This window comes from Mediterraneibacter sp. NSJ-151, from assembly GCF_022487435.1.
In the GTDB taxonomy this organism is placed as follows: domain Bacteria; phylum Bacillota; class Clostridia; order Lachnospirales; family Lachnospiraceae; genus Schaedlerella; species Schaedlerella hominis.
The window spans coordinates 1-115,343 of the sequence record NZ_JAKVPP010000010.1 but is presented as its reverse complement, the minus strand read 5'-3'; the positions used below and the strand labels follow the sequence as shown (position 1 = coordinate 115,343).

The 115,343-nt window shown below is 38.3% G+C and carries 99 protein-coding genes, 1 tRNA gene and 1 pseudogene (1 of these 101 running past the window's edge); 10 read left to right on the top strand and 91 right to left on the bottom strand.

What is annotated here, in order from left to right; all coding sequences use genetic code 11:
• From LQE94_RS11415 to LQE94_RS11300, 24 genes are all read right to left on the bottom strand, one after another.
• Positions 1-701: the 5' portion of a UDP-N-acetyl glucosamine 2-epimerase gene (locus tag LQE94_RS11415; RefSeq protein WP_118724287.1), read on the bottom strand. 493 nt of this gene lie to the left of the window's left edge; only the first 701 of its 1,194 coding nucleotides appear in the window; it begins with the start codon at positions 699-701; its stop codon lies off the left edge, out of view.
• Positions 702-724: 23 nt separating this feature from the next.
• Positions 725-1,222 (bottom strand): PglD-related sugar-binding protein, encoded by a 498-nt coding sequence (locus tag LQE94_RS11410; RefSeq protein ID WP_240577745.1) that lies wholly within the window; start codon positions 1,220-1,222, stop codon positions 725-727.
• A 16-nt stretch (positions 1,223-1,238) separates the two neighbouring features.
• On the bottom strand, positions 1,239-2,273 hold the full coding sequence (locus tag LQE94_RS11405; protein ID WP_240577744.1) for a polysaccharide biosynthesis protein: 1,035 nt from the start codon (positions 2,271-2,273) through the stop codon (positions 1,239-1,241).
• A gap of 62 nt (positions 2,274-2,335) precedes the next feature.
• On the bottom strand, positions 2,336-2,884 hold the full coding sequence (locus LQE94_RS11400; protein ID WP_240577743.1) for an acyltransferase: 549 nt from the start codon (positions 2,882-2,884) through the stop codon (positions 2,336-2,338).
• Positions 2,885-2,975: 91 nt separating this feature from the next.
• The gene (locus LQE94_RS11395; protein WP_240577742.1) at positions 2,976-3,869 is read right to left on the bottom strand and encodes an ATP-grasp fold amidoligase family protein; all 894 of its coding nucleotides are present in this window, start codon (positions 3,867-3,869) and stop codon (positions 2,976-2,978) included.
• Positions 3,866-5,158 (bottom strand): flippase, encoded by a 1,293-nt coding sequence (locus tag LQE94_RS11390; RefSeq protein ID WP_240577741.1) that lies wholly within the window; start codon positions 5,156-5,158, stop codon positions 3,866-3,868. The genes LQE94_RS11395 and LQE94_RS11390 overlap by 4 nt, the downstream gene beginning before the upstream one ends.
• A 2-nt stretch (positions 5,159-5,160) precedes the next feature.
• The gene (locus tag LQE94_RS11385; protein WP_240577740.1) at positions 5,161-6,306 is read right to left on the bottom strand and encodes a hypothetical protein; all 1,146 of its coding nucleotides are present in this window, start codon (positions 6,304-6,306) and stop codon (positions 5,161-5,163) included.
• A gap of 3 nt (positions 6,307-6,309) precedes the next feature.
• Positions 6,310-7,572 carry an O-antigen polymerase gene (locus LQE94_RS11380; protein ID WP_240577739.1) on the bottom strand — a complete coding sequence of 421 codons (1,263 nt, stop codon included), beginning with the start codon at positions 7,570-7,572 and terminating at the stop codon, positions 6,310-6,312.
• A 2-nt stretch (positions 7,573-7,574) separates the two neighbouring features.
• A complete protein-coding gene (locus LQE94_RS11375) occupies positions 7,575-8,249 on the bottom strand; it encodes a CatB-related O-acetyltransferase (RefSeq protein ID WP_240577738.1) in 675 nt (224 codons plus the stop codon).
• Positions 8,250-8,255: 6 nt separating this feature from the next.
• Positions 8,256-9,392 (bottom strand): glycosyltransferase, encoded by a 1,137-nt coding sequence (locus tag LQE94_RS11370; protein WP_240577737.1) that lies wholly within the window; start codon positions 9,390-9,392, stop codon positions 8,256-8,258.
• A gap of 15 nt (positions 9,393-9,407) precedes the next feature.
• The gene (locus LQE94_RS11365; RefSeq protein ID WP_240577736.1) at positions 9,408-10,598 is read right to left on the bottom strand and encodes a glycosyltransferase family 4 protein; all 1,191 of its coding nucleotides are present in this window, start codon (positions 10,596-10,598) and stop codon (positions 9,408-9,410) included.
• Positions 10,588-11,826, bottom strand: coding sequence for a glycosyltransferase family 4 protein (locus tag LQE94_RS11360; RefSeq protein ID WP_240577735.1), 1,239 nt, complete (start codon positions 11,824-11,826; stop codon positions 10,588-10,590). Before LQE94_RS11360 ends, LQE94_RS11365 begins: the two co-directional genes overlap by 11 nt.
• A gap of 29 nt (positions 11,827-11,855) precedes the next feature.
• The gene (locus LQE94_RS11355; RefSeq protein ID WP_240577734.1) at positions 11,856-12,938 is read right to left on the bottom strand and encodes an ATP-grasp domain-containing protein; all 1,083 of its coding nucleotides are present in this window, start codon (positions 12,936-12,938) and stop codon (positions 11,856-11,858) included.
• Between the two features lie 6 nt (positions 12,939-12,944).
• Entirely contained in the window at positions 12,945-14,165 is a 1,221-nt protein-coding gene (locus LQE94_RS11350) for a pyridoxal-dependent decarboxylase (RefSeq protein WP_240577733.1), read from the bottom strand.
• Between the two features lie 12 nt (positions 14,166-14,177).
• Positions 14,178-14,792 (bottom strand): sugar transferase, encoded by a 615-nt coding sequence (locus LQE94_RS11345; protein WP_240577732.1) that lies wholly within the window; start codon positions 14,790-14,792, stop codon positions 14,178-14,180.
• 19 nt (positions 14,793-14,811) lie between these two features.
• Positions 14,812-15,474 (bottom strand): PIG-L deacetylase family protein, encoded by a 663-nt coding sequence (locus tag LQE94_RS11340; protein WP_240577731.1) that lies wholly within the window; start codon positions 15,472-15,474, stop codon positions 14,812-14,814.
• Complete coding sequence (locus LQE94_RS11335) at positions 15,471-16,073, bottom strand: acetyltransferase (RefSeq protein ID WP_240577730.1); 603 nt, start codon at positions 16,071-16,073, stop codon at positions 15,471-15,473. Before LQE94_RS11335 ends, LQE94_RS11340 begins: the two co-directional genes overlap by 4 nt.
• Positions 16,074-16,106: 33 nt before the next feature.
• Positions 16,107-17,393: a DegT/DnrJ/EryC1/StrS family aminotransferase gene (locus LQE94_RS11330; protein WP_240577729.1), complete on the bottom strand. Its 1,287-nt coding sequence runs from the start codon at positions 17,391-17,393 to the stop codon at positions 16,107-16,109.
• A gap of 38 nt (positions 17,394-17,431) precedes the next feature.
• Positions 17,432-19,474 (bottom strand): polysaccharide biosynthesis protein, encoded by a 2,043-nt coding sequence (locus LQE94_RS11325; protein ID WP_240577728.1) that lies wholly within the window; start codon positions 19,472-19,474, stop codon positions 17,432-17,434.
• 41 nt (positions 19,475-19,515) lie between these two features.
• A complete protein-coding gene (locus LQE94_RS11320) occupies positions 19,516-20,940 on the bottom strand; it encodes an LCP family protein (RefSeq protein WP_240577727.1) in 1,425 nt (474 codons plus the stop codon).
• Between the two features lie 54 nt (positions 20,941-20,994).
• The gene (locus LQE94_RS11315; RefSeq protein WP_240577726.1) at positions 20,995-21,690 is read right to left on the bottom strand and encodes an immunoglobulin-like domain-containing protein; all 696 of its coding nucleotides are present in this window, start codon (positions 21,688-21,690) and stop codon (positions 20,995-20,997) included.
• Complete coding sequence (locus LQE94_RS11310; protein WP_240577725.1) at positions 21,687-22,385, bottom strand: polysaccharide biosynthesis tyrosine autokinase; 699 nt, start codon at positions 22,383-22,385, stop codon at positions 21,687-21,689. The genes LQE94_RS11315 and LQE94_RS11310 overlap by 4 nt, the downstream gene beginning before the upstream one ends.
• A 16-nt stretch (positions 22,386-22,401) precedes the next feature.
• Positions 22,402-23,184 carry a YveK family protein gene (locus LQE94_RS11305; protein ID WP_240577724.1) on the bottom strand — a complete coding sequence of 261 codons (783 nt, stop codon included), beginning with the start codon at positions 23,182-23,184 and terminating at the stop codon, positions 22,402-22,404.
• 2 nt (positions 23,185-23,186) lie between these two features.
• Positions 23,187-23,909 (bottom strand): CpsB/CapC family capsule biosynthesis tyrosine phosphatase, encoded by a 723-nt coding sequence (locus LQE94_RS11300; protein WP_121056780.1) that lies wholly within the window; start codon positions 23,907-23,909, stop codon positions 23,187-23,189.
• Between the two features lie 1,120 nt (positions 23,910-25,029).
• Here LQE94_RS11300 and LQE94_RS11295 point away from each other — a divergent pair.
• Positions 25,030-25,878, top strand: a complete 849-nt coding sequence (locus LQE94_RS11295; RefSeq protein ID WP_240577723.1) for a 3-isopropylmalate dehydrogenase — start codon at positions 25,030-25,032, stop codon at positions 25,876-25,878.
• Positions 25,879-26,034: 156 nt separating this feature from the next.
• On the opposite strand, the gene LQE94_RS11290 is transcribed toward LQE94_RS11295, so the two are convergent.
• Complete coding sequence (locus tag LQE94_RS11290; protein WP_240577722.1) at positions 26,035-27,198, bottom strand: PD-(D/E)XK nuclease family transposase; 1,164 nt, start codon at positions 27,196-27,198, stop codon at positions 26,035-26,037.
• 209 nt (positions 27,199-27,407) lie between these two features.
• Between LQE94_RS11290 and LQE94_RS11285 the strand changes: the two genes are divergently transcribed.
• Positions 27,408-28,244: a 3-isopropylmalate dehydrogenase gene (locus LQE94_RS11285; RefSeq protein ID WP_240577721.1), complete on the top strand. Its 837-nt coding sequence runs from the start codon at positions 27,408-27,410 to the stop codon at positions 28,242-28,244.
• 193 nt (positions 28,245-28,437) lie between these two features.
• Here the strand turns inward: LQE94_RS11285 and clpB are convergent, their stop codons facing one another.
• From clpB to LQE94_RS11260, 5 genes and pseudogenes are all read right to left on the bottom strand, one after another.
• Complete coding sequence (clpB, locus tag LQE94_RS11280) at positions 28,438-31,035, bottom strand: ATP-dependent chaperone ClpB (protein ID WP_240577720.1); 2,598 nt, start codon at positions 31,033-31,035, stop codon at positions 28,438-28,440.
• 311 nt (positions 31,036-31,346) lie between these two features.
• Complete coding sequence (locus tag LQE94_RS11275) at positions 31,347-33,242, bottom strand: extracellular solute-binding protein (protein ID WP_240577719.1); 1,896 nt, start codon at positions 33,240-33,242, stop codon at positions 31,347-31,349.
• A gap of 4 nt (positions 33,243-33,246) precedes the next feature.
• Entirely contained in the window at positions 33,247-34,083 is an 837-nt protein-coding gene (locus tag LQE94_RS11270; RefSeq protein ID WP_022076284.1) for an ABC transporter permease, read from the bottom strand.
• A 505-nt stretch (positions 34,084-34,588) separates the two neighbouring features.
• Positions 34,589-35,662 (bottom strand): annotated as a pseudogene (locus tag LQE94_RS16245) (ABC transporter ATP-binding protein); the annotation flags it as partial.
• Positions 35,663-35,745: 83 nt separating this feature from the next.
• Positions 35,746-36,714 (bottom strand): calcium/sodium antiporter, encoded by a 969-nt coding sequence (locus tag LQE94_RS11260; RefSeq protein WP_240577718.1) that lies wholly within the window; start codon positions 36,712-36,714, stop codon positions 35,746-35,748.
• A gap of 271 nt (positions 36,715-36,985) precedes the next feature.
• Between LQE94_RS11260 and LQE94_RS11255 the strand changes: the two genes are divergently transcribed.
• Entirely contained in the window at positions 36,986-37,450 is a 465-nt protein-coding gene (locus tag LQE94_RS11255) for a hypothetical protein (protein ID WP_240577717.1), read from the top strand.
• Positions 37,451-37,608: 158 nt separating this feature from the next.
• Here the strand turns inward: LQE94_RS11255 and LQE94_RS11250 are convergent, their stop codons facing one another.
• The 9 genes from LQE94_RS11250 to LQE94_RS11210 all read right to left on the bottom strand — a co-directional run bounded on the left by LQE94_RS11250 (position 37,609) and on the right by LQE94_RS11210 (position 47,342).
• On the bottom strand, positions 37,609-38,661 hold the full coding sequence (locus tag LQE94_RS11250) for a sulfate/molybdate ABC transporter ATP-binding protein (RefSeq protein WP_240577716.1): 1,053 nt from the start codon (positions 38,659-38,661) through the stop codon (positions 37,609-37,611).
• 51 nt (positions 38,662-38,712) lie between these two features.
• Entirely contained in the window at positions 38,713-39,417 is a 705-nt protein-coding gene (modB, locus tag LQE94_RS11245) for a molybdate ABC transporter permease subunit (RefSeq protein WP_118738042.1), read from the bottom strand.
• An 86-nt stretch (positions 39,418-39,503) separates the two neighbouring features.
• Positions 39,504-40,394, bottom strand: coding sequence for a molybdate ABC transporter substrate-binding protein (gene modA, locus LQE94_RS11240; protein ID WP_240577715.1), 891 nt, complete (start codon positions 40,392-40,394; stop codon positions 39,504-39,506).
• Between the two features lie 278 nt (positions 40,395-40,672).
• The gene (gene mog / locus LQE94_RS11235; RefSeq protein WP_022076277.1) at positions 40,673-41,617 is read right to left on the bottom strand and encodes a molybdopterin adenylyltransferase; all 945 of its coding nucleotides are present in this window, start codon (positions 41,615-41,617) and stop codon (positions 40,673-40,675) included.
• 2 nt (positions 41,618-41,619) lie between these two features.
• Positions 41,620-42,609 carry a GTP 3',8-cyclase MoaA gene (moaA, locus tag LQE94_RS11230; RefSeq protein WP_240577714.1) on the bottom strand — a complete coding sequence of 330 codons (990 nt, stop codon included), beginning with the start codon at positions 42,607-42,609 and terminating at the stop codon, positions 41,620-41,622.
• Positions 42,610-42,678: 69 nt separating this feature from the next.
• Complete coding sequence (locus tag LQE94_RS11225) at positions 42,679-43,698, bottom strand: molybdopterin-binding protein (protein WP_240577713.1); 1,020 nt, start codon at positions 43,696-43,698, stop codon at positions 42,679-42,681.
• Between the two features lie 184 nt (positions 43,699-43,882).
• Complete coding sequence (locus LQE94_RS11220) at positions 43,883-44,719, bottom strand: PRD domain-containing protein (protein WP_240577712.1); 837 nt, start codon at positions 44,717-44,719, stop codon at positions 43,883-43,885.
• Between the two features lie 167 nt (positions 44,720-44,886).
• Positions 44,887-47,064, bottom strand: a complete 2,178-nt coding sequence (locus tag LQE94_RS11215; RefSeq protein ID WP_118738039.1) for a PTS transporter subunit IIABC — start codon at positions 47,062-47,064, stop codon at positions 44,887-44,889.
• A gap of 206 nt (positions 47,065-47,270) precedes the next feature.
• Positions 47,271-47,342 (bottom strand) — tRNA-Gln (locus LQE94_RS11210).
• A 222-nt stretch (positions 47,343-47,564) separates the two neighbouring features.
• On the opposite strand from LQE94_RS11210, the gene LQE94_RS11205 reads away from it, so the two are divergent.
• Together LQE94_RS11205 and LQE94_RS11200 are read left to right on the top strand one after the other, a co-directional pair.
• Complete coding sequence (locus LQE94_RS11205) at positions 47,565-48,374, top strand: Cof-type HAD-IIB family hydrolase (RefSeq protein ID WP_118738040.1); 810 nt, start codon at positions 47,565-47,567, stop codon at positions 48,372-48,374.
• A 48-nt stretch (positions 48,375-48,422) separates the two neighbouring features.
• On the top strand, positions 48,423-49,685 hold the full coding sequence (locus LQE94_RS11200) for a dihydroorotase (RefSeq protein ID WP_118738041.1): 1,263 nt from the start codon (positions 48,423-48,425) through the stop codon (positions 49,683-49,685).
• A gap of 151 nt (positions 49,686-49,836) precedes the next feature.
• Here LQE94_RS11200 and LQE94_RS11195 read toward each other — a convergent pair whose 3' ends face one another.
• The 17 genes from LQE94_RS11195 to LQE94_RS11115 all read right to left on the bottom strand — a co-directional run bounded on the left by LQE94_RS11195 (position 49,837) and on the right by LQE94_RS11115 (position 65,699).
• Positions 49,837-50,700: a YitT family protein gene (locus tag LQE94_RS11195; protein ID WP_118724328.1), complete on the bottom strand. Its 864-nt coding sequence runs from the start codon at positions 50,698-50,700 to the stop codon at positions 49,837-49,839.
• Between the two features lie 143 nt (positions 50,701-50,843).
• On the bottom strand, positions 50,844-51,680 hold the full coding sequence (gene nudC, locus LQE94_RS11190) for an NAD(+) diphosphatase (protein WP_118738290.1): 837 nt from the start codon (positions 51,678-51,680) through the stop codon (positions 50,844-50,846).
• Positions 51,681-51,794: 114 nt separating this feature from the next.
• A complete protein-coding gene (locus LQE94_RS11185) occupies positions 51,795-52,268 on the bottom strand; it encodes a signal peptidase II (RefSeq protein ID WP_118738291.1) in 474 nt (157 codons plus the stop codon).
• Positions 52,269-52,281: 13 nt separating this feature from the next.
• Complete coding sequence (locus LQE94_RS11180) at positions 52,282-52,848, bottom strand: zinc ribbon domain-containing protein (RefSeq protein WP_240577711.1); 567 nt, start codon at positions 52,846-52,848, stop codon at positions 52,282-52,284.
• Positions 52,849-53,765: 917 nt separating this feature from the next.
• Positions 53,766-54,980: an LL-diaminopimelate aminotransferase gene (locus tag LQE94_RS11175; RefSeq protein ID WP_117992167.1), complete on the bottom strand. Its 1,215-nt coding sequence runs from the start codon at positions 54,978-54,980 to the stop codon at positions 53,766-53,768.
• A 14-nt stretch (positions 54,981-54,994) separates the two neighbouring features.
• Positions 54,995-55,831: a diaminopimelate epimerase gene (gene dapF / locus LQE94_RS11170; RefSeq protein WP_022074992.1), complete on the bottom strand. Its 837-nt coding sequence runs from the start codon at positions 55,829-55,831 to the stop codon at positions 54,995-54,997.
• Positions 55,832-55,846: 15 nt separating this feature from the next.
• Entirely contained in the window at positions 55,847-56,395 is a 549-nt protein-coding gene (locus LQE94_RS11165) for an ANTAR domain-containing response regulator (protein WP_117992168.1), read from the bottom strand.
• 62 nt (positions 56,396-56,457) lie between these two features.
• The gene (gene glnA / locus LQE94_RS11160; protein WP_022074994.1) at positions 56,458-57,789 is read right to left on the bottom strand and encodes a type I glutamate--ammonia ligase; all 1,332 of its coding nucleotides are present in this window, start codon (positions 57,787-57,789) and stop codon (positions 56,458-56,460) included.
• A gap of 155 nt (positions 57,790-57,944) precedes the next feature.
• A complete protein-coding gene (locus LQE94_RS11155) occupies positions 57,945-59,267 on the bottom strand; it encodes a sensor histidine kinase (protein ID WP_118724332.1) in 1,323 nt (440 codons plus the stop codon).
• Positions 59,257-59,940 (bottom strand): winged helix-turn-helix domain-containing protein, encoded by a 684-nt coding sequence (locus tag LQE94_RS11150; protein WP_117992171.1) that lies wholly within the window; start codon positions 59,938-59,940, stop codon positions 59,257-59,259. The genes LQE94_RS11155 and LQE94_RS11150 overlap by 11 nt, the downstream gene beginning before the upstream one ends.
• Before the next feature lie 153 nt (positions 59,941-60,093).
• A complete protein-coding gene (gene phoU, locus LQE94_RS11145; protein ID WP_118738297.1) occupies positions 60,094-60,747 on the bottom strand; it encodes a phosphate signaling complex protein PhoU in 654 nt (217 codons plus the stop codon).
• 3 nt (positions 60,748-60,750) lie between these two features.
• Complete coding sequence (gene pstB, locus LQE94_RS11140; RefSeq protein WP_117992180.1) at positions 60,751-61,500, bottom strand: phosphate ABC transporter ATP-binding protein PstB; 750 nt, start codon at positions 61,498-61,500, stop codon at positions 60,751-60,753.
• Positions 61,501-61,514: 14 nt separating this feature from the next.
• Positions 61,515-62,345: a phosphate ABC transporter permease PstA gene (pstA, locus tag LQE94_RS11135; protein ID WP_118738302.1), complete on the bottom strand. Its 831-nt coding sequence runs from the start codon at positions 62,343-62,345 to the stop codon at positions 61,515-61,517.
• A 31-nt stretch (positions 62,346-62,376) separates the two neighbouring features.
• Positions 62,377-63,270 carry a phosphate ABC transporter permease subunit PstC gene (pstC, locus tag LQE94_RS11130; protein ID WP_117992181.1) on the bottom strand — a complete coding sequence of 298 codons (894 nt, stop codon included), beginning with the start codon at positions 63,268-63,270 and terminating at the stop codon, positions 62,377-62,379.
• Between the two features lies 1 nt (position 63,271).
• Positions 63,272-64,195: a substrate-binding domain-containing protein gene (locus LQE94_RS11125; protein ID WP_240577710.1), complete on the bottom strand. Its 924-nt coding sequence runs from the start codon at positions 64,193-64,195 to the stop codon at positions 63,272-63,274.
• A gap of 111 nt (positions 64,196-64,306) precedes the next feature.
• Entirely contained in the window at positions 64,307-64,663 is a 357-nt protein-coding gene (locus tag LQE94_RS11120) for a SpoVA/SpoVAEb family sporulation membrane protein (protein WP_022074590.1), read from the bottom strand.
• A gap of 19 nt (positions 64,664-64,682) precedes the next feature.
• Positions 64,683-65,699, bottom strand: a complete 1,017-nt coding sequence (locus LQE94_RS11115; protein WP_118738303.1) for a stage V sporulation protein AD — start codon at positions 65,697-65,699, stop codon at positions 64,683-64,685.
• Between the two features lie 192 nt (positions 65,700-65,891).
• Here LQE94_RS11115 and spoVAC point away from each other — a divergent pair, with 192 nt between their 5' ends.
• Positions 65,892-66,359 carry a stage V sporulation protein AC gene (gene spoVAC, locus LQE94_RS11110; protein WP_118738299.1) on the top strand — a complete coding sequence of 156 codons (468 nt, stop codon included), beginning with the start codon at positions 65,892-65,894 and terminating at the stop codon, positions 66,357-66,359.
• Positions 66,360-66,693: 334 nt separating this feature from the next.
• On the opposite strand, the gene tnpB is transcribed toward spoVAC, so the two are convergent.
• The 3 genes from tnpB to rhuM form a co-directional block, all read right to left on the bottom strand.
• Positions 66,694-67,797 carry an IS200/IS605 family element RNA-guided endonuclease TnpB gene (gene tnpB / locus LQE94_RS11105; RefSeq protein ID WP_118738300.1) on the bottom strand — a complete coding sequence of 368 codons (1,104 nt, stop codon included), beginning with the start codon at positions 67,795-67,797 and terminating at the stop codon, positions 66,694-66,696.
• A gap of 93 nt (positions 67,798-67,890) precedes the next feature.
• Positions 67,891-68,241 carry a hypothetical protein gene (locus LQE94_RS11100; protein WP_118738301.1) on the bottom strand — a complete coding sequence of 117 codons (351 nt, stop codon included), beginning with the start codon at positions 68,239-68,241 and terminating at the stop codon, positions 67,891-67,893.
• Between the two features lie 14 nt (positions 68,242-68,255).
• Positions 68,256-68,855, bottom strand: a complete 600-nt coding sequence (gene rhuM / locus LQE94_RS11095) for a RhuM family protein (RefSeq protein ID WP_330638930.1) — start codon at positions 68,853-68,855, stop codon at positions 68,256-68,258.
• A gap of 432 nt (positions 68,856-69,287) precedes the next feature.
• On the opposite strand from rhuM, the gene LQE94_RS11090 reads away from it, so the two are divergent.
• On the top strand, positions 69,288-70,046 hold the full coding sequence (locus tag LQE94_RS11090; protein ID WP_118738073.1) for a hypothetical protein: 759 nt from the start codon (positions 69,288-69,290) through the stop codon (positions 70,044-70,046).
• A 216-nt stretch (positions 70,047-70,262) separates the two neighbouring features.
• Here LQE94_RS11090 and LQE94_RS11085 read toward each other — a convergent pair whose 3' ends face one another.
• The 5 genes from LQE94_RS11085 to LQE94_RS11065 form a co-directional block, all read right to left on the bottom strand.
• The gene (locus LQE94_RS11085; RefSeq protein WP_240577709.1) at positions 70,263-72,248 is read right to left on the bottom strand and encodes an ABC transporter permease; all 1,986 of its coding nucleotides are present in this window, start codon (positions 72,246-72,248) and stop codon (positions 70,263-70,265) included.
• Positions 72,238-73,005, bottom strand: a complete 768-nt coding sequence (locus LQE94_RS11080) for an ABC transporter ATP-binding protein (protein ID WP_240577708.1) — start codon at positions 73,003-73,005, stop codon at positions 72,238-72,240. The genes LQE94_RS11085 and LQE94_RS11080 overlap by 11 nt, the downstream gene beginning before the upstream one ends.
• A gap of 141 nt (positions 73,006-73,146) precedes the next feature.
• Entirely contained in the window at positions 73,147-74,088 is a 942-nt protein-coding gene (locus LQE94_RS11075; RefSeq protein WP_118738074.1) for a sensor histidine kinase, read from the bottom strand.
• Entirely contained in the window at positions 74,085-74,759 is a 675-nt protein-coding gene (locus tag LQE94_RS11070) for a response regulator transcription factor (protein ID WP_118738075.1), read from the bottom strand. Before LQE94_RS11070 ends, LQE94_RS11075 begins: the two co-directional genes overlap by 4 nt.
• 14 nt (positions 74,760-74,773) lie before the next feature.
• On the bottom strand, positions 74,774-74,944 hold the full coding sequence (locus tag LQE94_RS11065) for a hypothetical protein (protein WP_022074583.1): 171 nt from the start codon (positions 74,942-74,944) through the stop codon (positions 74,774-74,776).
• Positions 74,945-75,090: 146 nt separating this feature from the next.
• Between LQE94_RS11065 and LQE94_RS11060 the strand changes: the two genes are divergently transcribed.
• Entirely contained in the window at positions 75,091-76,794 is a 1,704-nt protein-coding gene (locus tag LQE94_RS11060; protein ID WP_118738076.1) for a S8 family peptidase, read from the top strand.
• A 100-nt stretch (positions 76,795-76,894) separates the two neighbouring features.
• Here the strand turns inward: LQE94_RS11060 and LQE94_RS11055 are convergent, their stop codons facing one another.
• The 8 genes from LQE94_RS11055 to LQE94_RS11020 all read right to left on the bottom strand — a co-directional run bounded on the left by LQE94_RS11055 (position 76,895) and on the right by LQE94_RS11020 (position 86,529).
• Positions 76,895-78,166: a cation:proton antiporter gene (locus LQE94_RS11055; RefSeq protein ID WP_240577707.1), complete on the bottom strand. Its 1,272-nt coding sequence runs from the start codon at positions 78,164-78,166 to the stop codon at positions 76,895-76,897.
• 130 nt (positions 78,167-78,296) lie between these two features.
• Positions 78,297-79,769: an ATP-dependent Clp protease ATP-binding subunit ClpX gene (gene clpX, locus LQE94_RS11050; protein WP_022074580.1), complete on the bottom strand. Its 1,473-nt coding sequence runs from the start codon at positions 79,767-79,769 to the stop codon at positions 78,297-78,299.
• 95 nt (positions 79,770-79,864) lie between these two features.
• Positions 79,865-81,817 (bottom strand): NAD-dependent DNA ligase LigA, encoded by a 1,953-nt coding sequence (gene ligA / locus LQE94_RS11045; protein WP_118738077.1) that lies wholly within the window; start codon positions 81,815-81,817, stop codon positions 79,865-79,867.
• Between the two features lie 58 nt (positions 81,818-81,875).
• Positions 81,876-82,640, bottom strand: a complete 765-nt coding sequence (gene rluF / locus LQE94_RS11040) for a 23S rRNA pseudouridine(2604) synthase RluF (RefSeq protein ID WP_118738078.1) — start codon at positions 82,638-82,640, stop codon at positions 81,876-81,878.
• Complete coding sequence (locus LQE94_RS11035; protein WP_022074577.1) at positions 82,633-83,808, bottom strand: DHHW family protein; 1,176 nt, start codon at positions 83,806-83,808, stop codon at positions 82,633-82,635. The genes rluF and LQE94_RS11035 overlap by 8 nt, the downstream gene beginning before the upstream one ends.
• An 8-nt stretch (positions 83,809-83,816) precedes the next feature.
• Complete coding sequence (locus LQE94_RS11030; RefSeq protein WP_240577706.1) at positions 83,817-85,229, bottom strand: MBOAT family O-acyltransferase; 1,413 nt, start codon at positions 85,227-85,229, stop codon at positions 83,817-83,819.
• A 17-nt stretch (positions 85,230-85,246) separates the two neighbouring features.
• Positions 85,247-85,735: a DUF4358 domain-containing protein gene (locus LQE94_RS11025; RefSeq protein WP_118738080.1), complete on the bottom strand. Its 489-nt coding sequence runs from the start codon at positions 85,733-85,735 to the stop codon at positions 85,247-85,249.
• A complete protein-coding gene (locus LQE94_RS11020; protein ID WP_240577705.1) occupies positions 85,732-86,529 on the bottom strand; it encodes a GDSL-type esterase/lipase family protein in 798 nt (265 codons plus the stop codon). The genes LQE94_RS11025 and LQE94_RS11020 overlap by 4 nt, the downstream gene beginning before the upstream one ends.
• Before the next feature lie 315 nt (positions 86,530-86,844).
• Here LQE94_RS11020 and LQE94_RS11015 point away from each other — a divergent pair, with 315 nt between their 5' ends.
• Positions 86,845-87,378 (top strand): DUF5721 family protein, encoded by a 534-nt coding sequence (locus LQE94_RS11015; protein WP_186864631.1) that lies wholly within the window; start codon positions 86,845-86,847, stop codon positions 87,376-87,378.
• A gap of 817 nt (positions 87,379-88,195) precedes the next feature.
• Here LQE94_RS11015 and addA read toward each other — a convergent pair.
• The 4 genes from addA to LQE94_RS16240 form a co-directional block, all read right to left on the bottom strand.
• Positions 88,196-91,873 carry a helicase-exonuclease AddAB subunit AddA gene (gene addA / locus LQE94_RS11010; protein ID WP_240577704.1) on the bottom strand — a complete coding sequence of 1,226 codons (3,678 nt, stop codon included), beginning with the start codon at positions 91,871-91,873 and terminating at the stop codon, positions 88,196-88,198.
• A complete protein-coding gene (gene addB, locus LQE94_RS11005) occupies positions 91,874-95,269 on the bottom strand; it encodes a helicase-exonuclease AddAB subunit AddB (protein WP_240577703.1) in 3,396 nt (1,131 codons plus the stop codon).
• Between the two features lie 25 nt (positions 95,270-95,294).
• The gene (locus LQE94_RS11000) at positions 95,295-96,266 is read right to left on the bottom strand and encodes an Rpn family recombination-promoting nuclease/putative transposase (RefSeq protein ID WP_240577702.1); all 972 of its coding nucleotides are present in this window, start codon (positions 96,264-96,266) and stop codon (positions 95,295-95,297) included.
• Positions 96,267-96,683: 417 nt separating this feature from the next.
• Complete coding sequence (locus tag LQE94_RS16240; protein ID WP_276312744.1) at positions 96,684-96,806, bottom strand: hypothetical protein; 123 nt, start codon at positions 96,804-96,806, stop codon at positions 96,684-96,686.
• 568 nt (positions 96,807-97,374) lie between these two features.
• On the opposite strand from LQE94_RS16240, the gene LQE94_RS10995 reads away from it, so the two are divergent.
• The gene (locus LQE94_RS10995; protein ID WP_240577701.1) at positions 97,375-97,917 is read left to right on the top strand and encodes a prolyl-tRNA synthetase associated domain-containing protein; all 543 of its coding nucleotides are present in this window, start codon (positions 97,375-97,377) and stop codon (positions 97,915-97,917) included.
• Positions 97,918-97,979: 62 nt separating this feature from the next.
• Here LQE94_RS10995 and LQE94_RS10990 read toward each other — a convergent pair whose 3' ends face one another.
• The 15 genes from LQE94_RS10990 to LQE94_RS10920 form a co-directional block, all read right to left on the bottom strand.
• A complete protein-coding gene (locus LQE94_RS10990; protein WP_022075203.1) occupies positions 97,980-98,729 on the bottom strand; it encodes an amino acid ABC transporter ATP-binding protein in 750 nt (249 codons plus the stop codon).
• A 5-nt stretch (positions 98,730-98,734) separates the two neighbouring features.
• Positions 98,735-99,409 (bottom strand): amino acid ABC transporter permease, encoded by a 675-nt coding sequence (locus LQE94_RS10985; protein WP_117991995.1) that lies wholly within the window; start codon positions 99,407-99,409, stop codon positions 98,735-98,737.
• Positions 99,390-100,049: an amino acid ABC transporter permease gene (locus LQE94_RS10980; protein ID WP_240577700.1), complete on the bottom strand. Its 660-nt coding sequence runs from the start codon at positions 100,047-100,049 to the stop codon at positions 99,390-99,392. The genes LQE94_RS10985 and LQE94_RS10980 overlap by 20 nt, the downstream gene beginning before the upstream one ends.
• 120 nt (positions 100,050-100,169) lie before the next feature.
• Entirely contained in the window at positions 100,170-101,045 is an 876-nt protein-coding gene (locus tag LQE94_RS10975) for a transporter substrate-binding domain-containing protein (protein ID WP_118738309.1), read from the bottom strand.
• 999 nt (positions 101,046-102,044) lie between these two features.
• The gene (locus LQE94_RS10970; RefSeq protein ID WP_240577765.1) at positions 102,045-103,223 is read right to left on the bottom strand and encodes a MalY/PatB family protein; all 1,179 of its coding nucleotides are present in this window, start codon (positions 103,221-103,223) and stop codon (positions 102,045-102,047) included.
• 39 nt (positions 103,224-103,262) lie between these two features.
• On the bottom strand, positions 103,263-104,411 hold the full coding sequence (locus LQE94_RS10965) for a trans-sulfuration enzyme family protein (protein ID WP_240577699.1): 1,149 nt from the start codon (positions 104,409-104,411) through the stop codon (positions 103,263-103,265).
• 253 nt (positions 104,412-104,664) lie between these two features.
• Positions 104,665-105,567 (bottom strand): dihydroorotate dehydrogenase, encoded by a 903-nt coding sequence (locus LQE94_RS10960; RefSeq protein WP_118725102.1) that lies wholly within the window; start codon positions 105,565-105,567, stop codon positions 104,665-104,667.
• Entirely contained in the window at positions 105,567-106,349 is a 783-nt protein-coding gene (locus LQE94_RS10955) for a dihydroorotate dehydrogenase electron transfer subunit (protein ID WP_118738305.1), read from the bottom strand. Before LQE94_RS10955 ends, LQE94_RS10960 begins: the two co-directional genes overlap by 1 nt.
• An 11-nt stretch (positions 106,350-106,360) precedes the next feature.
• Positions 106,361-107,287: an orotidine-5'-phosphate decarboxylase gene (gene pyrF / locus LQE94_RS10950; RefSeq protein ID WP_117992001.1), complete on the bottom strand. Its 927-nt coding sequence runs from the start codon at positions 107,285-107,287 to the stop codon at positions 106,361-106,363.
• A 148-nt stretch (positions 107,288-107,435) separates the two neighbouring features.
• Positions 107,436-109,256, bottom strand: a complete 1,821-nt coding sequence (locus tag LQE94_RS10945; RefSeq protein WP_334301599.1) for a DUF6320 domain-containing protein — start codon at positions 109,254-109,256, stop codon at positions 107,436-107,438.
• A complete protein-coding gene (locus LQE94_RS10940; protein ID WP_240577697.1) occupies positions 109,250-110,203 on the bottom strand; it encodes an alpha/beta hydrolase in 954 nt (317 codons plus the stop codon). The genes LQE94_RS10945 and LQE94_RS10940 overlap by 7 nt, the downstream gene beginning before the upstream one ends.
• 34 nt (positions 110,204-110,237) lie before the next feature.
• Positions 110,238-111,629 carry a dihydropyrimidinase gene (hydA, locus tag LQE94_RS10935; RefSeq protein WP_240577696.1) on the bottom strand — a complete coding sequence of 464 codons (1,392 nt, stop codon included), beginning with the start codon at positions 111,627-111,629 and terminating at the stop codon, positions 110,238-110,240.
• A 214-nt stretch (positions 111,630-111,843) separates the two neighbouring features.
• Positions 111,844-112,263: a DUF1284 domain-containing protein gene (locus LQE94_RS10930; protein WP_022074823.1), complete on the bottom strand. Its 420-nt coding sequence runs from the start codon at positions 112,261-112,263 to the stop codon at positions 111,844-111,846.
• Positions 112,254-112,802, bottom strand: a complete 549-nt coding sequence (locus LQE94_RS10925) for a biotin transporter BioY (RefSeq protein ID WP_022074824.1) — start codon at positions 112,800-112,802, stop codon at positions 112,254-112,256. The genes LQE94_RS10930 and LQE94_RS10925 overlap by 10 nt, the downstream gene beginning before the upstream one ends.
• A 194-nt stretch (positions 112,803-112,996) precedes the next feature.
• The gene (locus LQE94_RS10920; protein WP_022074825.1) at positions 112,997-115,156 is read right to left on the bottom strand and encodes a Tex family protein; all 2,160 of its coding nucleotides are present in this window, start codon (positions 115,154-115,156) and stop codon (positions 112,997-112,999) included.
• Positions 115,157-115,343: the final 187 nt, after the last annotated feature.

The window sequence follows — 115,343 nt, the reverse complement described above, 5'->3', positions numbered from 1 at the left end:
CTTAAGAAATTCTTCTCAGAATCAATGTTCTCTTCACGATGTGCTGAAAGAAGAATGTATTTATCTTTCTCAAGCCCAAGTCTTTCTAACACATCACTCTTCTGAATCTTCTCAAGGTTCATACGAAGAACCTCTGCCATAGGAGAACCTGTCTGATATGTTCTCTCCTTTGGAAGTCCTGTATCTGCTAAATATTTACGTGCAAACTCAGAGTAACATAAGTTTACATCCGAAATAACATCTACGATACGTCTGTTTGTTTCTTCCGGAAGGCACTCGTCTTTACATCTGTTTCCAGCTTCCATATGGAAAAGCGGAATATGTAATCTCTTTGCTGAAATTGCTGAAAGACATGAGTTTGTATCTCCTAATACAAGATATCCGTCTGGCTGTAATTCAGAAAGAAGCTCAAAAGATCTTCCTAAAATATTTCCACATGTTACTCCAAGATTTTCTCCGACAACCGGTACAAGAATATCCGGTCCAAATTCTCCAAAAGTATTTGTTAATTCAAAATCCTCCCAGAAAACAGTAGAAAGATTCTTGTCCCAGTTCTGATTGTAGTATACAACACAACAATCAAAATATTCTCTACATCTTTTGATTACCGCAGCAAGACGGATAATCTCCGGACGTGTTCCACAGCCAATCATTACCTTTGTGCGGCCATCATTTTTCCATTTAAAATTATGTTCAACCATTTTATTATCTCCCATTCATTCAGCTACACTCTTGTAGCTCGTTCCACGATTTCTCCTGCCTCTATCTTTTCACAACACGAAATGCGATTCTCACCTTTCACAATGCATCGTACACACAAATGTACTCCATCTTCTATAATAACATCGTGATCTACGGTAGCTCCTAAGTTTATAATACATCCTCTTCCTACTCGGCTTCCTGTATTGACTATTGCACCCGGTAAAATCACACTTCCTGTAGATACCTGTGCTTTCGGCGACACATATGCTGTCGGATGGATCAGCGTAGCAAGTTTTCCACCTGCCTCTTCTATTTTCTCCATCCACTGTAAACGAAACGCATTATTTCCAAAGGCCGAAATAAATTCCGTTGCATCTTCTAAATATTGAGCAAAAGAAGCAAGTGGATGCTCTTCATCTGCATCATCTAAAACAGTAATTGAATAACCAAGTTGTTCTGCGATATCATAGACAGTTCTTCCATATCCGCCAGAACCTAAAATTATTAACTTCTTATTCATGAAATCACGCTTTCTTTTATTCTTCGGCTAATCTTTTCTGGATGTATGCAAGTTCTTTCATTTTTGCAATAATCTCTTCTTTATTAAGAAGTTTTGTATTATTTGAATTGAACTCTGTCAATTTGTTTCGTTCAACATTGCCCTCTTTGAAATACTTATCGTAATTTAATCCACGATTATCAGCAGGAACACGATAAAATCCACCAAGATCAATTGCCTTTGCGCACTCCTCATTTGTAAGTAATGTTTCGTACATCTTCTCACCATGACGAATACCAATTACCTTAATATCTTCTTTCTTTCCACCAAACATCTCACAAACTGCTTCTGCCTGAAGACCAATTGAGCACGCCGGTGCTTTCATAATAAGCAAATCTCCATTCTCACCGTGCTCAAATGCATAAAGAACGAGATCAACTGCCTCTTCCAGAGACATGATGAAACGAGTCATGTTTGGCTCTGTAACAGTAATCGGATTACCTGCTTTAATCTGATCAATCCAGAGTGGGATTACGGATCCACGAGAGCACATTACATTGCCATAACGTGTACAGCAGATTTTTGTTTTTCCACTATATCTGGATTTTGCAATTGCCACAGATTCTTCCAGTGATTTAGATTTACCCATTGCGTTGATTGGATAGGCAGCCTTATCGGTTGATAAGCAAATTACAGCTTCAACTCCTTCTTCAATTGCAGCTGTAAGGACATTGTCCGTTCCAATAATATTTGTTTTTACAGCTTCCATCGGGAAGAATTCGCAAGATGGAACCTGTTTTAATGCAGCAGCATGGAATATGTAATCAACACCGTGCATCGCATTCTTACATGATTGAAGATCTCTTACATCTCCAATATAAAATTTAATCTTGTCTGCAACTTCCGGCATACGAACCTGAAAGTCATGACGCATATCATCCTGTTTTTTCTCATCACGAGAGAAAACTCGAATTTCTCCAATATCTGTTTTGAGGAAACGATTTAAAACTACGTTTCCAAAAGAACCAGTACCACCAGTAATCATTAATGTTTTTCCTTTGAATAAAGACATTTTCTTTCTCCTTTTATATCATTAATTATATTTTCTAAGCTAAAAATAATGAGCTTTCTATTCTATAAATAAATTCCTTTTGAATCTCCCTCATAATGGTAATACTCCATTAATGCTTTGTCTTTTTCGACACCTTTTAAATGTCCTAAATGAAGAGATTCTTTTTGTATTTTTTCAAAATATTCATCTGCAGTTTTTATTATTCTGGCGGGTACGCCAACTGCAACTGAATTACTTGGAATACTTTTAGAAATTACAGCCCCTGCACCAATAATAACATTATCGCCAATTGTCACTCCAGGTAAAATAATTACATTGTTTCCAATATATACATTGTCTCCAATTACAATAGGCTTTGTTACTTCAAGATCCGGTACTTTATTTCTAAATAGCAACACCCCCCCATCATGTGTTACAAACTTAACCCCATCTGTGATATGTACATTTTTTCCTAATGTAATAATCCATGGTTCTGTACTCCAATTAATATTTCCATACAAATGTAATTCACCCTCAGGAAAGTTTACACCTATTTTTTTTGCCCATACTATTGGATTTTTTATTTGAGTAATTTTATTTTTTAACCGTTTAAATAACTTTATAATTTTCATTTTACTTCACAATAACCTTTTCTTATATCTTGATTAATGATATACAATATATTTTCATTACCTAAACTTCTTTTAGATAATACCATCAATATTATAAATCCAATTTGATTAGTTTTCCCATTTCTTTATCTCCATCCAAAAGATCATCGTCTAATCCTCCTGCTGGAGTAAATGTTAATTCACCAAAATAAACTTTATCATCCAATATATATAAATCAGTTCTTACAAAAGGAAACTGTGCAGACAGTTTTTCAGCATACTCAATTGCTTTATCTAATAATTGGGGTTTACAAATTTTAAAATTTTTATCTACTTTAAGTGCATCTTTGGAATATGGAATCAAATTCCAATCTCTGTCGAAAAAATAATATTTAGCATGTCCATCTTTTCTTTCAAGACATACCATTGTATATAGTACTTTTCCGTTAAAACAATAAAATTTATAATCTTCAATTTGCTTTCCATTATTATCAATGAATTTTTCAATTGTGATTTTTTTAGGAATATATTTATAATTAATTTCTGCTCTATGTTTCCAATAATCATCTTTCATCCACTGACTTACTGTTTTTTTTGCCTTTTCTATATTTAATTTTTCTTTATCAGAGCAAATCAAATTATATCCGCATCCATGATTACATTTTAACACGAATTTTTCCGGTAAGCTATTCCAATCAATTTCACTCACATTGCTATACACTCCTATTAATGGAATAAGAAGTTCTTCACATCCCATCTTCTTCACAAATTCTCTAACGGCATACTTATCAGCGCATTGTGTAATCGTAGGGTTATTATTATATGTATTCAATTTTAACCATTGAATTTTTTCGTTAAAGCTTTCCGGATTTTTAAGATTTAATGGTTTTTGAAATCTTTTTTTATATAAATACTTAGTTGAACTGGTAGGTGATATTATAGTTCTAATAGAACACTCCCCCTCATATATTTTCCAATATATATCATGTAAAACCTTAATTTTCATTTTAAAATTCCTTTCCCTATAAATGATTCAATTAAATATCTAACGTATATACGTGTTTCTTTATAGAATGTTGGCGCAATTAAACACGTCACCATTTCTGTAAATAGTGTCGCAACTGCCGCACCTATAATTCCATAATACTTAATTCCATAATAGTTTAATATTAAATTTATAATTACTCCCCATATTAATATATGTTTAGTGTAATTTTGTTTGTTCTCACATATCATCCATATAGATCTTGGATATGATAATGATGAGAATACTGTCGACCATATCAATATTACCAAAGGTCCTTTAGCCATCATATATGCGTTACCATATAAAACTAAAATAATAAAATCTGCCAAGACAGTAAATGCTATTGAAAATAATACTCCAATCCAAAAAATGAATCCAGACAACTGTTTTAGCCTCTTTATATATAAACTTTTATTATGTTCTTGCACTTCCATAATTACAGGCCTTGCAGAATTTGCAAATGCTTGTGGTATAAAAACCCACATATTACATATCGTAGCTGCAGCAGTATAATATCCTACATCTGTTTGAGTCATCATTTTTCCTATCATTACTCTATCCATTTGGCTATATAAAACAGCCATCATTGTTGAAATAATTAAATGATAACTTTTTCTCAATAGTTGCTTTGAGGTTTGTAAATCAAACTCTAGTTTTCGTTTTCCTTGTTTACGATACATTATCATAAACATAATGGCTATTAACAGTGAATCTAATGCTGTTGAAAAAGCAAACCATTCCACACTTTTTCCCGTAATTAATAAAAACACCTTATATAAGGACATGACCGTATAAGATATACATCTAATTATAGTAGACACCTTAGAATTCAAATTAGATTGATACCACATATCAATTAAATTGAATGCATTAAAAGGTAATATGATAGATTGCAAAAAGGTAACTACCAAAAGAATATGATCATCCGGATTCAAAAAATAGACTATTATGCACACAGCAACCATAGATAATACGCCTGCTATCAAACGCATTATTATGCCACTCCCCAATATTATTCCTTCTTGCTCCCGTTTAGAAATAATTTCCCTAACTACGATACCCTCTAAGCCCAACGCACAGAAAATTGTAAAAAATGATATATACGATGCAGCATAGTTTATAGTTCCATAATTAGACGGACCTAAATATCTTGCACTAATTACACCAATAAACAGTGAAATAACCATTTGATATATTTGCGCAAAAACCATCCAACTTGTATTTTGAAAAAATTTATTAGTCAAAAATCTTTTAATCTGTTCTAACATTATTATTTTCTTTTCACCCTATCCATTATTGCATCAACCAATCCTACAATCCCAAGATGAAGCATTTTTTTCCAATGAACGGCTCTAACATCATAACGTGTAATTATGTCTTCAGTCCCACTCGGTTTCCTTTTTACCGAATGCAAATCATATATATATATTCCATTACCTTCAACAGGAACAACGCAATTCATCTCGATCGGTCGATACTTTAATTGAAGTGTTTTTACAACTTTAAACGGATGTCGCGCTGTCGAAATAGCATAATCTGCATTTCCAAAATTTTCTCGATTTCCATACAAATCTAAAACAATTTTTCCGTTCAATTCATCAAAGACTTCTAAACCAACTCTTTCAAAAAAAACATCATATTTTATTGCTCTTTCATATGTTGGTAAACGATACTCTACTTCACCTTGCAACATAGATACTTGAAAATCATTATTGGGAATTCGACAATGTTCACCTGCATCCGAGGCATTTGTACTGAGCGAGAAATATGGATATACAAAGTATTTATCATTTTCTACAATATAACGCATGAAGTATTTTAACCATGATTGTTTATTCCAATTTGAAATATATTGCGGTAAAATACAACCTTCTGCCAAATCCTTCTGTTCATTCTTTGTGTACCAGTTTTTAAACCCTTGCCACATTTTTTTTGACCAACATTGTCCCCATGACATGGCAAACTGCTGCATATACACATCATATCCATTATTAACCGGCTCAAACGGTCTATATACACCTGGATGAGTCTGATGCTTATACAAAGAAATACCTGCGATTTTTGAGTCTTCTTCATAAAAAGACAATGTCTGTTTTACATATGTATAGAAATACTCTGATACATTCAAATCATCTTCTAATACAACTACTGCATCATATTTTTCTGTCAAATCACCACATTGAATAATATGCTTTCTAAGCCCTTGTCGTTCCGGAAATGCACGGATAATCTTATTTCCAAATAACCATTCAACTTTTTCTGCAACTTTTACAATCTCATTTTGCTTTTCTCCTTTATCTATACTCACAATAAGATCAACTTTATCACTAGCATAATCTGCTTTTACAACTGTATTCAACAATTGTTCCATAGAATCGGGGCGATTATACCCCACTGCTACTATTGCTATATTCATATTTTACTCTTCCTCTACAAATTTCTCTCTATCAAAAACTAATCTCATATATATATAAGCTAGGCAGTATCCGGTAGAATACAAAAACCATCTGGTGCTTGCATTACATATTTGTAAAAACATCAATATATATACCGCTGTAAATAACAAATTTCCATTTCCTGCTCTTGTATAAAGGCGCTTACAAATATACCCCCATATCCAAGCTTCTATAAATGTAAGTACTAGACCACCATCAATGTAAAAATATCCAAAAACAGTTGGCATAGCATTATAGTATAAATTTTCACCAATTTTTAAAACTTTACATGCTTCGGTTCCTATAACACTGAACACTTGTGGGTATGAAAGAATACCAATATAATTAAGTATAACAAATAACGGAGATATCCAGCCTGCTACAAAATTCACACCATACGTTGCTCCTTTTATATTAGGTGTATTTTTAATAACTTCTCCTAAATAAGTAATACTTCCTGCGAAATATTGATACACAGTTGAAAACATCTTTTCTCCAATAGTCATATTCTGCATTAAATAAGTTGCTCTACTATTTGTCAGAAAAATCAGCCCATACGCTAATATGCCACCAAAGAACACAATTTCCATCTTTTGCTTTAAGGATAATTTAACATCACGGTTAAGTATCAAAGCTCCACAAATTATCATAAAAAAAGTATTCATTAAAATATAGCGTCCTCCATTGCTCACGGCTTGCAATAAAACACAAAGTGATGCGTTAAGTATCAATAATTTTGAACGATACTCTTTTTTGAAAATAGCAAATATAGCTGAAACAATTACAACATATCTCAAGGGATCAATTATATACTCACGAAAATAATATAAGAGCACACTTCCTCCACCATCATATGTATAATAATCATTTCTAATATCGGAATATGAAACTCCAACTAATAGAGAACGAATAGCATCTATTGATAAAAAGAAACTTACTATTAAAACAATGGTTGAAATAATGGCAGCTCTTCGCGGATTAAACATATATTTCACATTCAAAACGCTCCGATTTCCCAAAGTAATTCTTCTTGACAATGCAGATAAATTAAAACCTATAATCCCTGTTATTACACACAACATAGCCGTTATTGATGGTGTATATACACTTTTATTTCCGCATAATATCAAAATGCCAACTACGCTCCAAAGTATATTGAATATTACATATGGATTATTCCACGCTTTATATTTATGCATTGATATAAGAAAACAGATGATAGGAAGTATACAAATAACAACTTTCAATATTAACTCTCCCCTCTACTTATATTCCTTTCAAATTTACTAATATCTTCAAAATCATCAGCATGAGACTTTATCCATGCCTCTGGTTTATCCCACCATTTAATTTTCATTAAGAATGCTATTTTTTCATCTTCAAATCGCTTTCCAATCACTTTAGCTGGTTGCCCTGCAACAATTGTATATGGTTCCACATTTTCTTTAACAAGTGCTCCAGCTGCCACAATCGCACCATCGCCTATAGTACAACCACCCATAATTGTTGCATTATAACCAATCCACACATCATTCCCAATAATACATCCGTATTTATTGTTTTCATCAGCGTATATTTTTTCTTTAAATTTTTGTGTTGAAACATATGTTGTTCCATTTTGTAATCCTAATGAAAAGAATGTCGGATGTGTTGAAACAAATCTATGACTTGGATGTGTTCCTGTGAGGACAGTAACCTTATGTCCAATACTGCAGTATCGTCCAATTTTACCCATTATAGTACACTGATCACCTATATATGTTCCAAACCCCATATAACCTTCAAACCAAGATTCTGCTCCAATTTTATTTTGACCTTCTAGCACTGCATTTTTGTCTATATTAGCTTTCCTTAAAAAAATAATATTCTTTTTCTGCATTTTAATTTTATATATTTTAATAAGACGTTTAATTTCTAAAAACATATTTTTCTATCCTTCAATAAATTCTTTTACAGCGGAAACCCAAATTCGATAATCAAAATATTCCTTTGCAGTTTTGTGTGCATTTTCTTTCACTTCGTTAATTTCCTGTCTATTTAACTTTATAACTTTTCGTAATGCTTGTGTCATTGCTTCACTACTACAATTTTCAACTATAATACTGTTCTTTTCATCTTTAAGATACATTCCCAAATCTGAAGTTAAATTACATATCATAGCACATCCATTCATCATTGCTTCTACTGATTTTGTCGGAAAACCAGCTTTGGTATAACGCTCATTTGCCGGTCTAAGAAGTATAGAAAAATCACTCATTGCTAATGCTCTTGTGACGTCCTCTCGCGCTACTCTACCATGAGCTACAATTTCTGGAATTTGTTTTTCAGACAAACAATCCTCTACATAATTTTCATCTGCACCATATATATGAAATTCCATTCTTTCTCGTTCTTTATTTGTTAAATTTCCAAAAGCTATAATACATTCTTTAAGATAATCTTTTTTTGCTGGAGACCCTGCATAAACAACTTTTATCACATTACCTTGAACTATCTTAGGACAATACTCCTTACTATCCATTATTACCGGTACTCTAAGTGTTTTTAATCCTTTTTCTGAATAATACTCCTGTAAATATCTGCTTATAGCATAGACATACATTGGTTTTCTTATCAGCTTTGTATTTGTTCTATTCTTTAATAGGTATGGATATGCGAAACATCCCATTTTAAATTCACACGGCGAATACCATTCAACACTATCATGTACAATACGAATATTGTTTTTAATTGAATATTTCCGCAACAGTTCTATCCCACTTTTCGGAATATCATACATATGTATTACAGATGGTTTCCCACTGTTTTTGATTATTTTTTTCATTACCTGTGATAACCGCTCACCATATGAAAAACTATTGCTTATTTTTCTAGCAATACCGCAATTATCCTGATATATACTATAATATCTAACTCCTTTGAAACTTCCCTTTTCTGAGTCAGGATTCATTCCTATGTGAACCACATCATAACCTAACTCTTGATATATTTTCGCAAAGCATCCATCACGTACTGCTCCCGCATCATTTTCCGGGAAATTGTTTGGTGACACGATTAAAACATACATATTTTTTCCTCATTCTTAAATCAACTTACAAAGTTTTATATAAAATTCATTTCTCTTTTTCTGTAATACAGTGTTAGCAAAGCTTTTAGATTTTTCAAAATTTTTCTTACTCATAATATTTAATTCATCAGGATTTTCCATTAAATAACATATTTTATTTGCAAATGCTTCTGCATCAAATGGAGAAAACAGATAGTCTTTTTCAATTATTTCTGGTATTCCGCCTACAGGTGTCGATAATACAGGCATTCCAACAGCCATAGCTTCAAGAATTCCTCTTGGTAAACCTTCTGCCTGTGTTGGAAACATATAAATATCCGATTTTAATAATTGCTCTCGTACCTCATCTGAAGATGGCAACAAACCAGTAAAAGTAATGAATTCATCTACCCCTTCATCTTTTGCAAATTTTTCAAATTCTCCTCGCTTTGATCCATCGCCTATGATAACTGCCGTTATATCAAATCCTTTTTGTCTTGCAATTTTAACAGCACGTATCAATATTTTTTCGCCCTTTCTATCACTTTCCATTGCCACACTTGAAAGTGCTATTTTCATATGGCTCATATTATTGTAAATCCTTGAAGATGTAAAGGCGTCATCTGATAAAGTTATCGTCGAATAATTTGATTCAAAATATTCTTTACTCTCACCTTTTAATGCTGCAACTGAAGGATAATTTTTTTGTATAGAATATTCTGTTACATATGAAACCCCATTAACAGTTCTGCAAAACTGTTTTAATTGATTTGAAATCCTATGGTTTAATATACTCATTATAAAAGATTGGTCTTTTCGCTTCACATCATCTGATGGATCATATACTATTTCTCCCGCTTTAGGAATCTTTTTCGACAAATGTTTAAATACCATATACGCGGTTTGACTTGGCATTCTCATTAATGCAGCATCGCATCCTTCATCAACGTTTTTTAAACATTTTTGTATTTGCATATATTTAAAGAGTAATTGCTTAGGTCCCTGATAAAAAGGAATTTCAAATATTTCAACTCTAGGTCCATCCACTCTATGCCATTTTGGATCTATTGTCTTAACTTCTTTACATCTTCCAGCTACTCTTATACTTTGAAAAACATCCATATATCTTTTCCAAAAAGTGTATTTATAAATTGCATCACACCAATAGCTTCCATCTGGAGCTTTTAATAAATGCACATCACATGCAACTAATAATTTATTTCCCATTTTCGCCCACTCTTTTCATTATTATTTCATAGGATTTCTCAACTGTATAATTGCTATTTAAATATGAATTAGCATTTTTACCCATTATACTTCTCATATTTTCATCACAAAATTCACTTACTTTTTCTACAAATGATTCCTCATTATTACTTTCACATGACAGACCATATCCATTCTTTTCTGCTATTTTGCCTACATCTGTATATGTATCTGTAGCACATAAAATCGGAATACCTGCTTGCATATATGTTAAAATTCTTGACGGATAATTTGGTGATAAACACTCATGATGTAAAAATATGAGTCCTACATCACTAGCAGATACTAACTTTTCATACTCTGTTTTTGCCAACATATCTATTAATTTAACATTTTTCAACTTCTCTGTTTCAATATAATTAGCAATTTTATTTTTTTCAGTTCCACCACCAACAAAAACAAAATATGCATTTTTTACAGATGCTGAGGAAGCTATCGCTCTTAATGCGAAATCAATTCCTTGTGGTACTCCTAAACTCCCACCATATATGAAGACCACTTTATTTTCTGGAATGTCATATTTTCTTCTTATAGTTGTTTTTTCAAACTCACTTAAGTAAACTTCTTTAGGCGAAATACTATTAGGACAAATTTCTATTTTATCCTGTAATTCTAAATATGGCTCATTTTCTAGTAAAAACTTTACATTTGCTGGTGACATACATCCTATTGTATCAGATGTATCATACAAACGTCTTGCTAACAACGCCAAATAATCAAACGCTATTTTTTTTGGTCCTTTCATAGATAAGGCTCCCCCAAACAAGCAATCGTATGGCCAAATATCTTTCAGCAATAAATACGAGTACGCATTCTGTCTTTTTTTTACAGCTTTTACTGCTCCATATACTGTAATAGGTGGAGAGCCATACAACACAAGAGAATATGTTCTTTCTTTCATAGCCTTCTTTGCGGCAATTCTATACTTGGGCAATAATTTCATAAGATTTATTCCTTTAAGTATAAAATTTGACATTTTTGTCACATTTGCAACATAAACTTTTCTTATTTCACCACTTCTATCACTTGCTATTATTTGGGGCTTCTCACTTTTTGTATCTCTTTGTTCACAAGCAGAAATCACAGTAACATAATGACCTTGCTTACGAAACTCATTTATCAAATCCATATATATTGATCTGGCATTAAAATCTGAATAATTTTCTATTGATAAAAACATTATATTCATTGAAAACACCTCACTAATCATTATCAATACTATTTCGTTTGCATACCAATCTCGATTTTATTGCCATTTATGTCCGTATAAATTTCACTATACCGACGCTTTAATCTCGTACCATATTTTATTTCCACTTTAGGTAACATTTCTTTTAGCAATTGCTTAACCCTTAAATAAGGTAAATTAAGCCCTGCTGCCGCTATTACAGAAACCGTAGCCGTGATACGTGGATTTAAATCCATAAGAATTGCATTGCCATTCTTGTCTCTCATAAAATCAAAACCAATATTTCCGTCTAGTTTTAAAGCAGCTACTATATCACTACTCATCTTATAAGCTTTCTCGTCTTTCTCAACGATACTTTCTTGAGCAATGCTCATTAAGCTAACTATATTCTCTCGACCTGCAATATATTGTACCTTTCCATGATCTGCTAATAAATCGACAGTATATTCATTTCCAGGAAGATACTCAACCAAAAGCATTTCATGTAATTCTTCGTTTGCTTCTTTCAAAATGCTAATCATGTCTTCATAAGCGACAAAAAAACTATTTGGTTTTTCGTTCACAAAAATCTGATATCTATTTCGTTTGGAGTCGATTATTCTAACTCCCCTACTCCCACTTCCATCAACAATTTTCAAGCAAACAGGCACATCAGGATATCCAAGATATTTGCAACCTTCTTCAAAATCTTCAATTGAATTAACCCCATAAAATCGAGGAACTTTTATTCCCTTGCTCTTCAAAAAGTTATACAATGATAATTTATTATTAGCTACTTCAACAGCTTTTTGTTCTGATGCCGATATTATTGTTCCTATCTTTTGAAATTCTTCTTTTCTTTTGGAAACAGCAGTGACTTCAGCTGAAATATTAGGAAAATAAATATCAACACATTCTTTTTTGCAAATGTCTAAGACGATATCTATATATTCTTCGCATGTAGCTGCCGGAACTTTATAAAATTTATCTACCAAATACTGAGCACTTGGCTCTTCACTCATATCTATTCCTATAACTCGAATATTTCTTTCTCCATTTTTTTTCAAACAATCAATCATCCCCGGCATCGAAGGAGATCCCGACGCCGACATTAAAATTGTAATATCTTTCATGCCAATCTATTCCTCGAACTCAAACACATTAAATATATCTTCAAAGGTCTCTCTACGTTTTATTAATTTAATATTTTCACTTTTTATTGCAATCATAGGACAATCCGGCATAATAAAAGGTGGTTTATCTACCAATGAATAGCCGCCAATATTCCCAAACAAAATATAATCTCCAATAGAAATATCTCCACTATATCCCTTATACAATACATCTTGTTCTAAACATGTATACCCAACAAACCTAGCATTTAAAACAGTAGTTTTCTTGATCCCATATTCATATCTTTTGATTGGAAGATTTTTCATTTGACATGTTTCACCTAAATTTTGAAAACTACAATTTAATAATACAAACTCATTTCCACGAATATTTTTTATTCCGATAACTTTTCCCAAAAAATCTACATACTTAGATATTAAAGTTGTACCTGGCTCTGTAAATAGTAAAGGTTGCTTTTCTTTATCTTTATAATAATCTGCAAACGGTTTAATGACCTCGTTAGCATATTCCTCATATGTAGGTGCATCTGCCGGAAATTGTTTTTTTAACTCCGGATCCATTTTCCCAAACATTCCACTTCCTAAACTAATATAGTCAATGTTATCCAAATGGAATTTATTTACAAGTGAAAGCATTGTTTTTGCGCGTAATTTCCATGGTTCAATTCCCCTTGCACGACTCATGTGACAATGAATTCCATTAATAATAACATTAGCATCTGTTAGAGTTTTGATGATTTCATCTATTTCGTGAATATCTATTCCAAATCTAGACGTATAACCTGCATCAATATCAAAATTCACTCTAATACCCGTTTTTATTATATGATTAGGATTGCGATTAGCAATTTCACATATTAAATTTGCTTCCTCCATCCTATCAATATTATTAATTCCACCTTCTAATAAATGTTTTTCTAAATATTCTCCCTTAACAGGCCCATTAAAAATAATTCTTTGAGGAATATATCCAATCTTTAAAGCCAATCTATATTCCATATCAGAAACAACTTCTGCATATCCATTCAAATCCTTAACACATTTACAAATTGCTGGAGTATAATTTGTTTTATATGAATAACAAATATGATAATTGGGATATACTTTTTGAAAAGTGCTTTCTAATTCTTTATAATTTTCTTCAAATTCATCTTGATTAAAAATATACACAGCATTTCCATACTGCTCAATTATTTTTTTTACCTGTTTATCGTCTAGTTCTATCATTATTCTCCTCTATTATCTCTGTTTTTCTCTTTCTTCATATAGTGGTTTTCTTACAAAATTACCATAATCTGTTTCTTTTCTTTGAAAGATAATTTTAAATACATTAAAAAATATCTTCATATCATTTATTAAAGACAAATTCGCTGCATAATTTGCTTCATACTCAAACTGCTCATTCCAAGATATTACTGCGTTATCGTCAATAGAATCCGGTGGTATTAGACCACCTTTCACACAAAACCTTTTTAACTCTTTATCAGTATAATAGTCATCATATATCGGAGGTAGAGGTCTAGGTCCAATTACAGACATATCTCCTTTAATTATACATAACAACTCTGGAAGTTCATCTAAGGATGATGATCTAAGAAATCCACCAAACTTTGTTTGCCTCATTTCATCAGGCAATAGTTTACCATTTTTATCTTTCTCATTTGTCATAGTTCTAAATTTGATTAGCTTAAATTTTTTCATATCTTTTCCGGTTCTTTCTTGAGTAAAAAACACAGGGGATCCGAGTTTTACACGAACCATTAAAACCAACAAAAAAAACACTGGGCTGATTGCTATAAGTAAAAGCAAAGCAGACACAAAATCAAACATTCTCTTAAACACACGAAAAATCATATATTATACATTATACTCCTTACTTTACTTCTCTAATTAAGCTGAATGCCTCAGCTGCTTTGACACTCACTGTTGCACCTCGATACTTTGCCAATGCTTCAATAGCCCCTATAGACCTTGCTTCAGGAAAAACAGAAAGCTGAGACTCAAAAATAGCCATAGCCTCTAGCTTCACCTCGTATGTATCTGTAATATCTTCATATACTGTCGGAATAAATTCATTTACAACGTTAGGAATGTTCCACCCTGTTTCCGAAAGTGTTTCATACGCATAAACTCTCTTTGGATAGTTAATCCCACGAGGTCTAGCTGCTACCATTGCGGCATCAACAACCATTTGATGATCTATCTGCATATCTCCTCTATGTGGAATATATACTTCATCTGGTTTTATTGAATTAACAACTTCTGAAATTTTCCCATTAAATTCATAACGTGGAACTGTTTCCAGCATCACTGCCGGAAAATCTAAAAAAATAGTTTCTTTAACTCCAAGCTTTTTATCTGCCTTTCGACATTCTTTTCTTCCTTGTTCTATAAACTCATCATTAAAAAGCGGTGACTTTCCCTTTGTCACAACACAAACATAAACTTCATCACCATCTTTCGCTCTTTTCGCAATAGTTCCTCCGACACCAATAATCTCATCGTCTGGATGAGGTGCAATTACCAATACTCTCATTTTTCTATCCTCTTAGCAGGAACCCCTATATACGTTCCTGATTCTTCTATATTATTTATCACTACCGTACCTGCTCCAATCATACATTCACCACAAATATTAACGTTGTTAATTACAGTCGCTCCTGCTCCAATCCACGAACTATTTCCAATAGATACTGTTCCCGCTACGTGTGCTCCAACAGATATGTGGCTAAAATCTCCCATACAACAATCATGATCAATAGATGATCCTGTATTAACAATAACTCCTTTTCCAATAATAGTATCTGAATTAATTACTGCACCTGCCATAACGACAGACCCCATTCCTATCTCAACTCTCCTACTAATTATTGCTTGAGGATGTATTAATGTAACCACATTGGATAATTTACTTTGAATTTCTTTTCTAATTCTTGCATCTCCGATAGCTACTATTTTATCTCCATATAAACTAATAGCATCTGAAGTTTTTCCTACTACTGGATATCCTGCACATGTTTTTATTGTTTCATTATCGTCCAAAAATACTATATCGTGATATCCATTCTTAACTGCAATATCTGCAATTACTTTTCCGTGACCACTTGCACCAATGATTATCAACTTATCATTCATCTATATTACCTATCTATGATATATTTTTACTCTCTACTCAAAACAAGCTCTGATTACTTCTATAATTTTGTCCTGCTGTTCTTCAGTCATCTTGTTATCAGACGGTAAACATACACCTCTCTGGAAAATATCTGCTCCAACATCTTTAATTCCACCTGCAATATAGGCATTTGTTTTTGCTCTGCCGGAACCATTCACAGTTATAAACTCATGCATTCGATACATTGGCTGCATATGCATTGGTTTCCAAATCGGTCTGCCTTCGGCATTTATGCTACTAATTGCATCTAAAATTTCTGTCGGGCAACTCTTTCCTGCTTCTGAAATGTAAAGTGCTTCCGTTTCGCTTCTTACCTGCTTGCACATTGCATCTTCATCAATCAATAAACTACTCAACCAGTAGTTCGGCTCTGCTTTTGTTTCATCAAATGGATTCATCTGTACTGGAAGATCCTTTAATCCCTCTTTATATCTTTCATAGATTGCTTTCTTCTGAGCAATATGCTCATACAAATGATTATACTGATCTCGAATCACACCAGCGATCACATTGCTCATTCGATAGTTGTAACCAACTTCTTCGTTCTGATACCATGCTGCATTTTCTCTTGCCTGTGTAGACCATTTACGTGCCTGGTTTGCATCTTCAAGCGAATCTGTCAGTAAGCATCCGCCAGCTGACCCTGTAATGATTTTGTTTCCATTATAGGATATTGCTGCATAATCACCATATGAACCACACTGTTTTCCTTCCCAGGACGCTCCCATTGCCTCTGCAGCATCTTCTACCAATAAAGCACCATGCTTTTCACAAATTTCTTTAATCTCTTTTACATTTCCTGGAAAGCCATATAATTCTGCGTAAACAACCAGCTTTACATCTGGATACATTTCAAATGCTTTCTCCAAAGCAACCGGGTCCATTCCCCATGAATTGTATTCTGTATCGATAAATACTGGAATACCCCCTTCATAAACAACTGGATTTAAAGTTGCATTGAATGTCATATCTGTACAGAATACTCGTTTTCCATTCAATGCTCCAACACCAACCTGTGGCTTTCCATACAATCTTTCACCTGCAAGCTTCATACAAAGATGAAGTGCTGCAGTTCCACAAGATAGTGCAACTGCATATTTTGTTTCAGATATGTTTGCTGCCACTTTCTCTACTTCATTTATATTAGCTCCAACAGTAGACATCCAGTTTGTTTTATACGCTTCCATAACATAGCGCATTGATTCTGGATACATTGTTGGAGATGAAAGCCATACTTTCTTTTCAAACTTTTCAAATCTTTCATTATTTACGAAAGCCATATTTTTGCTCCTTACATTTTAAATCATTTTGCATATTACTACTTCCCACTCGGATGTTCTCCCGCCGGCTTAAATGTCGTCACAACACCTTCTACCATCTCTACAATCTCCTCACTGTTCTCGTAACTAGCCATGGCCAGTTCTTCCAACTGTCCGAGGAATTCTTTTGTATCAAACGGGATTGGCTTACCGATATGGATTAACTCATTTTCTGTTCTCTCCAGACCTTCTTCTGCCATCAGCTTCTCTTCAAACAGTTTTTCTCCCGGGCGTAATCCGCTATATACAACTTGGATATCTTCATCTGGTTTATATCCTGACAATTTGATGAGGTTTCTTGCCAATGTATCAATCTTCATCGGCTCTCCCATATCCAGCACGAAGATTTCTCCGCCTTTTGCATAAGTTCCTGCCTGAAGTACCAGACTGACTGCCTCTGGAATTGTCATGAAGTAACGAATGATATCTGGATGTGTAACTGTTACCGGACCGCCATTTTCAATCTGTTTTTTGAATAACGGAATGACAGAACCATTACTTCCAAGTACATTTCCAAAACGAACGGCAACAAAATCTGTTTTCCCTTTACCTTGTGCAGCCGCATTTTCTTCTACATTTACAGCCATGTGGTCTTCCGGGTCCGGAACCATCTGCCCATTCACATGTTTATCTTCATGTTCGTGTAAGAATGGAAGCCATTCTGTATGACCGGATTTACTGATTTTATCCATACTCTGGATGACCATTTCACAGAGACGCTTGCTCGCTCCCATAATATTTGTCGGGTTTACTGCTTTGTCTGTACTGATCAGTACGAATCGCTCCGTTCCATTCTTCAGTGCTGCGTAGGCTGTCTTGTAAGTTCCTACTACATTATTTTTAATTGCTTCATTCGGGCTTGTCTCCATAAGCGGTACATGCTTATGTGCTGCCGCATGATATACAATCTGTGGTTTATATGTTTCGAACACCTGATTGATTCTCTTACTGTCACGTACTGAACCGATCAGAACCTTCAAGTTCAATTCTGGATATTTTCTTCTTAATTCCTGCTCAATGTCATATGCATTATTCTCGTAAATGTCGAAGATAATCAACTGCTTCGGTCCGTGTGCTGCTATCTGACGGCACAACTCGCTTCCGATTGAACCACCGCCACCTGTTACGAGAATTACTTTTCCTTTAAGGTACTGGAAAATTTCTTGCATATTTACTTTGATTGTGTCTCTTCCTAGCAAATCTTCAATCGCAACCGGTCTCATTTTGCTCATGGACACTTCGCCATTTGCCAGCTGAAAGATTCCCGGAAGCTGTTTTAATTCACAATCTGTTTCTTTACATATATTTAAGATTTCTCTTCTTGCCTGTGCACTTGCAGTCGGTATCGCAAATAAAATCTGGTCAATCTTATATTTCTTTACATTGATAAGAATATCTTCACGACCGCCAACAATCGGCACACCTTCCATAACACGTCCCCATTTATTTGGGTTATCATCAATCACGCAGCAAGCCTTTGATTTTACCTCTCCTGAACTTTTCAGTTCTTTGATTAAAGTCTGTCCTGCCGCACCGGCACCGATGATCATTGCGTTATGTAATGGTTTCGCATCCTTCTCACGTCTGCCACGCTCTAAATTCATATATCGATATGAAAAACGAATCATCAATGTAAGTCCAAACTGTAAAACCGAACCGATTATATAGTAAGATAGTGGCATTTGCTGAATGAATGCTGTCATTCCTACTATATTAAAGATAGTTGTAATCACAGATGCAACTATCACTCTGTTCAGTTCGCTAAAGCTTGCGAATCTCCACAAGCTATTATAGAGACGTAATTGTGCAAATACAAAAATCGTAAATACTGTATATATCGGTGCGAACTTTAAGAATGCACTCATATACTCTGCCGGAATACTTGTGAAGTGCAAATCAAAACGCAGCCACAGTCCAAAAAAGTAGGCAAAATTAATTGCAATTACATCATATACTATCAAATATAATGCGATGATCTGCCAGTGTTCAATTTTCTTTTTTTTCATCTTTCTTTCTTTATCTTGATTTGATACTCCACTCATATTTTTACTTCTCTTCCTTTAAACCTTATTACCTTTATCCTTTAATTCCCATTTAATATCTCATTCATCTTTGCACTGATGCTCTGTACAACTGCCTCATCCGGCCACATCACATACAGTGGCTGGTCTCCTGACGAATAACATGCCTGTGTATCTCCAGTTCCTGATGCTGCCTGTGATTCAATAGTCCAGCTTGCACCATCATTCAACTGCATCTTGATAAACTTTGCCATCTCTTCCTGTGTCATATTAGTCTGTACACTGTCGCTGACATCTGCAATCAATGCACTTGCATTTGACAGAATTGCAGGTGACATTGCTTTATTCAAGATGGCCGTCAGAACCTTCTGTTGGTCTTTACCTCTCTGATTGTCTCCATCTTCAAAGCTATAACGCTCTCTTGAGAATGCTAATGCTTGTTCACCATTCAAGTGATTTTTCCCTTCTGTAAAATGGAATCCCTCGCTCACTGTAAAGTCAAAATCCGAATCCACATCCACGCCGCCTAATGTATCTACGATTTTAACCAGTGACGAAAAGTTTACTCTTGCATAATACGAAATATCGATGCCATACAACTGCTCTAATGTTCGCATAGATGCATCCACACCATAAATACCGGCATGTGTCAGCTTATCTCTCTGCTCTCCTGAGATATCCGGTATCTGTACATAATAATCACGTGGTGTTGTTGTCAGTAGAATCTTCTTTGTATTCGGATTCACTGTCATAATAATATTGACATCACTTCGGCTGTTTGTTGCGATTGGGCCATCTACATCGATACCGCTAATGTAGACATTGAATGGCTCTTCGACATCTACATTTTCTTGTTCTATCTCTGTCTCGATTCCATACTGATACAACACACGTACCTGTTCTGAATAGTCTTCAATTGCATCTGTAATCAGCCCGTCCAATGCCTGATTATAAATTGCTGCATCTACTCTACCTTCTAATAAAGCATTTGCAAGTTCCTGAACAGTTCCGTATTGTTCTATTTTTACTTCTCTGCCAAGAGATGTATTAATGTTGTCGACCATAATCTGTGTATTTTCCTGGTCTACAGCAGTCTGTGTACCAAAGCGATACATCGAAGCATCCATAAGATTCGACGCCGGATTTTCTTTTTTAACAACTACGATCATATTATCTGTCTTATAATTTGCTCCGCCGACATCTGCCATCAGCTTGTCTGCCTTCAACATATAGACAATCCCAATTACCTGTAAGATACTCAGTATAATACTAAGTACAATTCCTACGATGTAGACTTTATTTTTTACATATTGTAATCCGAATGTTACTCCAAATAATATTAATAATACAATGATAATTGCCACCAGATATTTCGTTGGTACCAATCCACTGTTCCAGATAACTGCAATCAAACCGACCGCAAGAATCAACTGTATTAATGTAATCAACTTTCCTGCCATATGCAGTGTCTTCTTCTGTTCTTTCATCTGATTGATATACTCCTTCTATCCTGCTGTTTGTATCCCCTTAATTTACATATCTTACTGCACATTCAGTGTCAATGTCTTTACCTCAGATGTGTTGCCGTCGGCATCTATTACATAATAATGTAGTAAATAACTTCCCGGTGTATTTACATCATACTGACCATCTACACTGATACGAGTTGATAGTGAATCTGCATCATCACTGCCATCTGCAACACCTTTGACTACGCTCATAAGGTCAAATTCTGTTCCGGCTGCAATTGTTACCTGGTCTGTTGTAAGTGCGATTACCGGTGCTTCTCCGACCGGTGTCAGATCGTTGTTTTCATTTGCTTTGGCAGGGTCGTTCTGTGCTGCCGATGCATTTTGGGACTGTTCTGTATTTTCTGCCGCTGTATCTTCTGTTTTAGGATGTGCATTTCCATCTTCTACATAATTAACTGTTCGCTTGGCAGTCCCTACATTCTTTGCCTTGTCCATCACACCGTAATATACGATTGCTTTACCATCTTTAATCTGCACAACGCGGTCTACAAACACTTCATCGGTAAGGTCACCGTCTCGGTTATCTTCTGCACTGACACCTTTTAAAAGCTCTCCATATCCTTTCCCCTCTTGATATGTGAGGTCGGCTTTCTTCACTTTAATAACCGGAGCCTGTCGATCCTGACTGCCACGAACAACCAGTGCTGCACCTCCAAGTATCAGACAGCCTGCTATCAGCACAGCTACTAACTTTTCTTGTTTCATACCTTTTCCTCTTCCACACGTCCATAATCACCATATGTACCGTAATATTTTCCATAATATTTGTTCTGTGCCATATCTACTTTGTTCAATACTACGCCGAGAATCGGGCAGCCTGATTTTTCCAGTTGCTCTTTTACAACTTTTGCAAATTTATGACTGACTGTGTTTGCTGAAATCACAAGCACTGATGCATCGCTTTGTTTTGCAATAATAGCGGCGTCGATAACACTTCCAAGCGGTGGTGCGTCGATAATTACATAATCATATGCTTTTCTTGCACTTGTAAGGAGACTTTCAAATCGTTTGCCTCCTAACAGCTCGGCAGGGTTTGGCGGTACTACACCTGCGAATATCATAACCATGTTTGTATCTTTTACACGATACATAACTTCTCCAAGCTCTGTCTGTCCTGATAAGAAGTGTGACAGTCCTTTCAGTTGTCCGTGTACTTTATGTCGTCCTGCTAATACTGATTTTCTTAAATCGGCATCAATAAACAGTACTTTCTTTCCGGCCTCGGCAAGTGACTGTGCCAATGCAAGTGTGACTGTACTCTTTCCTTCATTTGGTGTACAGCTTGTGAACACTAGTACTTTGTTGTCTTCTCCTGAAAACTCGATGTTGGTACGGAGAGACTTGTATGCTTCATTACTTCGATAATCTTTTTTTATTTCTTTTAATTCTATTTCCTGCATCTTTATCCCCTCTTTGTTATCTGTTCATCGTCTTTGTGAACTGACGTGCTGACAATCCTTTCGCTTTTTTATTCTTCTTTGCTCCTTCTGCGATTGGAATAGAAGTTAATGTATTCAGTCCGAGATAACGCTCTACGTCATCCGGTGTCTTAATTGTGTCATCCAAGATGGAGATTAATACGACTACTCCCATTGCCAGAATAATACCAAGAATTCCACCAAGCATTGTATTCTTCATTGTATTTGGTGAAGATGGTTCACTTGGAAGGTCTGCCTTCTCAACTGTATTAACTGCATCTGCATCCATAATCTCTGTAATCTGTACACTGACAGCTTCGCGGACTGCATCAGCAATCTCTTTCGCCTGTTTTGGATCATCGCTTTCTACTTTAATAGTAAGGATTCGTGAGTCTGTTGCAGCCTCAACTGATATCATCTCCATTAACTCTTCAGGTTTCACATCCAGGTTTAATACTGCGATAACCTGTTCCATCACTGTACGGCTCTTTACCAGCTCTGTGTAGTCCTTTATTAAATATGAACCAGCCTGCAAATCTGTTGCTGAAATCCCAGTGCTTCCTTCACTTTTGGACAGTACGTATACTTTTGTCTCTGCCGTATACATAGGCGTAATAAAAAGCTTTGTTCCAATAAATGCCAACAAAGCTACGATAATTCCTGTCAAAATAATGATGTGTGCTTTTTTTAACAAAGCACCGATAACTTCTGTCAGGTCAATTGTCAATTCGTCATTATCTGACTCTGGATTCATTCTTGTGTTTTTTGTGTATTGATTCATAACTACTTTCTCTTTCTCAATAACGTAGCTGCGTTATCGAAGAAAATCCTCCTCATGTATTCTTCTCCATATTTTTTCTTGACGTAATCTGCCGCCTTTTTCATCTTCGGAGCACGTGTCTGTACTCCATGTGCGTCGGTTCCTACTCCGAACACCATATCTTCATCCATCAGTTCTTTCACAAACTTCTTGGCTCTGCGACCGCCATCGCCAATGATGCTTCCTGCATTCACCTGAATGCTTGCGCCCATATCACACAATTCTTCTGCGTATCCAATATCATCCAGCAGACATTGATAACGCTCTGCATGGGCAATAATCACTTGATTCCCGGTCATCTGAACCTGCTGCACTCCCTGACGTATGTAGTCGTAACTATCGGATGGAGAAAATTCCAGCAATACAGTGTTTCTTTTATTCATTGTAAGAATCTCTCCCCTGTTTATCTTCTCTGGAACATCCTGTCCAAAGAAAACCTCGGTTCCCAGATAAATTCGGAATTTATCACTAATCTTCGCTGCTTCTGCCCGTACCAGCCTTAACTGTTCGTTAAGTATCTCCGGCCTTTTATGTCCTCTGCGCGGATGATGATGTGGAGTTGCAATGATTAAACGGGTTCCTTCATTAAAGGCAATCTGCAGCATCTGTCTTGTCTCTTCCAGATTCTGAGCTCCGTCATCCACACCAGGCAAAATGTGACAGTGCATATCTATGTATCTGTCCATTCAAAAATGACCTCCATCTTTCTCAATTATTTGCTAAAAAAGGTCGCAAAAAGACCTATTATGCTAATACTAGTCTATAGATATTCATGAAATTTGTCAATAAATTCCACTCTAATTCTATTTTGCCTTTTAGTATCTGTCGTATCAAATCGGGTAGTGTTATCCAGACAAAACATTTTGATATTAAAATGTCTCTAGAAATAAGACAAGCGAAAAGTTTTCCTTACGCTTTTAGGTTATGTTTTTTGCATCTTTTCATTTTTTATTTTTCCATCTTACGTATAACTATAAATTGCAATTATTTGTTTACAAAACATTATAAGTATAAAACTTTGATATACCTATGTCAACGCCCCCCCCCCCCGAAAAATTTGTTGTTTTTTATTTGTACAAGAGGTGGGTGGGAGGGGGAAAGGTTATTCGCTGTTGCAGATATTTTTTGGGATGCGGTGGTATCTGCATGGTTGGGATATTCGATATCGCAGATGCTTTTTTTGATGCGGCGGTATCTGCAAGAGTGGGATATTCGATATCGCAGATGCTTTTTTTGATGCGGCGGTATCTGCAAGAGTGGGTTATTCGCTGTTGCAGATGCTTTTTTCCTGCCACTCATGTATAATTGCATCTGCAATTTAATTATTTCATGACTTGCAGATACTCACTTCTACAAAATTGCATCTGCAACCTGCTTATTCTATAACTTGAAGATGCTTCCCACTCAAAAAATTTCATCCTCAATTTACTTATTTCAAGACTTGTAGATGCTTCTGCTCCAAAAACAGCATCCTCAACTTGCTTATTCCAAGACTTGTAGATGCTTCCCCTCGCTTTCTGCTAAACTGTGTATTGTGAAACATAAAACTTCTTACTTTACATAACTTAATTTTCATGATATGGTATCACTACATCTTCAGGGAATTTCTTTTCTCTGAATTTTCTAAGCCGCAAGGCTCTCATCTCGGGTTTCGATTTCTGAAACATAATCCGATATGAAAAGAGATGTTTTTGACAAGTTGATAATCGAGGATTTCTATATTATTTCACTTCAGTGGTTATTTTTTGTTGTCTCTTTGTCATTGCATTAAGTAACTGGAAACTTTATAATGAAAGGAGACTTTAATTGAAGAAAGGTACAAAAGATACGATTCAATGGCATCCGGCTTTTCAGGCATCAATCCAGATCGAATTTGAAGCCGAAGCTGAAAAACTTACCTTTGAGCCGGAGCATTTGCTTTCTAAAAAGCCTATGCAAATGGATGAATTGATCATCAAGGTTGCTGAAAACGAAGCGATTCACAAAAATATTGGCAGGATTTTTAGACGATACAATATCATCGAATACAAAAGTCCTGATGATAACCTAACAATCAATGACTTTTACAAAGTGTACGGATACTGCTGTTTTTATCAGTCAGACACAGATAAAATTTGCGAGATTCCACCCGATGAATTGACTATCACTTTCATTTGTAATCATTTTCCGAGAACAATGGTTCAACATTTGAAAGAATTTCGTGGACTGGATATTAGTCATGTGGAGGCTGGAATCTATTATATTACCGGGGATGCTTTTCCGATACAGCTTTTGGTGACAAGGGAATTAGATCCGAAAGAAAATCTCTGGTTGCAGAGTTTGCGCAATAACATGTCTGAGCCTGAGGAAATCGAAACACTTCTCCGGGAATATGAGACAAAAAAATCATCGAAATTATATCAAGCTGCAATGGAAGTTATTACCCGGGCGAACTGGGATGCAGTAAAGGAGGTTAAAGAAACTATGTGCGAAGCATTGAAAGAATTAATGGCGGAGGAATTCCAAGAACAGGAAGAGCTGGTGACGAAGCGAGTGACAGAGGAGGTGACCGGAGAATTTATCAGAACTTTATCTAAGTCGATCACTGATGTTGATAAGCTTGCTGAACTTTTGAATTTACCTGTGGAACAGATTAATAAAGTATTGGATAAGTGATGTGGTTTAGCCAAAGCTCGACGAAACTGCACTAAATACCAAGCGACTATGCTCTCTTGCTCAGCTTCGTCGGGCAAGCCCGATTTCAATTCGCCAGATTGCATAGTCGCTTGGTATTTTTGTGGTGTGTCGTCGTAAATGGAAGGGAAGAGAGGTTTACTTCTTTCCTAACGATTTTAGGATTTCTTCATTTTGCCGTTTCAATTCTTCCATCATGGCTCTTATTTCTTTGTTTTCATTTTTTATTCTTTCGTTTTCGCTTTTTATGCTTTCGTTCTCGCTTTTTATACTTTCATTCTCGCTTTTTATGCTTTCGTTCTCAAACACCAAATTTTCATTCGCAAGTCCCAATTTTTCGTTCTCACGTGTCATATTTTCATTCTGAGTTCTTAAATTATCAGCTTGCTTCTGCATCTCATCAATCATCAATTCTACTGTATTGCGATCTAGTTCTAATAATTCTTTTGAAAACATTCCCATCACCTCTTCTATGTTGAGGCAAATGTCATACACTTGATTGTAAAGTGCTTTGAAATCGGGATATTGCTCTAATATCTGCACAATATCTTCCGGAGCATCCATACTCAGAAATGCTAGCCATGCCTCAAGACGATTGTCTAGTTTTATTATCTTGTCATTATTGTGCTTAATTTTATTGAAGTTGTCAAGCGTTACGAAGAGATATTTTTGTAGAAGATTCATCTTTGCCCCTGTATCGGATTCTTGCTTAAAGCGATGCATATATACGTCTTTGAATTTTTTTAATTCTTGTGGGCTTTGCTGAAATAGAACAATGGTGTAGACATCTTTTATATCTTTATATGACATTTTTGTATGAGAATCAAGTTTCTTTTCTGCCTTCTGTTTTACACGCTTATATTGTCGTAACAACAAATCGGCTGAATAGCAGGCACTTCGTTCTCCTGGAAACATATATCCTATTTTTTGAATTTCTAAGTTTACAATACTTCCATCTTCTAATTCAACGACAATGTCCATGATTAATAAAGTTGACTCATCCGCAAGTCTTGTCCCATCATTTGGTAACACTTCCAATATTTTTACTTTTTGATTTAAAAGTAATGATAAAAATTCATTTACCCGCTCACGATATATTTCCGGATTTAGAATTTCTTTACTTATAAAATCATACATCATCTTCACCCCACGTGCACCGGTACAGAAATTGATAAAATCTTGTCTTGCTTCTTCTTTCCAACTATAGAAAATTGATTTTAGTTTTGGTTTTTCCTCTATCTCGGCCATTAGTTGTTCTTTCGTCCGAATCATAGGGAAATACTGTTGCAGTTTGTTTGTCATAGGCATTTTCCTCCATTTTGAATATTTTGTTGTTTTTCATATCGGATTATGTTTCAGAAATTGAAACATAATCCGATATGAAAAGAAATGCTTTTGACAAGTTGATAATTAGGGATTTCTATACTATTTTCACTTCTATGATGATTTCTTGTTGTCTCTTTGTCATTGCATTAAGTAACTAGAAACTTTATAATGAAAGGAGACTTTAATTGAAGAAAGGTACTAAAGATACGATTCAATGGCATCCGGCTTTTCAGGCATCGATCCAGATTGAATTTGAAGCCGAAGCTGAAAAACTCACCTTTGAGCCGGAGCATTTGCTTTCCAAAAAGCCTATGCAAATGGATGAATTGATCATCAAGGTTGCTGAAAACGAAGCGATTCACAAAAATATTGGCAGGATTTTTAGGCGATACAATATCATCGAATACAAAAGTCCTGATGATAACCTAACAATCAATGATTTTTACAAAGTATATGGATACTGTTGTTTTTATCAGTCCGACACAGATAAAATTTGCGAGATTCCACCCGATGAATTGACTATCACTTTCATTTGTAATCATTTTCCAAGAAAAATGGTTCAACATTTGAAGGAATTTCGTGGACTGAACATTATTCATGTGGAGGCTGGAATTTATTATATTACCGGGGATGCTTTTCCGATACAGCTTTTGGTGACAAGGGAATTAGATCCGAAAGAAAATCTCTGGTTGCAGAGTTTGCGCAATAACATGTCTAAGCCTGAGGAAATCGAAACACTTCTCAAGGAATATGAGACAAAAAAATCATCGAAATTATATCAAGCTGCAATGGAAGTTATTACCCGAGCGAACTGGGATGCAGTAAAGGAGGTTAAAGAAACTATGTGCGAAGCGTTGAAAGAATTAATGGCGGAGGAATTTCAAGAACAGGAAGAACTGGTAACAAAGCGAGTGACCGAAGAATTTATCCGAACGCTCTCTAAAAATATCACTGATGTTGATAAGCTTGCTGAACTTTTGAATTTACCTGTGGAACAGATTAATAAAGTATTGGATAAGTGATGGGATTCCTCGTTGCGCCATACAAAATACCAAGCGACTATGCAATCTGGCGAATTGGAGTCGGGCTTGCCCGACGAAGCTGAGCAAGAGAGCATAGTCGCTTGGTATTTTTGTGGTGTATTATGCTATCTGAGACTAAAGCAATGGCAGACTGCTCGCACAGTCTGCCACTTAATATCATTTATTCTCTTTATTAAATATCACTTCGTCCTTTTATCTTTGCTACAAGTTTGCCATCTTCAACTTGTAATAAGATTACATCGCCTGTTCCGACATTTCCTTCAAGGATCAGTTTTGCAGCTAATGTATCAACGTGTTTCTGCAGATATCGTTTGAGTGGTCTTGCACCGTAAGTTGGATCGTAACCACCATCTATAACGAAGCTTTTTGCTTCTGGTGTTAATTCGATGGAGATTTCTTTATCTTCCAGTCTCTTGTTTACATCTGCGATCATTAAATCTACAATTGAGCCGATGTTTTCTTTTGTCAATGGTTTGAACATGATAATCTCATCGAGACGGTTCAGGAATTCTGGTCTGAAATGTGCTCTTAAATCTTGCATTACCATTTCTTGATTCTCTGGCTTGATTTCGCCGTTGTCCTGAATTCCATCCAGCAGGTAGGATGATCCGATGTTGGATGTCATGATCAATATTGTATTTTTAAAGTCTACTGTACGGCCTTGTGAGTCTGTGATACGACCATCATCCAGTACTTGCAAAAGTACATTGAATACGTCCGGATGTGCTTTTTCAATCTCATCGAACAGTACAACGGAGTATGGTTTTCTACGAACTGCTTCTGTCAGCTGACCGCCTTCATCGTATCCGACATATCCCGGAGGTGCTCCGATCAGACGGCTCACGGAATATTTCTCCATGTATTCACTCATATCGATACGAACCATGTTATTTTCATCATCAAACAGACTTTCTGCCAGTGCTTTCGCAAGTTCTGTCTTACCTACACCGGTTGGTCCTAAGAATAGGAATGAACCGATTGGTTTGGATGGATCTTTGATTCCTGCTTTGGAACGGATGATAGCTTCTGTAACTTTTGTTACACCTTCATCTTGTCCAATGACACGTTTATGCAGTTCTTCGTCGAGATGAAGAGTCTTGCTTCGCTCGCTCTCGTTTAGTTTTGCTACCGGAATTCCTGTCCATCTGGAAATGATTCTGGCGATTTCATTATCTGTAACGCTTTCGTGTACCAGACGTAAGTCTTTCTCTTTGATATGTGCTTCCTCTTCTTCTAATTGTTTTTGAAGCTGTGGAAGTTTTCCATACTGCAGCTCGGCTGCTTTTTCCAGATCGTATGAGCGCTGTGCTTTTTGGATATCGTTATTGATCTGCTCGATCTCTTCACGGATTTTCTGAACACGTTCTACGGAATGTTTTTCATTATCCCACTGTGCTTTCTGTTTTGAAAATTGTTCTCTGAGTTCTGCAAGCTCTTGCTGTAAATGTTCCAGTCTTTCTTTGCTTAACCGGTCTTCTTCTTTTTTAAGTGCCGCTTCTTCGATCTCAAGCTGCATAATCTTTCTTCGCAGTTCATCCATCTCGGCCGGCATGGAATCTAGTTCTGTCTTAATCAATGCACATGCTTCATCGACAAGGTCGATTGCTTTATCCGGTAGGAAACGGTCTGATATATATCGGTTGGACAATGTTGCCGCTGCCACAAGTGCTCCGTCTGTGATTTTAACGCCATGGTATACTTCATAACGTTCTTTCAGTCCACGAAGGATAGAAATGGCATCTTCTACGCTTGGTTCATCTACTAAAACCGGCTGGAAACGTCTCTCAAGTGCTGCGTCTTTCTCGATATATTTTCTATATTCGTCCAGAGTTGTAGCACCGATACAATGTAACTCGCCTCGTGCAAGCATTGGCTTGAGCATATTTCCGGCGTCCATAGAGCCTTCTGTCTTGCCTGCTCCGACAATCGTATGCAGCTCATCGATGAAGAGAATAATCTTTCCTTCGCTGTTCTTTACTTCTTCCAATACGGCTTTCAGACGTTCTTCGAATTCACCACGATACTTTGCTCCTGCTACGAGCGCACCCATATCCAGTGCGAAAATGATCTTATCTTTCAGACCTTCCGGCACATCTCCTCTTACAATTCGCTGTGCAAGCCCTTCTACTGCTGCCGTTTTACCGACACCTGGTTCACCGATCAGAACCGGATTGTTCTTAGTCTTACGTGAAAGGATTCGGATTACATTACGAATCTCAGCATCTCGTCCGATAACCGGGTCTAGCTTCTGTTCTCTTGCACGCTCAACCAAATCGGTACCATATTTTGCAAGTGCATCGTAGGTTGCCTCTGGATTATCGCTTGTCACTTTCTGATTGCCTCTGACGCCGGACAATGCCTGAAGAAATGAATTGCGGTCGATTCCGAATTCTCGAAACAGTGCTTTCATCTCTCTACTTGCGTGTTTTAACAATGCGAGGAACAAATGCTCAACTGAAACGTATTCGTCTCCCATCTGTTTGGCTTCGTCTTCTGCATGGATCAATACATTATTCAAATCCTGTCCGACAAACACCTGTCCTCCTTGCACCTTTGGTCTTTTATTGATTGCTTCTTCTACACGATTGATAAACAATGTCCCTTGAATGTTCATCTTCTCTAATAATTTTAAAATCAGGCTGTCATCCTGTGTGATCAGTGCATAGAGTAAATGTTCCTGTGCGATCTCCTGATTGCCATAATCATAGGCAACCTTCTCACAAGACTGAACTGCCTGCAATGAATTCTGTGTGAATTTATTAATGTTCATAATACAAACCCCCTTTTTTATAAAAAATGGTTGCTAAATGGCAGTTTTTAAAAGCGTTCTAAAAGCTACCATGAATCTTTATTGTTCTATTTACTCTATAACAATACCACTGCTTTTTTGGTTTGTCAACACTTTTGTTAGCACTTTTTAAAGGTGAGTGCTAATTTTGTTTTCATGTCTCTTTTCAGATACCAATCTGCTTTCGTAAGCCCTCATATCCACTTTCATATAATAAAAAATACTTGCGTTCGCCACATAATAAACTCTTACGTTCGCCACATAGAAAAAGGAGTGCTTTCGCACCCCTCTTATTACTTCGCATTACTTGCTGCAATTTTTACTCTGCTCCACAGATCACTGATGATCTTCTTTGTATCTTCATTATATTCAAATATTTCATCATTTTGATTATCGCTTCTTGGAATGTACGCATTGATTCCTTCGAAATCGCCGCCCACTCCAGAGAGATCATCCATAACTTCTTTATTTGCAGAAGTATAGCCTATATAACTTGAGTTATCATAAGCCCCGTCATAGTCGCTTGCATAGTTGATAAATGCGTATGCAAGCTCTGGATTTTTTGCATTTTTCGGAATGACCATCGCATCAGACCAGAGGTTTGTTCCGCTTCCCGGTAAATAGTAACCCATGTTTTCATTTTCTGCCATGACATAGGTTGCATCTCCTGAATAGATTAAGCCTAATGCTTTTCGGCCCTGTGCCATGTTGTCAATGATCTCATCCATAACAATTTCCGGATTCATCGTCTGCACACACTGAAGTAGCCAGTCATAAGCCTCCTGGATTTCTTTTTCATTCGTTGTGTTCATTGAATATCCCAATGCTTTTAACGCCATCATAAAGGAATCTCTCTCTGAATCGTAGAGATAGATATCTCCTTTATATTTTTCATCGAGGAAAATGTTGTAGCCTTCTTTTTTCAAATCTTCGATATCTACCTTTGTTTTGTCGTAAATGATTCCGACTGTTCCCCAGAAATATGGTATTGAGTATTCATTTCCCGGATCGTATGCCAGATTTTTTACGCCATCATCAAGCTTATCAAGGCAATCTAGTTTTGAGTGATCTAATTTTTGCAGATATCCTTCGCCTATCAATCTCTGAATCATGTAATCACTTGGAACAAGAATATCGTAGGATTCTCCATTTGCGACTTTGATATACATTTGTTCATTGGAATCAAAGTTTTCCATAACAACTGTTGCCCCGGTCTCTTTCTGGAAATCGTTGATGATATTTTCACCAGTATACTCGCCCCAGTTGTAAATGTGCAAGGTCTGGCCTTCAAATGGCTTGGATGCCGCTTTGTTTCCGGATATATTTACAAAAATCACAATTGCTAACAGTGCACATACTGCTGCAGTTGCCGGATAAACGAATTTTCTTCGGCCTACATTTTCTTTTTTTGCACGTTTTGAAGCTACGACCGGTGCAATGTTAATAATTACCAGGGCTATTGTAATAATGACAACAACAAGTGTTGACACTGCATTGATACTTGGATTTACACGTTTACTCATTGTATAAACTACAATACTTAAGTTTTTTACGCCGCGTCCTGTCACGAAGTATGAAATAATAAAATCATCTATTGACATGGTAAATGCAATTAGTGCACCTGAGATAATTCCCGGTGTGATCTGCGGTACAATGGCTTTTGTCAATGCCTGCCATGGTGTCGCCCCTAAATCCATTGCCGCATCTGCGATGTTTGGGTCAAGTGAACGGATTTTTGGCATGACTGACAAGATTACATATGGTATACAAAATGCGATATGTGCCAGAAGCATTGTCACATAGCCTTTTTCTATTTTAAATGTAATGAACAGCAGCATAAATCCAATCGCTGTTACAATTTCCGGATTCATCATCGGCAGATTGTTTACCTGCTCCATCAGATCTCTGATAATCTTTTTGGATTTGCTTAATCCGATTGCCGTGATTGTTCCGATAATTGTTGAAATGATTGTTGCGATGATTGCCACGCTAAATGTTGTGGATAATGCACTCATCATATCTCCGGAATCCATCATATGCTGATACCAGCGCAATGAAAATCCGGTAAATTTTGTCAATGATTTTCCATCGTTAAATGAAAAAATAATCATATATATAATTGGAAGATAGAAGAACACAATCGTCAGAATCAGAAGTATCTTACCAAATGGATGCTTATTTTTTTTCATTAGATTATGCCTCCTTTCCGCCTGCATTTCGTTTTTCAGTTTTACGCACTGCCATCATAAGCAGCATCATAATAACTGCCATGATCATAGAGATGGCACTTCCGAAGTTCCACTCTCCTACTGTAATAAACTGGTTTTCAATCATATTTCCAATAAGGAAATACTGACCTCCTCCTAACAGTTTTGGAATGAAGAAGGAGCTTACTGCCGGCAAAAATACTAATGTGATTCCGTTGATCACGCCCGGCAATGATAATGGCAGGGTGATGCGTCGAAATGTCTGCGCCGGACTTGCCCCTAAATCTGCGCTTGCTTCTAATAAGGAAGTATCCATTTTACACAGGGATGTCTGAATCTGCAAAATCATAAATGGCAGGAAGTTGTATACCATACCAAGCAATACTGCACCTTCTGTGTAAAGGAGCTTTATGTGTCCAAGACCTACGAGACTTAATATTTTCTGGATCAATCCGCCATCACTTAAGAGACCGATCCACGCATAAGTACGCACAAGCATGTTGATCCACATTGGAATTGTAATGCATAAAATTAACAGGTTCTGTGTTTTTTCTTTTGTTCTTGCAATGTAATATGCAATCGGATAACCAAGCAGCAGACAGATGATGGTTGTCTTAACCGCAATTGCAAGTGAGCGCCACAGAATCAATAAGAAATCTTTGTCGGTAAAGAATTTGATGTACTGATCCAGTGTTATTGAGAAGGATATGATGCTGTTTCCAGGCTCTGTAATCGAGTAAAGGAAAATCAGTGCCATTGGAAGCACGAGCATCAACACCGCCCACACGATATATGGGATTGCTAACTGTGAGAATTTCTTCATATTAAAATACCACCTTCGACATAACATGGATATCTTCCGGGAAGAATGTCAGCCCGACTTCCTGACCTTCCTCGGAATAGTCTGTTGTATGGATCTTAAACTCACGACCTGTCGTTGAGAATGTGATCTTATATACACCTTCTTTTACATCTTCCGGCTCAAAATCGTAATCTACACTTAAATCTACACTCTGGTCTTCGTCTGTCAACTTCCAACCTTGTGCATTTGCCCATGTTTTCAAATCTGTATCCAGTGCCTGGGATTCTATGATTTCATCTACTGTTTTTGAGAAGTTAAATGCCATAACACCTTCATTTGCTCTCTCATTTTTAACGAAAGGCTGGTTGACAACAAAAATATTTCTTTGTACACTTGTTCCTTTCGATGTCGAGAATGTAACTGGATATTCTCCTTCTTCCGGCTTCAAATCATATTCAATTCTTGCGATGGAAATGTACTCGTCTGTCTTTGGATCCCATGCCTGTGCATTTGAGAAAGCGATAATGTCTTTATCATCAAGTGCTTCTACATCTTCCACATCCACGTAAAAATCGCTGGCACTGATTTTTTCTGTTCCGTCTTCGCTTGTCACATCACGGTTATGTACTACTCGCATGTTTACGGTTACACTTGTTCCCGGCACTGTCTCAACAATAATCTCGTAGTGGACTCCTTTAAAGAGTACGCTCTGTACTTCTCCGGTAAGTTTTCCGTCTTTGACATCAACGATATCGATATCTTCCGGACGCAATACTACATCTACCGGTTCGTCTTTTCTGAATCCGAAATCTACACAGTCAAATGTTACATCATCAAATCGTACTTTGTAATCTTCGAGCATTCTTCCGGAAATGATGTTGCTCTCGCCGATGAAATTGGCTACATATACGTTTGCAGGCTCGTTGTAGATTTCTTCCGGTGTTCCTACCTGCTGGATTTCTCCGCCTTTCATAACAACGATCTTGTCTGACATTGTCAGTGCTTCTTCCTGATCATGTGTTACAAAAATAAATGTGATTCCTACTTCCTGTTGGATACGTTTTAACTCATACTGCATCTCTTTACGCAGCTTCAAATCCAGCGCCGCCAATGGTTCGTCTAATAATAAGACCTTCGGCTCATTTACAAGGGCACGGGCAATCGCTACTCTCTGCTGCTGTCCTCCGGAAAGCAGGGTTGTATTTTTATCTTCATACCCTTCCAGACCGATGAGTTTAAGCATCTTCATAACCTTCTGATCAATGATATCCTTGCTCATCTTTTTTATCTTAAGACCAAACGCAATATTTTCATAAACACTTAAATGTGGAAATAATGCGTATTTCTGAAATACAGTATTCAACTCACGTTCATATGGAGGTTTTTGACTGATTTCTTCTCCATCAAACATTACGCTTCCCTCGTCCGCATCCAGGAACCCTCCCAGAATTCGAAGCAATGTGGTTTTACCGCATCCACTTGGCCCCAACAGGGTCACAAATTCATTTTCATAAATATCCAGATTGATACCTTTTAATACAATCTGTCCATCAAAATTTTTTACAATGTTACGGAATTCAATAATTTTTTTCTTCTCCATTGTCCTCTCCCTTCTTTTGTAATCTATCGACTACGATTTTTCTTTTTTATAACTCTATTCCTTATGAAATATCTCACTTGTTTCTATCTCATAAACACGTAAAGGAAAAATGCAAAATAGCAAACTAAAAAGAGAATTCCTTCTTTTCTTTGAATTTCGCGTTTGCTGATTGCTGATACATACACGACGATACTTGCTATAATTAAAATAATTGTATCATACACCGCTGTCACATCGAGTGTGATTGGTGTGATAAAGGAAGACACTCCCAGTATCAATAAAATGTTGAAAATGTTTGAACCGACAACATTCCCTACTGCAAGGTCATTTTCTCCTTTTCTTGCTGCTACAACGGATGTAACCAGCTCTGGAAGTGATGTTCCTAGTGCTACGATTGTAAGCCCGATAAATGTCTGGCTCCATCCAAATGTCAATGCGATATTCGATGCGCTGTCTACGACCAGATTACCACCCCACACGATTCCGATTAATCCGATTACGATATAAATGCCGCTTTTTAGTGGGCTCATTGTCTTATACTCTTCCTCTTCCATATCTTTTGCTTCTGCTCTGGAGCGAAGTGCGGATTTTACGGTTGCATATATATAAAGAACAAACAAAATCAAAAACAGTAATCCTGCCCATCTTCCCAGGACAAACCCTTTATTTCCATCTATTACTTTCATAATCGAAAAATCAGAATCTACAAGCAGTAAAATAATTGTGATCAATATTGAAAATGGAAACTCTTTTTTGAGCAAGGACCATTTTGCCGCCACGGGTTTTACCAATGCACAACATCCAAGGACAACCAACAGGTTAAAAATATTGGAACCTAACACGTTGCTGACTGCCAGGTCGTTACTTCCCCGAAGTGCTGCCGTCACACTGACTGAGAGCTCCGGCATACTTGTTCCAAATGCTACGACTGTAAGACCGATGATGATTGTCGGCACCTTTAATATTTTTGCCACGCTGGAGCTTCCGTCCACGAAAAAGTCTGCCCCTTTAATCAACAATACAAATCCAATAATCAATAATATATAATCCATATTTTTTCTCCTTCATCCTGCGTAATTCACGTATCTTTCATGATAAAATCCAATGCATTTTCTGTCAAGGAACTTCTATTTATTTTTACGTTATTTTTACATAATTTTTCGCATAATTTTTCTTATGTGCTTTGTTTTTCGCTATAGCTTTTATATTAAATCTAGGTTATAATAAATTAATAGTTCTATTATTCAGATAAATTTTACAGCTACTCTGTAAATCGTAACTCATTTTTATTCTCAAAATCAGAGTATAGGGGGAATGTACATCATGAAAACACTCAGTCCTAACTGGAACGATTTGAAAAAAATTGCCGCTACGCGTGTTCCTGAACTTTTGTATCAAACCGAATATTCTTTTGTCGGTTTAATTGACCTTAATCATCATACGATCAGCAGATGTCGTCTTGATGCTAAGTCCGGTGAAGATTTTCTTACTTCCACTGATTCTTACGAACGGATTTGTGAATTGATGAAGCGTCTTCATATTTCCCCGGCAGATTATGATTATTTTGATTCTCATAATCCTCTGACAAAAGTCAAACATGCTTTGGATACACAAGGCGACTATAGTTATACCCTGCATCATGTTAAAAATAATAAAGAGCTGATTGTACGCTACAATTTTGTTTATTTTAATAAAGAACAACAGCTTGTTTTAAGCACAATCCAGGATATCAGCTATCTTGCTTATCAGGATTTTGTAACCGGCGATTTGAATCGTATTGGATTTTAACCACATCGTTTCGAATATTATTAAAAATGATCCTTGCAATGACAAATTTTCTCTTCTTTTCATGTTACCTATCCATTCTACACAAAAAGTTCTCTTTCGGAAAATGGTTTTCACCTTTTCCAAAAGAGAACTTTTCATTTGTTTTTGTATTAAAAACGTTATTTTAGAAACATTAATCTTTCTTCCGCAATCTGGAGATACTCTGGCAAACCGTTTGTCTCAACTACATTTTCCTTCTCTCTCTGTACAAACCAGCAGATAGAAGGTGTCTTCGGATTTGCAGGATTTAAATAATATTGATTTTCAAACGGAAGCTCTGACATGCTTTTTAATCGTACCTCTATACAATTTTCTTTTTTTTCTCCCCATACCGGCACAAAATCATGTGCACGGTACCCGATGCAGGTGCACCCTTTTGGCACTTCCTTTTTCAGCTGTAATGTAACTCCCCAATCCGGCAAAATAATTTTATTCGGAGATTCTGTATATTGCATTTCAGCAAAGTTTTTACATCCGGTCAATTTTGCTGCTGCGCGATATTGAGGGTTACTAAAGATTTCTTTTGTCTTTCCGGCTGTGATTACACTTCCCTGATCCAAAATCAGCAGCTCTTCACAAAAGCGATATACTTCGTCACGGCTATGAGAAACCATAATTACTGTTCCTTCGTAATCCTTCAGCATCTCTTCAAGTTCCTGTTGCAAATGGTCTTTCAAAAATACGTCCAATGCAGAAAATGGTTCGTCTAACAATATCACATCCGGGCTGTATGCCATAATTCTTGCCAGCGCAACCCTTTGTTGCTGTCCTCCTGAAAGTTGTCCGGGCAGACGTTTTAATAATTCCTGTATCTGAAATTTTTCTGCCATCTCCCTGACTCGATTTTCTTTTTCCTGCTTACTTCCTTTTAATCCCGCCGCAATATTTTGAGCTACCGTCATCGTTGGAAATAATGCATAGTTTTGAAATAAATATCCTATTTTTCTTTTCTGTGGCTTTAAATTCACTTTATTTTTTGAATCAAACAGTACATGTTCACCAATCTGGATTTTTCCTTCTGTCGGAGTTTCAATCCCTGCAATACTTTTCAATGTCATACTTTTTCCGCAACCGGAAGCGCCCAGAATCCCAATTCTTTTTGATGTGCTTTCAAACTTTACATTCAACTCAAACTCCCCGAGCTTTTTCTGGACATCTACACTTATTGCCATTTTTTGTCTCCTTTTTATTAGCGTTTCGTCTGTTTTATTTTTCACTTGGATTTACCAGCGTTTGACTTGTTTCATTTTCTTACCTGCAATTATGTTCATTAACACAACAATTCCAAATGCGATTGCCATCACAATTGCAACCCACACTCCGGCTGTCAGGTAATCTCCGTCTTGAATGACCATTGCAATCTTCTGTGAAATGGTTCCTGTCTTTCCGGGAATATTTCCGGCAAGCATCGATGTTGCACCATATTCGCCAAGTGCCCTTGCAAATGTAAGGATTGTTCCGGATGCAATTCCCGGTCCGGCAGTCGGGATAACTACCCTCCAAAATATTTTCAAATCGGACATTCCAAGTGTTCTTCCTGCATAAACAAGATTTACATCGATTTGTTCAAAGGCCGCTCTTGCATTTCGATACATCAATGGAAATGCAATCACTGTCGCTGCAATTATGCAGCCAAGCCAGCTCTGAACAACCTTAATATCAAACGTTTCATATAAGAAGATTCCAAACGGACGACGTCTGCTAAATATAAGTAGCAGGAAAAAACCTGCTACTGTCGGAGGCAAAACCATCGGAAGCGTCAGGATGCCATCCAGCACTGCTTTTACTCCAGGCGATGCTTTTACAATTTTGCGTGCAGCAAAAATACCTAAAAAGAAGGAGAATATCGTTGCTACAATTCCTGTTTTTAATGAAATCCATAACGGACTCCAGTCTAATGTCTTGATGACCTCTATCACTGCTTCCATGTTTTTCCTTTCTGATGAGCATCCGCTATCAGCAAATGCCATCTTTTTCTGATTTTTTGTTTATTCTTCTGAGCGAAATATACTGCTTATTCTACGTTTGTATCGAAATAGTATGAATCAAATACTGCTTTTGCTGCATCTGATGTGATAAAGTTGATAAAATCATCAGCTGCTTTGTTTTGTACTTCATCGGCTTCGTCATTCCAAACGCGTGCGATTGGATAAATTACATTTCCTGTCAGATCGTAGCTTACTTTCTGCAGAATATCCAGTTTGTCTTCATATCCATATGTATCTGAATAATATGTTGTTCCTACTTCGCAAGAACCTTCTACAACTGCTGCAAGTACTTTACTTACGTTATCCTGCTCGCTGATTTCAACTTGGCCTAAAGCATCAGAGATTTCCTGTGTTGTGATTGTTGATACATCATCTACTTTATTTAATGTTCCAATATTTACAAGTGCCTGGCGAGTATATTTGCCAACCGGAACGCTTCCGCCTGCCAGAGCGATGCTGCTTGCTTCGTTTAAGTTTTCAAGTCCTGTGACCTTTGTACCACTGTCTTTTAATGATACTACAACTATCTGGTTATTTACAACATTTGCACGAGTTCCATCTACTACAAGTCCGTCTTTTTCCAGCTGGTCCATCTGTTTCTGAGCTGCTGAGAAGAAAATATCACATTCGTACCCTTCTTCAATCTGTGTCAGCAGTGTTCCTGAACTGTCTGCGTTGTATGTGATTTTTACTTCTGGATGTTCTTTGTTGTATTCTTCTGCAAGCTCTGTCATAACTGTGTTTAAGCTGGCTGCGATAAATACCTGGATTTCTGTTTCTTTGGCATCATCTGTTCTTGCTTTCTCTTCTATTTTTGTTTCTTCTTTCGTATCTTTCGAATCTGAGCTTCCGCCACATCCTACAATTCCTGCTACCATTGCTGACGCAAGTATCATTGCTAAAATTCTTTTTTTCATCCTATTCCTCCTTGATGACTTTGTGTCAATATTTGTTGCATGCGAATGTTTTCCCTAAACCATTCGCTGTGTAAAATAGAAAGCAGTTAGGGCGCTGCTTCTATTTACAATCATTTCATAGCTCACTAAGCGTGTTCTTCATGCGGTAACACTCCGAGCAGCGGCTCGAAAGTACCTCGCTAAGCGTTTTTTTCACGCGGTAACACTCCGAGCAGCGGCTCGAAAACACCTCGCCTGCTGTCGTAGTGTACGGTAACGCTAAGCTCGAAAATACCTCGCTAAGCGTTACCGCATTCTCCATCTGTTCCGCGAAGGATTCCGAGGCCATGCCCCAGTGCCGGAAGGATGTACTCTAAGCTTTCTTTTACTGCTTTTGGGCTTCCCGGCAGGTTGATGATCAATGTTTTCTTTCTGATTCCGGCTACGGCTCTGCTAAGCATTGCGCGATTTGTAATGCTTAAGGAATAGTGTCTCATTGCCTCAGCAATCCCCGGTGCCATCTTGTCGCAGACAGCAATTGTTGCTTCTGGTGTTACGTCTCTTTCTGCAAATCCGGTTCCACCTGTTGTAAATACTACATTAATCTGTCTTTGGTCTGCCAGTCTGCAAAGCTGTCTTTCTATCTTTGCTTTTTCATCCGGCAAAATCATTTTTTCTATAATCTGATATTTAGAGTCTGTACATTCTTCTAATATCTGCTGAATCATCGGACCGCTTTTATCTTCGCGTTCTCCTGCATAACCTTTATCACTTAATGTAACAATTGCTGCGGTAAATGGTCTGTCTTTTGGCAATGGTAACTGAATGACTTCATCACCTGGTTTTATCACGCCACCTTTTATAATTTCTGTAAATACTCCTTCACGTGGCATGATACAATCGCCCATCTTTTTGTAAATTTCGCAGTGACTATGGCAATCTTTTCCTATCTGTGTTAACTCTAAAATTGCTTCTCCTATCTGAAATCTTGTTCCAACCGGAATTGTTCGAAGATCAAATCCTTCTACAAGAATATTTTCTCCAAAGGCACCATAATCAATTTCCGCACCTTTTTTCTGGAACTCATCAAACTTTTCAAATGAAAGCAGGCTTACCTGACGATGCCATTTCCCTGCATGTGCATCTCCTTCAATTCCCCAGTTTTCCTTTAAGACTGCAGATTCAATACTGTGCTTCTGCGTTCCTTTTTTTTCACTAATGCAAATTGCAATTATCTTTCCCATTTTCAACCACCTATTTGTATCATATCTTTCTTTTCTGTAATATCATCCAAATGCTCAAAACAATGTTGTTCTGGTTTTTCTAATATTGCTGTCTCTAATCTTTGCTTCAGCATTCTCTTCATATCTTCTGTTCCGATTTTTTCTCCGGAATCTCTTAGGATTTCTTTTAGATTATAAGATTTCCCATAACATAAACACGGCTTAATCATCCCCTGTGATGTCAGACGTATTCTATTGCATTTATCACAAAATTTCCCATGTATCGCACTGATAAATCCGATGCTTCCTTTAAATCCCGGTATGTGATAATATGTTGCCGGTCCATTTCCATGAACTCTTGTATCCTCTTCTAAATCCGGGTATATTTCCCTGATTTTTTTCTGGATATCTTCATTATATATTGTTTCAAATTGTTTCCCGTAACCAATTGGCATCATCTCGATAAAACGTACATCAATTGGCTGGTCTTTCGCCAAGCCGATCAGCTGCCCCCATTCCGCATCGTTTAGCTCTTTTTGTAATACGCTGTTAATCTTAACCCGTATCCCGGCTTCTACCGCTGCCTGAATTCCCTCTAACACATACTCTAATTTATCTTTTCCTGTAATTTCTTCATAATTACATCTGCTCAACGTATCAAGACTGATATTCACCGCATCCAGCCCATTTTCGCATAGCTCTGACATCTGCTGTGCCAAAAGTACTCCATTCGTTGTCAGTGTCACCTCTTCAATTCCCGGTATTTGTTTTATTCGGCCTATGAGTGCAGTACATCCCCTACGTACCAACGGCTCGCCACCGGTAATTTTTATTTTTTTAATCCCCAATTCTGCCGCCGCACAACAAATTTCTTCTATTTCTTCAAAAGAAAGAATGTCTGACATTGACACCAGTTCAACCCCATCCGGCATACAGTATCGGCAGCGAAGATTGCAACGGTCAGTAATGGATATTCTCATATATTCAATTGTTCGTCCATATCCGTCGATCATTGTCCTTCCCCTTCTACACGTCTCTTGTTTTCGTGTTGCCAACCTTCCTCGTACTTGCCTGCATTTCCTTTATTTTCCGAATCCGCAATTTGGAAATGTACAGACCGGGCAAGACAGACACAATCCACCTTCGCCAAGTGTGTCAATATCTTCTTTTGTTACTTTCTCGCCTGTCATCAGTCTTGGTAATACAAGGTCAAATATTGTCCGCTTTGCATACATTACGCATCCCGGAAGTCCAAGTACAGGAATTGTCTCATTATAATAGGAAAGCAAGAACATTGCTCCCGGTAATACCGGTGCTCCGTAAGTCTCGACCTTTGCACCTGAATTACGGATTGCCAACGGTGTCTTATCGTCTGGATCTACGCTCATTCCACCCGTACAGATAATCATGTCTGCACCTTCATCGAGCAATTCGCGGATATAACCTGTAATACGCTCCGGGTTATCGTCACTTACACGATGTCCGATGATCTCGGTATCAAATTCTGCTAATTTTTCTTTGATAACCGGTGTAAATGTATCTTCGATACGCCCATGATACACTTCATTTCCAGTCGTTACGATTCCAACTTTTTTGTGTAAATATTTACGCAATTCGAAAATCTGTCCCTCACCGCCAGTTTCTTTTGCGTGCTCCATCTTTTCTTTCTCGATCACAAGAGGGATAATACGCATTCCTGCAAGCTTATCACCTTTCTTCACCGGAAAATTGCCATGTCTGCTGGCAATCATCATTTCACCAAGACTGTTAATGCGATTTAATTTTTCTGTATCTACTTTTAATACGCCATCACACTCTGCAACCAGTTCAATCTTTCCTTCTTTAATCTGAGATGGAGCCATGTTATCATTCTTACACATGTCATAAAGCACCAGTGCCGCATCATTTTCATGAAGCATATTTTCATTATTCTCCCAGATATAAATGTGGTCTTTTCCGACACTTAACAATACCGGAACGTCTTCTTCCCGGATAATATGCCCTTTGCGAAATACAGCATCTTTTTTTACGCCTTTGATGATCTGTGTGATATCATGGCATAAAATCTGACCTACTGCATCCTCTGTCTTCATTAATTTCATAATTATTCCCCTTTTAATACGTCGTTTGTTATTTTTTTACTAATCGCATAGTAAAAAAATTTTTAATTTCAAAAAAGAGCTTGTCAGCCTTTTCAGGAAAGGTTGCCAAACTCTTTTTTAGCTTCTCTAATTTTTTTCAGATTATCACATTTTGCATATATTGTCAATTAATAAACGAGGATTTTTAGTTATTTTCACCGGAATTGTATACTCTCTCAATATGCATCGCCAGATATCCGATTTCTCGTTCACCCGGCTGAACGCCGATATTCTCACCCAAATGGTCGCAGACTGTTGTTGCAATTGCAAATGCTTTTGGGAATTTTATTTCTATATAATCATTGATATTAATCTTAAGTTCTTCACCGCGCAAAAGTCTTGCCGCCATATATTTCACATGATTCATCAAACGATTATAATCCAGCGTCATAACATCAATTTTTTTGCCCGTTTCTGTCTCTATAATGCTTACACATTCACGAACGGTTCGTGCCATCTGCATTGCCACTGATACTTTCTCATCTTCTATCGCAGAATGGACATGCAAGGCTACATAGCCAATCTCATCGTCTCCAATCTCTATCTGCATCCTGTCTGATAAAATCTTCTTCAATACAGATGCGACCTGAAATTCCTTATAAAATAGAGCATGTATATCACCTGTCAGGGGATTACTGATCTGTTCTCCGTTTTTCATCCGTGCAACTGCAAAGGATATATGGTCTGCCAGAGGAAATAAGATTCTCTTGTCAATATTTCCGAAAGTATGCTCTGCTTCTTTGAGTACTTCATTTGCAATTTCCAAAAATACAGGGTCCACACTTTTAACAAGCGATGCCGCACTCCCTCGTTCTGTATCATTTTTCAATGAATATCTTGTACAGTCAGAAGGTGCTTCAAATCGTTGACTGACTTTCTTCCCAAATCCAATTCCTTTTCCAAGCAGGACATACTCTTGATTTTCTTCCATCTCTATTGCGATAACACCATTGTTATTGAGTACTTTACTCACCCGATACATATAAATATTCCCCCTGACCATTTCATTTCCTAAAGACTAAAAACAGCGTAACAAAATCTCGCCAAAATGTAAAGTACCTCGGCCTAATTTGGCCGAGGTACTTTACATCATTAGCTGCTGTTCATGAGTACTCGCAAACAGCAACATACCTCATCATTTTAAATCTCCTAATATAGATCTATTGCAAACAGCGGCTCTCCTGCTTTAATCTCGCCTTTAGCAAGTAAACGGATTTTCTGATTGTCATCTAAATCTGTACATAATACCGGTGAGCATAAAGATGGGGCATGCTCAGTCAGATATGGGATATTGATTTTCATCATCACATCTCCCTTTTTCACCTTCTGACCATTTTCTACAAACACCTCAAAACCTTCTCCATTGAGTGATACTGTATCAACTCCGACATGGATTAAAAGTTCAACACCGCTTTCTGTCTCAAATCCAATTGCGTGTTTTGTATCAAATACAAATGCCACTTCTCCGTCTTCCGGTGCTGTAATAATTGCATCTGTTGGTGTAACTGCCGCTCCATCTCCCATCATACGTCCTGCAAATGCTTCGTCAGGTACCGCTGAAAGGTCAGCTGCATTTCCTGTGATAGGGCTGGAAATAATGATTGTGCTTTTTGCTTTTGTTTCATTTTCCGCATTTTCTGAAACTGTTGTTTCTTCTGTTTTGGTTTCTGTATTTTCCAGAACTGTTGTTTCTGCATATGTGTCAGGTGCTGTTTCCAGATAATCTTCCAGATTTGATTTGATTACTGTTACATGTGGTCCGTAAATAATCTGAACCCCCTGTCCTTTTTTCACAATTCCTCTGGAACCTGTCTGTTTCAAAATTTCATCGTTTACACGTTCTGTATCGTATACCGTAATACGAAGTCTTGTTGCACAACAGTCAACATCACTGATATTTTTCTTGCCGCCAAGACCTTCTGTGATCATCTCGCTGATGGCATCCTTTGAGCCTGTCTCAGAAGTTTTCTGGCCTTCTTTTTTGGCATTTACATCGGCCTTTGTATATAATTTTGTCTCTACATCATCATCCTCACGTCCCGGAGTCTTCAAATCGAATTTTTTAATTAAAAATGTAAAGATCACATAATATAAAATGAAGTAAATAATACCAACCGGGATGATTCTTACCCAGCTTGTCTTTGCATTTCCCTGCAAAATACCAAACAAGAACAAATCAAGAAATCCGCCTGAGAATGTCAGACCTACCGCAATATTTAACATATGTGCAATCATATAAGCGGCTCCTGCCAATACAACCTGTACTGCAAATAACATTGGAGCTACAAATAAGAAAGAAAATTCAATTGGCTCTGTAATACCTGTCAACATACTTGCAAGTGCTGCAGATAATAAAAGTCCGCCTGCCTGTTTCTTCTTTTCCGGTTTTGCACAGCGATACATAGCGAGTGCTGCTCCCGGAAGTCCGAAGATCATGAAAATGAATTCTCCTGAGAAATATCTTGTAGCATCGGCACTAAAATGTGTGATATTAGCGGAATCTGCAAGCTGTGCAAAGAAGATATTCTGTCCTCCCTGAACCATCTGTCCTGCAACTTCCATTGTTCCACCAACTGCTGTCTGCCAAAATGGCATATAGAACACATGGTGCAGTCCAAATGGAATCAAGGCTCTCTTGATAATACCAAAAATCAGTGTCCCGAAATATCCTGTTCCTGTTACAAGTCCGCCCAGTGCATAAATACCATTCTGAACTGCCGGCCATACAAAATACATTAATATTCCGACAAACATATAAACGATTGTAGAAATGATCGGCACAAATCTTGAGCCGCCGAAAAATGATAATGCATTTGGCAATACGATTTTATGGAATCGATTGTGAAGTGCCGCAACACCCAGACCTACAATAATTCCTCCAAACACACCCATTTGCAGACTCTGGATTCCACAAACTGATGCAACTGTTCCTTCCAGCACATCTTTCGCAATTGAACCGTCTGTAAGAATCTTTCCATTAATGGAAAGCATCGCGCTAATAGATACATGCATAACAAAGAATGCAATCATAGAAGATAACGCTGCAACTTCTTTTTCTTTCTTTGCCATACCAATTGCAACACCTACCGCAAAAATCAGTGGCAGGTTATCAAAAATCGCACTGCCGACTTTATTCATAATTGTCAGCAAGGCATGGAGCACGGTTCCGTCTCCCAACACTTTTTGAAGATGGTATGTTGCGATTGTTGTTTCATTTGTAAATGAGCTTCCAAGTCCAAGCAATAAACCTGCTACCGGAAGAATCGCGATTGGAAGCATAAAGCTTCGTCCCACTCTCTGCAGGACACCAAAAATTTTGTCTTTCATGACATTTCTCTCCTTCTTGTTCTTTTTTAAGATCCATAAATATCACGTTCTATATTATTTTGAGAGAATTGTCTTTTTTTATTAGTTATCAAAGAGTGTTTTTAATTTTTATGTTGATAATAAACAAAAAAGACATTAACCCACACAAATATACTCTCGTAATATTCATGCCTGGTTAATGCCTGCCGTGCAGTAACACACCATAGCTACGGAAAAGGGACTTGAACCCCTACTAACAGAGTCAGAGTCTGCTGTGCTGCCAATTACACCATTCCGCATCAGTTATTAAGTTTGTTGCTTATCAGCTGCAACTCCATTAATATAACAGACTCTGAGAGAAAAAGCAAGTACTTTTTTTGATTTTTTTAAGAAATATTTTTGTTGCCCGACAGCCAACCTATTTTTCCTATTCAATTGACAAGGTTTTTCAAAGAATTTATACTGTTACTGTAAATATTCACGTAATACGTGTACTATCAATTTTAATTTAGGAGTTGTTTATGAAGTATGAAATGCTTGTCCTTGACTTGGACGGAACCCTCACAAATTCAAGAAAAGAAATCACCCCTGCCACAAAGCAGGCTCTTATAGAAATTCAGGAAGCCGGAAAAAAGGTGGTTCTTGCCAGCGGACGTCCGACATGTGGTGTTATGCCACTCGCAAAAGAATTAGAACTTGACCGTTTTGGAAGCTATATTCTTTCTTTTAACGGAGCACTCATTATTGACTGTGCAACAAATAAACCGGTCTATAATAAAACTCTGCCTCGTGAAGTTATTGCACCGATTTTTGAATATACCAAAAATTATCCGGGGCTGGATATTATTTCTTATGAGAATGATTGTGTCATTTCCGGAATTAAGGTAAATGAATATACAGAAAAAGAAATGTTTATCAATAAAATGCCCGTGAAAGAGGTCGACAATTTTGTTGAATATTTGGATTTTCCGGTAAACAAGATGCTGATTCCGGGTGAACCGGCTGTTTTGGAGAAATTAATGCCAGAATTAAAGCGTAAATTCCATTCACTTTTAAATATTTATCGTTCGGAACCATTTTTCTTAGAGATTATGCCACAGAAAATTGACAAGGCAAACTCTCTGCAGAAATTGCTCAACAGTATCGGTCTGACCGCCAACTCTATGATATGCTGTGGTGACGGCTTCAATGATGTTTCTATGATTGAATATGCCGGACTTGGTGTTGCTATGGAAAATGCTCAGCCAATTGTAAAGGAACATGCGGATTTTATTACTCATTCGAATGATGACGACGGAATTCTTCATGTTATCAACACATTTATGAGATAAGAAAAGAGATATTCACATTATACAATGAATTTTAAGGAGGTTTTTCCCATGATTATTAAAAATGGTACAATTATGAACCCTGCCACACAAACAATTATTTCTGGTGACATTCTTATTGAAGATGATAAGATTATTAAAATTGCTGCGTCGATCACTCCATCGGAATCAGAAGAAGTCATTGATGCTTCCGGACTGGTCATTGCGCCTGGTCTGATTGATACGCATATTCATTTCCGTGATCCTGGATTCACTTATAAAGAAGATATCCATACCGGTTCGCTTTCTGCTGCACACGGAGGAGTTACAACTGTTATCTGCATGGCAAATACTTCTCCGACTGTAGATAATGTTCCTGTACTTGAGGACATTTTACAGCGTGCCAAGGCTGAAGATATTCGTATTTATCAGGCTGCTTCTATTTCACATTCTTTAAAGGGTGAAACCCTGACTGATATGAAAGCGTTAAAAGAGGCCGGAGCATGTGGATTTACTGATGATGGTATTCCTTTAAAAAATGCTGCGTTCTGCTATAAAGCTATGGAAGAGGCTGCCGCTTTGAATGTTCCGATAAGCCTTCACGAAGAAGACCCTGCATTTATTACGAACAACGGAATCAATCATGGTGATGTGTCTGAAAAGCTGGGTGTATATGGCTCTCCTTCTATTGCTGAAGAGTCTTTGGTTGCTCGCGATTGTATGCTTGCTCTTCGCTCCGGCGCAGACGTTGTTATCCAGCACATCAGCTCCGGACGTTCCGTTGAACTAATCCGCATGTTCAAGGCGCAAGGTGCAAAACTTCACGCTGAAGCTACACCACATCATTTCACATTGACCGATAAGGCCTTGTTAGAGCATGGAACGCTTGCAAAAATGAATCCGCCGCTTCGTACTGAAGCAGACCGTCTGGCAATCATCGAAGGTTTAAAAGACGGAACGATCGATTTAATCGCAACAGACCATGCACCTCACAGTGCCGAAGAAAAAGCAAAACCATTGACAGAAGCTCCTAGTGGAATCATCGGGCTGGAAACATCCCTTTCACTTGGCATTACATCGCTTGTCCGTCCGGGACACTTGACTATGATGGAATTATTAGAGAAAATGACAATCAATCCGGCCAAACTTTATCATCTGCCTTACGGCACGATTGAAGAAGGTGCTGCTGCTGATTTTGTACTTTTCAATCCAGATGAAACATGGATACCGACAGAATACGCATCCAAATCATCCAACAGCCCATTTACCGGAAAAGAATTATACGGAAAAATCAAATATACCATCTGCCGCGGAAAGATTGTTTACCAGGATTAAGAAGTGAAAGGGGTGCCGGTGGGGACGGGGTTTAATGGCTCTTTTTGGTAAGCCAAAAAGAGCCATTAAACCCCGTCCCCAACTGGCACCCCCCAAGAAAAAGAGCCATTAAACCCCGTCCCCAACTGGCACTCGTCCCCAACTAGCACTCCTATTGAATTTCTTCTCTGAATCCTTCTCCAAGTACTTCATTTGACTCCATTATAATCACAAATGCTTTCTCATCAGCCTTTCTGGCCATTTCGCGAATCGCATACATTTCCTTATTATTACTTGCACACATTACAATATCCTTTTCAGCACCTGTATAGCTTCCGCATCCCCTTAAAATTGTTGAGCCTCGTCCTACATGTTCGTCTATCATATTTGCTACTTTTTGCCCTTCGTCCGTCACAATCAATGCAATCTTACCTGAATTGATGCCATATGTGATCTTATCAATTACAACGGTCAGAAAATAGGAAATGATCAAACCATAAATCGTGGCGTCTACGTCTTTAAATATTGCTCCGCCTAATAATACAACTGCACAGTCGATTGAGAATACAATTTTCCCCAATGAAATATGCGGGTGCTTCGAATGGATTGCCACACACACGAAATCCATTCCCGCTGTTGAAGAATGATTCATAAATATCAGTGCATAGCCTAGCCCTGAAAAAATACCTGTACATAATGCAGCAAGCATACGGTCGCCGGAATAAACCGGAAGTAATGTAACTACATAGTCTGTGATTAAAGATGAAATAATAAGTGAACGTATTGAACGTGCAAAAAACTCTTTTCCTAATGTCTTGAAACATATAATTACAATCGGTATATTTAGTGCAATTGTTCCCCATCCGATTGGAATATTGAACAAACGATATAAAATTAATGCAAGACCTGATACTCCTGCCAATGGGAATTCTGCATTTGCAGCAAAATTGTAAATTCCAAGACCGATCAAAACGCCTCCCACAATATCTATAAAAATATCATATGAAAATTTTTTTATATTCCAGTTACTTTTCATTGTGTAATCCCTACCTTACATCTATTTTTATTTATCTATTTCCTCGAAAAAAAGAAGATCATTTGCAAATCATATCAATTATAATCCGCAAACGCTCTTCTTTTTATACTTTTCAGTATTATCAGAATCTCAGGCAATATGAATTATATTTTCCCAAGCTTAAACATCTGTATCATCTCATTTGTTAAGCTTTCATCTGATGTTACCTCCGGTAAATCTTCTCGCTCAAACCATTCTGCCAGCGCAAGTTCATCCTGATCTAATGTAATCTTATCTTCTCCGTCAAGATCGCAATAAAATCCCATCAATAATGTATCCGAAAATGACCACGGCTGGCTTTTATAGTATTGAATATTCTTTACTTTCAAGCCAACTTCTTCCATAACCTCACGCTTCACCGTTTCTTCTATCGTCTCGCCAATCTCTGTGTATCCTGCAAGCAGGGCATACTTTTTGTAAGCTCTTCCTGCATACTTTGAAAGAAGAAGTCGATTCCCGTCTCGTACAGCAATAATCGTTGCCGGACAGATTTTTGGAAATTCCATTAATCCACATTTTTCACAATAAAGCATGCGCTCTTTCTCGTCTTTTTGAGTCGGCGAACCACATCTTCCGCAAAACTTGTGGCTTTGATACCAGGAATACAGCTGATATCCTGTGATTCCGGCAAATGCCAGATACCGCGGCTGTATCGTCCGAAACACTTCCGTATTCTCCATAGTGTAAGCTGATAACCTCTCACGATTGATATCATTTACAAGATAAAAAGGCTTATTATCAATAGAAAATAAATACGTGTAATTCTCGTAAATATCTTCGTTCAATCGTTCTAAATCTGCAAATGTCGGAAATGTCATCCCCTCTTCGCTTTTCTTCATCAGACAAGTTCTCTTTTCATAATAAAGAGCAAAGCTGTCTTTCTTTGGCGGCACCGGCTTATATGCATTGTTATACTGATGTGGTGCGATATCCTGTATCATCTATCTCTTCCTCTGTTTCTGTTAAGTATTCGTCTGCTTCATTATATCTTCTCTTCCTGTAAATCTTCCTATGAAGCAGCATTTTGTTACATCTTCTTGTGAAGCAATATTTTATTATTTCTTCTTATGAAGCAATGAACCAAGAGAAACAATAATTCCTCCTGCAATCAAAAAGAAATCTCCCAGATTCCATGTAATCTTTTCGATTTTTTTATTTTTATTTTCAAATCCGATATAGTCAATCACATATCCGCGAAGCCACCGGTCAAATGTATTACTCCATGCCCCTGCTGTCATAAGTGACAAACCTATCTTCTTTAGCTTGATTCCTTTTTTACGCATCAGCTGAATCAGCTGCGTGATTGTCAAAATTATCGTAGCAAATGAAGATACATATTTTACCGTATCCGGATCGTTCTGCAATACATTCAATCCAAACCCACGATTATATACTTTTCGTAAGATTACTTTCCCTTTTAAAGCTTCCCGTTCTTCTTTTCTCGTGATGCCATTCTCTATACAGGATTTGATAGTGATATCAAGCATAGCCAGCACTGCTGTCACGCTGATTAATACCAAGATTCCCATTCTCCTCTCACCCCTATTCTTCCGGTGATTCTGTCACATTTTCTTCTGCCTGAGCTTCCGGCTCTTCTTTTAATTCATCTGCCTGAACTTGTGGCTTGTCTTCTGGTTCTTCTTTTTCCTGTGTTGCTGTTGGCTCTTCTTTTACTTCATCAACAGTCTCTTTGACATCTACAACAATATCTTCTTCATCTACAAAATCTGCATCTGTCGGTACAGATGTTGAAACCTTCTCTCCGCAATATGGACAATATGCCATACCTTTCGCAATACTCTTGCCGCATGCTGCACAATTTGTATCGCCTCTAAGTTCAACAATCTGCTCATTGTATTCTTCAATACTTTCTTCACGATCTTGAATTGCCTCGCACAGCGCCTCTTCTTCTGCTTCTAATTCTTCCCCGTTTAGGAACTTTTCGTATAAGACTCTTCCTAATTCTGCTAAATCATCTTCGTTATTTCTCTCTAATGTACGAATCTGATTTTTCAATCTCTGAACTTCCATTGCTTCATTCGCTTTATTACCTACGAGTTCCGCTGTCTCTCCAAGTCTCTTTGTTAAATCTTCAAAAAATGTCTTCATAATATAAGTCTCCTTTCCCCGCCAGTTAAAATCATAGTTTCATTATAACCTATTATGGGGGAACTTCAATGTTGTTTTGAGAAATTTTATGTTTTTTATTGCTATTTAGTTCATTAAGTTGGATAAGCGTCCCTTAGAAAAATATTGGATATGAATTTCTGTTCAGACTCCGTCAGCGGGAAATACATAAAGGTCAGAATTATTACTAAAAACAGAACTTAGAAACCAGCAACTCGGGCTGTGCCCTCAAACAGCAAGTTCCTAAGCTCTAACGTAAAATTCTGGCCTTTTAGTATTTCCAATCGCTTCCTTTGTATTCACAGAAATTCATATCCAATATTTTTTCTCAGTACGTTATCGCAAATCTAATGAATTAAAAAGCAGAGCTTTACTGGGCAGGCGCTGGCACCTCATGTATCTACACATCTCGCTTATTCAGTGTTGTAGATATCTTTGTGGCAACCGTTGTATCTGCACTGACTTAATATTCGCTGTTGCAGATGCTTTTTTTGAGACCGATGTATCTGCGCTGGCTTAATATTCGCTGTTGCAGATGCTCTTTTTGGAATCAATGTATCTGCAACTTACTTTTCTTCGAACTTGCAGATACTTTTAAGCCTGCCTATCATGTACAATTGCATCTACATCTTGCCTTTTCTATGACCTGAGGATGCTTCCCGTAGAAATTTTGCATCCTCAACTTGCTCTTTCCATGCCTTGCAGATACTTCCCACAGAAATTTGGCATCTTCAATCCCAAAAAATCCACTATCGCAGATATCTCCCCCTATTCTTTGAACTCCATGGCCTGAGCCAATACATTACTTACAAAAAAATTGATATAAGAAATTCGAGCAAGAATTCTTATATCAATTTTTTGTAAGGAACGTATTGCCACTTCGTGAATTAAATAGCGACCTACATCTTCTTAATCCGCTCAATCGCAGCCACTGTATTTTCATAGCTTCCAAATGCAGTCAGTCTGAAATATCCTTCTCCGCTTGGTCCGAAACCTGAACCCGGAGTTCCGACTACATTTGCATTTTCAAGAAGATAATCAAAGAATTCCCATGAAGTCATATTGTCCGGTGTTTTCAGCCAGATATATGGAGCATTTACACCGCCTGACACAGTATAACCTGCATCTTTTAATCCCTGTGAAATTACTTTTGCATTGTTCATATAATATGCGATCTGTGCTTTGAGCTGCGCCTTTCCTTCTTCAGAATATACAGCTTCACCGGCTCTCTGCACAATGTATGGAGCACCGTTATATTTTGTTCCATGACGTCTTGCCCACAGTGAATGTAATGTCACATCGCCACATTTTACATCTTTTGGAATAATAGTTGCACCGAGACGTACTCCTGTAAATCCGGCATTTTTTGAAAAGCTTCGAAGCTCGATCGCACATGTTCTTGCGCCTTCGCATTCGTAGATTGTATGTGGCACGTCATCTTCTGAAATGTATGCTTCATAAGCTGCATCGTAGATGATAACTGCACCTACTTTATTTGCATAGTCAACCCATTCCTGCAGCTGTGCTTTTGTGATTGTAGAGCCTGTCGGATTATTTGGGAAGCAAAGATAAATGATATCCGGTGTTTCTTTTGGAAGCTCTGGTGCAAAGTTTGTCGCTTTAGTACATGGCATATAAATTACATCACTCCATGTTTCCTTTGTTGGATCATAGACTCCTGTTCTTCCTGCCATCACATTTGTATCCACATATACAGGATATACCGGGTCGCACACTGCGATTTTATTGTCGATGCTAAAGATTTCCTGAATGTTTCCGGAATCACATTTTGCTCCGTCAGAAATAAATACTTCGTCAGCTGCGATATCGCATCCGCGAGCCTGATAATCATTTTTTGCCATCGCACTTCTTAAAAATTCGTATCCGAGATCTGGTGCGTATCCGTGAAATGTCTCTGCATGTGCCATTTCATCTACTGCTTTATGAAGGGAATCGATGATTGCCGGTGCAAGTGGCTGTGTAACATCACCAATTCCAAGTCGGATGATTGATTTATCCGGATTTGCCTCGCTAAATGCAGCAACTTTTTTTCCTATTGTTGAAAACAGATAACTTCCTGGTAATTTTAAATAATTTTCATTTACTTTAAACATTATTGGGTTCCTCCCTATTTTTCTTTCCACACTCCGTCAAATGAGACTTCTGCAGGACCGGTCATGTAGACAGTATTTTTTTCGCGGTCCCATTCAATTTGAAGGTCCCCGCCTAACAATTTTACTGTCACCGTATTTTCTGTCAGTCCATTTAAGATGCAGGCAACTGCAACTGCGCAGGCACCTGTTCCGCATGCCAGTGTTTCTCCTGAGCCTCTTTCCCATACTCGCATTTGAGCTGTATGACGGTCTATTACATTTACAAATTCTGTATTTATTCGATTTGGAAATCTTTCATGATTTTCAAATAATGGTCCTATCTTTTCTATTTCCAGATTTTTTATATCATCCATAAATACCACATCATGAGGATTTCCCATAGATACTCCTGTCATATGGTATTCTTTTCCTCCAACCATGATTGGTTCGTCGATCACAGTCTCGCCTTTTGCAACGATTGGAATTAATTCCGGTTTTAAAATCGGGGTTCCCATATCGACTTTTACGAGTGTAACTTTTCCATGTTCTACTGTCAGGTCAAGGTATTTTATTCCGCCAAGTGTCTCTACTGAAATGCTTGTTTTATCTGTCAGACCATAGTCGTAGACATATTTTGCTACACAACGGATTCCATTTCCGCACATTTCCCCACGTGAACCGTCTGCGTTGTACATTTCCATTTCAAAATCAGCTACTTCGGATGGTTTGATCAAAATCAGTCCGTCTGAGCCGATTCCGAAATGACGGTCGCTTACTTTGACTGCCATCTCAGATGGGTTTTCTATTTTTTCTTTAAAGCAATTTACATAGACATAATCATTGCCTAATCCTTGCATTTTTGTAAATTCCATAACCAGTTACCTCTCTTATTCATCCATAATTGTTAAAACCATCTGCGCGGTTTCCAACATATTGGTCCCGCTATCCATACTGCTTTTTTGTAAATATCGATGTGCCTCTTCTTCTGTCATATTATTTCGTTCCATCAAAAGAGACTTTGCCTTCGCAATTAATGCTTTTTCTTCCGGACTGCGCTGTTTTGCAGCTTCATGACGTTTTTTCCTTCGCCTCCTCATATTTTGCAGCATCATTTCCACCGTATTTATTAAATCATGTACTTTTATCGGCATTGATAATCCGATAACACCCTGTACACTCCCATCACTCCATTTATCGGGAGATGTCACCAACAATATTTCAAATTCTTTCGGAAGATACTCTCGGATATCTGTGTACATCATATCCTGCATACGGTATCCGCAGATTATGATTCCCTCATCCAATGTATCTGCCATATGAAGCACCTGCGCCCCAGTCGTGCATACTCCATATACATCTATTCCACCACGCACAAGGATATTTCGAATATTAATTGCAATTTCTTTTTTAGGAAATGCTACAATAATTTCGTTCATATTCTACACCTCCTGCATCCCATACTGTAAACAGTACTACTTTGTTACCTTTGAAAGCGGGATCAGATTTTGTGCAGATAATTTGCAATTTCCCAATCTGTAACTTGCATGCAATATTCATGATATGCTTTTTTATGCGAATCGATCATCTTTGTTGATAATTCTCTTCCAAGCACATCTTTGATAAATGAATCCTGCTCCAGTTCATTTACAGCTTCCGGAAGGCTCTGTGGCAGCATATCAATGTGCAGTGAAGCGCGTTGCTCATCTGTCATTTTCTGTGCGTTCAAATCTATGCTTCCTATCGGCTTGATGCTATTTTTAATTCCATCCAGACCTGCTGCCAGAAGTACTGCCAGTGCCAGATAAGGATTTGCCGAAGGGTCCGGGCTTCTAAGCTCCAGTCTCGTATGTTCTCCTCGCATAGCCGGAATCCGGATAAGCGGTGAACGTGATTTGCCTGACCAGGTAATATAAACCGGTGCTTCATACCCAGGCACAAAACGTTTGTAAGAATTAACCGTCGGATTGGTGATGCATGTGATTGCCTTGATATGCTCCAGAATTCCACCCATAAACTGATATCCTTCCTGACTCATACCATTTTTATCTGTATCATCCCTGAAAATGTTTTTGCCATCTTTCCAGAGTGACAGATTCATATGCATTCCTGAACCGGCTGTCTCGATTTTAGGTTTCGGCATAAATGTCGCATGCAGGCCATGTCTCTTTGCAATGGTTTTTACTACCATACGAAATGTTACGATATTGTCTGCTGTTGAAAGTGCATCATCATAATGAAAATCAATTTCATGCTGTGCCGGAGCCAGCTCATGATGTGATGTTTCTACGTTAAATCCCATATCTTCTAATGTCAAAACCATGTCTCGTCTTGCATTTTCTCCAAGGTCCAATGGCCCTACATCAAATGAACTTCCCTGCTCATGTGTGATCGTTGTCGGAATTCCATCCTCGTCTGTGTGGAAAAGGAAAAATTCGCACTCCGGACTTGCTTTCAGCGTATACCCCATTTCTTCGGCTTCTTTTACAACTTTTTTCAATATATAACGCGGATCCAGTTCAAATGGTCTTCCATCCGGATAATGCACATCACAGATCATACGTGCAACTTTTCCTTGTTGTGGTCTCCATGGGAAAATCTCAAATGTATTCAGATCCGGATATAAATACATATCTGATTCACCGAGTTCTGCGAATCCTTCTACCGATGAACCATCAAATACGCATCTGTTATCCAATGCTTTTTCTAACTGACTGACAGTGACTGCCATGTTTTTTATCGTTCCATAAATGTCTGTAAATTGCAGACGGATAAATCCTACATCTTCTTCCTCTACCATTTTCAGAATATCTTCACGTGTATAGTTGTGCATTATCGAACCCTCCAAACATACTTCAATATTAGAAATGAAACGGACAAGTCCGCTTCAAATTTCCTATAAAGTGAAAAATGGGCGTTCTCTACCTTTAGAAAACGCCCTTGTTCTTCGTTATTATAACTTTGATATGGTAAATTGTCAAATTGATTTTATTTATTCTTAGAAAACACTATGGAAATCCGTGTTCCTTCCCCGACTGTACTATCTACGGATACCTTTGCCTGATGAAGCAATGCTCCATGTTTTACAATAGAAAGCCCCAGTCCTGTTCCTCCGATTTCTTTGGAATGGCTTTTGTCAACCCTGTAGAATCTTTCGAAAACTCTCTCCAGATGTTCCTCTGGTATTCCGATTCCTGTATCCGTTACGCTTACCTTTGGACCTTCCAGTGTATTACCAACCCAAATGCTCACGCTTCCTCCGGGACGATTGTATTTTATTGCATTCTCGCAAATGTTATAAATCATCTCATCTAATATCTGACGGATCCCTGTATAAGTCACTGACTCTCCTTCCAAAATCATCCTAACATGCTTTGCAGATGACTGCATAGAAAGGCGGCTTACGATTTCCCTCGTCATATCATACAGATTGACTTCTTCTTTCTCTAACTCTACGGATTCTTCATCAAGTTTTGACAGTTTGATGATATCTTCTACAAGGGTGATAAGCCTTCTTGCTTCTTTGTAAATGCGCTCGGAAAAGTTTTGGATATCTTCCGGTTTTACAAGTCCATTTTTCATAATTTCTGCATAACCGGATATTGAAGTCAGCGGTGTCTTTAGCTCATGGGAAACATTTGCCGAGAATTCTTTTCTCATATTTGCCACTGCATCTTTTTCTTTGTTCTGTTTATCAATTGCCTCTAAAAGCGGATCCAGCTCCTCATAAATTTCATTATCCAGAGGATGCTCTATATCCAGTTCGTTGATTGGACGAATGAGTCTTGCTGTCTGCCATCTGCCGAGTATATATACAAATGCAAGCACGATTGCCGCGATCACTGCCATCACAGGAAATATCTGAATTGCCGTGCTTATCAGACTATCCATATTTCTTGCCACACGAAGGACTGTGCCATCGTCTAAAAGGACTGCATAATAATAGAGTTCTTTTCCAACGGTATCGGACATACGGATATCCTCACCGACTCCATTTTTCAATGCTTCACGTACTTCCACTCGGTCTTTGTGATTATCAAGTGTACTTTCATCACCCCTGGAATCGTAAAGCACCTTTCCGTCTTGTGCAATCCTTGTGATGCGGGTCCTTGCATCTACTTCATCGAGTTCTTCCAGATATTGTGTCCCGGTAATCTCTATTGCTTTTTCAATATACTTCGCTTCCTGGCACACATCTGTTTCCAAAATCCCCAGACTTTGATTATATACAAAAAAGGAAACAAATCCATATGAAATAATAATGGTTATTGCCAAGATAAAAATCATACTTTTTTGAATCTTATCTCTCATTCGTTTCTCCAATGCGATATCCCACTCCTCGAATTGTTTCTATCATCGATCCGTACTCTCCAAGCTTCTGTCTGAGTGTTCGAATATGTACGTCTACCGTTCTTGTCTCGCCATCAAAATCATACCCCCAGATATCTGTGAGAAGCTGGTCTCTGGTCAGCACGATATTTTGATTCTTCATCAATTTCTCTAACAGCTCAAATTCTTTTAGTGTAAGAACAATTGTCTTACCGTCTGCTGTAACTTCATGTTTTTTTAGATCTATCTTCACTCCATTTATCTCAAGTTCAGAAGTATCTGTCTTTATTCTTCCGGTACGTCGCAGGACAGCTTTGATCCTTGAGACAAGCTCCATCATGCCGAATGGTTTTGTCACATAATCGTCTGCTCCAGAATCAAGTCCTATTACCTTATCGTATTCTGTTCCCTTCGCAGTCACCATAATGACCGGAATATCTTTTGTTTTTGACGAACTTTTCAGTCTACGCAGGATCTGCATTCCGTCTTCTCCCGGAAGCATGATATCCAGCAAAACGAGCTCTGGTGTATCAAACGCCAGAGCCTCCAAAAAGGATCTGCCCTCTGCAAACCCTTTTGCTTCCAATCCTGTTGATTCCAATGTATAGACTACCAGTTCGCGAATGTTATCATCATCTTCTACGCAATAAATCATCGCAAGCTCCCTTTCTTTTTTTGATTGTTGAGGGGTGGTTGGGGACGGGGTTTAGTGAGCCATTGGGGACGGGGTTTAGTGGCCTTTTTACAAAAGAGCCACTAACCCCCGTCCCCAATGGCTCACTAAACTCCGTCCCCAACCGGCAACCCTCTAAGCACCCCCGCTTCTATGGCTTCCTGTAATAGAAAATTCAACCCACTCTGCAATATTGGTTGCATGATCTCCAATTCGCTCCAAATATTTAGCGATCATGATCAAGTCAAAAATCTCTTTACCTTTGTTTCCTTGTTCTTCTTTGATGAACGCTATCAGCTCTTCGCGGATCTCATCAAAATACTGGTCTACAGTATCATCTTCAAGCATTACTTTTCTTGCAAGCTCAAGGTCCTTCTCAACATAAGCTGTCACGCTGTCACGCACCATCTTACTTGCTGCTACAGACATCTCGTTTAACTTCTTCAACTGCGTTGGGGTATTTCTTCTTGTTGAGATTACGATCTCTGCGATATCAGAAGTCTGGTCTCCGATTCTCTCCATATCTGTGATCAACTTAAGCGCTGCTGAAATCCTACGCAGATCTCTTGCAACCGGCTGCTGCTGAAGTAATAATTTCATACACAGACCTTCAATCTCTTTTTCCAGCTGATCGATTTCTTCATCAGCTTCGATCACTGCCTGTGCCTGCTCCAAATCTCCTTCTGTCAATGCATTTGTTGCGTTGGCGATAGCAACCTCACAAAGCTCACCCATGTGAGTAAGTTCTTCTTCCAATAATTGTAACTGTCTGTCAAATCGATTACGCATAAATCAACCAAACCTCCCTGTAATATAATCTTCGGTTCTCTTATCTGACGGAATAGAGAATAATTTTTCTGTCTCATTGTATTCTACAACTTCTCCAAGAAGGAAAAATGCAGTGTTATCCGATATACGTACTGCCTGTTGCATATTATGCGTTACCATAACGATAGTATAATCTTTTTTCAATTCCAGTGCAAGGTCTTCAATCTTAGATGTAGAAATCGGGTCCAGTGCCGAAGTCGGTTCGTCCATCAGAAGGACTTCCGGCTCTACTGCCAGTGCTCTGGCAATGCACAATCTCTGCTGCTGTCCACCGGACATACCAAGTGCACTTTTCTTTAATCTGTCTTTACATTCATCCCAGATTGCCGCATTTCTCAATGATTTTTCCACAATATCATCAAGCTTTGCTTTTGAACGGATTCCATGAGTACGAGGGCCATACGCAATATTGTCGTAAATGCTCATTGGAAATGGATTTGGCTTCTGAAATACCATACCGACACGGCGTCTTAAAAGATTGACATCCATTCCTTTAAATACGCTCTTTCCATCTAAGAGGATATCTCCTTCAATTCTGCATCCTTCCACAAGATCATTCATTCTGTTGATGGATTTGAGCAATGTAGACTTACCGCATCCACTTGGTCCGATAAATGCGGTGATTTTATTTTCTTCGATTTCCATATTGATATTCTTAAGTGCTTTAAAATCACCGTAATATAGATCAATATTCTGAATACTTAATTTTGACATTGTTCTTTCCTTTCTTATGCTTTTGCAAGACGTCTAGCGATCACGCCTGATAATGTATTGATACCGACTACCAGTATCAGCAAGATTACTGCTGTCGCGTATGCCTGGTTCATATACAGACCTTCACTTGACAGGTTATACATATGTACAGCCAGTGTACGTCCTGAACCAAAGATACTGCTCGGCACCTTTGCCACTGTTCCGGCAGTATACATAAGTGCTGCTGTCTCACCTACGATACGGCCAATTGCCAGAATCACACCTGCCAGTATTCCCGGAACAGCTGACGGAAGTACGATACAAAACACGGTACGAAGTTTTCCTGCACCTAAACCAAAGCTTCCTTCGCGAAATGAGTCCGGTACCGATTTTAACGACTCCTCTGTCTGACGCATGATCAATGGAAGAATCATAATTGCTAATGTAAATGCTCCTGCAATCAACGAGAAGCCCCAGCCTAATGTATTTACAAAAAATAACATTCCGAACAGTCCGTAAACGATAGATGGAATACCTGATAATGTCTCTGTCGTCAGTCGGATTATGTCCATAAATTTATTTCCACGTTTTGCATATTCAACCAAGAATACTGCTGCAAAAATCCCAAATGGCACTGCGATCAGTAATGAAAGAAAAGTCATAATGATTGTATTGATAAGTGCCGGCATCAAAGATGCATTTTCCGATGTGTAGTGCAGTGAAAACAGTGACGGTTTAATATAAGGGACACCATGAACCAAAATATATGCAATCAGGAAAATCAATACCGTAAATGTGATAATTGCTGAGAGCATAACAAGAAGCATCAGAATCATAGACCCCGGATGTGCCAGATACATCTTCATCTTATCCGTAAATGTTGTATTATTAGCTTCTTTACTCACGATCTTTCCCCCTATTCAACAATGCTACACTAAAGTTAATGATCAAAATAAATACGAAAAGTACAACGCCTGTTGCGATCAATGCCTCTCTGTGAAGATCTGTGGCATATCCCATTTCGATTACAATGTTTGCTGTCAAGGTTCGCACTCCCTTGAGAATCCCTTCCGGCATTCTAGCCTGATTTCCTGCTACCATAATCACAGCCATTGTCTCACCGATTGCACGTCCAATACCAAGAACAATTCCTGCGATGACACCGGATTTAGCAGCCGGGATCATAACTCTGAAAATGCTTCTTTCTTTTGTTGCTCCCAAAGCAAGCGAACCTTCATAATACTGTGATGGTACTGCTCTGATCGCAGCTTCTGTTGTTCCGATGATCGTCGGAAGGATCATCATGCCAAGAAGGATTGACGCAGTCAATATACTGCTTCCATTTCCGGATGAGTGAACCACTCCTGCACCTTTCAGTGTTCTTCCAAAATCTCTAATCAACGGAACCAATACTACCATTCCGAAAAATCCATATACAACGGAAGGGATTCCTGCCAGAAGCTCTGTTGCCATTTTCAATGGTCTGTAAATTTGTTTCGGACAATATTTTGCCATAAATACGGATGTCAGAATTCCAATCGGAACACCGATAATGATCGCACCTGCAGTCACATAAATACTTCCGATAATCATTGGGAAGATTCCAAATATTTCATTTTTCGGTTTCCACATTGTTCCGCTTATGAATTTACCAAATCCGATCTCCTTCATTGCAGGGATTCCATTTGCGAAAAGAAAGATACAAATGAGTGCTACCGCCAGCACCGAAGCACAAGCGGCAACAAAGAACACTCCCTGCATGAATTTCTCAATCCATGCTTTTGATTTCATATTATTCTGCGACCTCATCCCATGTTGTGTATGAACCTGTGTAGATTTCTTTTACCTGCTCACTTGACAGTTCATCTGCCGGGTTATTGTTGTTTACGATTACTGCAATACCATCAGTTGCGATTACTGTTGCTTTCAATCCTTCTGATGTCTCTGAATCTTTCAGTTCTCGAGATGCCATACCGATATCATAGCTTCCCTCGATTGTAGATGTCATACCTGTTGTAGAATCTGATGTCTGAAGTTCGATTTCTGCATTTGGATTTACTTTTTTATAAGCCTCGATCAGTTTTTCCATTACCGGTGATACAGATGAAGAACCACCTACTACACATTTTCCCGAAGGAGCTGTTTTGGCGTAATCTGCTGCATCATCATTTGAAATATAACCGTTGTCTGAGATTACCTGCTGTCCGTCTTTGCTCAGGATATAGTCAATGAAATCTTTTGCAACTTCATTTGTCGAGTCACCTTTTGTTGCGATGTTAAATGGTCTTGATACTTTGTAGCTGCCATCTTTGATGTTTTCTTCTGTTGCTTCTGCTCCATCGATTTTCAATGCCTTTACACTGTCATCCAAAGAACCAAGTGATACATATCCAATAGCGTAATCATCTTTTGCAACTGTTGTCAACATAACGGATGTATTGTTTGTGATCTGTGCATCTTCAGTTGTCATATCAACTTTCTGATCACCCTGTTTTTCTTCAATTCCAAATAACTCGATAAATGCGCCTCTTGTACCTGAACCATCTTCTCTTGATACGATTGAAATATCATTTGAGCTGTCCCAGTCACTTGCCTGATCCTGTGATGCTGAATCAGAATCTGTATTTGCTGCAGCCGAACTGCTTCCGCATCCTGCCATCATAACTCCTGTCATTCCTACTACTGCTAATACTGCAACTAATTTTTTCATTTTCATTTTTACAAATATCTCCTTGTTTTTTAAGCTATATTTTGTTTACAGGTTGTATAATACGGGGGGCTTGTAAAATGTAAAAATGGATGTTTGTTAAATCTGTGTAAAAATGTTTTACTTTTTCATCTTAGGCTCAAAAATCCAGGATGCAATGTAGCCAAATATCAGCGCCGCCGCTGTACCTGCCGCCCCTGCGGTAAATCCTCCCTGGAAACATCCAAGCAGTCCGTTTTTTTCAACAGCTTCTTTTACGCCCTGCCACAATGTATTTCCAAATCCAAGCAGCGGAACGCTTGCCCCGGCCCCGGCAAATGTTTGGAATGGTTCGTATAAATTACAAAATCCAAGTACTGCACCACTGCAGACTAAAAGTACCATAATCCTTCCCGGCATCATTTTCGTGCGGTCCATCAATATTTGAACCAATGCGCAGATTGCGCCTCCTACCCAAAATGCGTTAATATAGTCCATATCTTTTCTCCTCGCTTTTTTAATTACAATGCTCCAATACAATTCCATGTGCAATTCCCGGCACACTTGCGCCTTCATTAAAACTGACTGTCGACATCAATGCTCCTGTCGGTACGAATAGGATTCGTTTCCATTCTCCTTTTTCTATCTTTGGTAAAATATAGGACGCAAGCGTGACTGCCGCACATCCGCACCCGCTTCCTCCTGCATGTGTATCCTGCTCCTTTGCATCAAATATAAGCATCCCACAGTCCAAATGTTTTTCCTGCAAATCTACACCTTTTTTATAAATCATATCTAACAATAGCTTTTGTCCCACAGCTCCTAAATCTCCTGTAATGATCCGGTCGTAATCTTCTGCCTGCCGCTCAAAATCCTTTAGATTCATTAAAATTGTATCCATGGCTGCCGGAGCCATACACGCTCCCATATTCTGTGAATCTTTCAATCCATAATCTACAATTTTTCCAATCGTCACGCCACTAATCCGCACGTGACTTATGGATGCATCTTTGGCAACAATAAAAGCGCCGCTCCCTGTCACAGTCCAATGTGCAGACAATGGTCTTTGACTTGCATACCCAAGCGGAAAACGAAATTCTTTTTCTGCACTTCCAAAATGACTCGAGGTTACAGCCAGCATAGCCTCTCCGTATCCTGCCGCCACTGCCATTGAGCTAAGCGCCAGTGCTTCCCCCGATGTAGAACATGCTCCATACAATCCAAATGTAGGAATCTGCAGACTTTCCGTTCCCATCGAAGTGGCAATCCCCTGTCTTAGCAAATCTCCACCATACAAATATCGTATCTGCGATTCATTCATATTTACCTTTTGCAAAGCAAGTATACAAGCCTTCCGCTGCATATTACTCTCCGCTTCTTCCCATGTTTTTCCTCCAAACAAATCATCTTCCGCATGAAAATCAAAACGTTTTCCAAGTGGCCCTGCAAATTCTTTTGAGCCGACTACAGACGCTGCACTTATAATATAAGGTGCTTTCCGAAAACGGATGCTCTGCTTTCCACAAATCAACATTTCTTTCTCCAAATCGTCACCCTCGTTTCCTGAAGTTATTCACTTCATTTTGTTTTTTTAGTTATTTATTCTCTTTCTTTGCCTTAGTTTTCCTCTCTTCTGCAAAATATATTCGTGCATAGAATTGTTTGGATTTGTAAATGCTATTGGTAAGAATATCATTAGAAATTTAGTAGAAAGAAGGACTTCTTTATGACTCCATTAGAAAAACAGATAAAAGAAAAGCAATATCAGGATTATGTAAAACAACATACCCCCGTCCATAATGTCTGGACAAATATGCTCAAAGCCTTTTTAACCGGTGGAAGCATCTGCACCCTCGGACAGCTGATTTCAAACTATTGTAAGACTCTGGGCTTATCTGAAAAAGATTGTGGTGCCTGGACTGCTATAGTTCTTGTTCTGTTCAGTGTTATCCTAACCGGACTGAACGTGTATTCCAAGATTGCAAATTGGGGTGGTGCCGGGGCACTCGTCCCAATAACCGGATTTGCCAATTCTGTTGCCGCCCCGGCAATTGAATATAAGAAAGAAGGCCAGGTTTTTGGAATCGGGGCGAAGATTTTTACAATTGCCGGACCTGTACTGCTGTATGGCGTGGTTACAAGTTGGGCGCTGGGGGTGGTTTACTGGGTTATCTATTGGGTTGTAGCGGCTTAAGGTGAACTTGACGAAACCGTCTCAAAACAAGAACTGACTATGCCCTCCTGCTCAGAAAACTTTGTGAAACATCAAAAACAAGAACTGACTATGCTCTCCTGCTCAGCTTCGTCGGGCAAGCCCGACTCCAATTCGCTGGATTGCATAGTCAGTTCTTGTTTTTAGTGGATTCATCAATATTTGAAACAGTAATCGTTGTGATTGATTTTACTGATTCATTTGAGTGAACTACCCATTGTCTAAAGCCAATGGGCTTCCTGCTTCGCAGACCTCGTAACCTACTATCTCCACAGGCGTTAATTCGGACAGTCCCTGTCCTATATTGTTATTCCTTTTATGCTATTTGTCTTAATCCTTCTTCCAGTATATTCTTTGCCGCATTGATATCTCTGTCATGATTTGTTCCGCAGACAGGACATATCCATTCCCTTACTGATAGATTTTTCGTCTCTGTATTTTGGTATCCACAGGCTGAGCACAGCTGACTACTAGCATAAAATGTATTTATCTTGATATATTTTCTGCCATTCCACTTTGCCTTATATTCTAACTGTCTTGTAAGCTCATACCATGATACATCACTTATAGACTTTGCCAAATGATGATTTTTTACCATGTTTTTTATCTGCAAATCTTCTGAAACTATCACTTGGTTTTCGCTGATAATCTCAAGGGACATCTTATGCAGATAATCTTTTCTGGTATTTGTTATTTTTTCATGGCATAATGCTATCTTTTTCTTTGTTTTGTAGTAATTTTGACTTCTTTTCTCTTTATGAGCTAACTGCCTTTGCAGTTTTATCAGTTTCTTTTCGTATTTTCTGATGATTTTTGGATTTTCGTATTTCTTTCCAGCTGAAGTAATACATAACTCCTTAATACCTAAATCTATTCCTGTATTTTGATTTACATGTGGCAGTTCCACATGTTCTGTTTCCACTAAAATTGATACATAATATTTTCCACTCGGAATTTGTGATATCGTTGCCGATTTTATCTGCCCGCTAAAATTTCTATGCAGTTTTGCTTTTACATTTTTTAATTTAGGCAGTTTTACTCTATTTTCCTCGAAATCTACTGCTATATTGCCATTCGTAAAATTTGTTGTATATGACTTATGATTGTCGTGTTTACTCTTAAACTTCGGATAACCTGCATGTTCCTTAAAAAATTTCTGATATGCAGCATCCATGTTGTAAATCGTATTTGTCAGAGCAAATTTATCCACTTCTTTCAGCCATTCATATTCTTTCTTTAATTGTCTGTTGCAGTAATTGTTACAGTCAGTTTTACTAACTGATTTTTTCTCTTTCTCATATACTTCTTTCCGGTATGCCAGTGTCTGATTATATACAAAACGGCAACAGCCAAATGTTTTTGCAATTTGTATTTTCTGCTCATTATTAGGATATATTCTGTATTTATATGCCTTTAACATCCACTGTCACCCTCTTTCTCAACCTTGATTTTCTATGTTCCCATGCCATGAGTATACAATAATTTCTGATTTTTAGCTACCTTAACCCACCGTCTAAAGCCAGTGGGATTGCGGTAGCCTTATTTCAAGTTGTGTATCACCATAAATTTTATTATCCTCTTCATAGGTATAAACTGTTTTTATAATGGAACTTCCGGACACATATTCTTCAATTCCCTGATAAGGTTCATAGATGATTTTCCCTTTGTAGACTACATCTTCACCACTATAACTGTAATTGGACGAAGAAACCTTTGTATATTCATAATTGCTTTGGAAAAAATTATTTATAACCTCTAATGCTGCTTTCTTTTCTAAAATAATTTTTCCACCAATCAGAGTAATTACCAGTATAAAAATACAAACAGCACCTATGATACATTTTATAAATCGCTTATTGAACATCAACACCCCCTACTTTAAATTTTCTTTTCCAATCCTTTTACTATCTTATCAAAATCAGATTCTATCGGCTGTGTCTTGTTAAAAATATCATATTCCCGATATGCTTTCTCAACTGCCTGCTTATGGGAAATACACCCATTATCTTTCAAGATATCGTATCTGCGGAACGCAAGGAACTCGTTCACGCTTTTTGAAAATTCTTCCATAGTAAAGACGTTTTCACGTTCAATCAAATCCTCTATGTAATCAAAATATCCTGTAACGGCACGTTCCAACTGACGAATCTGTTTTTCGTCCAAATAGTTTTTGGCAATCGGTGTATCAGATTTGAGAATACGACCATCCGAAGCATTTTTCCATGTAGTCAGGCCCATATTTTCCTTGGTATGGTCAGCCTGATTATACACAATTTCTGCCGCTGTTTTACCGGTAATGGCATAATGAAATTTGTTCTGTATGGTTGCATAAAAATAATATGCAGTATCAGAATCTCTATTGTAATCAATGCTGCACTCTGCAAAGATATCTGTTATCTGTTGCCATATTCTGCGTTTTATCCTGCATTGCTCCGTGCTGAGTGGTTGTTGCAATTTTTGCAACAACCACTTTCTCATCCAGCTCTCCAGTTTCAAAAATCTTTGCTAAATGGCGACTGATGCCCGACTTGTCAATACCAAACAATTCAGCCATATCGTTTCATCCTTTATTAAGACACTGACTGTTACGTTATCATCTTCGGTTCTGTACAGCACCATTTCCATTTGCTTTATAATATCTGTATTCATAATCAGCCTTCTTTCTTATAACAGGTGAATTAGTTAGTGTTGTCTTTATCCTTAGCCAGGCTCTTATACACATTATACTGGTTTTTACATTTATCGCTGCAAAAAAGTCTTCAATTTTTTCACTATTTATTTTACCACGCACAATTCTTATATTCCACTTATGTTTTCTAAAGTTTTTATACGTGTTCTTTTGTGCTGTTTGTTGTATAATTGAAGTTATAAACATATAATTGATTTATTCCGTTGGAAGGGAAGTGGCTTATGAAGAAAAAAAGAATTATTATAACTATCACCATAATTATAATTAGCATAATCCTTCTTTACTTTGTTAAGGTACAAGTACAAAACAGTGCCGCCAAAGAAATAATTAATAATCTTGCAAGCGAAAACTACATGTATACCAAAACTGTTTCATCCGAACTTAACAATGAAAAAACTGAAATAATTTGGGAGGGAACAATCACCGCTGAACCATACGTTGGAATAGAGACATGTGTTTCTAATGGATCTGCATTAAGTAAAATCTATTCTTATGAAGAGAATGGAGCAATATATCAACGTATGCAAATTCAATCCGGCCAAACCGGCAACGGACAATATTTATGGACTCCAAAAAGTAAAGGTGTAAAATTAAATCAGATGTATACTGCTCATAATTTAAAATATAAATATGAAGGAAAAGAAAAGTTAAATGGAAAAAACGTTGCATTATATACATCTTCTTATAATACACAAGTCAGCTATGAATCCAATACAAATTCTGAAAATAAAGCAACTTTAGATACGATTGTATATCTGAAATTTTATTTAGACATGCAATCTAAAGAAGTAGTCAAAATTCAATGGGATGAAAGTAAATATGATACAGACCAACAAGTATTGCAAAAAATGTGCGAAGAGAATTTATCGGAGACAGATGCCAGAAAAGAAGTAAACGAATCTGGTGCGTACAAAGTAATCACAACTATCACTATAACCGAACGTGGAAAAAAGATCTCAATTACTAAACCGGACATATAAATATCTCATTCGTTGCTGTTCACAGGTACTGTGAACAGTAACTCTCATTCTCAACAAGGGCGAAAAACCAACAAACTTTGTGAAACATCAAAAACAAGAACTGACTATGCAATCCAGCGAATTGGAGTCGGGCTTGCCCGACGAAGCTCCCGCAGGAGGGCATAGTCAGTTCTTGTTTTTTAGTGTTTCGTAAATGTGGTCATTTCTGATGCTTTCTCAATTTACAATCTTATAGTACTCTCTAGCCGTCACGCCATACACAACTGCATAGAATCCTGCAAACACTACTATTGTCACACCTGTGCAAAGCATAAACAATGTCTTGTTTGCCAGATTCAATAATGCCAGTAATTTCATTACTACAGGAAATGCGACCATCACATGAATCACAGCTGTGATAAGTGGAAGGAAAAATACGCTTAACACCTGATTTTTAATAGAATATTTCACTTCTTTTTTACTCATCCCTACTTTCTGCATGATCTGGAAGCGTTCCCGGTCATCGTAACCTTCGGATATTTGCTTGTAATAAATGATTAAGACTGTTGCTACGACAAATAAAATCCCCATGTAAATTCCGATGAATAAGAGACTTCCATAGAGTTCGTAAAATGAATTTTCACTCATTTGTCTGTTTTGGAACTCCACATTAGAAAGCTCTGGATATTCATTTTGCATATTATGGATTACGTTTTCATACTTGTTTGCATCACCCGACATATTGAAACGTACAGTATGATTCAGTGCAGCTAAAACATCTATATATTCTGGTTCTATTCCTTTTGTGTTTGACACAATCTCATACAGCATTTTCTGAACCTGTTCTTTACTTGAACAAATAATATAATAGGTTCCGAATGCACCTGCTTTATTTTTGGGCTCAGCTTTTAATTCATTTAATTCCTGCGCTATTTTATAAGTCCGGCCATTTATCTTTACACTATTTTCTCCATAAGTTCCGTTTGTCCGATAAATCATCACTTCATCATCTTTCAATGAAACCTGTTTCTTTTCTATCCGATTATAATCTTCGACCGGAATTAGATTTACAATAAAGAGAGTTGCTCTTCCATAATTTGTCACTGGAGTTAAATTTAATGTGTCACCATTCTGGGTTCCTGATAATGCTCCATAATCGTATTCAAATCTGGATGAAATCTTTACTCCTTCTTTTTCTGTTTTATCAATCAACTCATTTATCAACATTTTTGTTTTTTCATCCTGAGATTGCATCGTAATGCTAGAATCTTGTGGAAATCTTGCCTTTAAAATATCTTCCATTCCGGCATAAAGTGACACTGTTGTCGAAACCATGATCAGCACCATTGTACTTAAAATGCAAATATTCGCAAGTCCAACCGCATTTTGCTTCATGCGGTATATCATGCCGGATATTGTTGTGAAATGCTTTGGCTGATAGTAAAATTTTTTATTCTTTTTCAACATTTTCAAAATTGCAATACTGCCTGCTGTAAAAAGTGCATAAGTTCCCACGATTACACAGACAACTGCAACAAAAAAGTGAGAAAGGGCATCAAGCGGGTGCTCTGTTGTAATAGCAAGATAGTACCCTGTCCCGAGTGCTGCCACTCCGACCAGCGTTAAAAACCATTTTGTTTTTGGCTCTTTTTCTCCTTGATTTCCTCCATGTAAAAGTTCGATTGGATTTGATAATTTAATCTGCAATAAATTATACAGAAATGAAAGTGAAAAAATCACAACAAATAGCAATACTGTATCTCTCACTGAGCTCAGGCTGATTGCGAATGCCATCGACACTTTGCTGTGCAGGATTTTTAATAAAATAAGATACATCAGTTTTCCGAATATCACGCCAAATACGATTCCGGCTACAATGCTAACTCCGGCTGTTATGAGCATTTCTATCAACATCATTTTCGATATATGCGATTTTCCCATTCCTAAAATGTGATATACTCCGATTTCTTTTTTTCTTCTTTTAATCAAAAAACTATTTGTATAAAATAAAAAGATCAAAGAAAAAATCAACACCACTGCGACTGCATAACGTAAACATATTTGCATCGTAACTTCTTCGACACTTTCGCTTCTGCTAAGTGCGTCAATCATGTAAAACATCATGACGCATAATACTGCCGTGAAAATGTATGGGACATATGTCTTTCTATTATTTTTCAAATTTGTAACCGCAAGTTTCGGATAAAGTGTATTATTCACCATCCTCACCTCCTGTTGTCAACACTGTAAGCGTATCTGCGATTTTCTGATACAGCTGTTCACTGGTGAGATTTCCTCTGTAAATCTGATGAAATACTTCTCCATCTTTGATAAATAAAATCCTGTTTGCACTGCTTGCCGCTTTTACGCTGTGAGTTACCATTAATATGGTCTGCCCGTCCTGATTGATCGTAGTAAATAAATTCATGAGACTGTCTGCCGCCTTTGAGTCCAATGCGCCAGACAGCTCATCTGCCAAAATCAGCTGTGGTTTTGTAATCAGTGCTCTTGCTATTGCCGCCCGCTGTTTTTGACCGCCTGATACCTCATACGGATATTTATCTAAAATCTGTGTGATTCCCAGCTTTTCTGCAATCGGAGCCAGCCGTTTCTCCATCGTATTATATTTTGCTCCGGACAATACAAGCGGTAAATAAATATTATCTTTTAATGAAAATGTATCTAACAGATTAAAATCCTGAAATACAAATCCCATATTTTGTCTGCGAAATGCTGCAATATCTTTTTCTTTTAAATTTCCCAGATTATTCCCTTTCAAATATACTTTTCCTTCTGTCGGTTTATCCAACGCTGCCAGTATATTTAAAAGCGTTGTTTTTCCTGAACCGGACTCTCCCATAATTGCGACATACTCTCCGGATTCTACTGAAAAATTTACATTTTTCAAAGCCTCAACCTGATTGTTTCCAAACCTTGTCGTATATATTTTCTTTACGTTTTTTACTTCCAGTAATGCCATTTTTTCCATCCTTTCCCAACGTTTTTCTTTTTTACAAGGCTTATTATAGAAAAAAGGAAAATGTGTTTCCATCGAAATAGATTACATTTTCCTCTCGTATCTTACATTACTGTAAGATTGCTTATTCATACTCTTTCATGCTTATTCAATAGTCCATTCTTCTCTTGCAAGATCCAGATACACCTTTGTCCCCTTATCTATCTCCGACTCAATCCAAATTTGATGGTTCAGCCGTTCCATAATCTTCTTACACATATACAATCCTATTCCTGTGGATTTCTTGTCGGCTCTTCCATTATAACCTGTGAATCCTTTTTCAAATACTCTTGGCAAATCTTCCGCCTGAATGCCGATTCCGGAATCTTCAATCACAAGACATTTTTTATTTTCTTTTTCTTCTGTATAAATAAAAATCATTCCGCCGTCTTTCGTATATTTTAGTGCATTGGAAAGAACCTGCTCCAGCACAAACTGCAGCCATTTCTCGTCTGTGACAATACACTGCGAAGTTTTTGCGTACTGCAAATGTATTTTCCGTAAAATAAACATCTGTGAGTATTTTCGGATAACCTGCCTTACTATGGCATCCAATGAATATTTCTCAAACTTCAAATCTCCTGACATTTCTCCCATTCTAAGATATGTCAGCACCATTTCTACATATTGCTCAATTTTAAATAATTCCAGTTTGATTTCTTTTATATACTTTTGTTCCGGGTATTCTTCCTCTAATATCTGCTGTAATACATGCATGGCAGCAATCGGTGTCTTAATCTGGTGTACCCACATACTATAGTAGTCTGACATTTCCTGTTTGAAAATGCGTTCCTGAGATTTCAACTCACTGTTTTGTTCCTTCAGATTCTTTATAATATTCTGATAATCCTGCTCAGATAGACGTTTTTGGAATTTGAAAAATTGTAATGTTAAATTGAGCAGGAATAAAACAGTTGAAAGCAATAAACCATATTGAATTGCATCTGTCCTTACATCATACAGGAATAGTACTGTAACAAATAATAGCATGCTTCCGATATAACACAGCAGCTCGTTCTGTTTTGATTTCAAAAACATTTTTATCATGCTTCCACCATATATCCAATACCTTTTTTTGTAAGAATCATATTTTCCAATCCCATCTTTTCCAACTTCCTTCGAAGTCTTGCAACATTGACTGTCAATGTATTATCATCTATAAATTCGTCGCTCTCCCAGAGCCTTGTAATAATATTGTCTCTGGATATAATCTTCCCGGCATTTTCTATAAGCATCTGTAAAATGCGGAACTCATTTTTGGTCAACTCCATTTTCTGCTCTTGATATTGAAGTGTTGCATCTGAAAGATTCAAATATGCACCATGCCATTCCAACATGTTGGTGTTTCCTCTGAATTCATATGTTCTTCGCAAAACAGCCTGCACCTTCGCCGTTACCACCGCAAAATCAAATGGTTTTTCGATAAATTCATCCCCGCCCATATTCATTGCCATCACAATATTCATATTATCATTCGCCGATGAGAGGAAAATAATTGGAACTTTTGAAATCTTTCTGATTTCCTGACACCAGTGAAATCCATTAAAAAATGGCAATACGATATCCAGCAATACCAATTGTGGTTCATTTTTTGTAAAGCTATCCATAATATTTTTGAAATCCGTGATACACTCCACCTCATAATCCCATTTTTCAAGATGATTCTTTAAACCATTTGCAATGGTCGTATCATCCTCCACAATTAATATTTTATACATGCTACACCTCTTCTTTACACAATTGTATACTGCAACATCTCATAATGCAGTCTTCCGCCTTCTACAATATTTTCCGGCAATAATGCTCTCGCAACTAATTTTAACTCTTCTTCTGGTTTGTCCACTCTTCTTAAGTTGGCGTAATCTCCATCAATTGATTCTACTATATAATCACATACTAACATTTGTGGTATCTCCTTCACATTCGTTTACTTTTTTGATTTCTCCCTCACATAATAGCATATCTTTCTTCTAATTACATCTAAATATTTCATTCTACGTCATTGCCGGCTTCTTCCTTGCATATACTAATAAAAAACGAGGTCCCGCCATGTCCAATTCTCTCTGCAAAGAACGCATTCTTTCCGAAGACTATCGTGACTTCATCCTCGATGGCATCCAGACTTCTTTTCTCTCTGATATTGCCTTGCAAAATTCCTGTATACAAAATGCGAATTTTGATTATCGTTGTATTTATATTTCTGCCATTCAGGCTGAACCCATCACATTAAAGCAATTTCCTTACGCTTCTATTCCGAAATGCTATGCCCCTATTAGTATGGAAACATTAAACCAGACCGGTATTCTCTCAATCCAGAATTATCCTACTCTGCAATTGAAAGGTAAGGGTGTCTTGATTGGTTTTTTAGACAGTGGAATTGATTATTTAAGCCCTCTTTTTCGTAATCTGGATGGTTCGACTCGAATTCTTTCTATATGGGATCAGACGATTCAGACCGGAACTCCTCCTGACAATTTTTATTATGGCTCTGAATATACACAACCCCAGATTAATGATGCGCTTGCATCAGAGCAACCACTGAACATTGTTCCTTCACAAGATGGCGAAGGCCATGGAACTTTTGTTGCCTCTCTTGCATGTGGTGGCGGTGCCCCGCAGGAAAACTTTCTTGGGGCTGCCCCGGAAGCGACTCTCGCTGTTGTAAAATTAAAACCAGCCAAACAATATCTCCGCGACTATTATTTTATTGCTGATTCTGCAACAGCTTATCAGGAGACTGACATTTTGCTTGCTGTAAAATATTTATCTGACCTTGCCGCAAAATATAAACTGCCACTTATTCTCTGCATTGCACTCGGCACAAATTCCGGTGGACATCTTGGCTTACTCCCACTCTCTAATCTTCTGAATCTGTATGCATCTAAAGCAAATATCATTCCTGTAACCGGCGTAGGAAATGAAGCAAATGGTAGACATCATTTTCAATATACTCTAAAAAACATTGCTGATAGTGCAACAGTGGAGATCCGTGTAGGTGAAGGTGTTCCCGGATTTACGCTGGAGCTTTGGAACAGTATTCCTAATATTCTTGCTTTTTCCATCGTTTCTCCTTCCGGTGAAATCCGTGGACGAAATACAATCCGCACTACAGAACGTGATGAATTTCAGTTTTTACTAGAAGGCACAACAGCTATTGTTGATTATAAATTATTGGTAGAGCGAACCAATCAGGAGCTGATTTTCTTTCGCTTTCAAAAACCTTCTCCCGGTATATGGAAAATCATCGTTTCGCCACTTCGCATAATCGACGGGCTATTTCATATGTGGCTCCCGTTAAGCAGTTTCATCCAAGGGGAAGTATTTTTTTTGAATTCGAATCCTTATTATACAATCACAAATCCCGGAAATGCTTCCCGGCCGATTTGTGTCTCTTATTACGATGGAAATACAAATGCGATTGCTTTGGATTCCGGACGAGGATATGACCGCTACGATGGAATCCATCCTGATTTCACTGCCCCCGGCATTTCTATTCTTGGTTCGTTACCAAACAATCGTTTTGCCGTCCGCTCCGGCTCTAGTCTGTCCGTTGCTATTACCGCCGGTGCATGTGCCCTTCTTCTGGAATGGATCTTGTTCCAGCTTGGCACGGAAAGTGTGGATTCTACACAAATTAAAAGCCTTTTTATCATCGGTGCTACCAGACCTTCAAATATGACATTTCCAAATCCTGAATGGGGATATGGACAATTGAATTTATTTCACACTTTTGAGGAATTACGAAATTACTAAAAAAGTTTTCCTAAGCTTTCGTCCTATACCAGGCAACAAAAAAGAAACATTGCAGGATTTTCTCTTACAATGTTTCTCTTTTTATTAATTTCTATTATTGTTATTCGCGCCTGTCACCACGACGAATCTCTTCTACATTCTCATAGTAACTCTTGATTTCTTCTCCGGCAGCAATTGGCTCTGTCGGTTTTGTTCCATCACGGAATACCATTTTCAGAAGAATCGGTGTGATAATTGTTGTAATTACCACCACAATGATGACAGGTCCTAAAAATGCAATTCCCAACAGTCCAAGCGTAGAACCTTTACTGGCAACAATCAATGCCACCTCACCACGTGAGATCATACCGATACCAATACGTTTTGCCTGATAATTCTGGTATCCACACATTTTTGCACCGATACCACAACCAATAATTTTTGTCAGAATTGCAACGATTGTAAGTACTACTGCAAACGCAACAATTGTAAAATTCATTTTCGGCAATACAACTTTAAGTCCAATACTTGCAAAGAATACCGGTGAAAGCAGCATGTATGAAATTGTATCAAATTTAGTCTGCAAATATTCTGAACGTTCTATGTTAGAAATAATCAGACCTGCGATAAATGCACCTGTGATATCTGCTACGCCAAATACTGCTTCTGCAATATATGACATTAATAGACAGAATACAAATGCAACGATTGTGTGACGATGTAATTCTTTTTTTGCTCCGTCGACCCATTTCTTATAAAATTTATAAAAAATAACTCCTACGATTGCTGCAAATACAAAGAATGCCACTACTTTGATCAGAACAATCGCAATATTTACACTGTCATCTGCCATACTTGTAACAATTGTAAGTGCAATAATACCAAGAATATCATCAATAATTGCTGCTCCAAGTATTGCATTTCCTGAACGTGTTTTTAATTTCCCCAGTTCCTTTAATGTTTCAACTGTAATACTTACAGACGTTGCTGTGAGGATTACTCCAATAAAAATATTTTGTAAAAATGTGCTTGCACTTGCATAAGACGGAATCATTCCTGGTCTGTTAAATATAACCGCACAGAAATATCCTCCAATCAGTGGAACGATTACACCGCAAAGTGCAATTACAAATGACGCTTTTCCACTTGCTTTGAGTTCTTTGATATCAGTCTCCATTCCGGCACAGAACATCAGTACAATTACACCGATTTCTGCAATTTCATGAATAAAGGCTGTTTCACTTAACACTCCTAACCCTACCGGTCCTAAAACCAGTCCTGCCAAAAGTGCTCCTACTACCTGCGGCATCTGTACTCTCTTTGTCAAAAGCCCCAATACTTTTGTGCCAAGAAGTATGATTGCCAGATCCAATAGATAACTATAGCTTTCCATTACGCTCCTCCTATGTTGTCATTTTCACTTCGTTATCCCCCAATAACTTACGTGTGACATCTTATATATTTTTTAGAACACTTTCCCATGTTCGTTCATAGTCATAGTATAACTATAAACGATAACTTTTCTAACTAAGTCGTGGTACCTGCTGGCCTCTCAATTCAATGATCGGTCCCCCGGTTCCTTCAATATATTCTCGGGTGATCGTCACCTGTCCGATGTTATCATCCTTCGGTATTTCATACATAATGTCAAGCATAAACTCTTCAATGATCGCGCGAAGCGCTCTGGCTCCGGTATCCTTTTGCATTGCTTTTTCAGCAATCGCCTCAAGTGCACTATCATCAAAGATAAGATTTACTTCGTCTAATGCAAGTAATTTCTGATACTGTTTCAGTATCGCATTCTTTGGTTCTTTTAGGATTTTCACAAGCATGTCTTTATCCAGACCTTTCAATGTGAAAATAATAGGAAGACGGCCGATAAACTCTGGAATCATTCCGAATTTTCTTAAATCTTCTACTGTCACCTTACTGATCAAATCTTTGTCATCATCATATTTATCTTTCAGCTCAGCATTAAATCCCATTGAACTTTTCTTTGTCAGTCTTTCTTTAATGATTTCTTCCAAATCCGGGAATGCACCTCCACAGATAAAAAGAATATTTTTTGTATTTACTGTTGTGAGCGGAACCATCGCATTTTTACTGTTTGCTCCAACAGGCACTTCCACTTCACTACCTTCAAGAAGCTTTAGCATTCCCTGCTGTACCGATTCTCCGCTTACATCACGCTGACTGGATGTTTTCTTTTTCGCTATCTTATCAATCTCATCAATGAAAATGATTCCCTGTTCAGCACGCTCTACATCATTATCCGCTGCTGCCAGAAGCTTAGAAACAACACTTTCAATATCATCTCCGATATAGCCTGCCTCTGTCAGAGATGTTGCATCTGTAATGGCCAACGGCACATCTAATAATTTTGCCAATGTCTTTACCAAAAATGTTTTACCGCATCCTGTTGGTCCGATCATCAGCATATTAGATTTTTCAATCTCAATATCATCCATCGTGTCTGTAGCAACCCTTTTATAGTGGTTGTATACTGCTACTGACATTGCTTTTTTAGCATATTCCTGACCAACTACATATTGATCTAACTGCTCTTTGATCTTATGTGGTGCCGGAATCTCTTTGATATCTAATTTTTTATATTTTTTCGTTGATTTTTTCTTCTTTTTCTTAATCTTTGGCTGCTGTGGAAACAGACTATCCAAATCAGATAGATTCAAAAACTGAACTCCCGGCATATTCATCATCTTATTCAGATCTGTCGGCATATTTGACATTGCATCAAAACTCTTCTGCAGACAGTCCTGACATACTGTAATATTGTTTGGAAATTCCATCATCTTACCCGCTACACTTTCCGGACGATGACAGATAAAGCAGACTTTCTCATAATCATCTTCTTTATCATCCTGGGAATCTTCCACTGTTACTACTTCTTCCTTCGGATCTTCCACTGTTTCCAGATCTACTTCTCTGAAATCCTGATTCTGATCTTCATCTATAATTATTGTGTCGTGATCTGACATCTTACAAATCCTCCGTTCTTTTGTATCTATATACCATTCCTCATTATAACGGAATATCACTCTTACTTCAAATGAAGTTTTTGTAAACAAGCTCTTTATTTTAACATTTCTACAAATTCATCTTCTGATATAATCGGAACACCGAGCTCTCTTGCTTTCTTATTTTTTGAAGAAGTGGATTCTACATCATTGTTAATCAGATAATTTGTTTTCGATGTAACCGAACCTGTCACTTTTCCGCCACGTTTTTCGATTTCTTCTTTTACCTCTGCACGATTTGCAAAATGGTGTACGCTTCCTGTAATAACAAAATTTATACCTGTGAACTTTTGCTCTGTTGTCTGTTCTTCTTTTGGGATTGTCACTTCCAACAAAAGCTTTTTAAATAATTCTCGATGTTTCTCATCTGCAAAATAATCAACGTAAGCTTTTGCAATCACATCTCCCACTCCGGAAATCGCACTTAACTCTTCTTCTGTTGCATTCACCACTTTTTCCGGATTTTGATCAAATGCCCGGCAGATTACCTTTGCGTTCGCCAGTCCGATATTTGCAATCCCAAGACTGTACACTAATTTCGGAAGTGTCGTAGTTCTTGCCTGCTCGATGCTTTTCATCAGATTATCGTAGGATTTTTCTCCAAAACCTTCCATCTTCTGAATCTCTTCTTTATAACGCTCTACATGAAAAATGTCTGAGAAATCTTTAATAAATCCCCTGTCGATTAATTTTTCTAAAGTTGCCTCTGACAAGCCTTCGATATTCATCGCATCTCTGCTGACAAATAACGTAAATGATTTCACCTGTTTTGCCTGACACATTGGATTTGTACAATACAATGTTTTGGTATCGTTATCCATGGAAATCTTTGTTTCTCCACCACAGACCGGACATACCTTCGGTGGAACGCAATTACCACTTCGTGTCAGATTTTCTGCAATCTGAGGAATGATCATATTCGCCTTATATACCTGTATGGTATCTCCGACTCCCAGCTGAAGCTCCTCCATAATACTGACATTGTGAACACTTGCCCTGCTCACTGTCGTACCTTCCAGTTCGACCGGATCAAATATTGCTACCGGATTAATAAGCCCTGTTCTTGATGCACTCCACTCAATTTCCCGAAGTGTTGTCTCTCGGATTTCATCTGCCCATTTAAATGCAAAAGAATCTCTCGGAAATTTTGCTGTTGTTCCCAAAGACTGTCCGTATGCAATGTCATCATACACAAGCACCAGTCCATCTGATGGAAAATCATTTTCTGCAATATGCTCTGCAAACCATGAAACCTCATCTTCAATTGTAGATGCATCTACAAGATGATGCTCTACCACTTCAAATCCCTGTCCTTTCAGCCAGTCCATCTGCTTTATTCTGGAATTTTGAAAATCCACATCATCTGCTTTTACCAATGTAAATGCGTAGAATTTTACGTTTCTCTTAGCTGTAATTTCATTATTCAGCTGTCGTACTGAACCACTGCATAAGTTTCTTGGATTCTTATATTTTGCATCAACATCCTCTATCTTGGCATTGATCTTTTCAAAATCATGATATCCGATAATTGCTTCTCCACGCAGGATCAATTCTCCTTTATACGGAATGTGGAGCGGTACATTTTTAAATACTTTTGCATTGTTTGTAATAACCTCTCCTACTTCTCCATTTCCTCGGGTAACTGCCTTTTCCAATTCTCCACCACGATATGTGAGAACAATTGTAAGACCATCCATCTTCCAGGACAGCATCGCCTTCTGACTTCCTAAGAATTCTTTCAGGCGTGAAACTTCTTTCGTCTTATCCAATGAGAGCATCGGTTTCTCATGACGCTCTTTTGGCAACTCACTTAACACTTCATATCCAACATGAATTGTGGGACTGGAAGCAAGCGTCATTCCTAATTCCTGCTCCAGTCCCAATAACTCATCGTACAGTTTATCGTACTCGTAATTGCTCATGATCTCTCTGTCTTCCTGCTCATAAGCACGGCGAGCCTGATTCAAAATTTCCACAAGTTGCAGCATTCGCTGTTTCTTATCTTCCATCTTTTTTCCTCTCCTTGGTTACTTTTAAAGCAACCTCTACTATACGTTTATTTTCTTTTTATTCCCATCGAATTGTCTCATTTGAAGAATCCTTGATCAGTTCATATAATTCATTCAACTCCGCATCTGTCAACTTCCGATATGCTCCGTCTTTTAATCCATTCAACTCTATATTCATAACCCGAGTGCGGAACAAATCTTTTACCTGATATCCAAGTGCCTCACACATCCTGCGGATTTGTCGATTCAAACCCTGCGTAAGCACGATTGTAAATGTATATTTTCCAATCTGTGTCACCTTGCAAGGTCTTGTCACAGTATCCAAAATCGGAACTCCTGTCGACATTTGTTTTATAAATTCGGGTGTGATTTCTTTGTCTACTGTCACTTTATATTCTTTCTCATGCTGATTTCCGGCTCTCATCATTTTATTAATGATATCACCGTTATTCGTCATAAGTAAAAGACCATGCGAATCCTTATCCAATCTGCCGATGTATGTTACACGAATCGGATAATTTAAGAATCTAACAATGCTATTGCGTTCCCTGCGCTCTTCTGTACAGACTATACCGACCGGCTTATTTACTGCTAAAACCACCATCTCATCTGTTCTGGAAACCGTCTTTTTTCCGACCTTTACAACCTGACCCGGTAGCACCTTCATCCCCATAGTCGCTTTTTTCCCATCTATGGTTACTGCTCCGCTCTCAATCAGTTTATCCGCATTTCTTCTCGAACATACACCTGCCTCGCTTAAATATTTATTCAAGCGGACAGGTTCATTTTTCTGCTGAAACTCTTTTTTTATCTGATTACTCACTTTTACCTGCTCCTAACATTCCACTAATGTTATTATCCTGGAAAAATGTATTTCCGCTGTATAAGAACAACGCATCTGTGATTCGATAAGAATCCATGATGTCCTGAATCGTTCCACTATAATATCTCGGGTCTACGACTACGATTTCTCTAAAATATGGTGTCAAAAACGGAATGAAACTATTTGCAAACGAATCTTTTATAATTAAAATTCTCCGTGATTCCTCGGATGTTGTTTTAATATCAATAACTGATGTGTTACCGCCTAAAAATACACCGTACTGATCTCTCGTCTTTAATTTTGAAGAATCATATAATGATGCTGTTTTTTTCTGTTCATCAATATAACTTACTAAAATATCTTCATCCGAGTCTTCCGGAACATAGATGTCAATCTGTTCTTTCTCTCCCAATCTGCACCCGGCCTTTGCGGACAAGGTTCCGTTAAATGTGGTTGATATCGGATATGCCACGAAGTTGCTTACTGCATCTGACTTGATATTCAATGACTCCACAGCATCTCCAAATACATAAAATGCTCCAAGGCTTGTCCAATGATGATCTGTCTTATAGAAAATCTTCTCGTCTGTATGCTTCTTAAGTGAACTTGTCACATCAATCCAGTTGATTGACTCCCCAAGTTCACGTTTTGCCTGTGAAAACATACGATTTTGATCTGCAACTGTTGCCAGTGCCGGCAAACGGTTTTTCAATACATTTGCAGCATCCGGAACAAGCATTACCGATGTATTGATATCCGGATAAGATTTCGCAAATGATTTCATAGATTTCAAATTCGCATTCAACTGTTCCTGATCAGGTGTTGCGATTTCTTCCATCAACTGACCTTTTTTCCCAATCAAAACGCCATTCTCTTCTTTGCTTCCGCCAATTCTATCTAACGCCGTCTTTAATTTTCTCCAGGCATTCCTTCCTACGAACTGGTCAGCCTGATAGGTTTCAAATTTGTCCATAAAATCTCCAGAAACCAGACTTTCAATTGTCAGCTTCGGTCTGCCCGCCAACATTCGATTTTCCTCTTCCGACATTTCTTTATTTGGAACGATAATATTTAATACAAGGAAAAATACGATACATACAACAAATGCCATTCCTATTATATGTTCTATTTTCCAGCCACTTCTTTTTCTCTTTCTATTATTCTGCATTTTTTCACCTAGAATCTAAAATATAAAAATGGATTATATGTTTCTGTTACAAGGAATGCAATACAAAGTAAGAACATTGCAATGTAAACCGCACAAGTTACGATAGCTCTTACTTCTTCGCTTTGCCAACATCCTGTTATCTTCTTCAACAGCTTGTATCCTCTTGGTGCAGATGCCAGAATTGCTATTACGATCAATAACCAGTTTGTAAAAATCATAAAGAATCCCTGCTTATCAAAAATTCCTTTTGCACCAATACCAAACATCACTTTCAGATACTGGCCTGCATATCCCAATGTCGGGCTGAAGAAAAATACCCATCCAAATAAAACCAATACAAATGCATAAATGTGCTGGACTGCTGCTGGAAGCTTCTCAATCTTACTTCCCCAGAGATATTTTTCTAAAATAAGGATTACTCCGTAATACAATCCCCAGAACATAAAGTTCCATTGTGCTCCATGCCATAATCCTGTCAACATCCATACGATCAACAGATTTAAAATATGTCTTGACGGAGTACATCGATTTCCTCCAAGCGGAATATATACATATTCACGGAACCATGTACTCAGCGAAATGTGCCATCTTCTCCAGAAATCTGTAATACTTTTGGCAATATACGGATAATTAAAGTTTGGCAAAAATTCAAACCCAAACATCTTGCCAAGACCAATTGCCATATCCGAATAACCACCGAAGTCGAAATAAATCTGGAATGCATACGCGATTGCTCCTACCCACGCTGTCAAAGTTGAAAATGAACCCATCTGCATCGCAGCAACCTGTTCATATACCGAGCCAAATGTATTTGCCAGAACTACTTTCTTTGCTAATCCCCTGATAAAATACATTGCACCCTCGCCAAACTTAGTCGAGTTGATGCTACGTTCCTTTAACTGCTCCTCAATGTCAATATAGCGGACGATCGGTCCTGCGATCAACTGCGGAAACATTGAAATATACAATGCGAAATATAAAACATTTTCCTGTGGTTTTACCTCTTTTCGATATACATCAATCAAATAGGACATTGCCTGGAATGTATAAAATGAAATTCCGATTGGCAAAGCCAGCACACGATACGGAATATCGATTGGCAAAATTGCATTGATCGTATCCATAAGCAACCCATAATATTTGAAGAATCCAAGAATCAACAGATTCATTACCACTCCAAACATAAGGCTCATCTTCATAGCCCTTGCATTATCCCGTTTTTCGTAAATATCCTGTCCACAAAAATAATTCAATATGATGGAGAGAATCATTAAAATAATATAAACAGGTTCGCCCCATGCGTAAAAAATCAAGCTCGCCGCCAACATCACATAGTTCTTCATCCTAAATGGAACAAGATAATACAAAAGCAATGTCAGTGGTAAAAATATAAATAAAAATGTAATGCTGCTAAATAGCATATGTTTCTCCCTCCACCTTACAGACTCTTCGAAAATGCTGCGCGATATTCATCCGCCTTCGGAGCTACTGCAAGGAATATATAATCTCCTCTCACCTTCAGCTGTGCTGAATCTAACAACTGTACCTGTTTTGGTGCATAACCGTCAAAGTCATTCTTTCTATTTTCAAGACGCCGATTGATCGCATCGCGAACGCCCTGCATCTGTCCATCATCTTTTACCTTGATCATAAGCACTTCTTCCGCTGACATGCTTGAAGCAGAAGAATAAAATAACACACCATCATAGTCTGCACTGTTAAGACCATAGTAACGCTTCAGTGCCTGGCTGTCCTGCTTCACAAGGTTCTCTGTGTCCAATGATGCCTCCACGCCTTTTGCAACTTCATCAAATGCTTTTGTACTTCCACTCGCAAAAATCAGCATCAGAATCACAAAGACTAAAATTGCTGCAACTGTTATGTATTTAAAAAGTTCTGTTCTTGTAACACTTCCCCTGTTCGTCATGATAAAGACACCTCCACCATGTGATCTGCCCATATTGGATAAAACTCAGATACAAAATGAATTCCGTCCTCGTCGTAATATTCATCTTTTACAAGATCTGTATTGTCCACATACGCAATCTGTAATTCATCACACATCTTCTGTAATGCTTCGTTGTATTTTGAAATATTTGTCAATGCCGGTTTCTCGGCTATTGCACTTTGCCGCACCGGAAATATTGAATTTATCAAAATCTTTGTATCCGGTACTTCTTTTTGAATCTTTGCGATCAGCTCTTTATATTGTTTGATAAATGTATCTGTATCTCCATTCGTATTGATCACATCATTCATTCCATAAGAGACGAACACCATCTGTGGGTTAATCTCTTTTAGCTTTTCACACTGGTCATCCAGATCAGTAAGTGATGCACCTATTTTTGATACGACACTGTTCGCATTCAAAACATCGTATGCCGTAAATCCCTCCGTAATGGAATCTCCCATCACGACTGTACTTGCAAACATCTCTTTTAAGCTTATCGTACCTGCCTTATATGCTTCTTCCTTCTCTTTTGCCTCAACACGTTCTATCTTTGTCTCGACCGAAGCGACATCTTTTTTCTCATTCGTCTCAATATATTTAATCCCTGCACTTATCTCTGCGTTCTCATGTTTGTTCGATAATCGAACTCCAATTACGACAAGAATTGCTGCTACAACACCTGTAGCAGCAATTCTACTATATACTTCTATTTTTCTTCTATTCTTTCTTTTGTTATACTGTTTCAATTTCTTCGTTCGTGCCTTTCCCAAACATCTATTTTCACTGTTCTAATTGTTTTTTCATATGAGAATAATCATGAATTTTTGTTCATAATTTTCCTTATTTAATAATACTTTTTTTACCCCAAAAAGTCAACAAGTATGGTATGATATTTTATACTGTAATTGGGGGTTACTGTTCATTCCCGTGTCAATCACTACGCTGATTGGCACGGAGGATGCACGTTTTATCTTGAACGGCATCTCGTCCATCGCCAAAGGCGATTTAAAATGGCGAGATGCGTTGCTGGTCACATGTACTGTGAACAGTAACAATTTTAGTACTTTTTCGGAGGTTTTTTATACATGATTTCTTTAAAATTAACAGAAACGAAAAAATTTATGTCTCAACTTCTTTTATCAGAGCTTTTTGACCATTTTCTTTTCATTGAAGGTGATATTGTCACCTTTAACAGCTTCCATATTGATGGTTATATTCAAAAAGATTTTTATACAGAATTTCCACCCGAAGAACTTTTTTCTGCTGCTTCCTCTTTCTCCGGTTCTGAGGCACTTCCAGAATATTCTTACTGGAAGCAAGTGCGCGAATATTGTTTTTCTTTGATCAAAGGCAAACGGACACCTCTCAGCTTCAAGTTTGTGTTTCGCCTTTCCCCTACTAATATTGCCAAATTAATCTCTAAGCAGAATCTGGACTTTCAGCCAAACACCGTACAGGGGCTTTATCTGAATATTCAATTTAATGAGCAAGGGTTGACCTGCGTCACCGGAACATCTTTAAATACATTCACGTTGGATAAGTCACTTGAAAAAGCGTGGGATGGGATGGTGCAGAGGTTTTTTACTAAGAATGGGGTGGCGTTTGAGGTTGCTATTTAATTCACGATGGCCTTCAAGCAAAAAAAGACTATGCACTCCTGCTCAGCTTCGTCGGGCAAGCCCGACTCCAATTCGCTGGATTGCATAGTCTTTTTCTTGCTTTGTGGTGTATCGTGATAGAAATAGGTGGAGCGATGAGGGATTTGCTTTTCTTGGATCTGATGTATCTATATCCTGAGTTTATTTGCTGTCGCAGATGCTTTTTTGACAACTGATGTATCTGCACTGCCTTGATATTCATTGTTGCAGATGCTCTTTTTTAGATCAATGCATCTGCAACTTGCTTTTCTTTGAACTTGCAGATACTTTTTAGCCTGCCTGGCATGTATAATTGCATCTACATCTTGCCTTTTCTGGGATTTAAAGATACTCCCTTCGCAAATTTTTCATCTGCATCCCACATTTTCGATAACATGCGGATGTTTCTCATTGAAATTTTGCATCCTCAACCTACTCTTTCTATGCCTTGCGGATGCTCTCCAGTAAAATTACGCATCCCCTAAAATCCACTATCGCAGATATCGCTCAATATTCCTCGAGTTCACTCACTTCATGGACTGAGCCAATACATTACTTACAAAAAATTGATATAAGAAATTCGAGCGAATATGGAGTGAGCGTTGAAGACACTTAGAGCGTAAATTTTTTGTGTTAATGAATTTGAACGAACATGTTTGAAGCTGCGTAGCAGCAAGTTTGAGTTCAAATTCATTTGCTTTTAGCAAAAATTTACGCTCTTTTGTGTCTCCCGCTCATGGAATCTGAGCAAGAATTCTTATATCAATTTTTTGTAAGGAACGTATTGCCACTTAATGAACTAAATATCAACGTTCTCCCCCAGGCAGAACGAATAAATCACTTTCTCCTTCACTTTCTTCCCAAGCAGCTGCTCGAGTGCCTTTGCATAATAATCCAACTGTGCATGATATCTCTCTTTCAATTCTGCACCATTTCGAACCTTGTCGGTTTTATAATCCAGCAGTACAATTTCTCCATCTTCTTCGAAATAAACATCAATGATTCCTTGTACCAATATCATTTCATTCTTCATATCTGATAGACAAACATCTTCAACTTCTTTCTGGCACATATCTCCCATCGCTGTCTGGCAGGCATCCTTTATTTCTTCTCGATAAATCTCTCCTGCATCTACTCCAAGTACAAATGGCTGTTCTGTTTTTAGCAGCTTGCTTTTTGCAGCTTTCTGCATTCTTTTTCCGATATTACTATTCAAGAAGTTCTGTATATCTTTTATTCGGATGCACTTTGTCATCTCTTTTGTAATAATTTTATCTTGTTCCATCTGCCTGATTGCTTCTTTTAGGGATGTAGTATTGTATTCTTGTGTAAAATCAAGCAATTCTAATACTTTGTGATATACACTTCCTCGCGAAGCACCCTTTACCTCTTCCTCTTCTTGTAAAAATTTAGGCAAAAGAGGAACTACCGGTGCTTCTTCTATCATTTTCTCACCATTTTCTCCGCTGCTTTCTTCACTTAAATAGGTGCGTTTTTTCAGCTCGGATACGGTAAATTTCATTTTCCATTTTTGCATTTGCTGATATGGATAACGATATGAAAACTGCTCGTTCAAATGTTCTTTTAATTCATTGTCATATACATTTTCCAGATTCCAATGCTCTAATATATCCTTTGCTACCTGCTCGGCTTGTTCTTCTCTTTTGTCGAGTACCGCAGCATCCCAGTAATCCCACACTTTAATCGAAATCGGTGCATCTGGCTGTGCAGCCACCGGAAGTACCCAGTCTAAATATTTATGTGCGGATGCTAATTTTGAAAACGTCATACTGCCTTTCGATGCATTTTCAATCGCAGCATTTTCATATTGGAGCACAAGATTCCGAGCATCTTTTAGCTGCCCTGTCATAATCAATTTTTCTTTTGCTCTGGTCAGCGCAACATAAAGTACTCGAAGTTCCTCTCCTAAGGTTTCCAATTTTGTCTGCTGCTGGATCATTTTCTTTAAAAATGTCGGAATTTTTGTACGTCTATCCAAGTCAATCTGATCGATTCCTACACCAAGCTCCGGATGAATAATCATACTTCCGTTTACGTCCTGCATGTTGAAACGTTTGCCCATTCCTACAACAAATACAATTGGAAATTCCAAACCTTTGCTTTTATGGATTGTCATGATCCGCACGGTATCTGCCTGTTCATCTATAATATTCGCTTCCCCGTAATCTACATCATATTTTTTCAGCTGCTCGATATATCGCACAAAGTTAAACAAACCTTTATAACTTGTTCCTTCGAATGAACATGCTTTTTCAATTAGCATTTCGAGGTTTGCCTTTCTCTGCGCACCGCCAGGCATTGCCGAGATATACACACCGTACCCTGTTTCTTCTAAAATTTTCCACAACAATTCGTGAATGGATGTGTATGGGATTAATTTGCGGAAATGTTCCAGCTGTCGGTAAAATTCCTGCAGTCTTTCGCTTTGTTCTGCCGCCTCGTAAAATGTACTGTTTTCTTTTGAGTTTCGGATTTCGGCAAGCTCTTGTGCAGATAATCCGACAAATGGAGAGGTCAATACTGCTGCCAGCGGAACGTCCTGTCTCTGGTTATCTAAAAGCTGCAGGTAATCTAGTAAAACACTTACTTCATATGTTTCAAAATAGCCTTCCCTGCTACCTGCATATGCCGGAATTCCTTCTTCATTCAATATCGTTGAAAATGCATCCGACCACCCTTTTGCACTTCTTGATAAGATTACAATATCCCGATATTGGGCCGGTCTATATTCGCCGGTTTCCTTATCCTTCACCCTTGCTTTTCCGACCAGTTCTTTAATCCGCTTTGCAACCATCTGCGCTTCTAATTGTTTTCCTGTTCCATCAAGAAATTCTGTTCCCTCTTCCAGATCATCTGGGATTTCTGCATCGGATGTATCTAAAAGCAATAATTCAGCTTCATTTTCCAAGCTGCCATCTTCACGCACCAAGGTCTCGTAATCTGCCCCTAGATAAAGTGCCGCATTCTCGTCGTACTCTACTCCTCCAAGCTCTTTTCTCATAATCCGCTCGAAAATAAAATTTGTACTATCGAGCACTTCTGCACGGCTTCGGAAATTCTTATGCAGATCAATACGCTGCTTTTCTCCATCTTCCAGACTGTAATTTTCATATTTTTCCATAAATAACTCCGGACGCGATAAACGAAAACGATATATACTCTGCTTAACATCCCCAACCATAAACACGTTGTATTTGCCTTTGCTTATCGTAGATACGCTTGTTAAAATTGCTTCCTGAATTAGGTTACTGTCCTGATATTCATCAATCATAACTTCTGCAAACTGTTCCTGATATTCCTGTGCGACGATTGATGGAACCAGTTTTCCTTCTTTTTCTTCTGTCAGAATCTGCAAGGCAAACTGCTCCATATCATTGAAATCAATAAGATTTCGTGTTCTTTTTTTCTCCGCAAATGCATCCGCAAACATTTGGACCAACGCGACAAATGCCTGCATCGTATCGTGGGATGCCTCCATGTCTTTCAGCATTTCTTCCGGCTTTTCATAATAATAAGCTGCGATTAGATCTTTCACCTGCTTTTTGACTTCATCACGAAGCTGTTTTACTTTTTCTTTCTTTTCCTCCGAAACGCTTTCATCCTTCTTTCTGGACAACGCTTTCCACTTTATAGATGTCAGCTCTTGATATAACTGTTCATATTCATTTTGCTCTCTATTGAGATTTGACAACATTTCTATATCCATTTCCAGCATTTCTGCATACATATATGGACCATCTGCTTCTTCACAAATTGCCAGTGCCTCATCCAGGATACCAAGCATATCTTCTACATAGTATTTTGTCTGTTTTGCCGCAATCTCAAAGATAAAATATGCCCCATCCTGTTCATTTACGGCATAGTTATCAACACATTGCCAAAGCCATTTTTCCGGTTGTGGATAACTCCTTGAATACTCATACAACTGTAAAATAAATGTCTCTAAGCGTTTATCATTCCGTCCGCTTCCAAGCTTTTCGACCAGCTTTAAAAATGTCTCATCCGCCTCTTCATAGCACGATTCCAGAACTTCTCCTAATACGTCCTGCGAAAGAAGCTTCAACTCGCCTTCTTCTGCAATACGAAATCCCGGATCAAGATTTATCACATGAAAATGTTCTCTTATAACAGATAGGCAAAAGCTGTGGATCGTTGTAATTGAGGCGCTGTGGATCAATGTTGCCTGTCTTTGTAAATGTGCATTCTCCGGATTTTCTTCTAATGACTTTTCGATTGCATTTCGTACACGCTCTTTCATTTCAGCGGCCGCCGCCTCTGTAAATGTCACGATCAACAGACGGTCCACATCTATAGGATGCTTCTCGTCTGTCAGCATTTGTATAATACGCTCTACCAAAACTGCCGTTTTTCCAGACCCTGCTGCAGCAGATACAAGAATATTCCGGTTACGCAGATTTATGACTTTCTGCTGTTCTTCTGTCCATTTCACACCCATTTATCTTTCCTCCTGTGCAGCAATATGAATCTTTTCCAACACATCCTCTTTGGAATATTTCTCAAGTCTGCGATATTCATAGCCTTCGATTCTTGTATCAAATCCGCAAATTGCACGATAGGCACAATAATCACATCCGGTCGCACCGCCCATTTCATATGGTTCTGCCTGCACCTCGCCATCTGCCATTTTGCCTTTTAGTTTCGTTTCTAATTTTTTTGTATAATCAAGAAATTCCAAAAATTCATCCGGATACAGAGCTTTCGAGGTTTTACTCAATGCTCCGCTTTTTGTTTTTGAAACCGGAATATAATTTGACGTTCCTTCCAGATTATGCTGTAAATGTTCCACAACGATTTCATCCGCATTTACCAAACCATCCAGACGAAGCTCTTTTAAAATCTTACCCTCAAGCACTTCATCGTCCTCTTCTTTATCTACGATTGGATCTTGCATACGATAATAGAAAATTCCGGCAGGAATAATCTCTTTTCCTTTATGTCTCTTCTGCTCCACATCCAGTGCCGCATTTAGATAAACCGGAAGCTGTATCTGCAATCCATGATAAAATGCTGTAATGTCAAATGCTTTCATACCGGTCTTATAGTCCGTAACCTTTACATATACTCCATTTTCATCTTCACATGTATCAATTCTGTCAATCTTTCCGCTTCCAAAATTAAATTCATACAGACTCGGACGGAAATCACTCTCTGCCATTTGCTTTGTCAATGCCCATACAGAACGCTGGATTAACTTCTTAATCCTTGTGATCGTATACTCATTTCTTGCAGTGCTGTACAATACTGTATTTCCGTATTCAAGAATACTTTCTTCCACACTCTCCTGAATAAACCGCTCCTTTACTTCTTCCGACATAGCCGTCCAGTCTACCTGTATATCATCTGCTTTTCTTGCAAATCTTTCCATAGACTGGTGTGCTATATTTCCCAGATCCATCGCCTCAAACTGATAGCGTTCCCGCTCTGAAAGGCGAAGCCCATATGTCAGAAAATGTGCATATGCACACGAAGAAAACCGCTCCAGTCTGGTCACGCTGACACGCTCTGTGTTTCCATATAAATCCTTTGCAGTCTCTTTTTTTAATTGCTCTTTTTCTTTCTTGTAAAATGCTGCGTCTAATATTCTTTGCAACACAAGTGGGTTCTCTTGATTCTTTTCTTGTTCAAAATACCACGAATACAATTCCTTCCACTCGTTACTCAATCCGTATTGTCGCTTGGCCAGTCCATCTACCAGATATTCTGCTCCCTGCATCCATGTCATTTCTTTTTCTGATAATGATTTTTTTTCTTCCTCAATCACTTCCAGCTTCGGATACATCCGCTTCAAATCCTGGATTAAATACGCCGGTCTCAATCCTTTTCCGTCGGCAGATGTTTTTGAATAAGAAAGATAGAGCTTCTCCGATGGTTTTGTCAGATTCATATACAAATATAATTTCTGCGTGTATGTTTTTTCTTTTGCTCCCGGTGATAATGAGAATTTTTGTTCTGCAAACTGTTCTCGGTCCCTGTCCGATAACAAACCGCCCTGTCCAAGATTTCCCGGAAGAAAAACATCATTTGCCCCGACAAAAAACAACACTTTCAAATGATTCAGACGAGTACGCTCCATATCACCGATCACAACCTGATCCAGACTTGGCGGAATAACCCCGACCTTTGCCTCCTCCAAACCAGCATCTAATAACTCATTGTATTCTTTTAATGAAATCTCTTCGTCTCCGAGAAGTTCAACAAACTTATCAAACAGCTCCATTACAATGCGATATACCTGCGAATATTCTTTTGCCAGTGCAAGCTCTCCCTGCTCTTGAAAATAATTTTCCATCTCCTGCACATTTTCCTGCATCTTTTCTTGAAGCAAGAATTCATGCACTGCAATTGTTATTTCCTTAACTGTCTTTTTTCGCTTTTTTAATACCTTTGTAAGTGTTTCTATTTTCTTTACAAACCGTTCTCTCAATTGATTCAACGAATCCAATGCCTGTGCGCTTACAGCCAGCTCTTTTTGTTCTGCTGCATCTTTTCTTTTCATTTCATAAGTAGTCCTCACCCACTTATCTGACCACTTACTATATCCACGCAATCCCAGTGCAATCACATAATTTTCCATGCGATCCACTTCTTCCCTCGTAAATCCTGACATACCTGTCCGCAAAAAACGAAAAACACTTTCGTATGAAAAATTTTCTTCTTCCATTGCCAGCAGACTTCGTAAATATTCTACAAATGCATTTAACAAGATGCTCTTCTTGTGGTCCATAAAAATCGGAATCCGATACTCTTCACATGCTTTTTCTAAATGATTTGCATATGTTCCCATCTCACTGACAATCACGCCCATTTCCCGATAACGGATTCCTTCTTCTCTCGCAAGCCGATGTATTTGCGCCGCAACAAAATTCGCCTCTTCTTTTGGATTTCGAGTTACATGTAATGATATTGCATTCTGTTCTTCGGTATAATGACCACATTTGTAGCGGAACAACTCATTTTCCAAAAAAGCCATCGCCGGATTATCCCGAAAACGGTAAGGTGTTTTTTCGTATAAATATACCGGTTCATCTACCAAAATACGATTTTCTCCTGCAATCTCAACAAGCGAAGTAACCATTTGCTTACTAAGTGCAAATAGTTGATATGGGTGTTTATAAACAAATGGATTCTCCCTTTGATCCATTTCTACGGTTATCATAACTTTTTTACATACCTTCAGAAGCTCCCCTAAAAGCCTGTTCTGAACGGGGGTAAATCCGGTATATCCGTCGAGTACGACAACACTATCCTTCAATATTTTCGATTCCGGAACCGCATCACTCAACACATCCAGCAATTCTTCTTTTGTAATATATTTGTCTGCAAGATAATTTTCAAAGCCTCCATATACTGTACGAATGTCCCGCAATTTATAAGAAAGATAGCTTTCCTCACCAAGCGAATCAATCATTTCATCCAGTTCATCAAATCCGATGCCATATTGCGTAAACTCAGAAATCACAGATTTCACTTCACTGATATATCCCTGTTTTTTTAAATTACCTCGCAATACCTTCAACTCCGACTCATACTGTCCGGCAATCTTCCGCAGGATTAAATTCTTTCCTTCATCATCTAAAACATGTTTTGTTTCTCTGCCTGTCTCTTCAAATATACGGTGTGATAAACGAATAAAACTTAACACATCAATATTCATGATTCCTTTGTTCGGATGTGCCATACACAGATCCTTTTGCGTCTGCATCGTAAACTGCTCCGGCACCAATACAATATAATTGGTGTCTGGATGAGCCAAGGATTCTGCGATAACTTCTTTATATAAATGATGCGATTTTCCTGCACCTGAATTTCCAAAAATGAATTGTAATGACATGACACCCTCCTGAGATAAATACTGACTATGCATTCTTTCTTAATTCTTCAAGCACATTTTCAATTGCAGATACACTCTCTTCCAGCTCATCTGCGATTACTTCAACGCTCTTACCTTTGACAAGTTTCTTTTGGACTTGTTGTTTGAGGTGCTCTGTTCTGCCTTCTGCTTTTCCTTTCATTATTCCACGTTCTTCTATTCCTTCACTTAAATTACACATTACTTTCACATCCTCCTCTATTGATTTTTCCATTGGTATATGATATTCGTTTTTGAGTATATTCAATTTTTCCTCTTCTCTTAGTGTTTCTGACAATAGTGCTCCTAGAAGCCGGTGCAGTTCATGTTTCTCTTCTCTGGGAGATACTTCTTTTGTCACCCCTATCATAACGATATTTATCAAGTCTTCTCTTCCTCTCCAGTTTTGATTTCCTATAATCGTATCATTTTGCAAATGAATGTGATTCATACTGTTCTCTGACATGTTCATGCATATCCAAATGGAATAAACTTTCTTAATATCGTTATAATTGCTATTCACAAACTCCCTATTTTTCTGGGATGAGATTTCTCGGCTAACGTAAAAAATGGCCCGGTTAAGAATGTCATATTCTGTTGGTTCTTTTCTCTGTGCCTCTACATTTATGATAATCTTCGAGCGTCCCTCTTTCAAGTGCACGTAAAAAATAATATCAAACAAAATGTAGCCTGCATTTACCTCTTCATTTACCGTATTCATTCCTATGATTTCTTTTCCGTTTTCATCCACTCCAACAACTTTGTTAGTAAGCCCCGGGTCAATAGGGATCTTCCCAATATGTATATCATCTTCAATCAATGGCTTCACTTCTTCCGGTGACATGCCCCGAAATTCTTCTACTGCCTCTATCAAAATTCGTGCCAGTATATCTTTGTATCCAAGCAGCTTTTTGACACAGGCATCATACTGTGCTTTAAGGTCAGTCGCTAATACAGCATTTTTCAACTCAGTATTCATTTTTCCTCCTTTTGCAGAAGGAACTTCCTCTATCTTCAATCGCTCCCAGTCCTCTTCTGCTTTTTTCATAATGTTTGGTATTAAAGCATAGATTTCTGAAATGTTATTAGAATATAGATGGTACGACGTACCTTAGATTTCGTATAGAAACATGCTTTTTCCTACTTTAACATAGAGTAGGAATAAATTGCAAGATGGGATTTTACGGTTTTATTCAAGTACCTCCCTCCTTCGAGTTGCTATTTAGTTCATTAGGTAGCAATAGGTTCCAGTACGTTATTGCAAATCAAATGAATTAAAGAGCAGTGCTCTGTGGTGTACCGTAATAGAAACAGGTAGATGATTTTTTTTGTAACTGTTGTATCTGCAAGCCCTTGATATTCGTTATTGCAGATGCTCTTTTTTAGACCGATGTATCTACAAGGCTTTGATATTCATTGTTGCAGATGCTCTTTTTGGAATCAATGTATCTGCAACTTGCTTTTCTTTGAACTTGCAGATACTTTTAATCCTGCCTGTCATGTACAATTGCATCTGCATCTTGCCTTTTCTGGGATTTAAAGATACTTCCTTTGCAAATTTTGCATCTACATCTCACATTTTCGATAACGTGAAGATGCTCCCCAGTAAAATTACGCATCCGCAACTTGCTCTTTCAATGCTTTGCGGATGCTCCCATCAAAATTTTGCATCTTCAATCCCCTATCGCAGATATCGTCGCTCGATATCCTTTGAGTTCTATTTACTTCACAACTTGAGCCAATACATTACTTACAAAAAAATTGATATAAGAAATTCGAGCGAATATGGAGTGAGCGTTGGAGACACTTGGAGCGTAAATTTTTGCGTTAATGAATTTGAACGAACGTGTTTGAAGCTGCGTAGCAGCAAGTTTGAGTTCAAATTCATTTGCTTTTAGCAAAAATTTACGCTCTTATGTGTCTCCCGCTCATGGAATCTGAGCAAGAATTCTTATATCAATTTTTTGTAAGGAACGTATTGCCACTTAATGAACTAAATAGCAACTCCACCTTGATTTTCTTCCACCCTCGTTCTAATATATTCCTATATTACACATTATTTTAATTCTTAATTTGGAGAAACAGACATGAAATTACAAGACGGAAGACCAACAGATTTAACCGGCAGATTGCCAAAAGAAATACGCGTATATGATTTTTTAGATACCCTCAATATATCTTATCAGAGAGTTGACCATGAAGCAGCTATGACAATGGAAGCTTGTGAAGAAATCGATCAAGTACTCGGAGATAACACCTCGATTTGTAAAAATCTATTCTTATGTAACCGACAGGCAACTGATTTTTATCTACTTCTTATACCGGGAAACAAACCATTTAAAGCCAAAGAATTATCTGCACAAATTGGAAGTTCCAGATTATCTTTTGCCAAGCCTGAATTTATGGAACAATATTTAGACATCACTCCCGGCTCCGTCAGTGTTATGGGATTGATGAATGATATAGAGCATAAAGTACAACTTCTGATTGATGAAGATATTTTGAAAAAAGAATATTTTGGATGCCATCCTTGTGTAAATACATCAAGCTTAAAATTCAAAACAACCGATCTTATGGAGCGTATCATTCCAGCTCTTGGACATACGCAAAAAATGGTAAGGCTTGGTTGAGCCAAACAGGGACGGGGTTTTCCGGCTTTTTTTGCTTGCAAAAAAGCCGGAAAACTCCGTCCCTATCTGGCTCTATCAAATGTAAACACATTTAAAAACTGTTTTGCTCTTTCTGTCTTTGGATTCTCGAAGAATACTTCTGGTGCATCTTCTTCCACAATCTTGCCCTGGTCCAGGAATATCACGCGGTCTGCAACAGCTTTTGCAAACTGCATCTCATGTGTTACGATGATCATTGTTCTTCCCTGCTTTGCAAGGTCGAGCATTACATCTAATACTTCTCGAACCATCTCCGGGTCAAGTGCTGCCGTTACCTCATCGAATAATAGAATCTCCGGATGCATACACAATGCACGAACGATTGCCACACGCTGTTTCTGACCACCGGACAACTGTCTTGGATAACTATTTGCCTTATCTGCCAAACCGACTCTTTCAAGAAGCTGCATTGCCTCTTCTTTTACTTCTTCTTTTTTACGTTTCTGTACCTTTGTCGGTGCCAATGTAATATTATCCATCACTGTCAAATGAGGAAATAATTCATAGCTCTGGAATACCATTCCTATCTTCTGACGAAGCGATGCCAGATTCTTGCTGCCATACTCAACCAGGTCTCCTTGAAGACGGATTTCTCCTCCCTGAATTGGCTCCAATGCATTGATACAGCGAAGCAATGTACTCTTTCCGCATCCACTTGGACCAACTACGACTACTACTTCACCTTGTTTTATTTCCAAATCCATACCATCTAATATCGTATGGCCTTCAAATTTCTTTGTAAGATTTTTTACATTCAATAATGTTTCTGCCATGAACATCACCCCCATTTTCTTTCCAGATATCTGGCAAGCATACTAATTGGCCAGCATGCAATGAAGTAAAGCAAGAATACAACAAGGAATACTCCAAATGCTGCATTCGGACTTGTCATACGGTTTGCCTCGATTATCTGCTGTGCCACTTTCAACATTTCCACAACACCAATCATAAGCACAAGGCTGGTTGTCTTGATCATTCGTGTGATCAGATTGATTGCAAGCGGTACCAGTCGTCTGACGGTCTGCGGAATAATGATATAGCGATATGTCTGGATTTTTGTAAGGCCAAGTGCCTCACTGCTCTCGTATTGATGCTTTGGAATACTGATCAGCGCTCCTCTTACCAAATCTCCCATTTCTGCGGTTCCCCACAGTACAAATACGATAATTGAAGCAACTTCTCCCGACAAACTCCATCCAAATGCTCTTGTACTTCCAAAATATACGATGAACAAAAGCACCAGCTGTGGCATAATACGTATAATCTCCAGATAAATTCTGAAAATCGCACGTACGATTTTATTTTTCATTGTCATCAGTGCTCCAACAAGAATTCCAAGCGGCATGCTGATTACAATAGAAATGAGACTGATTTGCAGTGCTACCCACATACCTTGCAGCAGACGAATCATGTTGTTTCCTTTTAATAATACATCAAGCCCCAAATCCGGCATGGCGCAGCCTCCTTTCCAACAGACTGCCCAGAATTGACACTGGAAGCAGAATGATCAGGTAGAAGACGACGAGCAAAAACAGACTCTCTGTTGTTTTGTAATACAGACCAATTAAATCTTTGGCTGTAAACATCAAATCCATCAAACTGATGGCACTGAACACACTCGTCTCCTTCAACAAAAATATTACATTTGCCACAAAAGCCGGTACGCTGACCGACATTGCCTGCGGTAAAATCACATATTGCATTGTCTGGCGATTGCTTAATCCCAAACTAACTGCACTTTCTCGCTGGATTGGTTCTATGGTTTCCAGTCCACTGCGAAATGTTTCTGCCATATAACTTCCGCCTAAAAACGCAAGTCCGATTGCTCCACAGACTTCTGCATCGAGCTGCAGACCAATCTTCGGAAATCCATAATATATGAAGAAAAGCTGTACTAACAAGGGGGTATTTCTACTAAGTTCAATATAAACTGCTGCAATCTGCCTTGCTACAGGAATTTTGTGATATTGAATCATTGCACATATCAATCCGATTAAAATTGCTAAGACAATTCCGATTACTCCTATCTTGACTGTCAATTTTGCAGCCTTTTCATATAAAGGAATATACTTTATAATAAATTCCCAATTCATGAAATCGTGTTCTCCTTTCATTGATATTTGCATTTTTTTATTCTACCATTCTCAAAATTGATGCACAAGAACAGATTTGCACAGTTTTCTGCTATGTTTTTTACTATATTATGTTAGATATTACTCTGTCTTTCCACCTTCTACAACTAAGCTATCCTCATAGTCTGTACCATAAGTATCTTTCAATGTTGCTTCATAATCTGCATGGAAGAAATTCTCTTCACCTAATGATTCGATTTCTCCGTTGATCCAATCTAATAATGTGTCATTTCCTTTTGTTACAGCAGGTGCGATACTGTCTGCGCTTCCAAGATTTGGTATTCCTACTGTGTAGCCTTTATTCTGAAGTGCAAATGCGATAACCTCTGTATTATCATTTGCCCAAGCTACTGATGTACCATTTTCAAATGCTTCTTTTGCTGTTGCATAAGAATCAAACTTCTGAAGTGGGATGTCCGGATAATTCTCATGTAAATATGTCTCTGCTGTTGTTCCGGAAATTACGATGATTGAGTCGTCTTCATTCCAGTTATCCAGGCTCTCGATTACGTTGTCATCTCTTGATACAACACCGAGTGATACGTTCATGTATGGAAGTGCAAAATCAACTTCTTCTGCACGCTCATCTGTTACTGTAAAGTTTGCCAAAATCACATCAACCTTACCTGTCTGAAGATATTCAATTCGGTTGGCTGCCTCTGTGGATACAAAGTTTACATCAACTCCTAAATCCTCTCCCAGTCTATTTGCAAAATAAATATCATATCCCTGATATTCTCCATTCTCATCTACATAACCAAATGGGTTTTTGTCTGAGAATACTCCGATGTTAATCTCTCCAGATTTTTTGATTTCATCGAGTGTACGATACACTTCCTTCCCTGAAGATGCTTTATCCGATGAATCAGCTGAATCCTTGGAACTACCACAAGCAGTTGCTCCAACTGCTAATGTAAATGCTAATGTCAGTGCTAATGTTTTTTTCAAGTTTTTCATGTTTTCTCTCTCCTTTTTTGTTGATGGTACGAATTATATACCCCTCTACCTACTATGTCAATAGGTTTTATGTGTTTTTTTCAAAAAGTTTTGCGTTTGCTATTTAGTTCATGACAGCCCTAAGCAAGAAAAAGACTATGCACTCCTGCTCAGCTTCGTCGGGCAAGCCCGACTCCAATTCGCTGAATTGCATAGTCTTTTTCTTGCTTTGTGGTGTACCGTGGTTGAAATAGGTGGAGCGATGAGGGATTTACTTTTCTGGTGTCTGATGTATCTATATCATGGGGTTATTTGCTTGTGCAGATGCCTTTGTGGCAACCGTTGTATCTGCACTGGCTTAATATTTGCTGTTGCAGATGCTCTTTTTTAGGCCGATATATCTGCAAGACCTTAATATTTGCTGTTGCAGATACTCTTTTCTTGACCAATGTATCTGCAACTTGCTTTTCTTTGAGCTTGCAGATACTTTTAATCCTGCCTGTCATGTACAATTGCATCTGCATCTTGCCTTTTCTGGGATTTAAAGATACTTCCTTTGCAAATTTTGCATCTACATCTCACATTTTCGATAACGTGAAGATGCTCCCCAGTAAAATTACGCATCCGCAACTTGCTCTTTCAATGCTTTGCGGATGCTCCCATCAAAATTTTGCATCTTCAATCCCCTATCGCAGATATCGTCGCTCGATATCCTTTGAGTTCTATTTACTTCACAACTTGAGCCAATACATTACTTACAAAAAAATGATATAAGAAATTCGAGCGAATATGGAGTGAGCGTAGGAGACACTTAGAGCGTAAATTTTTGTGTTAATGAATTTGAACGAACATGTTTGAAGCTGCATAGCAGCAAGTTTGAGTTCAAATTCATTTGTTTTTAGCAAAAATTTACGCTCTTATGTGTCTCCCGCTCATGGAATCTGAGCAAGAATTCGTATATCATTTTTTTGTAAGGAACGTATTGCCACCCAGTGAATTAAATAGCAACCTGATAACTCCTTACCCCACCACATTCTTAATCCTCTCCATCGCTTCCTCCAGCACCTTCCGCGGACACGCCACATTAATCCGCTGGAATCCTTCTCCGCAACTTCCGAATATCTTCCCGCTATCCAGCCACAGCTTCGCCTGATTAATAATCTTATCATCCAGCTCTTCCACACTAAGTCCTGTTCCTCTGAAATCAAGCCATACGAGATAAGTACCTTCATGCTCCACCATATTTACACCCGGAAGCTGTTTTTCCACGTACTGCTTTACAAACTCGATGTTTTCTTTTACATAAGTCTTCATTGCCTGATACCATTCTTCGCCATGTTCGTAGGCTACTTCACACGCCACAAGCCCTAATACATTTAGCTGGCTGATACCTGCTGCATCCATTTGATGTTTAAATTTTCTTTTTAATTCTGGATTTGGAATCAGAATATTAGATATCATCAGACTTGCAATGTTAAATGTCTTGCTCGGTGCAGTGCAGGTTACTGTGATATCTTCATATTCTTTTTTGATATTTGCAAAAACCTGATGTTTCCCTTTGAATACAAAATCTTCATGGATTTCATCACTTACAACAGTTACATGATATTTGACGCAAATATCTCCAAGTCTTGTAAGTTCTTCTTTTGACCAGACTCTTCCCACCGGATTATGCGGATTACATAAGAGAAATAATTTAATTTTGTGAGCCACGATTTTCTGTTCGAAATCTTCGAAATCTATATGATAACGGTTATCTTCTCCAAGATACAGGGTGTTGCTTACAACATTTCTTCCGTTGTCTTTAATCACTTCTGAAAACGGATAATAGACCGGCTGCTGGATTAAAACAGCATCTCCCGGTTCTGTATAAGCTTTTACAGCCATTGCCAGGGCAAATACGACTCCCGGCGTTTTGATGAGCCATTTTCTTTGAATATCCCAATCGTGATGTTTCTGCATCCATTTTTTCAAAATATCAAAATATGGCGTCTTCACCTCGCTATATCCGTAAATTGCATGCTTTGCACGTTCGATTATGGCATCTTCTATATAAGAAGATGTCTCAAAATCCATATCTGCTACCCAAAGAGGTAACACATCTGCCGGCATGTTCCGCTCAACTGCAAAATCATATTTTAAGCATCTTGTATTTCTTCGGTCTATTATTTTGTCAAAATTCAAATTTCTTTCTGCCATAATATCTACCATCCCTTTTCTTTCAATCATTTTATCTGCTCACAGCTCCCCAAACACACGCTCCAGCTCTTCCAGCAAATCTTTGACATTCTCAATTCCGACAGATAAACGAAGCGTTGCATCGGTAATTCCGTTTTTTATGCGGATTTCCTCCGGTACATCTGCATGAGTCTGTGTTGTCGGATATGTGATCAAGGTTTCTACTCCTCCGAGGCTTTCTGCATACTGGATCAATCGTACCTTTTCTAATATTGCAAATGCGTCCTCTTTGCTTCTAAGCTGGAATGTCAGCATTGCGCCAAATCCTCTCGCCTGCTTTTTCATAATTTCATGTCCCGGATGCTCCTCTAAGCCCGGGTAAATAACTTTGGTAACTGCAGGCTGCGTCTTTAACCATTTTGCAATTTCAATCGCATTTTCCTGTGCTCGTTCCATACGAAGTCCAAGCGTCTTTACCCCTCTTAAAATCAGCCAACTGTCAAATGGTGCCAGTCCTGCTCCGGTTGTTTTAATCAAAAAACGGAATCTTTCACTGATTTCTTCACTCTTTGTCACAAGAAATCCTGCCAGCGTATCATTATGTCCGCCAAGATATTTTGTCCCACTGTGAATTACGATATCTGCTCCCAACTCCAACGGATTTTGGAAATACGGAGATAGAAATGTATTGTCAACGATTAATAATAGCTTGTATTTTTTTGCAATCTCTGCCATCTTCCGAATATCGGTTACATTCATCATTGGATTGGTCGGAGTTTCAATATAAATTGCTTTTGTATTATCCTGAACATAAGCTTCTACATCTTCTTTGTAACAATCTACTCTTGAAAATGTAATTCCGTTTTTTTCTGATACATTGCGAAACAGCCGGATGCTTCCACCATACAAATCTGAATCGACGATCAGGTGGTCTCCTGGTTTGAACAGCTCCATTGCCATCGTAATTGCTGCCATTCCGGATGAAAATGCAAATGCATCGTTTCCATTTTCCAGTGTTGCAATAATTTTCTCCAGATGTTCCCTAGTCGGATTCTGAAGTCTGCTGTAATCATATCCTGTACTTTGTTCCACACCCGGATGTGCATAGGTTGCTGTCTGGTAAATCGGATAACTAATTGCGCCATAATTCTTTATACAGTCTTCTTCCGATTCTAAATGAATACATTTTGTCTCTATCTCTCTTCCCATGTTATGTCCTCCAGATTCTATTTCCATACCATTTCGGTAGGTTTGTTAAATTGCATTTAGTATACATATTTTTGTATAAATTTGCAAGTATTCTTTTAAAAAAAGCCAAACAGGGACGGAGTTTTCCGGCTTTTTTTTGCAAGGAAAAGCCAAAAGGGACGGAGAAAAGTGGCTCTCAAAAGCCACTTTTCTCCGTCCCCAACTGGTTCTAGCAAAAAAGCCGGAAAACTCCGTCCCCAACTGGTTCTCGGTTCTATTTTACGATTCCTACCATATCTGCTACGGACTCGAATCCATTTTTCTTCATGTACTGCTCGATGCCTTCTACAACATCCATTGTAATTGTCGGATTGTAGAAATTTGCTGTTCCTACAGACACTGCACTTGCACCTGCGAGGATCATCTCAATTGCATCTTCTGCTGATGCGATACCGCCCATTCCGATGATTGGGATCTGAACTGCCTGAGCAACCTGATATACCATACGCACTGCAATTGGATGTACTGCCGGACCTGATACACCACCTGTTTTATTTGCTACCGCAAATGTTTTTCGATTGATATCAATCTTCATACCTGTCAGTGTATTGATCAATGACACTGCGTCCGCCCCACCGGCTTCTGCTGCCTTTGCAATCTCTGTAATATCTGTTACATTTGGAGTCAGTTTCATAATAACCGGCTGCTTTGCAAGTTTTTTGATCTGTGCTGTCAACTCTTCCACATTACGTGCATCCTGTCCAAAAGCAAGGAAACCTGCGTTAACGTTTGGACATGAGATGTTGATTTCCATCATATCGATTGGCTCATCTGCCAGACGCTCTACAACTGCCAGATATTCTTCCGGTGCATGTCCACAAACGTTGACAATAATCTTTGTATCAAACTGCTTAAGATATGGAATATCTCTTTCACAAAATAATTCGATACCCGGATTTTGCAGACCGATCGCATTCATCATTCCGCTTGGAGTTTCTGCTACTCTCGGAGTTGCATTTCCCGCCCAAGGAACATTTGCCACACCTTTTGTTGTGACAGCTCCCAGCTTATTCAAATCTACAAAATCAGAATACTCTGCTCCTGAACCAAAGGTTCCGGATGCAACTGTAACCGGATTCTTCCATTCTACACCTGCAATATTCACTTTCATATTCATTAGATTTCCACCTCCGTAGATAAGAATACCGGACCATCCTTACAGATTCGTTTGTTATTTACATTGCTGTGATGATCTTTCTCTTTCGACTTACATACACATGCAAGACATGCTCCGATTCCGCATGCCATACGCTCTTCCAGTGAAATGTAGCATTCGATATTGTTTTCTTCTGCATATGCTTTGATCGCACGAAGCATCGGTGTCGGTCCACAGGCATAGATCATGTCCGCATCCAGAGCATTCTCACGGATTGCATCCATAACATTCCCTTTTGTTCCTACACTTCCATCTTCTGTGGAAATATAAACTTCTCCGTTTTGCTCAAACTCTTCTTTTAAAAATGTCTGTGCATCACGATATCCTACAACAATCTGTTTTTTCTCGCATTCCATCTGTTTTGCAAGCTCAAGAATCGGTGGAACTCCAATTCCTCCACCCATAAGAAATACTTTCTTGCCGGCTGCCTTCTCATAAGGGAATCCATTTCCCAAAGGTCCGACAACAGGAATTGTATCTCCCGCTTCCAGCTTTGAAAACTGCTCTGTTCCTGTATTCTCTCCTGTTACACGATATACAACACGAAGACGTCCATTTACCGCATCAATCTCACAGATACTGATTGGACGAGGAAGCAACTTGCTTCCATCGTTTGTATACATTGAAATAAACTGTCCCGGCTTTGCTGTATCAGCTGCTTTTGTCTGGATCCACATACTGAAGATTCCGTCTGCAAGCTGCTCCTGTGATACTACCAATGCCTGTTCTTTCTGCTTTGTCATCTTAACTCTCCTTATCTGTTCGCAAGTGCTCCCTGGATATCAGCAACCATTGCTTCTACTGCTGCACGAGATGCATCACCAAAGTTTTCAGCTCCGAATTTTGCATATGCTTCCTGTTTGTAAGCTGCAATAATTCCACGAGAAGAGTTTACAATCGCGCCAAGTCCATCTTCATTAAAGAAATGTACAAGGTCTTTTCCCTGTCCGCCCTGTGCACCGTATCCAGGTACAAGAATGTAAGATTTTGGCATTACTTTACGAAGTGCTTTACCCATCTCCGGATATGTTGCTCCGACAACAGCTCCGATATAGCTGTACTCATCACCCATGCAGTCAGCTCCCCACTCTGCTACTTTTTCGCCTACCAGTTCATAGAGCGGACGTCCGTCTACAAGACGATCCTGGAATTCTCCACTGGATGGATTTGAAGTTTTAACAAGGATAAAGAGACCTTTCTTCTCTTCTTTACATACTTCAACGAAAGGTTTTACTCCGTCAGATCCAAGATATGGATTGACTGTTACAAAATCTTCATCAAATGGAGTGAATTCTTTGCTTCCGACTTTAACTTTACCGATATGTCCTACTGCATATGCAGCTGAAGTAGAACCGATATCTCCACGTTTGATGTCTCCGATTACAACCAGACCTTTTGATTTACAGTAATCTACTGTTTTTTTGAATGCCGCAAGTCCAGGAATACCAAACTGCTCGTACATTGCGATCTGTGGCTTTACAGCTGGAATCAAATCATATGTTTTATCCACGATTTCCTTATTGAACTGCCAGATTGCTTCTGCGGCACCCTCTAAAGTTTCCCCATATTCAGCAAATGCTTTTTTCTGTACATGCTCCGGAATGTAATTCAACATTGGATCCAGTCCTACTACGATTGGTGCATTTGTCTTTTTAATGTTCTCAATAAGTTTATTAATCATGATTTTCCTCCTCAAAAACGTTATATTTCCATAATTATGTTTATCTTACCATAAAGGTATGACTCTGTTCAAGATTCTAAAAAAAATCGTTGCACTTTCTTTGTGAAAAATGTTACTCTTCACTCTCAAAAATGCAACGATTCTATTTTTATACATGCAAATTTTTATGCATCTCTTCTTTAAATTCTTTTCCTTTAAATAAAATCACTCCTACCAGGAACAAGAAACAGATCAGTGCTCCAAACATACTCACTGTCGGATTTTTTACTTTCTTGCATAAAAGCAGGATCATCGGCAGTATCAGCCCATATCCGGCCGCCATAATTTCATATATAAGATATTCTCTCACCGGACTTTTTTGCACTTTTGCAATCACAAACATTGCTGCAAGCGTAGCCACACTCATAATCGGCAGTACAAGATCTACCGACCAGCTATGCCAGCCGGTCAAAACATCCCATATAAAACAAACGATCGTGCCGATAAAAAGCTGCCACATCACATTTTTCAATAAGTTATACCTTTTGAAAAATCCAATTGACGAAGCAATCCACATTGTTGTCACACCGCCTGCTGTAAACAGAGTCCAGCGGACCTGTGGATGAAAATTCCAGTCAGTAACAAGCATCACTGCCACAAGTGCGATACACAGAAAACTATATATTTTATATACTTTCATTTCCTGTTCGCTTAGCACGTGCGGTTTTGGAAATACCGGCTTAACTTCTTCTGATGAAATTCCCTGTTCTTTTAACAGGCGGTAAAAATTTCTCTCAATATTTTCTGTGTCATATCTGGATGTAAATGCAAATGACAATTTATCCTGAAATGAACACAGACACAGTTCTAATTTCGGAGTATTGGTATACACACCAAACCGTTCTATATAAGGTACATAGCTCTCCGGCATCTTGACTACACTCATATTCGAAAAGATTGCTGTCACATTTTTCTCGGAAAATTTTGCTCCTGCATGAATACACAGATTTTTCAATTCCAATGGAGCAAGTCTCAAAATCGGATGAAGCTCCAATGCAAGCAATTCACTTATATGTGCCGACATTTTTTCTTTTGTCAGCTGCTCTTTAAAAAATTCTTTCGTATATTCCAGTATAGCTTCAAAACTGTTGTCCTGTTTTGCAAAATCGTATCCCGGCTCAATCCAGTTGAAAAAATTCAGCATCGAAGTAGATGGGAAAAATTTCCTCAAATTTACAGGCACCATCAATACTACCGGTCTTTTTTCCTGCATCTTTGACATCTCCTCATGGATTGCCATCAAATACACCGCCGTCAAAAATACGGTCATAGACACCCCAAGTTCCCTGCTTCGCTTCAGCACATCCTGCACCAAAACTATACTTTCATGAACATGGAGGTGATGTCCATCTTTCTTTTTCTTTCTAATTTGAAATGCATGTATTTTCTTTTCTTTTGGACGGCGCTGCTCTTTTGAATAATATTTCAAAAAGCTGTCATCCTCTTGATCCTGCACAGTCATATCTTCCGGAAGCATTGAAACCTGCTCTAATCCTTCCTCTTTATGCACCAGATACAAATAATTGGTCACCAGTTCTTTTAAAAATTCAGTTGCTCCGGTTCCGTCCGTCAATACATGGAACACTTCAAAATTGATTCTTTTTTTATAGTATGTCACCTCAAAAAGCAGGTTTTTTTTATCTTTTATATAAAGCCTGCTGCAAGGCTCTTTGTATTCTTTTTTTACAATCGGATGCAAATTACAAGGTTCAAGATAATGCCAGAACAAGCCTTTTCTAAGTACCATAAGAAACATTGGAAATGTCTCCATCGTCTGGTCCAGTGCTTTTTGTAAAATCGTTGGTTTGACCTCTTCTTTTAGTTCACAGTAAAACCTAAATACTCTTGTATCCTTTTTATTGCTGGCTGCAGAATATAATTTTGCTGCATTATCTAGTTTTCTCCAGCGCGCTTTTTTTTGATTCACAATGTTTCTCCCTTCAAAAATGCATTGATATAGGTGAAACTTTCCTGCACATGTAACTGCTTGATACCCAGTGCAAAATAGCCGTGAAGTGCATCTTTGATACGATGGATCTCCACATGGTTACCAGCCTCTTTCAAACGTTGTCCATATGCCTCACCTTCATCTCGAAGCGGATCGAATTCGGATGTAAGTATCAATGTATCCGGCTGATTACTCACATCTTCTGCCACGTATGGTGCAAAATACGGATTCTTTTTATCTTCTTCATCTCTTGCATAAAGATCGATGTAATCCTGCATTTTCCCCGCTGTCAAAAGATAGTCTGTCCCATTTTCCTTCACAGACGGAAATGGCGAATTCTCTGTATAATCATTATAAGTAGCCGGATAGATTAAAATCTGTCTGCCCGGCATAAATTCACCGCGGTCCCGTGCCATCAAAGACAGTGCCGCACAGAGATTGCCGCCCGCACTGTCCCCGATCAATGTAATATTTTCCGGTTTTACATTTAACACAAATTCTCCGCGATATAATGCTTTTGCAACCGCATAACAATCCTCTAATCCTGATGGAAACTTATCTTCCGGTGCCAGTCTGTATTCAACCGCAACAACATACTGCCCGGTTGCATCTGCAAGTCTTGCACAGATTCTTTCATAATTATCAATACTCTCTGTCACCCAGCCGCCTCCATGTATGAACAAAAGCAGCTTTTTATCTTTACTGTCATGCCGCTTATCTTCACTCTCCTGAAAGCTCTTTTCATTCGGGAAGAAAATACGGACTGGTACCTCATGACTTCCATTATATATTTTTTCATCTATCTTCTTATAAAATATCTTCATCGGATCTAAGCGTTTTAAATCCGCCATATGACGGAACGCCTCTACTTCCACGCCGTCAAACGATAATGCCTTTAAAATTCTTTTTGCTGCCTGATTGATTGCCATACTGTTCTCCTGCTCATAACTGTTTTTACAGCCCTTAATTTATATCTTCTGCCTTTAATGTGTGACGGTGGATAAACTGTCCTGCACCTTTTTCTCCCACAAAATCATTCTCTTTTACGATCACGCGTCCACGCTGCATAACCATGTCGATCTCACCGTTTATATTCCATCCTTCATATCCTGTGTAATCTGCTGCCCCATGCATTCTGCTCTTTGAAATAACAGACTCTTTCTTCGGATCGATCACTACCAGATCTCCGTCCGCTCCCGGCTGCAATACGCCTTTTTGTGGACATAATCCATAAATCTTGGCCGGATTTGTACAAAGAGTCTCTACCAGTTTCTGGAATGAAATTCTGTTTTTCACAACACCTTCTGAATAAAGAAGCATCAAGCGTTCCTCGACTCCCGGTGCACCGTTTGGACATTTTGTAAAATCATCTTTACCCATCTGTTTTTCAATTCCATAATTAAATGGACAATGGTCCGTTGCCACAACCTGGATTGTTCCATCTGCCAGCCCTTCCCAGAGTGCATCACAGTCTGCCTGTGTACGAAGCGGTGGCGACATGATATATTTCAAACCATCTTCTCTTTCATAACATTCTTCTGTCAACAGCAGATACTGTGGGCATGTCTCTACAAAAATGTTCTTCTGTCCGTTTCTTCTTGCTTCACGAACTGCTTCCAGACTTTCTTTACATGATAAATGAACGATGTAAACCGGTGCGTCTCCCGCAAGGCGTGCAAGCTTCAATACTCTCTCTACTGCTTCCGCTTCTACCAGATTCGGACGGCTCTTCGCATGGTAAATCGGTGCTGTTTTCCCTTCCTCCACCAGTTTCTTTTTCATGTATTCTACTAATTCATGGTTCTCACAGTGAAATGCTGTCACTCCGCCAATCTCTTTCATCTTTTTCAATATCTGGAGCACTTCTGCGTCATTCAGCTTAAATCCATAAGTCAAATACGCTTTCACACTTGGAATTCCATCCTCTGCCATTGTCTCAAGCTCTGCGATAATGTCATCATCCACATGTTGTGCAACACCATGGAATCCATAGTCAATGACAGCTTTCCCTTCTGTCAGTTTCTTATACTCATTGAACTGATAATGAAGCGGAACTCCTGCCGGACCAAATCCCATATGATCCACGATCGAAGTTGTACCTCCACATGCCGCAGCAACTGTTCCGTCATAGAAATCATCTACTGCTCTTGCAATCCCGACATCAATGTCCATATGTGTGTGCACATCAATAGCTCCCGGAATTACATATTTTCCTTCTGCATCGATCACTGTGTCTACATCTGTCTTTGGCAAATCTGTTCCAATCCATTTTACTTTTTCATCCTCAATCAAAATATCTGCCTGATAAGTTTCTGAATCAGAAACAATCATGCCGTTTTTAATTAAAATCTTCATGTTCTTTCCCCGTTTCTTTTTTGTAATTACGTACATTTTTTGTATACTCTAACTAATATTGTGCTGTGTTTTACAGGAGATGTCAAGGAAATTTGAATAAAAAAATGATAACTGACCTCCTTATGAAGCCAATTATCATTTTTATATACAGAACAGAAAAATGCTCCTTTACATTCAAGAATGCCTCTGCATTCTTATCTTCAATATTCACTGATTACTCTGCTTTATCTAACCTCTGGAAATAATTGCATAATATCTTTTTGCGACAGGCACTGATCGGATACCAGCTACATCCGTCACAGATATCTTCCAGCATCTCAGGAGTGATCTGTTCCCGAATCTGTTTCACGAGCTCCTGATAAACATATTCTTTCTCTTCTAATTGAAAATATTCTACTACCTTTCGGTCGTATCGTTTTACTTTTTCATTTGTCTCACAATTATCGACAGCCTTCATATTTGGACAGGCGCCGCACAATGTGTCTGTTGAAAATGTCAGATCTATCAAGGTCGGTTCTTCTCTTCGAAGCATTGCCACAACCTCATTCATATGCTCTACAAATTCCTCACTATATCCTTTTCCGCTATACCCTTGCGTACACAATAAATGGTGTGGTCTTAATTTTATGCCCATTGTAATGCTGCTCCTAATCTTGAACGGATCTGCAATCCTAAAAGTGCTGCAACAACAGCTTTAATAATTGCAGTTGGAATAAATGGAAGTACGCAGGCTGTAATTCCTGTCATAACAGAGCTGTTCATGATAATACAGAACATTGCTACACCAATTACATAATTCAAAACTGTTCCAAGGATAAGCATCAATACGAACATTCCTTTTTTCTTACGGTGTTCAACACCAAGACCAATAACATAAGCCATAATTGGAAATGAAATAATAAATCCGCCTGTAGGTCCGATCAAATTCTGAACTCCACCTGAAAATCCTGCAAATACCGGTACACCGATTGCTCCGAGTAAAACGTAAACAAGAATTGACAGACCGCCCTTTTTCGAACCAAGAATAACTCCGGCCAGTGTAATAGCAAATGTCTGCATCGTCATTGGTACACCCATTGGCATTGGAATTGAAATCTGTGCCATCACTACAGTAATCGCTGTCATGATTGCAATACTACAGATATCCTGAACTGAAATTTTTGATTTTTGCATATTTTTATGCCTCCCATTCGTAATAACTATTCATCCACTTCATTCATGAATATATTGATTGCTTCAACTAATCTTTAGCAAACAACAATACGTTGACAGTATAAAAAAAAAGGAAACAATTGTCAACCTATTTTTATTTAAAGTTGACAATTGTTTCCGCTTAAAAACATTTTTTAGTTTTTTCTTCTTATTTTTTATTGTGAAATTCCACGCATTGTAAGCTGGATTCTCTTTTTCTTCAAATCCACACTCATTACTTTAACATCTACGATGTCGCCCACACTGACTGCTTCTAATGGGTGTTTGATATATTTATCTGTAATCTGTGAAATGTGTACGAGCCCATCCTGATGTACTCCGATATCAACAAATACACCAAAATCAATTACATTTCGCACAGTTCCTTTTAAAACCATGCCCTCTTTCAAGTCTTTCATCTCCAGTACGTCTGTGCGGAGGATTGGTTTCGGCATCTCATCACGCGGATCTCTTGCTGGTTTTTCCAGTTCTTTTACGATATCTCGCAATGTAATTTCACCAATTTCCAGTTCTTCCGCCAGTTTCTTGTAATCCTTGATCGTCAATGACAATCCGGTCAGATTACCATTTCTGATATCGTCCAGTGAAAATCCCTGTTTTTCAAGAAGCTTCGCTGCTGCCTCGTAAGATTCCGGATGTACTCCTGTGGCATCCAAAGGATTCTTTCCGCCCTGGATTCGCATAAATCCGGCGCACTGCTCAAATGCTTTTGGTCCGAGTTTTGCAACCTTTAATAATTGTTTACGGTCTGCAAATGTTCCGTTTTCCTCACGATATGCAACAATATTTTTTGCAATGGCACTGGAAATACCTGAAATATAAGATAATAATGGGGCAGACGCTGTATTTAGATCCACACCGACTTTATTTACACAATCTTCTACCACACCATTCAGAGATTCACCCAGTTTCTTCTGGTTCATGTCATGCTGATACTGACCGACACCGATGGATTTTGGATCGATCTTAACAAGCTCTGCCAGTGGGTCCTGCAAACGGCGTGCGATTGATGCCGCACTTCTCTGTCCTACATCAAACTTTGGAAATTCTTCGCTTGCCAGCTTACTTGCCGAATATACCGAAGCTCCGGCCTCATTTACGATTACATACTGCACATGCTGATCCGGCATCTCTTTTAATAACTCTACAATAAACTGCTCAGACTCACGTGAAGCCGTTCCATTTCCAAGAGAAATCAATGACACATGGTACTTTGGAATAATTTTCTTAAGCAAATCCTTCGATGCCTTAATCTTTGCCGGAGTAGTCGGTGCTGTCGGGTAAATGACTGTTGTGCCGATTACTTTTCCAGTTGCATCCACTACAGCCAGTTTACATCCTGTACGAAATGCCGGGTCCCATCCAAGCACGACCTGACCTGTGATCGGCGGCTGCATCAAAAGCTGATGAAGGTTTTTGCCAAATACTTCAATTGCGCCATCTTCTGCCGTCTCTGTCAATTCGCTTCGAATTTCACGCTCAATCGCCGGTGCGATCAGACGTTTATAACTATCTTCCACAACCGCTTTTAAAACCGGTGTCGTATATGGATTATCCTGGTGTATCACCTGCTTTTCTAAGTAACGCAAAATATCGTCTTCCGGTGCCTCAATCTTTACTGTCAGGAATTTTTCTTTCTCACCACGATTCAACGCAAGTATACGGTGTCCTGCCAGCTTACTCAAAGCTTCTTCAAATTCATAATACATCTCATAGACAGACTCTGCCTCGGCATCTTTTGCTGTTGACACCAGCTTACCTTTTTTCATTGTCTGCTTACGAATCCAGCTACGATAGTCCGCCTCATCTGAAATGGATTCTGCAATGATATCTTTTGCTCCTGCGATGGCATCATCCACTGTTTTCACATCTTTTTCTTCTGATATATATTTTTGTGCTTCCTCTTCCAGTGCAACTTTCGTCTGCTGCAATGTGATCAATGCTGCCAAAGGTTCCAGTCCTTTTTCCTTCGCGATCGTCGCACGCGTTCTTCTCTTCGGACGATATGGACGATACAAATCCTCCACAACAACAAGCGTTTCTGCCGCAAGAATTTGCGCTTTAAGCTCTTCTGTCAGCTTGCCCTGTTCTTCAATACTTGATAACACCTGTTCCTTCTTCTCTTCCAGATTGCGAAGATACACAAGTCTCTCATATAACTTTCTCAACTGCTCATCATTTAATGAACCAGTTGCTTCTTTTCTATATCGTGAAATAAATGGAATTGTATTTCCCTCATCTATTAATTTTACCGCTGCATCAACCTGCCAGCGTTTTACCTGAAGTTCTTCTGTTAATCTCTGATTAATGTCCATACTTGTCTTTCTTACCTCTCGTAAATTCATATTCAGTGTTTTTCTGATTTTTCTATTATACACAATTGAGAGTATAGTTGACAAGTAGAACCACAGGGACGGGGATGAATGGAACCACAGGGACGGGGATAACTGGCTCTTTTGCTCGCAAAAGAGCCAGTTATCCCCGTCCCTGTGGTTCCATTCA

Excerpts from the sequence above, each read along its gene's own strand:
- LQE94_RS11360 (WP_240577735.1), bottom strand. The coding sequence starts at position 11,826 with ATGAATATAATGTTTTTATCAATAGAAAATTATTCAGATTTTAATGCC.
- LQE94_RS11030 (WP_240577706.1), bottom strand. The coding sequence starts at position 85,229 with ATGCTATTTAGCAGCATTACATTTTTATTTATATTTTTACCACTGACA.
- pstB (WP_117992180.1), bottom strand. The coding sequence starts at position 61,500 with ATGTCAAAATTAAGTATTCAGAATATTGATCTATATTACGGTGATTTT.
- ligA (WP_118738077.1), bottom strand. The coding sequence starts at position 81,817 with ATGGAAGATAAGAAACAGCGAATGCTGCAACTTGTGGAAATTTTGAAT.
- addB (WP_240577703.1), bottom strand. The coding sequence starts at position 95,269 with ATGTCATTACAATTCATTTTTGGAAATTCAGGTGCAGGAAAATCGCAT.
- LQE94_RS11310 (WP_240577725.1), bottom strand. The coding sequence starts at position 22,385 with ATGCAGGAAATAGAATTAAAAGAAATAAAAAAAGATTATCGAAGTAAT.
- LQE94_RS11385 (WP_240577740.1), bottom strand. The coding sequence starts at position 6,306 with ATGAATATAGCAATAGTAGCAGTGGGGTATAATCGCCCCGATTCTATG.
- LQE94_RS11375 (WP_240577738.1), bottom strand. The coding sequence starts at position 8,249 with ATGTTTTTAGAAATTAAACGTCTTATTAAAATATATAAAATTAAAATG.
- LQE94_RS11290 (WP_240577722.1), bottom strand. The coding sequence starts at position 27,198 with ATGACAAACAAACTGCAACAGTATTTCCCTATGATTCGGACGAAAGAA.
- LQE94_RS11080 (WP_240577708.1), bottom strand. The coding sequence starts at position 73,005 with ATGGCATTACTGGAAGTAAAAAACGTAAAGAAAATATATACGACAAGG.
- spoVAC (WP_118738299.1), top strand. The coding sequence starts at position 65,892 with ATGACTCCATTAGAAAAACAGATAAAAGAAAAGCAATATCAGGATTAT.
- LQE94_RS11305 (WP_240577724.1), bottom strand. The coding sequence starts at position 23,184 with ATGAATCAATACACAAAAAACACAAGAATGAATCCAGAGTCAGATAAT.
- mog (WP_022076277.1), bottom strand. The coding sequence starts at position 41,617 with ATGGGAAAGATAATTGCAATTTGCATTAGTGAAAAAAAAGGAACGCAG.
- LQE94_RS11410 (WP_240577745.1), bottom strand. The coding sequence starts at position 1,222 with ATGAATAAGAAGTTAATAATTTTAGGTTCTGGCGGATATGGAAGAACT.
- LQE94_RS11300 (WP_121056780.1), bottom strand. The coding sequence starts at position 23,909 with ATGGACAGATACATAGATATGCACTGTCACATTTTGCCTGGTGTGGAT.
- rhuM (WP_330638930.1), bottom strand. The coding sequence starts at position 68,855 with ATGAGAAAGTGGTTGTTGCAAAAATTGCAACAACCACTCAGCACGGAG.
- LQE94_RS11000 (WP_240577702.1), bottom strand. The coding sequence starts at position 96,266 with ATGAATACTGAGTTGAAAAATGCTGTATTAGCGACTGACCTTAAAGCA.
- clpB (WP_240577720.1), bottom strand. The coding sequence starts at position 31,035 with ATGAACATTAATAAATTCACACAGAATTCATTGCAGGCAGTTCAGTCT.
- LQE94_RS11350 (WP_240577733.1), bottom strand. The coding sequence starts at position 14,165 with ATGATAGAACTAGACGATAAACAGGTAAAAAAAATAATTGAGCAGTAT.
- LQE94_RS11195 (WP_118724328.1), bottom strand. The coding sequence starts at position 50,700 with ATGAAAAGTAACTGGAATATAAAAAAATTTTCATATGATATTTTTATA.
- LQE94_RS11345 (WP_240577732.1), bottom strand. The coding sequence starts at position 14,792 with ATGATTTTTCGTGTGTTTAAGAGAATGTTTGATTTTGTGTCTGCTTTG.
- LQE94_RS11225 (WP_240577713.1), bottom strand. The coding sequence starts at position 43,698 with ATGAAATTAATGAAGACAGAGGATGCAGTAGGTCAGATTTTATGCCAT.
- nudC (WP_118738290.1), bottom strand. The coding sequence starts at position 51,680 with ATGATACAGGATATCGCACCACATCAGTATAACAATGCATATAAGCCG.
- LQE94_RS10955 (WP_118738305.1), bottom strand. The coding sequence starts at position 106,349 with ATGACAAAGCAGAAAGAACAGGCATTGGTAGTATCACAGGAGCAGCTT.
- phoU (WP_118738297.1), bottom strand. The coding sequence starts at position 60,747 with ATGCGTAATCGATTTGACAGACAGTTACAATTATTGGAAGAAGAACTT.
- moaA (WP_240577714.1), bottom strand. The coding sequence starts at position 42,609 with ATGATCGACGGATATGGACGAACAATTGAATATATGAGAATATCCATT.
- pstC (WP_117992181.1), bottom strand. The coding sequence starts at position 63,270 with ATGAAATCAAAAGCATGGATTGAGAAATTCATGCAGGGAGTGTTCTTT.
- LQE94_RS11215 (WP_118738039.1), bottom strand. The coding sequence starts at position 47,064 with ATGAAAGACAAAATTTTTGGTGTCCTGCAGAGAGTGGGACGAAGCTTT.
- LQE94_RS11340 (WP_240577731.1), bottom strand. The coding sequence starts at position 15,474 with ATGAGAGTATTGGTAATTGCACCTCATCCAGACGATGAGATTATTGGT.
- LQE94_RS11320 (WP_240577727.1), bottom strand. The coding sequence starts at position 20,940 with ATGAAAGAACAGAAGAAGACACTGCATATGGCAGGAAAGTTGATTACA.
- LQE94_RS11015 (WP_186864631.1), top strand. The coding sequence starts at position 86,845 with ATGATTTCTTTAAAATTAACAGAAACGAAAAAATTTATGTCTCAACTT.
- LQE94_RS10930 (WP_022074823.1), bottom strand. The coding sequence starts at position 112,263 with ATGGGCATAAAATTAAGACCACACCATTTATTGTGTACGCAAGGGTAT.
- LQE94_RS11090 (WP_118738073.1), top strand. The coding sequence starts at position 69,288 with ATGAAGAAAAAAAGAATTATTATAACTATCACCATAATTATAATTAGC.
- LQE94_RS11335 (WP_240577730.1), bottom strand. The coding sequence starts at position 16,073 with ATGAATGATAAGTTGATAATCATTGGTGCAAGTGGTCACGGAAAAGTA.
- LQE94_RS11315 (WP_240577726.1), bottom strand. The coding sequence starts at position 21,690 with ATGAAACAAGAAAAGTTAGTAGCTGTGCTGATAGCAGGCTGTCTGATA.
- LQE94_RS10960 (WP_118725102.1), bottom strand. The coding sequence starts at position 105,567 with ATGAATATGAAAGTGAATATTGCAGGTGTAGAATGGAAGAATCCGGTT.
- LQE94_RS11175 (WP_117992167.1), bottom strand. The coding sequence starts at position 54,980 with ATGTTTAAAGTAAATGAAAATTATTTAAAATTACCAGGAAGTTATCTG.
- LQE94_RS11330 (WP_240577729.1), bottom strand. The coding sequence starts at position 17,393 with ATGGCTTTCGTAAATAATGAAAGATTTGAAAAGTTTGAAAAGAAAGTA.
- LQE94_RS11085 (WP_240577709.1), bottom strand. The coding sequence starts at position 72,248 with ATGGTGAATAATACACTTTATCCGAAACTTGCGGTTACAAATTTGAAA.
- LQE94_RS11220 (WP_240577712.1), bottom strand. The coding sequence starts at position 44,719 with ATGTATCGGGTGAGTAAAGTACTCAATAACAATGGTGTTATCGCAATA.
- LQE94_RS11155 (WP_118724332.1), bottom strand. The coding sequence starts at position 59,267 with ATGAGAGATAAGATTCAAAAAAGTATGATTTTTATCTTGGCAATAACC.
- LQE94_RS11400 (WP_240577743.1), bottom strand. The coding sequence starts at position 2,884 with ATGAAAATTATAAAGTTATTTAAACGGTTAAAAAATAAAATTACTCAA.
- LQE94_RS11370 (WP_240577737.1), bottom strand. The coding sequence starts at position 9,392 with ATGTATGTTTTAATCGTGTCACCAAACAATTTCCCGGAAAATGATGCG.
- LQE94_RS11180 (WP_240577711.1), bottom strand. The coding sequence starts at position 52,848 with ATGAAGACATTTTTTGAAGATTTAACAAAGAGACTTGGAGAGACAGCG.
- LQE94_RS11065 (WP_022074583.1), bottom strand. The coding sequence starts at position 74,944 with ATGTTAGTATGTGATTATATAGTAGAATCAATTGATGGAGATTACGCC.
- LQE94_RS11100 (WP_118738301.1), bottom strand. The coding sequence starts at position 68,241 with ATGTTCAATAAGCGATTTATAAAATGTATCATAGGTGCTGTTTGTATT.
- modB (WP_118738042.1), bottom strand. The coding sequence starts at position 39,417 with ATGGAAGCAGTGATAGAGGTCATCAAGACATTAGACTGGAGTCCGTTA.
- hydA (WP_240577696.1), bottom strand. The coding sequence starts at position 111,629 with ATGAAGATTTTAATTAAAAACGGCATGATTGTTTCTGATTCAGAAACT.
- LQE94_RS11075 (WP_118738074.1), bottom strand. The coding sequence starts at position 74,088 with ATGATAAAAATGTTTTTGAAATCAAAACAGAACGAGCTGCTGTGTTAT.
- glnA (WP_022074994.1), bottom strand. The coding sequence starts at position 57,789 with ATGCACAACTATACACGTGAAGATATTCTGAAAATGGTAGAGGAAGAA.
- LQE94_RS11200 (WP_118738041.1), top strand. The coding sequence starts at position 48,423 with ATGATTATTAAAAATGGTACAATTATGAACCCTGCCACACAAACAATT.
- LQE94_RS10970 (WP_240577765.1), bottom strand. The coding sequence starts at position 103,223 with ATGGCAGAAAGAAATTTGAATTTTGACAAAATAATAGACCGAAGAAAT.
- LQE94_RS11255 (WP_240577717.1), top strand. The coding sequence starts at position 36,986 with ATGAAAACACTCAGTCCTAACTGGAACGATTTGAAAAAAATTGCCGCT.
- LQE94_RS10975 (WP_118738309.1), bottom strand. The coding sequence starts at position 101,045 with ATGAAAAACTTGAAAAAAACATTAGCACTGACATTAGCATTTACATTA.
- LQE94_RS11325 (WP_240577728.1), bottom strand. The coding sequence starts at position 19,474 with ATGAGTGGAGTATCAAATCAAGATAAAGAAAGAAAGATGAAAAAAAAG.
- modA (WP_240577715.1), bottom strand. The coding sequence starts at position 40,394 with ATGAAAAAAAGAATTTTAGCAATGATACTTGCGTCAGCAATGGTAGCA.
- LQE94_RS11060 (WP_118738076.1), top strand. The coding sequence starts at position 75,091 with ATGTCCAATTCTCTCTGCAAAGAACGCATTCTTTCCGAAGACTATCGT.
- LQE94_RS10985 (WP_117991995.1), bottom strand. The coding sequence starts at position 99,409 with ATGCCGGATTTGGGGCTTGATGTATTATTAAAAGGAAACAACATGATT.
- LQE94_RS11365 (WP_240577736.1), bottom strand. The coding sequence starts at position 10,598 with ATGGGAAATAAATTATTAGTTGCATGTGATGTGCATTTATTAAAAGCT.
- LQE94_RS11355 (WP_240577734.1), bottom strand. The coding sequence starts at position 12,938 with ATGAAAGATATTACAATTTTAATGTCGGCGTCGGGATCTCCTTCGATG.
- LQE94_RS11270 (WP_022076284.1), bottom strand. The coding sequence starts at position 34,083 with ATGAAGAAATTCTCACAGTTAGCAATCCCATATATCGTGTGGGCGGTG.
- LQE94_RS11250 (WP_240577716.1), bottom strand. The coding sequence starts at position 38,661 with ATGGCAATAAGTGTAGATGTCCAGAAAAAGCTCGGGGAGTTTGAGTTG.
- LQE94_RS10920 (WP_022074825.1), bottom strand. The coding sequence starts at position 115,156 with ATGGACATTAATCAGAGATTAACAGAAGAACTTCAGGTAAAACGCTGG.
- LQE94_RS11035 (WP_022074577.1), bottom strand. The coding sequence starts at position 83,808 with ATGCAGAATAATAGAAAGAGAAAAAGAAGTGGCTGGAAAATAGAACAT.
- LQE94_RS10980 (WP_240577700.1), bottom strand. The coding sequence starts at position 100,049 with ATGAATTGGGAATTTATTATAAAGTATATTCCTTTATATGAAAAGGCT.
- LQE94_RS10995 (WP_240577701.1), top strand. The coding sequence starts at position 97,375 with ATGAAATTACAAGACGGAAGACCAACAGATTTAACCGGCAGATTGCCA.
- tnpB (WP_118738300.1), bottom strand. The coding sequence starts at position 67,797 with ATGTTAAAGGCATATAAATACAGAATATATCCTAATAATGAGCAGAAA.
- clpX (WP_022074580.1), bottom strand. The coding sequence starts at position 79,769 with ATGTCAGATCACGACACAATAATTATAGATGAAGATCAGAATCAGGAT.
- pyrF (WP_117992001.1), bottom strand. The coding sequence starts at position 107,287 with ATGATTAATAAACTTATTGAGAACATTAAAAAGACAAATGCACCAATC.
- LQE94_RS11395 (WP_240577742.1), bottom strand. The coding sequence starts at position 3,869 with ATGAAAATTAAGGTTTTACATGATATATATTGGAAAATATATGAGGGG.
- LQE94_RS11115 (WP_118738303.1), bottom strand. The coding sequence starts at position 65,699 with ATGTTGATTTGTGGAAAGCAGAGCATCCGTTTTCGGAAAGCACCTTAT.
- LQE94_RS11205 (WP_118738040.1), top strand. The coding sequence starts at position 47,565 with ATGAAGTATGAAATGCTTGTCCTTGACTTGGACGGAACCCTCACAAAT.
- LQE94_RS11070 (WP_118738075.1), bottom strand. The coding sequence starts at position 74,759 with ATGTATAAAATATTAATTGTGGAGGATGATACGACCATTGCAAATGGT.
- LQE94_RS11055 (WP_240577707.1), bottom strand. The coding sequence starts at position 78,166 with ATGGAAAGCTATAGTTATCTATTGGATCTGGCAATCATACTTCTTGGC.
- LQE94_RS11260 (WP_240577718.1), bottom strand. The coding sequence starts at position 36,714 with ATGGATTATATATTATTGATTATTGGATTTGTATTGTTGATTAAAGGG.
- dapF (WP_022074992.1), bottom strand. The coding sequence starts at position 55,831 with ATGGAATTTACAAAAATGCAAGGATTAGGCAATGATTATGTCTATGTA.
- LQE94_RS10965 (WP_240577699.1), bottom strand. The coding sequence starts at position 104,411 with ATGGGAAGAGAGATAGAGACAAAATGTATTCATTTAGAATCGGAAGAA.
- LQE94_RS11120 (WP_022074590.1), bottom strand. The coding sequence starts at position 64,663 with ATGGACTATATTAACGCATTTTGGGTAGGAGGCGCAATCTGCGCATTG.
- LQE94_RS11275 (WP_240577719.1), bottom strand. The coding sequence starts at position 33,242 with ATGAAAAAAAATAAGCATCCATTTGGTAAGATACTTCTGATTCTGACG.
- LQE94_RS11125 (WP_240577710.1), bottom strand. The coding sequence starts at position 64,195 with ATGAAAATGAAAAAATTAGTTGCAGTATTAGCAGTAGTAGGAATGACA.
- LQE94_RS11185 (WP_118738291.1), bottom strand. The coding sequence starts at position 52,268 with ATGGGAATCTTGGTATTAATCAGCGTGACAGCAGTGCTGGCTATGCTT.
- LQE94_RS10925 (WP_022074824.1), bottom strand. The coding sequence starts at position 112,802 with ATGCAAAAATCAAAAATTTCAGTTCAGGATATCTGTAGTATTGCAATC.
- LQE94_RS10940 (WP_240577697.1), bottom strand. The coding sequence starts at position 110,203 with ATGGCAATCAATCAGGCAGCAAAAAGAATTTTAAAGGCATTATCGTTT.
- LQE94_RS11165 (WP_117992168.1), bottom strand. The coding sequence starts at position 56,395 with ATGAACGAAATTATTGTAGCATTTCCTAAAAAAGAAATTGCAATTAAT.
- LQE94_RS11390 (WP_240577741.1), bottom strand. The coding sequence starts at position 5,158 with ATGTTAGAACAGATTAAAAGATTTTTGACTAATAAATTTTTTCAAAAT.
- LQE94_RS11150 (WP_117992171.1), bottom strand. The coding sequence starts at position 59,940 with ATGATTTATTGCGTAGAAGATGATGATAACATTCGCGAACTGGTAGTC.
- LQE94_RS11405 (WP_240577744.1), bottom strand. The coding sequence starts at position 2,273 with ATGTCTTTATTCAAAGGAAAAACATTAATGATTACTGGTGGTACTGGT.
- LQE94_RS11025 (WP_118738080.1), bottom strand. The coding sequence starts at position 85,735 with ATGACGAACAGGGGAAGTGTTACAAGAACAGAACTTTTTAAATACATA.
- pstA (WP_118738302.1), bottom strand. The coding sequence starts at position 62,345 with ATGAAGATGTATCTGGCACATCCGGGGTCTATGATTCTGATGCTTCTT.
- LQE94_RS16240 (WP_276312744.1), bottom strand. The coding sequence starts at position 96,806 with ATGCAGATGCAATTGTACATGACAGGCAGGATTAAAAGTATCTGCAAG.
- addA (WP_240577704.1), bottom strand. The coding sequence starts at position 91,873 with ATGGGTGTGAAATGGACAGAAGAACAGCAGAAAGTCATAAATCTGCGT.
- LQE94_RS10990 (WP_022075203.1), bottom strand. The coding sequence starts at position 98,729 with ATGGCAGAAACATTATTGAATGTAAAAAATCTTACAAAGAAATTTGAA.